This window comes from Streptomyces soli (assembly GCF_003999195.1).
In the GTDB taxonomy this organism is placed as follows: domain Bacteria; phylum Actinomycetota; class Actinomycetes; order Streptomycetales; family Streptomycetaceae; genus Actinacidiphila; species Actinacidiphila soli.
The window spans coordinates 1-89471 of sequence record NZ_RJVR01000327.1 but is presented as its reverse complement, the minus strand read 5'-3'; the positions used below and the strand labels follow the sequence as shown (position 1 = coordinate 89471).

The following is an 89471-nucleotide window of genomic DNA, read 5'->3' as shown; positions in this document are numbered from 1 at the left end:
AAACGCCCGGTTACATTCCGAACCCGGAAGCTAAGCCTTTCAGCGCCGATGGTACTGCAGGGGGGACCCTGTGGGAGAGTAGGACGCCGCCGAACAATTCTTTATAGGGCCTTGTCCCGGATCCTGGATCCGGGGCAAGGCCTTTTTGCTGCCTGGGGTAGGGTCCAGGGGGAATCGAAGCAGCGTACGTACACACAGGAGGGGCCCCGGTGGAGGTCCAGGAGACAAGGGTGCAAACGGATCGGATCCTGACGATCCCCAACATCCTGAGCATGGCGCGTCTTGTCGGCGTGCCGGTGTTCCTGTGGCTGATCCTGTGGCCCGAGTTCGGCGGACCGAAGTCCGACGGGTGGGCGTTGCTCATCCTGATGCTGAGCGGCGTGACCGACTACCTGGACGGCAAGCTCGCGCGCCGCTGGAACCAGATCAGCAATCTCGGTCGCATTCTGGACCCCGCGGCCGACCGGCTTTACATCCTGTCCACGCTCGTGGGGCTGACCTGGCGCGGCATTCTTCCCTGGTGGGTCACCGGACTCTTGCTGGCGCGCGAGGCGCTTCTCGGGGTGATGATCCTGGTCCTGCGCCGGCACGGCTACGGTCCGCCGCAGGTCAACTTCATGGGCAAGGCCGCGACCTTCAACCTGATGTACGCGTTCCCCTTGCTCCTTCTGAGCGACGGTAGCGGGTGGCTGAGTACGCTCGCTGCTATTTTCGGATGGGCATTCGCAGGATGGGGTACAACGCTCTACTGGTGGGCAGGGATCCTGTACGTGGTCCAGGTCCGCCGACTTGTCAGGGCGGACACAATGGCCGATTGAGCCTGTGCGCCGTGCGCGCTCCGGCAGGCCTGGGACCGGCCGACGGGGCGCCCGTAGCGGACCAGTGTGTCCGCACGACTGTGGACACGGACGGGTGACGTCGGCAAGACAGCCGTCTCTTCAAGGAGGACGCTTCCGACATGAAGGCCGTCGTGATGGCCGGCGGCGAGGGCACTCGCCTTCGCCCGATGACCTCAAGCATGCCCAAGCCGCTGCTGCCCGTGGTGAACCAGCCGATCATGCAGCACGTGCTCACGCTGCTCAAGCGGCATGGTCTCACCGAGACCGTGGTGACTGTGCAGTTTCTCGCCTCCCTCGTCAAGAACTATTTTGGCGACGGCGAGGAGCTAGGCATGGATCTCACCTACGCGAACGAGGAGAAGCCACTCGGGACAGCCGGGAGTGTCAAGAACGCCGAGGAAGCGCTCAAGGATGACTCGTTCCTGGTGATCTCCGGTGATGCCCTCACCGATTTCGATCTCACGGAGCTGATCAATTTCCACAAGGAAAAGGGCGGTCTCGTCACCGTCTGCCTGACCCGGGTGCCCAATCCCCTGGAGTTCGGCATCACCATCGTGGACGAGGAGGGCAAGGTCGAGCGCTTCCTGGAGAAGCCGACCTGGGGCCAGGTCTTCTCGGACACCGTGAACACCGGTATTTACGTCATGGAGCCCGAGGTCTTCGACTACGTGGACCCGGACGTGTCGGTGGACTGGTCCGGCGACGTCTTCCCGCAGCTGATGAAGGAAGGGAAGCCCATCTACGGCTTCATCGCCGAGGGCTACTGGGAGGACGTCGGCACCCACGAGAGCTATCTCAAGGCCCAGGCTGACGTCCTGGAGGGCAAGGTCAACGTCGATATCGACGGTTTCGAGATCTCGCCCGGAGTCTGGGTCGCCGAGGGCGCCGAGGTGCATCCCGACGCCGTTCTGCGTGGCCCGCTCTATATCGGGGACTACGCCAAGGTCGAGGCCGGCGCAGAAATCCGCGAGCACACGGTCATCGGCTCAAATGTTGTCGTCAAAACCGGCGCATTCCTCCACAAGGCCGTCGTGCACGACAACGTCTTCATCGGCGCGCAGACCAACCTGCGTGGCTGCGTGATCGGCAAGAACACCGATGTAATGCGGGCGGCCCGGATCGACGACGGGGCGGTCATCGGCGACGAATGCCTGATCGGCGAGGAGTCGATCATCGCCGGCAACGTCCGGGTGTACCCCTTCAAGACCATCGAGGCGGGCGCCTTCGTCAACACGTCCGTCATCTGGGAGTCCCGGGGGCAGGCGCACCTCTTCGGTGCCAGAGGCGTGTCCGGCATCATCAACGTCGAGATCACGCCTGAGCTCGCCGTGCGCCTCGCCGGCGCGTACGCGACGACGCTGAAGAAGGGCTCGACCGTCACCACCGCCCGTGACCACTCCCGTGGTGCCCGGGCGCTCAAGCGGGCGGTCATCTCGGCGCTGCAGACCAGCGCCATCGATGTGCGCGACCTGGAGAACGTGCCGATGCCTGTGGCACGGCAGCAGACCGCGCGCGGCAGCGCCGGCGGCATCATGATCCGTACGACGCCCGGGACACCGGACTCCGTCGACATCATGTTCTTCGATGAGCGGGGCGCCGACCTGTCGGCAGGCGGCCAGCGCAAGCTGGACCGGGTATACGCCCGCCAGGAGTACCGGCGTGCCTTCCCCGGCGAGATCGGTGACCTGCACTTCCCGTCGAGCGTCTTCGACTCGTACACCGGCGCGCTGCTGCGCGCGCTGGACACCACCGGCATCGCCGATTCGGGCCTGAAGGTCGTGGTGGACGCGGCGAACGGCAGTGCGGGCCTGGTTCTGCCGAGCCTGCTCGGACGGCTCGGGGTGGACGCCCTGACGATCAACCCGGGTCTGGACGAGTCGCGGCCGACGGAGACCGCCGACAGCCGCCGGGCCGGGCTGGTGCGGCTCGGCGAGATCGTGTCGTCGTCCAGGGCGGCCTTCGGGGTGCGGTTCGACCCGGTGGGTGAGCGTCTTTCGCTGGTGGACGAGCGGGGCCGGATCATCGAGGACGACCGGGCGCTGCTGGTGCTGCTCGACCTGGTGGCCGCCGAGCGCCGCAGTGGGCGGGTGGCGCTGCCGGTGACCACGACGCGTATCGCCGAGCAGGTGGCGGCGTATCACGGTACGCAGGTGGAGTGGACGACGACCTCCCCGGACGACCTGACCCGGGTGGGCAGGTCGGAGTCGACGATCTTCGGCGGTGACGGCAAGGGCGGCTTCATCATCCCCGAGTTCAGCAGCGTCTTCGACGGCTCGGCGGCCTTCGTACGGCTGATCGGTCTGGTGGCGCGTACGCAGCTCACGCTGAGCCAGATCGACGCGCGGATCCCGAAGGCGCATGTCCTCAAGCGGGACCTGGCGACGCCGTGGGCGGTCAAGGGTCTGGTCATGCGACGCGTGGTCGAGGAGGCGGGCGACCGGTCCGTCGACATCACCGACGGCGTTCGGGTCGTGGAGGCCGACGGCCGCTGGGTGATGGTGCTGCCGGACCCGGCGGAGGCGGTGACGCATCTGTGGGCCGAGGGCCCCGATGACGCCTCGGCGCAGGCCCTGCTCGACGAGTGGTCGGCGATCGTGGACAGCGCCGGCCGCTGATACCCGTACGGCCTCCTCCCGTTGAGCCTAACGGCGCGCCGGGAGGGGGCCGTTCGAGTGTCGTGCCGCCGACGTGGGACGATGTGCGGCATGCCGCAGCAGTACCCCGATCGGAGCAGCGCGACCCGCGAGGCCGCGCTGCGGCGTCCTGATGCCTCGATGTCGTTGCTGACCAATGTCATGGAGCACAGCCTCGACGACGGTTATGCGGAGGCGGCGGCTCGCCGCGGTGAGACCGGCACCTCCCGCATGCCGCGTACGGTACGGGGCAAGCTGAGCCTGGCCGTGGGGCTGGTGCTGGCCGCCGTCGTGGTCACCCTGGGCGCGGCGCAGGCGCAGGTGAGCGCGCCGACGCTGGCCAAGGACCGGCAGCAGCTGATCGACCGTATCGAGTCGGAGACCCGCACGGCGGACGCGCTGCAGAAGAGTGTGAACAAGCTCCGCGACGAGGTGAGCGCGAAACAGCGCCAGGCGCTGAAGGACCAGGGCGTTACGGATGTCGAGCGGATCTCCCTGCTGGCCGGCGCAACCGCGGTGACCGGCTCCGGCGTCAAGCTGGTCGTGGACGACGCGACAGAGGCCTCGTCGGGCGGCGGCAGCAACCCGCGCACCAGCAGCGACTTCTCCGACACCGGCCGGGTACGTGACCGCGACATGCAGCGGGTGGTGAACGGCCTGTGGGCGTCCGGGGCCGAGGCGATCTCCATCAACGGCCAGCGGCTCACCGCGCTGTCGGCGATCCGGGCTGCCGGTGACGCCATACTGGTCGACAACAAGCCGCTGGCACCGCCGTACACGGTGCTGGCGATCGGGGACGGGAAGCGGCTGAGTACCGCCTTTCAGGACAGCGCGGACGGCCAGTACTTGCACGTCCTGGAGCAGAACTACGGGATCCGCGCGAGCATCTCGACCGAGAGCGAGCTCAAGCTGCCGGCGGCACCGAGTCTGATCATCCGTTCAGCGAGTCCGGCACCGAGCGCCGGGAAGAGCGCAGCAGAAACAGGGAAGGGCACGAATTGATCGCCGTACTGGGCCTCGTCGTAGGAGTCGTGGTGGGCCTCGTGGTCCGCCCCGTGGTTCCGACGGTGGTCGAGCCGTACCTGCCGATCGCCGTGGTCGCCGCGCTCGACGCGGTGTTCGGCGGCCTGCGGGCCATGCTCGACGGGATTTTCGACGACAAGGTCTTCGTCGTGTCGTTTCTCTCGAATGTCGTGGTCGCGGCCCTGATCGTCTTCCTGGGCGACAAGCTCGGGGTCGGCTCCCAGCTCTCCACGGGCGTGGTGGTCGTTCTCGGCATCAGGATCTTCTCCAACGCGGCAGCCATCCGCCGCCATGTCTTCCGGGCGTGACAGCACGATGAGTGACGACCACAACGACGAGACGCCGAAGGCCACACCGCCCGAGGAGCCGGAAGAGACCGCGCTGACGCAGCCTGCCGCCGCCGGCCGGGAGCGGCTGAAGGCCGGCCTGTGGCCGCCGAGGGTGACGCGGGCGCAGCTGATCGTCGCGCTGCTGCTGTTCGTCCTGGGCCTCGGCCTGGCCATCCAGGTCCGTTCCACCAGCGACAACAGCGCGCTGCGCGGGGCGCGCCAGGAGGACCTGGTCCGGATCCTCGACGAGCTGGACAACCGTACGCAGCGCCTCCAGGACGAGAAGCAGCGCCTGCAAAGCCAGCGGACCGAGCTCGAGAACAGCTCGAACCAGGCTGAAGAGGCCCGTAAGCAGACCGAGCAGAAGGCGCAGCAGCTCGGTGTGCTGGCCGGCACGGTCGCCGCCCAGGGGCCCGGGATCACCCTGACGATCAGCGACCCAAAGGGGGCCGTTCAGTCGGACACGCTGCTCGACACCCTCCAGGAGCTGCGGGCGGCGGGTGCGGAGGCCATCCAGATCAACGATGCGCGGGTCGTCGCGGCCACGTACTTCACCCAGAACGGCAGCAGCGTGGAGATCGACGGCAAGAAGGTCACGCAGCCGTACCGGTTCAAAGTCATCGGCAATCCACAGGATCTGGAGCCGGCGCTCAACATCCCCGGCGGAGTGGTGCAGACTTTGGAGAAGGAGCAGGCCACAGCGGACGTGACGCAATCGAAGAAGATCGTTGTGGATGCCTTGCGGCCGTCGAAGACGCTTGACTACGCTCAGTCGTCATCGTAGTGAGAACGCGACGAGTGGGGGTTCTCGGGCGAGGGCAAGAGAAAGCGGGGGGTCGCCGCATGCGCCGGGTGGTGCGTGATGGAAACTGTGTGTTGGTCGTGACTGAGGGTTCGTCCTGCCCCACGGGCGGGTCTATGTCATTCAAGGGGAATCGCCCGTGAAGTTGTTCGGGAAGTTGTTCGGAAAGAGTGCGCGGCAGGAGCGTGACAGTGCCACCGCGCGGCACCGCGCTCCGCGACACGCGCAGGATGAGGGCACGGGCGAGGAGCGCCCGCTGTTCCGGAATGACCACGCCGGGTCCCCTGGGTCCGGTGGCGACATTTCGGGTGGTCATGGCGTGGCTTCTGTTGACCCTGCCGCGTCCGGACGCATAGGTTTCGAGGCACCATCAACCTCTAATGCGGGTGGAGGGTCCTTGCCGGTCTGTACGAGGTGCGGGCACCGCAATGCGGAGGCGAGTCGCTTCTGCTCCAACTGTGGCGCGCCGCTGCGCGGCGGGGTGCCGCACGAGCGGGCGTCCGAGACCACCTCGACCATCTCCATCTCCGGTCTTGAGGCGTACGAGGCCGAGGCCACCGGCCAGACCGTGATCCCGTCGCTGTCCCCGGAGGCCCAGGCCGCCGTGGACGCGCTGCCGCCGGGCTCGGCGCTGCTGATCGTCCGGCGCGGTCCGAACTCGGGCAGCCGCTTCCTGCTGGACGGCGAGCTGACCACGGCGGGCCGTCACCCGGAGAGCGACATTTTCCTGGACGACGTGACGGTCTCACGGCGGCATGTGGAGTTCCGGCGCGGCCCCGACGGCGGCTTCACCGTCTCCGACGTGGGCAGTCTCAACGGCACCTATGTCAACCGGGAGCGGATCGACGCGGTGCCGCTGGCCAATGGCGACGAGGTGCAGATCGGTAAGTACCGACTGGTCTTCTACGCGAGCCAGCGGGGTATCTGACCGCATCCGACCCGCGAGGGAAGGTCCATGCTTCGTACACCGTCGGGCGGTGCCGGAAACGGCACTGCCTCCACGGACGGCAGACTTCTGAGCATCGGGGCGGTGCTCAGTCAGCTGCGCGACGAGTTCCCCGAGGTCACCATCTCCAAGATCCGTTTTCTGGAGGCGGAGGGCCTGGTGGAGCCGCAGCGCACCCCGTCGGGGTACCGGAAGTTCGCGGTGCGCGATGTCGAGCGGCTCGGCCATGTCCTGCGGATGCAGCGCGACCACTATCTGCCGCTCAAAGTGATCCGGGAGCATCTCGACGCCCTCGACCGGGGCGAGCCGCCCCCGGCCATCGCAGGGCGGGGCTCGCAGCCGCTGCCCGCGCAGGCCGAGCAACGCGACCTGCTGGACCGTCCGGCGGAGCCGGAGGCGGCGGGGCTGCGGATCGGCCGCGAGGAGCTGATCGCGGCCACCGGCGCGGACGAGGACGAGTTGGCGCAGTGGGTGTCGTACGGGCTGGTCGAGCCGGGCCCGGAGGGCGATTTTGACGCCGAATCGGTGAACATCGCCAAACTGATCGCCGAGCTGGGCCGCTTCGGCCTCGAGCCGCGCCATCTGCGGGCCGTGAAGGCCGCCGCGGACCGGGAGGCCGGTCTGGTCGAACAGGTGGTCGCTCCGCTGCGCAGACACCGCAATCCGCAGACCAGGACGCATGCGGAAGGCACCGCCCGGGAGCTGGCGGCGTTGTCGGTGCGGCTGCACGCGGCGCTGCTCCAGTCGGCGCTGCGAGTGCGGCTCTTCTGATCGCCGGCGGCCCCGGAGAGGGCGGCGGCTGACTCCCCGACTACCCAAACCGGCCAGGCACGTCCTAGGGTTGCTGTGTGAACGAGCTCGATGTCGTGGGTGTCCGGGTGGAAATGCCCTCCAATCAGCCAATCGTGCTCCTCCGCGAGGTGGGGGGCGACCGCTACCTGCCGATCTGGATCGGGCCCGGGGAGGCCACAGCCATCGCCTTCGCGCAGCAGGGGATGACTCCGGCGCGGCCGTTGACCCACGATCTGTTCAAGGATGTGCTGGAGGCCGTCGGCCAGACGCTCGCCGAGGTCAGGATCACGGATCTTCGCGAGGGCGTCTTCTACGCCGAGCTGGTGTTCGCCAGCGGGGTCGAGGTCAGCGCCCGCCCCTCCGACGCCATAGCGCTGGCGCTGCGCACCGGGACCCCGATCTACGGGAGCGAGGGCGTGCTGGACGACGCGGGCATCGCCATCCCGGACGAGCAGGAGGACGAGGTGGAGAAGTTCCGCGAGTTCCTTGACCAGATCTCGCCCGAGGACTTCGGCACCAGCAGTCAGTGATCATTACGCGGCCCGGCCCGCGGCCATTCGGCTAGCGTTACCCCTCTGATGGACACGCGAAACCACTCTTGGGGTTGATATCACTCGGCGTGCCGAGCGTGGCGATCGTTGACGCACCCGGAGTGACTGCCTACCGTCGAGAAGGTAAGTCCCAACGGCACGTGCACGCGCCCGGAGGGATGAGAAGGGACGGAGGTCGGCGTGATCAGCACCGGCGACGGAATGGCCGCAGGCGGTCCGTATCCGCTGCGTGGGGCCCTGGCCCGGCACTCCGCGATGACAGCCGACGGGGGCGGCGGTGAGACGTCGGCACCCGGCCCTGCGCCTGTATCCGGACCCGGGCCCGAGACCGCCTCCGAGACCATCGGCTACCGCGGTCCCACGGCCTGCGCGGCCACCGGCATCACGTACCGCCAGTTGGACTACTGGGCCCGCACCGGACTGGTCGAGCCGAGCATCCGGCCCGCCTACGGATCGGGCACGCAGCGGCTCTACAGCTTCCGGGACGTGGTCGTCCTCAAGATCGTCAAGCGGCTGCTCGACACGGGCGTGTCCCTGCAGAACATCCGCGCCGCCGTCCAGCACCTGCGTTCATCCGGGCCCGGCGAACTGGCCCGGATGACGCTGATGAGCGACGGCGCCACGGTCTACGAGTGCTCGTCACCCGACGAGGTGGTCTCGCTGCTCCAGGGTGGGCAGGGCATCTTCGGGATCGCCGTCGGCGTGGTCTGGCGCGAGGTGGAGAGCGTGCTCGCGCAGCTGCACGGCGAGCGGGTCGACACCGGCGAGACCCTGGCGGGGCACAACCCGGCGGACGAGCTGGCGCGGCGCCGCAACCGCGCCGGGTAGGCCCGCCCGTACAGCCGTCGTACAGACGTACGGCGAGTGTCAGTGGCGTGAGGCAGCATCGGTACTGTGAGAAGCGCGCCGACGATCCTGCACCTCGACATGGACGCGTTTTTTGCTGCCGTCGAGCAGGCGTCGAAGCCGAGTCTGCGGGGGAAGCCGGTCGTCGTCGGCGGCCTAGGACCGCGCGGGGTGGTCGCGACGGCGTCGTACGAGGCCCGGGTGCACGGGGTGCACTCGGCCATGGCCATGGCGCATGCCCGGCGGCTGTGTCCGAACGCGGCGTATCTGATCCCGCGCTTCGAGCTCTACCGTCAGGTCAGCGACGTGGTGATGGGGTTGCTGGGGGAGCTGTCACCGCTGGTGGAGCCGCTGAGCCTCGACGAGGCCTTCGTCGACCTGGAGGCGGGTGGGGGTGCTCCCCCTGGCTTCGCCGGTGGGAGCACCCCCACCGCCGAAGGTGGGGGGCGGATCGGCGACCGGCCCCGGGCGGTGGGGGAGAAGCTGCGGGCGGACATCAGGGCGGCCACGGGCCTTACGGCGTCGGTGGGACTGGCGGCGTCCAAGCTGCTCGCCAAGATTGCCTCGGAGGAGGCCAAGCCGGACGGCCTGGTCGTGGTCGACCCCGGCACCGAGCGCGCCCTGCTCGACCCCATGCCGGCGCGCACGCTTCCGGGGGTCGGCCCGGCCACCGCCGAGCACCTGCGCCGGGCCGGGCTCGGCACAATCGCGGAGGTGCGGCACGCGGGGGAGGCGGAGCTCGTACGGCTGCTGGGCAAGGCGCACGGCGCGTCGCTGTACGCCATGGCGGCGGGACTGGACGACCGGCCGGTGGTCGCGGAGCGGGAGCACAAGTCGATCTCGGTCGAGGACACCTTCGACGTCGACCTGACGGACCGGATACGGGTCAGGACCGAGCTGGACCGGCTGGCCGACCGGTGCGTGAAGCGGCTGCGGGGCGCGGGGCGGTCGGGGCGGACCGTGGTGATCAAGGTGCGGCGCTTCGACTTCAGTACGCTCACCCGCTCCGAGACGCTGCGGGCGCCCACCGACGACCCAGCGGTCGTCCGGGAGACGGCCGGGCGCTTGATCGAGGCGGTGGACACGACCGGCGGGGTCCGGCTGCTCGGGGTGGGCGTCTCGGGGCTCGCGGACTTCACCCAGGAGGACCTGTTCGCGCAGGCGGCGGAGGCCGTGGCCGCCGAGGAGGCGACCGACAACCCCGCGGAGGCAACCCCGGCGGACGAGCCGGTGCCGACACGGCGCTGGTTGCCCGGTCAGGACGTACGGCATGCCGTCTACGGGGCAGGTTGGGTGCAGGGCAGCGGCGTCGGCCGGGTCACCGTACGGTTCGAGGAGCCGTGGTCGCTGGTGGCGGGGCGGGTGCGGACCTTTCCGGTGGAGGCGCCTGACCTGGAGCCGTCGGAGCCGCTGCCGTTGGTGCGGCGGTCGGAGTGAACTCGGCCCTCAGCTTTCGCCGGCCAGGGTGCCGAAGTCCCGGTCGGCCGGGCCGGCGGCTGTGGCGTCGGGGAGCGGGACCTCGAGGCCGTAGTGGTGGTAGAGCTGGAGTTCCTGCTCGGGGGAGAGGTGGCGGCCGACGCCGAAGTCGGGGGCGTCCTTGATGAGGGCCTTGTCGAAGGGGACGCGAAGGTGGTCCTCGATGAAATCGCTGGGCTCCAGGGGGACGAAGGCGTCACGGCTGAAGAGGCCGGTCCTGACGGCGGCCCATTCGGGCCGGCCGGTCGCGTCGTCGAGGTAGACCTCGTCGACGGTGCCGATCTTCACTCCGTTGATGTCGAAGGCCCTGCGGCCGATCAGACTGCGCGGATCGATACCGGTCTGCACGGTTCCTCCAACTGCTCGTAATTGATCCTATTTAGTCATGAAAGCCACCTTCTGTCACATGTCAGCGCAGGGAGTCGCGCTGGTACGCTGGCAGCGGCCGCAGACCCCGTGCGGGAGAGTCCCGGCAGTGCAGGCGAGCCGGGCGCCGAAGGAGCAACTCCTCCCCGGAATCTCTCAGGCATCCGTACCGCATGGGTCAGGTCACTCTGGAAAGCAGGGAGAGTCTCAGGACACTGACGTCCTCGGGGCGCTGCCTCACCGACGGTGAAAGCCGTTCCGCTCGCGCGGGACGGTGAAGCTCTCAGGTTCAGATGACAGAGGGGGAGGCCCCAATCGAGTCAGGCCAGTGCGTCAGACCAGGAGGCCTCCGCAGATGACCGCCAACCGCATCCCACTCTCCGAGCTGGAGCGCGGCATTCCCTTCGCCGGCCGCCACATCGGCCCCGACCGGGCCGCCCAGGCCAAGATGCTGGCGCAGATCGGCTACGGCTCGCTCGACGAGCTGACCGCCGTCGCCGTGCCGGCCGCCATCAAGAGCGCCCGGGCCCTGAACCTTCCGGCCGCCCGCACCGAGGCCGACGTCCTCGCCGAACTGCGCTCGCTGGCCGACCGCAACCAGGTGCTGCACCCGATGATCGGCCTCGGTTACTACGGCACCTTCACGCCACCGGTGATCCTGCGCAACGTCATGGAAAACCCGGCCTGGTACACGGCCTACACGCCCTACCAGCCGGAGATCTCGCAGGGCCGCCTGGAGGCGCTGCTCAACTTCCAGACCGTGGTCGCCGACCTCACCGGGCTTCCCACCTCCGGTGCGTCACTGCTCGACGAGGGCACCGCAGCCGCCGAGGCGATGGCCCTGTCGCGCCGGGTCGGCAAGGTCAAGGACGGCGTCTTCCTGGTCGACGCCGACACCTTCCCGCAGACCACCGCCGTCATCCAGACCCGCGCCGAGCCCACCGGCGTCGAGGTGGTCGTCGCCGACCTGTCCGCCGGCATCCCCGCCGAGGTCGCCGAACGCGGTGTCTTCGGCGTCCTGCTGCAGTACCCGGGTGCCTCCGGCGCCGTACGCGACCTCAAGCCGGTCATCGAGCAGGCGCACGACCTCGGCGCGATCGTCACCGTCTCCGCCGACCTGCTGGCGCTGACCCTGCTCACCTCGCCCGGCGAGCTGGGCGCCGACATCGCCGTCGGCACCACCCAGCGCTTCGGCGTCCCCATGGGCTTCGGTGGCCCGCACGCCGGGTACATGGCCGTACGCGCGCAGTTCGCCCGCAGCCTGCCCGGCCGCCTGGTCGGTGTCTCGGTCGACGCCGACGGCAACAAGGCGTACCGGCTGGCCCTGCAGACCCGCGAGCAGCACATCCGCCGTGAGAAGGCCACCAGCAACATCTGCACCGCGCAGGTGCTGCTCGCCGTCATGGCCGGGATGTACGCGGTCTACCACGGCCCCGACGGCCTGCGCGGCATCGCCCGCCGCACCCACCGCTACGCCGCGATCCTCGCCCAGGGGCTGCGGGACGGCGGCGTCGAGGTCACCACGGACGCCTTCTTCGACACGGTCACCGCCCGCGTGCCGGGCCGCGCCGCCGAGGTCGTGGCCGCCGCCCGCGACGCGGGGGTCAACCTGCGCCAGGTGGACGCGAATCTGGTCGGCATCGCCTGTGACGAGACCACGGGCCGCGAGCAGCTCGCTGCCGTCTGGGGCGCGTTCGGCGTCAGCGGCGAGGTCGACGCGCTGGACGCGGCGACCGAGGACGCGACTCCGGCCGCCCTGGTGCGCACCGACGACTTCCTCACCCACCCCGTCTTCCACCAGTACCGCTCCGAGACCTCGATGCTGCGCTACCTGCGCCGCCTCGCCGACCGGGACTACGCGCTGGACCGGGGCATGATCCCGCTCGGCTCTTGCACGATGAAGCTCAACGCGACCACCGAGATGGAGCCGGTCACCTGGCCCGAGTTCGGCGCGCTGCACCCCTTCGCCCCGGCCGAGCAGGCCGCCGGATACCTCACGCTCATCCGGGAGTTGGAGGACCAGCTGGCCGAGGTCACCGGCTACGACAAGGTCAGCCTCCAGCCCAACGCCGGTTCGCAAGGCGAACTGGCGGGTCTGCTGGCGGTCCGCGCCTACCACCGGGCCAACGGCGACACGCAGCGTACGGTCTGCCTGATCCCGTCCTCCGCGCACGGCACCAACGCCGCCAGCGCCGTGATGGCCGGTATGAAAGTCGTGGTCGTGAAGACCAGCGACGACGGCGAGGTCGACATCGCCGACCTGCACGCCAAGATCGAGCAGTACGACGCCGAACTGGCCGTCCTGATGGTCACCTACCCCTCCACGCACGGCGTGTTCGAGGAGCACATCGGCGACATCTGCGCGGCCGTGCACGACGCGGGCGGCCAGGTGTACGTGGACGGCGCGAACCTCAACGCCCTTGTGGGGCTTGCCAAGCCGGGCCACTTCGGCGGCGATGTGTCACACCTGAACCTGCACAAGACCTTCTGCATCCCGCACGGCGGCGGCGGCCCCGGCGTCGGTCCGGTCGCTGTCCGCGCCCACCTGGCGCCGTACCTCCCGAACCACCCGCTGCAGCCCGAGGCCGGTCCGGCGACCGGTGTCGGCCCGGTCTCGGCGGCGCCCTGGGGCTCGGCGGGCATCCTGCCGATCTCGTGGGCGTACGTACGTCTTATGGGCGCCGAAGGGCTCAAGGCCGCCACGCAGGTCGCGGTGCTGGGCGCCAACTACGTCGCCAAGCGGCTGGAACCGCACTACCCGGTGCTCTACACCGGCCCCGGCGGGCTGGTGGCGCACGAGTGCATCATCGACCTGCGGCAGCTGACCAAGGAGACGGGCGTGACGGTCGACGACGTCGCCAAGCGCCTGATCGACTACGGCTTCCACGCGCCGACGATGTCGTTCCCGGTGGCCGGGACGCTGATGATCGAGCCGACGGAGAGCGAGGATCTGGCGGAGCTGGACCGCTTCTGCGAGGCCATGATCGCGATTCGCGCGGAGATCGAGAAGGTCGGCTCCGGCGGCTGGCCGGCAGACGACAACCCGCTGCGCAACGCTCCGCACACCGCCGCCGCGCTCGGCGGTGACTGGGAGCACGCGTACTCCCGTGAGGAAGCCGTGTTCCCGGCCGGAGTGTCGGCGGCGGACAAGTACTGGCCGCCGGTGCGCCGTATCGACGGCGCCTACGGCGACCGGAATCTGGTCTGCTCGTGCCCGCCGCTGGATGAGTACGAGGCGTAGCCAGCCGCTGTCAGGCAGCCGTCACGATGAGCTCGACGCCGAGAGGCCGGTGCGGTGCGATGATCTGCCCGTCGGGCAGGAGTTCGCCGGTGTCCTCGAAGAGGAGGACGCCGTTGCACAGCAGGCTCCAGCCCTGCTCCGGGTGGTGGGCGACCACCTGGGCGGCCTCCCGATCGGGGCTGGCGGCGGACGGGCAATGCGGCTTGTGCTGGCACATGGACGGTGTCTTTCGGTGCGGTTGGTGTGATGTGCGGCCGGATGGGGTAGGTACCTTCCTCATGACCGTGCCCCCGTTTCGTGCGGTCGGGTCCAGTGTTGCCCTACTGACGTGATTCCGCAGGCATTTCGTGTGAGCTTTTCTTGTTAGTTGGGGACGCATTCACCCGCGCGGGCGGTTGCTCGCACAAAGCAACACCCCCGTGACCGTACGGTCACGGGGGTGTTGCTTTGCCGCCCTCTGTTCCGTCAGGCACTCGTTCCCAGCAGAGGGGCCGGAGCCAGCCGCAAGGTGAGCACCGGGACCAGGTCCGACAGCCGGTGAATGCGGTGCGCGGCGATCCCGGGTGGCGCGGGGGCCAGCGGGATCAGCAGGTCGCCCGCCGCGGGCTGCGCGGTCGCTGCTTCGGCCGTGACATCGCTGTGCAGCCACAGGGTCATCATGTACAGCCCCGGCACGGACAGCAGATGCGGCTGGTAAGTGGCCGCCAAGGGCTCCGCCTGCCGCAACGCCCGTTCCGTGGACAGCAGATAGGGTCCCTCGCAGAAGTGCGAGAAGGCCCAGCCGTCCGGAGTATGCACGGTCTCACCAGCGGCGACCTGCTCGCCGGCGCGGATGTGGAAGCGCCAGCCGGTCAGCCGGGCGCGAGGAAGTCGGTACGCAGGCGCGGTCACGGCAGCCACCGGACTCGCGGGTTCCAGAACGTGCATGGGAAGCGGGTGCTCGGGTACGAGCGGTCCCGTGGCGGAGCGCAGAGCCGGGGTGCGGGCCTCACGGACAGCGGTGGGTGAGCTCAGTGCGGCCAGGACGCTCCGAAGAGCTGGGGCGGGTGCTGGGGGTACCTGCAGCGGCATGGTGGGCGGCCTCTCATCGGGAGACACGGCGGTGCTCGGCGGGTGCGGACGGCACTGTCAGCTGCGACCCGGGCCCAGGCAGGGAAAGGTGTGGGCATGCGGATCCCCACCCGTGGCCGGATGCCTGCGGGGCACTTTCGGCGGGTCGCGGAGTCTCTGCCTTATGTGCGGAGTTTATACGACGCGTGTTCGCTCAGTGTTTCCGCTAGCAGTCATCAGGATTACGCGCAAGGCGCTATTCCGCCGCCCTGTGCCGCTATTTTCTCCGTATTTACGGTGAAATGCGCAGCACACACCAGGTCTTCCCGGGCTCCTGCGGATGGCTAAATCTCGTCGGTCATTTTCGCGAGGCCGGAGACCGACTCCGTGGATGCCGCGCCATGCCAGCGGAATGTGCCCGACAACTGTTCCGGAGCCAGCTTAGCGGTTGTGCGGCTCGCATGGGGAAGGTTTGAGGGGCGTTGTCGATCTTAAGGCTGGGCATCATCCGATCACCGACCGTTCGAGGAGGGACACCCCATGGGGGAAAAGGTCGTAGCCACCGGGTTCGACCTGTCCGACCGCCTGCGCTACCGCCGGAAGCTGCGGCAGTGCCTGGTGGGGCTGGAACGGCTGCTGGACGAGAAGCGCTTCGACCGGCCACGCAATCTCATGGGTCTGGAGATCGAGCTGAATCTCACGGATTCCGATGGGCTGCCGCGCATGATGAACGAAGAGGTGCTGGAGCGCATCGCGAGCCGGGATTTCCAGACCGAGCTCGCTCAGTTCAACATTGAAGTGAATATCGCGCCGCACCGGCTCTCGGGCCGTGTCCTGGACCGGCTTGCCGAAGAGTTGCGTATGGGATTGGGATATGCCGATCGCAAGGCCAACGAGGTCGGGGCCCATATCGTCATGGCCGGCATCCTGCCGACCCTCGGCGCCCAGGACCTGGTGTCCGCCAACCTCTCCCGCGCCGACCGGTACATGCTGCTCAACGACCGGATACTGGCCGCCCGCGGCGAGGACATCAGCCTCGACATCGTCGGCGTCGAGCGGCTCACCACCACCTCCGCCTCGATCGCCCCCGAAGCCGCCTGCACCTCGATGCAGATGCACTTGCAGGTCACCCCGGCCCGCTTCGCCGCCGTGTGGAACGCCGCCCAGGTGGCCGTCGCGCCGCAGATCGCGATGGGCGCCAACTCCCCGTTCCTCTTCGGCCGCGAACTGTGGAGCGAGACCCGGGTGCCGCTGTTCCTGCAGGCCACCGACACCAGGCCCGAGGAGCTGCGGATCCAGGGCGTACGCCCGATCACCTGGTTCGGCGAGCGCTGGATCACCGGCGCGTACGACCTCTTCGAGGAGAACGTACGGTACTTCCCGTCCCTGCTGCCCATCTGCGAGGACGAGGACCCGCTGCGGGTGCTCGACGAGGGCGGGGTGCCGCAGCTCAAGGAGCTCACCCTGCACAACGGGACCATCTACCGCTGGAACCGGCCCGTCTACGCGGTCGTGGACGGCGTACCGCACCTGCGGGTCGAGAACCGGGTGATGCCCGCAGGGCCCACCGTCGCCGATGTGATCGCCAACGCCGCCTTCTACTACGGCCTGGTACGCGCTCTCGCCGAATCCCCCCGCCCGGTCTGGAGCCGGCTGCCCTTCGCCGCCGCCGCGGCCAACTTCGACGCCGCCTGCCGCGACGGCATCGACGCGGTGCTGCGCTGGCCCCGCAACGGCCGCGCCGGGTCCCTCGCCGAGGTCTCCGCCGTCGACCTGGTTCGCGACGAACTGCTGCCGCTGGCCGCCACCGGGCTGGACGGCTGGGGCATCGACCCGGTCGACCGGGACCACTACCTCGGCATCATCGAGGGGCGCTGCGCCGGCCGCACCAACGGGGCGACCTGGCAGCGCGACGCCTTTCACCGCGAGCTGGGACGTGGCCTGGACCGGCAGCGGGCATTGGCCGCGATGACCCTGCGCTACTGCGAGTTTATGCACTCCGGGGAGCCGGTCCACGAGTGGCCGGAGTGACGCCCGGGAGGCATTAGGAGGTGGCGGTGGCAGCCGAGGAGGCGTCCACCACGGCCTTCAGGAGCACCTGGTGGATCTGGGCGGGGTCGCTGACCCGGTACGCGGCGCCGCCGGTGGCCTTGGCGATGCGGTCGCACGCCGCCTTGTCGGCGTCCGGGCCGATCGCGATGGCGATCAGCGGGATCGGGCGTTCTGGGTCGGCGAGCTTCCTGAGCCTGCCGGTGAGGGCGTCGAGGGAGATGCTCGGGTGGCGGCGCGTTCGCGCTCGGTGCCGACATCGTCGGGGTCGACGAGCGTGTACGGGTAGTCCAGATCCGCGGTGCCGTCCTTGGGGAAGAACAGGTCGAGTTTGGGGGCGTCGCCGGGGGTGGTGTTGTGCTGGTAGGCGGCCTGTTCGGACATGATCAGCGCCTGGTTGCGCTTGGGGTTGTCCAGCTCGTCCTTCGAGGCGTCGCCCGGCAGGGTCGCCACGATCTGGGCGTCGCCGAGGGCGGAGTGCTGGGCCAGCACCTTCGCCAGACCGGCGGTGCGGGTGTCGGTGTCGCCGCTGCCCTGCCGTGCGATGGAGGCGTTCAGCATGGCGAGGGCGAGCAGGCCGGTGGCGCTGCGGGACGGGTCGGCGGCGCCGAGCCGCAGATCCTTGCTGCTCGCGGCCGCCGAGGTCAGCGCGGCCCAGGTGTACGTCTTCGGGGGCCAGCCCAGCTGTTTGGCCTGCGCCGCGACGGTCCCCACCACGATCGGCGACGACGCGACGCTGCCGATCGTCGCCACCGGGGTGCTGCTCCCGCCCGCGTCGGCGAGGTCGACCCAGGCGCTGGAGTCCGGGACCCACACCTCGAAGTCGGAGCCGTCCGAGCTTCCGCTGCCGAGGGACGCCGAGACCTCCGACGCCGTCCGCTCCGTCACCGTCACGTCCAGGCACTGCCCGTCGGACTTGACGGCGGCGCTTCGGGCCTCGCGGGCCGCCTGGCTCAGGGCCGGCGCGACGTCCGGTGACGCGACGTCCGGTGACGCGGCGACCCGCAGCCGGACCGTACCGTCGCCGCAGGTGCCGCCGAAGGACAGCAGGCCGTTGCGCATGGCGGCGAACGTCCCGGCACCCACCGTGAGTACGAGAGCGGTGGCGATCCCGACCGTGCGGCGGCGGGCCCGCTGTGCCCCGGAGGGCTCGGGCGTGGTCGAATCAGCGGGGACTCGATGACGTCCCATGGTGCCTCCCCCCGGAAGGTCTGCGCGATCATCGCACTTGTTTTCGAGTTTTCGAGGACCCTAGCGGGGGCGGATCCGGGGATGCGGCAGGATGGCGAAAATGGAGGTTTATGTGCGCGGAGAGCAGCCAGACGGGACCGCCGCCCCCTCGTTGGAGCGACGCACGCTGCGCAGTGAGACCCTGCTCGTGCTCGCCCTCTCGCTGGGCGCGAGCGCGGTGTCGTCCCTGATCAGCTTTATCGGCTCGATCACCAAACCCGGCGCCCTGAAGAACCAGGCCGCCACCCTCGTCGCCTCCCAGGCCCCGGGACGCCCGTGGCTCGATCTCGCCTGGCAGCTGTTCGGAATTGCGACGGCGCTTGTCCCTGTCGCTCTGGTCGCGCATCTGCTGGCGCGCGAGCGAGTTGGGATGCCCGCGATCGGCTTCGATCTGCGTAAGCCGCGCTGGGACCTGGGCGCCGGGACGGTCGTCGCGGCGGCCATCGGCGGCACCGGGCTGGCGTTCTACCTGGTGGTACGGGCGGCCGGCGCCAACCTGACGGTGGTGCCGGAGTCGCTGCCGAACGTGTGGTGGAAGATCCCGGTGCTGATCCTGTCGGCCGTGCAGAACGCCGTGCTGGAAGAGGTCATCGTCGTCGGCTATCTGCTGCGCAGGCTCGGCCAGTTGGGCTGGAGCCCGACCGCCGCCCTGGCCACGAGCGCGGTGCTGCGCGGCTCGTACCACCTGTATCAGGGCATCGGCGGTCTGCTCGGCAACATGGCGATGGGCGTCGTCTTCGTCCTGCTCTACCGGCGCTGGGGACGGGTCGGGCCGCTGGTCGCGGCCCATGCTCTGATCGACATCGTGGCCTTTGTGGGATACGCGCTGCTCGCGGGCAAGGTTGGCTGGCTGCCGACGGCCTGACCCTGGTGAGCTGCCTAGCCGTGCAGCTCGCCGTCGATGACGGTGACCGCCGTGCCGGTGAGCAGCACGCGGTCGCCGCGCAGCGTGGTGCCCACCAGGCCGGTGCGGGCCGAGGCCTGGAGGCCGGTCAGCCGGGGGCGGCCGAGGCAGGCCGACCAGAAGGGGGCGAGGGCGGTGTGAGCGCTACCGGTGACGGGGTCCTCGGGGATACCCAGGTTGGGGAAGAAGGCGCGGGAGACGAAGTCGTAGCCGGCGGTGGGGTCGTCCGCGGCGGCGGTGACGATCAGGCCCCGGCGTGAGCCGAGCGCGGCGACGGCCGTCATGTCCGGCTCCAGCCGCCGTACGGTCTTCTCGTCGGCCAGCTCGACGAGCAGGTCGCCGACATTCCCGCCGGTCTCGTGTACGGAGAGCGGCTCGGCGCCGATCGCCGGGGCGATGTCCGCCGGGATCTCGATTGCGGTCAGCGGCGCCACCGGGAAGTCCAGGGTGATGCCGCCGCCCTCGGCGACCGCGGCGGTGAGGATGCCGCTGTGCCGCGTACGGAAGCGTACGGAGCCGCCCAGGACGTGCGCGGTGGCGAGGGTGGCGTGGCCGCAGAGCCTGACCTCGGCCTTCGGGGTGAACCAGCGCAGCGCCCAGTCGGCGTCCGGGTCGTCGGGCAGCGGCACGACGAACGCGGTCTCGGCGTGGTTGACCTCGGTGGCCACCTGCTGCAACCAGCGGTCGTCGGGGAAGTCGGCGGAGTCGAGGACGAGGACCCCGGCGGGGTTGCCCGCGAAGGGGCGATCGGTGAAGGCGTCGACGATACGAATACGCATGGCACGAGCCTAGTTCGGGAGAAACCGCAGGCCAGAGCCAATCTTCGGGAAGTGGTCCGGTTGGGCCTTGCCATCCGATAGTCAGCGATATATCGTTGAGACATCGCGATCGATCAACGATGGAAGGAATGACATCATGCGATTCCAAGGAGAAGGACACCGACACGGCGGCCCCGGACACCACGGCCGCGGCGGACATGACGAGCGCCGGGCGGCCTTCGGCCCGTTCGGACCGCCCTTCGGCGGCGGCCCCTGGGGGCCCGGACCGGGTCCCGGCTGGGGACCAGGACGCGGCGGCCGGGGTGGCGGACGGGGCAGGGCACGGCGCGGCGACGTACGCGCGTCGATCCTTGCGCTGCTCAAGGAACAGCCCAGGCACGGCTACGAGATCATTCAGGAGATCGCCGAGCGCAGCGGCGGCGCGTGGAAGCCGAGCCCCGGCTCGGTCTACCCGACGCTGCAACTGCTCGAGGACGAAGGCCTGATCAGCAGTGCGAGCGAGGGCGGCAAGAAGCTGTTCACGCTCACCGAGGCCGGCCGCACCGAGGCCGACGCGGGGCCCGAGGCCCCGTGGGAGGAAGCCGGGCGCGGCGTCGACTGGGACAGCCTGCACGAGATCCGGAAGGCGGGCGGCGGACTCGTCGATGCCTTCCGCCAGGTGTGGGCGACCGGCACCCCGCAGCAGCGCGACAAGGCGCTGGCCGTGGTGAACGAGGCCCGCAAGAAGCTCTACCTGATCCTCGCCGACGAGGACGACGCATAGAGCCCAGCAGTGAACGAGGTGGCCGGGGGGACTCTCCCCCCGGCCGCCTCGCCGGGTCGTGCGAGGATCGGCTGATGGCCGACCTGAAGATCCAGCCCCGCCGTGACGAGGACATGAGCGCCTGCGTCAACGCCCTGTCCGCCGTGCACCACGCTGGTCTGCTCGAAGCCTGGGTAGCGCTGGACGGCCGGGAAGCGCTGGGCCACGTGGCCATCACCCGTACGGCACCCGGACTCGCCCGCGGCACCGGCCTGCCCGCCGGACAACTGGCCTCCGTGGCACGGCTGTTCGTCACCCCGTCGGCCCGGCGCTACGGCGTCGCGCAGGCGCTGCTCGCCGCTGCGGAGGCGGCCGCCGCTGCGTGCGGCCTCCGGCTCGCGCTGGAGGTCGAGGACGGCGGCAAAGCCGCCATCTCCCTCTACGAGCGCAGCGGCTGGCGGCACGTCGGCACCGCCCCGGGCGACTGGACGACCGTGGACGGCCGGACGGCGCTGATGCACGCCTACCTCGCGCCCGCGCGGAACCCGTAGTCGCCGCCGGCTACTCGACGAGGCGGGCGAACTTGCGCAGCGACTCCTCCAGGGCGGCGGTCGCGGAGTCCCTGAGCTTGCCGGCCATGAGGGCGACGGCGGCACCGTTGAAGGAGCCGTCGATACGGAGCTGGGTGGCGTCGCCGTTTGGGGCTTGTCCCAGACCTTCTCGGCCGGAGCCGCGATACGGGCCTGTGCGGAGACCTCGGCCGTGCGACCACTCCTCCTTCGTGGGCGGGTGGTGCGGAACGTAACCGCCGGAGCCGCAACATTCAATACTGATGAACCATCAGGAAGGTATTTCCTCACGGCGGATGACCGAGCAGCCGCTCCGCATGCCCCCCGCTCATCCCGTGCGCCGGGTCGCCCGCGGCAGTAGCCGGTCGGGCCGGAAGCGTGGCCGCTGCACCAGCCGGCGCGGTATGACGTCGTCGAGCCAGGTGAAGGGACGGCCCGCTGCTTGGCGCAGGACAGGCGCCCACTTGCGGCCCGGGAAGGCCTCCCCGCCCGGCAGCCGTGGATCCCCGGGGCGCGGGCGGTATGCGCCGAACCCGACCACGGGCAGCGGCGGCAGACCGAGCCGGGGAGCGGTGTGCTTGTTGCGTCATCCCAGGTGGTGGCCCAGACCAGCTCGTAGACCCCGGCCGGCTCGCGCAGGCAGCCAGAGCTGCTGCTGGGGTCTGGCCATGGTTCTCCTTCGGCGGTTCCCTTCGCCGTCCGTCGACACCGAGGGACGGCCGCCGGTGCGCGGCGGTTGCGTGAGGGGCGCGTACGGGGCGGCCGCACGCCGGGTGCTGTGTGAGGATCGGAAGGTGGACGACCGAGACGCCCCCGTGACCGCCGAGTCGCTGCTGCGCCGGATGCGCGCTGCGCCCGTACTGGCCGGACCTCTTCCGCACTTCGACCCGCGCGCCGCGGGCCCCGAGCCCGGGCCGGTGTTCGCCGACTGGCTCGCGTACGCCCTCGATGACGGAGTGCCCGAGCCGCATGTCATGACCCTCGGCACCGCGGACGCGGCCGGCAGACCCTCGGCGCGGGTGCTGATGCTGCGCGGCGTCGACCTGGAGCGCTGCGCCTTCGTCTTCGCCTCGGAGGCCGGCAGCCGCAAGGGGCGGGAGCTGGCGGCCAACCCGCACGCCGCGCTGACCTGGTACTGGCCGCGCCACGGCCGCCAGATCCGGATGGCGGGACCGGTGCGGGCGCTCGACGCCGACACCGCGCGCCGCGACTTCCTGGGGCGCCGCGACCGCTCGAAGGCCGCTGGGTTCACCGGCCTGATGAGCGCGCCGCTGGCCGGCCCGGAGGCGTACGAGGAGGAGCGGCGCCGGGCGGTCGAGCGGGTGGCGGCCGAGCCGGAGGCCGTACCGGATGGACATACGGTCTACGAACTGACCGCCGTCGAGGCCGAGTTCTTCCAGGGGGACACCGGCGGCTCCCACCGGCGGCTGCGTTATGTACGCGAAGGGGACGGGTGGAGCCGCGGGCTGCTGTGGCCCTAGGGGTCGCCTGCGGCCGGTGTCATCCCCCAGGAGGAGGGGTCGGGCACATGTGCCCCTCTTTTGACGGAGAGGCAAATGGCTCCCCATGCCGATGCCGGGACACCCCGCCGTTTGATGAAGTGGAACCGTGCACAGCGACACCATGGACGACGCAGGGCTCAGCGTGGAGCTGCGCGCCGTAGCGACCAGCGCCCGCCGGCGCGCGGCGCGGGACGGGGACCGGCAGCTCGACACCGCGCACTTGCTGCACTCACTTCTGGAGAACGATCCCCGCGTAAGGGACATCCTGGACGGCGGGTCGGGGGACGGGCGGCTGGTGCGCGTCCTCGGATACCTGGTGCAGCGCAGCATCGGCTACGGCATGCGCTGGCGGGAGTCGGTGGAGGACTCGGGGGCCCTGCCGGTGGTACCGGGACTGCCCGGCTGGAGCCCGTCCGCCGCCGCTGCCGTAAAGGCCGCCACGGCGCGCGCCCGCGACCGGGGCGTGGCCCAGTCCAACGGCACCGACCTGCTGGCCGCGCTCGCCGCCGACCCGGAGTGCCGGGCGGCCGAGGTGCTGCGCCACGCCGGGGTGGAACCGCGGGAGCTGCTGACGGCGTTGCCGGACCAGCGCCGCCCTGTCAGTTGCTACGGAGGTGACGGTACTGTCGCGAGCTGACATCATGGCCCGATGCATGTCTCACAGGGGAGGAACGCCGGACTCGGGCTCGCTCTCGGGTCCGCTTTCGCGTTCGGTGGTTCGGGAGTCGCGGCAAAGCCGCTGATCGAGGCCGGGCTCGACCCGCTGCACGTGGTGTGGCTGCGGGTGGCGGGCGCCGCGCTCGTCATGCTGCCCGTCGCCTGGCGGCACCGAGCGCTGGTGCTGCGGCGGCCGGGGCTGCTGCTCGGCTTCGGACTGCTGGGCGTCGCCGGAGTGCAGGCCTTCTACTTCGCGGCGATATCCCGGATCCCGGTCGGCGTCGCGATCCTCGTGGAGTTCCTCGGCCCGGCGCTGCTGCTGGGCTGGGTGCGTTTCGTACAGCGCAAGCCGGTGACCCGGGCAGCGGCCGTCGGTGTCGTCCTCGCGGTCGGTGGCATGGCCTCGGTCGTCGAGGTCTGGTCCGGGCTCGCCTTCGACGCGCTCGGTCTGCTGCTCGCCTTCGGCGCGGCCATCTGCCAGGTCAGCTACTTCGTGCTGGCCGACCACGGCAGCGAGGGGGACGACGCGCCCGATCCGGTCGGCGTCATCGCCTATGGACTGCTGCTCGGAGCCATCGCCCTGACGGTCGTCTCGCGCCCCTGGGGCATGGCATGGTCCGTCCTCGCCGGGAAGGCCGCGCTCGGCGACCGGGACGTGCCCGCTCTGCTGCTGCTCGCCTGGGTGGTGCTGGTGGCGACGGTCGTCGCGTACCTCACCGGAGTGCTGGCGGTACGGCGGCTGTCGCCGCAGGTCGCGGGCGTGGTGGCCTGCCTGGAGGCGGTCGTCGGGACCGTCTTCGCGTGGGTGCTGCTCGGGGAGCATCTGGCGCTGCCGCAGATCGTCGGCGGTGTGCTGGTGCTGGCCGGGGCGTTTGTCGCGCAGACGGCCAAGCCGGCCCGGTCCTCGCCGGCGGTGCAGGATCCGGTTGTCGAGCCGCTGCCCGAGCCCGTATAGGGTGGTGACCATGCCTTTGCTGTACGGCGTTCTGCCGCCTCCCGCCGCCTGACGCGGGCGGCGAAACCACGGAAGACCGGGCCCGGCCGGTGATTGCACGGTGACGGGCCGGTCGCCGCTGCCCGCACACGGGACCAGGCGACCTTTTCTTTTCTTCCGCGGGAGAACTCCGTGTCCGATCACCATGTGCCTTCCCCTGTCCTGCCTGTTGGACGGGGTCTGCTCTACGTCACCTTCGCCGCCACGGCCTGGGGCACCGCAGGCGCCGCCGCCTCGCTGCTCTACTCCGGCAGCGGCCTCGGCCCGCTGGCCCTGACCTTCTGGCGCTCCGCCGGGGGCGCCGCGCTGCTGTTGGCGGTCCGGCTGCTCGGGCGGGGCCGACGCCGTACGAGGGCTGCCGCGCCGGTGCGGCAGATCCTGGTCACCGGGGTCGGGCTCACCCTCTTCCAGGCCGCGTACTTCTGCGCGGTCGCCGTCACCGGGCTGGCTGTCGCCACCGTCGTCACCCTCGGCGCCGGGCCCGTGCTCATCGCGCTGGGTGCCCGGCTCACCGTGGGCGAACGGCTCGGCCGCGGCGGCCTGCTGGCGGTCGGCGGTGCGCTCGTCGGGCTCACGGTGCTGGTACTGGGCGGCGGCGGTGCCTCGGTACGGCCGGTGGGCGCCGGCTTCGCGCTGCTCTCCGCCTTCGGGTACGCCTGCATCACGGTTCTGACCCGGCGGCTCGGCCGTGACGGCGGGGGCGGCGACCCCTTCCTGACCTCGCTCTGGTCCTTCGCCATCTGCGCCGTTTGCATCCTGCCCTTCGCGGTGGCGGAGGGCGGCGGTCTGCTGCCGCGCCCCGAGGGGCTGGCGCACAGCCTGTGGCTGCTGCTCTATCTCGCCTCGGTGCCCACGGCTCTCGCCTACGGGCTCTACTTCGCCGGCGCGGCGGTCGTCCGGGCCGCCACGGTCTCCGTTATCGCCCTCATCGAGCCGGTCTCCGCGGCCGCCATCGCCGTTGCCGTCCTGGGCGAGCGCCTCGCGCCGGCGACCGTCGTGGGCACGGTGATCCTGCTTGCGGCTGTGGCAGGGCTCGGGCTGGAGGAGGCCCGGCTGGCGGCGGCGTAGGGGTTCGCCCTCAGGGTGCGCGGGGCGGGGTTTCGCCCGCACCGCGCTCAGCCCTCCGTGGCGGCCAGGCGGCGCAGTTGGTGGGTGCGGGCGGCGGCGTCGCCGGGGGAGTCGCGGTCCGCGAGGCGGGCGGCGACGGCGTGTTGCATGGGGCGGGGCTTGTTGGCGCCGTATTTGAACTTGGCGCGGACGTCGGTGACTTCGAGGCGGAGACCGCGGATGCCGGGGAGCATGCGGCCGAAGGGGGCGAGGTCCGGGACGACGGAGGCGTAGTCGCCGGCGGGCTGGAAGTGGGCGAGCTGGCGGTGCAGGAGGTCGGCCTTGGCTTCGGGGTCGTCGACGATGTGCGCCGTGCAGAGCAGCTGGACGGCGGCGTAGAAGCTGGTGGGCGTGCCGTGCTCGGGCGGGGCGTCGTCGGGGGCGTGCCAGGGGCCGGGGATGAAGGTGTAGTCGTCGACGACGCTGAGGGTGACCTGCGGGGCGGCGGCAATCGCAGGCCAGATGGGGTTCGGCCGGGCCAGGTGGGTGACGGCCTCGCCGCGCCCGGCGTCGTACGAGAAGTGCAGCGGCTGGACGAACGGCGGTTCGCCGGGAGCGCCGTTGACGGCGAGCTGCCCGAAGTCGTGGGCGGTGAGCCAGCCCTGCCACTCGGCGTCGTTGAGGGCGGCGTCCCAGGGGTGGATGAGCATGGTCGGTCCTCAGGCGAGGTAGGCGGGGAGGGCGACGGACGGGTCGAGGTCGTCGGAGGGGACGGGGGCGCCGTGCGTACGCGAGAGGGGCAGGACGCCGGCCCAGTGGGGGAGGGCGAGGTCCTCGGGGTCGTCGTTGGGGCCGCCGGTGCGGACCTTGGCGGAGACCTCGTCGAGGCCGAGGCGGATGACGGCGGTGGCGGCGAGCTCCTTGGCGTTGGCTCGCCGGGAGTCGTCGGCCCGGCCCGGGACGATGTGGTCGACCAGGGCGTCCAGCGCCTCGGCGCGCTCGGCCGGGTCGGCGACCTGGCGGGCGGTGCCGTGGACGACGACCGAGCGGTAGTTGATGGAGTGGTGGAAGGCGGAGCGGGCCAGCACGAGACCGTCCACGTGCGTGACCGTCAGGCAGACCGCGAGGCCCGGGTCGGCGGCGGCGCCGCGCAGCGGGCGGGATCCGGTGGAGCCGTGAACGTAGAGCCGGTTGCCGACGCGGGCGTAGAGCGTCGGGAGGACGACGGGCGCGCCGTCGCGGACGAAGCCGAGGTGGCAGACGTAGGCCTCGTCGAGGATGGAGTGGACCAGCTCGCGGTCGTAGGAGGCGCGGTCGGCGCTGCGGGTGGGGACGGTGCGGTCGGTCGCCCGGTATTCGGCAGTGTCGGTCATGGCGCGATCCTTTGAACTAGTGCATAATCTTGTTTGTGCTAGGAGACTATACGATCACCGGGCGCGGCGCAGCCGAAATTGCCGCCGACGTCGAACGCGCCATCGGCGAGGGCGCGTTGCAACCCGGGGCGACCCTGCCGCCGCTGCGCGAGCTCGCCACCGAGCTGAGCGTGAACCCGAACACCGTCGCCGCGGCCTACCGCCTGCTGCGCGACCGGGGGGTGATCGAGACGGCGGGCCGGCGTGGCAGCCGGGTACGCCCTCGCCCCGCGACCAGTGCCCGGGACGAGATCAGCATCGAGGTGCCGCCGGGCGTACGGAACCTGGCCACCGGCAATCCGGACCTCGCGCTGCTGCCCCGGCTCGCCGACGCGCTGGCGGCCGCGGCGGCCCGGCACGCGCAGCGCCCGATGCTGTACGGCGGCTCAGCCGTGGACGAGGAACTGGGCCGGCTGGCCCGCGAGGCCTTCGACGCCGACCGCGTGCCGGACGGCCCGATCGGCGTCACCTCGGGCTCGCTGGACGCCATCGAGCGCGCCCTCACCGCGCATCTGCGCCCCGGCGACGCGGTCGCCGTCGAGGACCCGGGCTGGGGCAGCGTCTTCGACATCCTCACGGCGCTGGGGATGCGGCCGGTGCCCGTCGGGGTGGACGACGACGGCCCGCTGCCCGGCGACGTCGAGCGGGCGCTGGCGCAGGGCGCGCGAGCCCTGGTGGTCACCGACCGGGGCCAGAATCCGACCGGGGCCGTGATCTCCGCCGCGCGGGCGGCCGAACTGCGTACGGTGCTGGCCGGACACCCGGACGTGCTCGTCATCGACGACGACCACGTCCACGGCCTCGTCGAGCTGCCGCTGCGCCCGCTGGCCGGCAGCACCCGGCACTGGATGCTGGTGCGGTCCACCGCCAAGGCGTACGGCCCCGACCTGCGGCTCTCCGTGCTCACCGGCGACCCGGTCACCGTCGACCGGGTCCGCGGCCGGCACCGCCTCGGGCCCGGCTGGGTCAGCCATCTCCTCCAGGACGCCGTGGTGCACCTGTGGCGCACCGGCGCCGTGGACGCCGACGCGGTCGCCGCCTCCTACGCCGAGCGCCGGGACGGGCTGCTGCGGGCGCTGGCCGAGCGGGGCGTACCCGCCCACGGGCGCAGCGGCATGAATGTCTGGGTCCCGGTGCCCGACGAGACCGGCGCGGTCACCCGCCTCCTCCAGTCCGGCTGGGCCGTCGCCCCGGGCGCCCGCTTCCGGCTGGCCTCGCCACCTGGCGTACGGGTGACCGTGTCACCGCTCGACGCCGGTGAGCTGCCGGCCCTGGCGGACGCCATCGCCGACGCGGTGCGCCCCTACCGGGCCGGGCGCTTCGGCTGAGGCTGATCCTGGGGCCGGTCCTGGGGCCGGCGCTGCGTCAGGGCGGCGCCGGCCAGCACGACCAGGGCGCCGACCGGCTCGTTCCAGCTCAGGTGCTCGCCGAGGATCGTGACGCCCGCCGCGGTGGCGATGACCGGGATGAGGTAGGTGACCATGGTCGCGATGGTCGGGCCCTTCTCGGCGACCAGGCGGTACTGCACCAGAAAGGCGAAACCGGTGCCGATGGCACCCAGGGCGATGACCGCGAGCAGCGGCACGACCGGGAACGACGCCGGCACGGAAGTGAAGAGCGGGGTGACGATCGCGAGCTGGGCGGTGGCGAGCAGCAGTTGGAGCGCCGACATCGACAGGGCCGAGTTGCCGCTGTCGCTCAGGGTCCGGCGGACGTAGATCCAGCCGACGGCGTAGCTGGCGCCGGCCGCCAGAGCCATCGCCGTACCGGCCGGGTCCTGCCCGGAGAAGCCCTGCCAGGCGCCGAGGACGGTGAGGACGCCGAGGAAGCCGACGCCGACCCCGATCACCCGCTGGCGGGTCGGCCGGTCCTCGGAGAAGGCGACGACCGACAGCACCATGCTCCACAGCGGGGTCGTGGCATTGCAGATCCCGGCGAGGGTGGAGGGGATGGTCAGCTCGGAGTACGAGAAGAGCGACATCGGCAGCGTGTTGAGCAGAAAAGCCGCGACCGCCAGATGCCCCCAGGTCCACGCCCCGCGCGGGATCCGCTCCCGCTTGACCCCGACAGTGGCGACGAGGACCGCCGTGCCGAAGCCCATGCGGCCCAGGGTGACCTGGAGCGGGGCGAAGGCCTCGGTACCGACCTTGATGAGGAGGAAGCTGAAGCCCCAGATGAGCGCGAGTACGGTCCAGCGGATCCGCCAGTCGAGCGCCGGACGGCGCGAGGGGCGGTCAACCGCGACAGCGGACGGGGCGGGTTCGGATGTTGCGGCGGGCCGTGCGGGGGTGGTTGCGCTCATGCCGTACACCATGGCCCTTGCGACCTCTTAGGACAAGGGAGATTGCGTAACCGCGATCGCGTAGGATCACTTACATGTTGAACCTGGAGCGGCTCCGCATCCTCCACGCCGTGTCGACCTACGGTTCCGTGAGCGCGGCCGCCGACGTCCTGCACGTCACGACCTCCGCCATCTCCCAGCAGATGAGCAAGCTCGAACGCGAGACCGGTCAGCAGCTACTCGCCAAGAACGGCCGCGGCGTCCGGCTCACCGACGCCGGCAAGCTGCTGTCCGGGCACGCCGGGCGCATCCTGTCCCTGGTCGAGCTGGCCCACTCCGACCTGGAGGCGCACCGCGGAGCGCCGGTCGGCGAGCTGCGCATGGGGGCGTTCCCGACCTCCGTACGCGGGCTGTTCCCGCAGGCGCTGCTGGCGATGCGGCAGGAGTACCCGAAGCTGCGGGCGATGGTCCAGGAGATGGAGCCCGAGCCCGCGCTGGTCAAGCTGCTGCGCGGCGACATCGACCTGGCGGTCGTCCTCGACTGGTACAACAAGCCGATGTCGCTGCCCGGCGGGCTCGCCAAGGCGCCGCTGCTCGACGACCTCGCCGACGTGGCGCTGCCGCCCGGCCACCCCCTCGCGGACCGGGCCGAGGTCGACCTCGTCGAGCTGGCGGACGACGACTGGATCGCCTGGCCCGACGGCGGCTTCTGCCACGAATGGCTGCTGTTCACCCTGCGCGGCAAGGGCGTCGAGCCGCGCATCGCGCACCATGCCGAGGAGCACCACACCGTGCTGGCCCTGGTCGCCGCCGGGCTCGGGGTGGCCGTCGCGCCACGCCTTGGGCGCGGCCCGCTGCCGGAGGGGGTGCGGGCGGTGCCCGTACGCCACACCATGCGCCGGCACATCTACGCGGTCTGGCGCTCCGACGCGGACCGCAGGCCCGCGATCAGGGTGGCGGTGGACGCGCTGCGGAAGGTGGGGGAGCAGGTCCAGGGCGTGTCCGAGTGAGGCGTCAGCCCACGATCGTCGTCACCGGCGTCTCGGCGAACGTGGCGGTGCCCAACGCCGTCTTCGACGCCGCCGTCAACCTCGGCCACCAAGCCGTGGTGCCCGCCGACGCCATCGCCGGGGTGCCGGCCGACTACGCGCAGGCAGTCGTCCGGCACACCCTGGCCCTGGTCTCGACCGTCACCACAGCCGGTGAGGTCATCGAGAGCCGGCGGCGACGGGGCGCCGCCCCAGCCTCAGGCGAGCGTCACTGAATCGCCGCTGACCTTGATGTTGGCCGCGGGCAGCGGCCGCGTCGCCGGGCCGTTGGCCACGCTGCCGTCAGCGATCTTGAACTTGCTGCCGTGGCAGGGACAGTTGATGGTGCCGCCGGACACATCCTTGACGATGCAGCCCTGGTGCGTACAGACCGCGGAGAAGGCCTTGAACTCACCCGCGGTCGGCTGGGTCACCACGACCTTCTGGTCGGCGAAGACCGTGCCACCCCCTGACGGGATGTCGCTGGTCTTGGCCAGCACCGAACCACTCCCGCCGGCCGACGACGAGGCACCGCCCTCCGATGGCGAGGAGGACACCGTGCCGGATCCCGTGCTGGTGTTGTTGGAATTGCCGCAGGCAACCAGCGCGGCGGCGAGGCCGGCTGCGCCCACCCCTGCGACGACGTTGCGGCGGGTCGGCGATCCTGAGGTACGGGACGTCTCGGCCATGCTTCACTTCCTGTTGCCTTGTACGGACCGGGCGGCGGGGGAGCGGTCGCCCGGTGGGGCGAGTGACCACCCTCGCAAGGTCATACGGATCTCCCCGGCCCCGTGTTCACGATTTCCCGGAATTCTCCTCCGGCCGCTCCGACACACCGAGCGCATCGCGAAGAAATCCCAGCTGGTGGGTGAGCAGCGCACTCACCACCGTCTCGTCGGTGGGCATGTGCGTGGCCGATGGCAGCGGTAGCACGCTGTGCGGGTGGCCCGCCGCCAGCAGTGCGGCCGACAGCCGCAGGGTGTGGGCGACGACCACGTTGTCGTCCGCCAGGCCGTGGATCAGCAGCAGCGGGCGGGCCGGCGAGGCCGCCTCCGCGACCACCGAGGACCGGCGGTAGGTTTCCGGCTCCACGTCGGGGTGGCCGTGGAAGCGCTCGGTCCAGTGCATGTCGTACAGCCATGGGTCGGCGGCGGGAGCCCCCGCCACGGCCGCGTGGAAGACATCCGGGCGGCGCATTACCGCGAGCGCGGCCAGGCTGCCGCCGTACGACCAGCCCCGGAAGCCGACCCGGGTCAGGTCGAGGTCCGGGCAGTGAGCCGCCGCCGCGTGCAGCGCCGCGACCTGGTCCTCCAGTACGGGCCCGTATTTGTCACCGCGTACCGACTTCTCCCATGCCGGCCCGCGTCCCGGCGTCCCCCGGCCGTCCGCGATCACCACCGCGAAGCCGCACTCCGCGAACCACTGCGCCTCGCACAGCCCCGCGTGCCGCGCCCGGACCACCAGCTGGGTCGCCGGTCCGCTGTAGGGGGCCATCAGCACCGGCAGCGGCCCCGAACCGGCTTCGTACCAGGACGGCAGCAGCAGGGCCGTACGCACTTCGCGTTTGCCGGCGCTCAGCCAGGTCACCCGGGGCGCGACCAGCGGTTCCGCCTGCACGGACGCGATGACGCCGACCAGCTTGCCGTCATGCAGTACGCGCGTTCCGTGGCCCCGCTCCGTGAAGGCGTGATGCACGAGCGTGCCGCCGCCCGCCGCCCCGGAGTGCACGCCGGAGTCCTCGCTGATCCGTACGAGGCCCTGCTCGGGCCCGTACGACCACAGGTGCTCCTCGGTCGGCTCATCACTCGCGGTGAAGAGCACCGACTCGCCCTGCGAGCCCAGGACCTGGAACACCTGGAGCCCCGGCGGGGTCACCGCGCGCCCGCTGATCACCAGCCGCCGCGAGCCGTCCGCGTCGGAGGTCCGCACCAGGGCACCGGAGGCCGTGCGCAGCGGTGTGCCGGCAATGATCTCGACCCAGGACGGGTCGTGCTCCTCGTGCAGCAACTCCGTCGCGCCGGTGTCCGGATCGGCGGCCAGGACGCGCGTGGTGCGCTGGTCGCGGCTCTGGACGACCAGGAGCGGGCCGTGCGCGTCCCACGCCACCGCGACCAGGTACTCGAAAGCCGCCCGGTCCCAGAGGATCTCCCGGCGGCCGCCGTCGAGCCCGACCACATGCAGCGACACATCCGCGTTGGCGGTGCCCGCCGCCGGGTAGCGGATCTCCCGGGGCGGGACGTGCGGATTGGCCGGGTCCGAGATCCACCAGCGCTGGACAGGGGAGTTGTCGACCCGGGCCACCAGCAGGCGCTCCCCGTCCGGCGCCCACCAGTAACCGCGCCGCCGGTGCATCGACTCGGCGGCGACATGTTCCGCCAGGCCGTACGACACCTCGGCGGCCTCCGGCGCCACCAGCGCGCGGTCGGCGCCGTCCGCCACGTCCACGACGCGCAGCGCGCCTCCGCTGACGTACGCCACCCGGTGCCCCGCCGCATCCGGCCGCGGGTCGACCACAGGCCCGGGGGTGGGCACCGGCCGGGGCACACCGCCGTCCGTGCCGGCCGTCCAGAGCCCGGCGTCCAGCGCGAACGCGGCCATCCTCCCGGCGGAATCCGTGGCGTACGCGACCACACCGCTCGCGCGCTCCCGGGCCCGCTCCCTCCGTATCCGCTCCTCCTCGGGGACCGGGCCGGACCGCGCGTCCAGGGCCGCGGGATCGGCGAGTACCCGTTCCCGCCCGTCCTCCCACAGCCAAAGGCGGCTCACCGGGTCCTCGCCCCCGCCGGTACGCAGAAAGAACACCCGCTCCCCGTCCGGCGAGACGGTGTAACCACGAGGGACGCCGAGGGTGAAGCGCCGGGTACGGGCCAACCTGCCGGGGAATCTCCGTCAAGTCCATCCCTTGATCTTCGCAGGGAATCCCGGCCTTCAGGCCGGGCGGGAATGCGATGCCTGGACCGGAGGCGCGGAGCGCCGGAGCTCTCTGCGCCTCCGTTTTAACGGTCAGGCTGGCCGCTTCTGGTTCTCGATGTAGTCCTTGACGATGCTCAGCCGTGCGCCGCCGCAGGACCCCGCGAAGTACGACGGGGACCAGAACACCGGCCCTGTGCCGATCCGGTTGATCCGGTCGGTGTATTCCGCCCGCAGGTATCGGGAGCTGACGCCCTTCAAGCTGTTGACCAGCTTGGACAGGGCGACCTTCGGCGGGTAGTGCACGAGCAGATGTACGTGATCGCCTTCGCCGTTGAACTCGTGCAGCTCGGCCTCGAAGGACTCGCACACGTCCCGCATGACCGCCGCGCAGCGCGTCAGCATCTGGTCATCGAAGATCTCCCGCCGGTACTTGGTCACGAACACCAAATGGGCATGCAGGTGGTAGACGACGTGATTTCCCCGTCGGATATCGGGGTCTGGTTCCCAGCGTGGTGACATACACCAAGTGTAGTATGATCAAGAGAACTCGACCGGAGGGGGTGGGCCGGATGATCCGTACGTACAAGTTCCTCATGCGGCCCACCATGGGCCAGACCCAAGCACTCACCGAGATGCTGCGGGATCACTGCTCCCTGTACAACGGTGCCTTGCAGGAGCGCCGCGACGCCTACCGGCACCCGTCGAAGACCAGCGTCACGTACGGCATGCAGTCCGCACAGCTCAAGGACATCCGGGCATTCGACCCGGAACGTCAGGGACGTTGGTCGTTCAGCTCGCAGCAGGCGACGCTGCGCCGGTTGGACAAGGCGTTCGCCGCGTTCTTCCGCCGGGTGAAGTCCGGCGAGACGCCCGGATACCCACGTTTTCGTGGCGTGAACTGGTTCGACACGGTGGAGTTCCCGAAAGACGGGGACGGCTGCCGGTGGGACTCCACCCCGCACGACCCGGTGACCCGCGTCCGCCTCCAGGGCGTCGGCCACGTCAAGGTTAACCAGCACCGACCGGTGGTCGGCAACGTCAAGACCGTCAGCGTGAAGCGCGAGGGCCGCAAGTGGTTCGTCATGGTGACCGCCGAGCAGGAGCAGCCGACCCCGTTGCCCGCGACCGGCAGTGTGGTCGGAATCGACCTGGGTATCGCCAACTTCCTCGCCGACTCCAGTGGCGGGTTCGTCCCCAACCCGCGCCACGCCCGCACCGCCGCCGCGAGGCTCGAAGCCGCGCAGCAGGCGTTGTCGCGGTTCCCGCGCCGCAAGGCCAAGGACCGCACCAACAACCACCAGCGGGCGGTGGAGAAGGTCGCGGGGCTGCACGGCAAGGTGCGCCGCCAGCGACTCGACCACGCGCACAAGACCGCGCTCGCACTGGTGCGTGAGCACGACGTCATCGCGCACGAAGATCTCAAGATTCGCAACATGGGCAAGGCCCCGGCACCGAAGCCCGACCCCGACCGGCCGGGCGGATTCCTGCCCAACGGGGCGACGGCGAAGGCCGGACTCAACCGCAGCATTGCTGATGCCGGATGGGGGGTGTTCCTGACGATCCTGCACGCCAAGGCTGAAAGCGCCGGACGGGAAGTGATCGCCGTGGACCCCCGCAACACCTCCCGGACGTGCCCCAACTGCGGGCACGTCTCGAAGGAGAACCGGCCCACCCAGGAGAAGTTCCACTGTCAGGAGTGCGGCCACAACGCGCACGCCGACACGGTGGGAGCCACCAACGTTCTACGGGCCGGGCTGGTCCGTCGCAACGCCAACCCGGCGTAACGAGAAGCCCCCTCGTTTACGAGGGGGAGGAGTCACGCCGTGGACCCTCGCATGTATGGGTATGTACACAGCGCAGCCATCGCACGCGCGAACGCCCACAGGAAACCACCCTGATCGCATCCCGGCGCCTTGCAAACGAAGCCACATGACGCCGCAGGCTGATCCACTCCCTATCGTGCACCAGGTCGTTAATCTGGTGCGATGCTCACCGAAGTAACAGGGACCCGCTACGTGACCCCCTTGCGGGAGGGCGGATCGGTGCCGGGCGTCATCGAGGCCGACGATCTCGGTACGTACGTCGTCAAATTCCATGGGGCCGCGCAGGGCCGCAAGGCGCTGGTGGCCGAGGTGATCGCCGGGGAGTTGGGCCGGCGGCTGGGGTTGCGGGTGCCGGAGCTGGTGAGGTTCTGGTTCGATCCGGTGATCGCGCTGGGGGAGCCGGACCAGGAGGTGCAGGACCTGCTGAAGGCCAGTGGAGGCCTCAACCTCGGCATGGACTTCCTGCCCGGGTCGCTGGGCTTCGACCCGCTGGTCTTCGGGGTGGGGCCGGAAGAGGCCGGGCGCGTGATCTGGTTCGACGCCCTCATCGGGAATGTCGACCGGTCCTGGCGCAACCCCAACATGCTGGTCTGGCACAAGGACCTCTGGCTGATCGACCACGGGGCCTCGCTGATCTTCCACCACAGCTGGAAGGCGGCCGACCAGGCCGCCGACAAGCCGTACGACGCCTCCGACCACGCCCTGTCCCGCTTCACCCCGGACATCGGCGCCGCCGCCCAGGCGCTGGCCCCGAAGGTCACCGGCGAGCTGCTGCGCGAGGTCACGTCGCTCATCCCGGACGAGTGGCTGGTGGACGAGCCGGGCTTCGAGAGCCCCGACGAGGTGCGCCGGGCGTACGAGAAGGTGCTGCTGGCCCGGGCGGGATCCGTACATGAGCGGATCAAGCTCGCGCCGCAGGAGAAGGAGAAACAGCCGCCGCCGGAGTGGCTGCGCACCTGGGTCGAGGGGAAGGCCGCGAAGTGACCGGGCGGGACGTGTTCGAGTACGCGTTGGTGCGTGTTGTCCCGCGCATCGAGCGCGGCGAGCAGATCAATGCCGGGGTGCTGGTGTACTGCCGGGCCAAGTCCTTCCTCGGGGCCCGGGTGCACCTGGACGAGACCCGCCTCGCCTGCCTGGACGCCGACGTGGACATGGACGGCGTACGGGCCGCGCTGCGCGGTTACGAGGCCATCTGCGCCGGCGGCGACATGGCCGGGCAGGCGGCCGGGGAAGATCCGGGGCGGCGGTTCCGCTGGCTGACCGCGCCGCGCAGCACCATCGTGCAGCCGGGGCCGATCCACACCGGGCTGACCGCGGACCCGGAGCGGGAAGTGGACCGCTTGCTGGATCTTCTGGTGCGCTGAGGCGGTGCGCTGAGCCACATCGGCCGCGCTGGCGTTGACACAGGGTCACGACGCTCCTACGGTTTCGGCTACGGGACCTACTAAGCGGTCGCTCATGACGCGGCGGCCGAACCACAGGGCTGAATCACAGGCTGAGGAGAACAGATGTCGACCACCGAGCAGCGCGTAGCGATCGTCACCGGGGCCGCGCGCGGCATCGGCGCCGCCACGGCCGTGCGCCTGGCCGCCGATGGCCGCGCCGTCGCCGTACTCGACCTCGATGAGGGCGCCTGCAAGGACACCGTCGAGCAGATCACGGCGGCGGGCGGCAAGGCCATCGCCGTCGGTGCCGACGTGTCCGACGAGGCCCAGGTCGAAGCCGCGGTCGCCCGCGTCGCCGAGGAGCTGGGCGCGCCGACGATCCTGGTCAACAACGCGGGCGTGCTCCGCGACAACCTGCTGTTCAAGATGAGCGCCTCGGACTGGGACACGGTCATGAACGTGCACCTGCGCGGCGCCTTCCTGATGACCCGCGCCGTCCAGAAGCACATGGTGGACGCCAAGTTCGGCCGCGTGGTCAACCTGTCCTCCTCCTCCGCACTCGGCAACCGCGGCCAGGTCAACTACTCCGCCGCCAAGGCCGGTCTGCAGGGCTTCACCAAGACCCTTGCCTTCGAGCTCGGCAAGTTCGGTGTCACCGCCAACGCCGTCGCCCCCGGCTTCATCGTCACCGACATGACCGCAGCCACCGCCGCCCGCATCGGCATGGGCTTCGAGGAGTTCCAGGCCGCAGCGGCCACCCAGATCCCCGTCCAGCGGGTCGGCAAGCCCGACGACATCGCCAACGCCATCGCCTTCTTCACCGGCGACGACGCCGGTTTCGTCTCCGGCCAGGTCCTGTACGTGGCCGGCGGCCCGCTCAACTGACGCGCACAGGAGACCCCGTAATGACTTCTCAGCCCGACAGCGGTCGCGTCGCCCTCGTCACCGGCGCCAGCCGTGGCATCGGCTACGGCATCGCCGAAGCACTCGTCGCCCGTGGCGACCGAGTCACCATCACCGGCCGCAACGAGGACGCCCTGAAGGAGGCAGTCGAGCGGCTCGGCTCCGACCGCGTCATCGGCGTCGCCGGCAAGGCCCACGACGAGGCCCACCAGGCGGAGGCCGTCGCGCGCACCATGAAGGCCTTCGGCCGCGTCGACTACCTCGTCAACAACGCCGGTACGAACCCGGTCTTCGGCCCGATCGCCGAACTCGACCTCGGCGTCGCCCGCAAGGTCTTCGAGACCAATGTCGTCTCCGCCCTCGGCTTCGCCCAGCAGACCTACAAGGCCTGGCAGAAGGAGCACGGCGGCGCCATCGTCAACATCGCCTCCGTCTCCGGCATCAATGCCTCCCCGTTCATCGGCGCGTACGGCATCAGCAAGGCCGCGATGATCAACCTCACGGTCCAGCTCGCCGCCGAGATGGCCCCCGGCGTCCGCGCCAACGCCATCGCCCCGGCCGTCGTCAAGACCAAGTTCGCCGCCGCGCTCTACGAGGGCCGCGAGGAGGAGGCGGCAGCCGCGTACCCCCTCAAGCGGCTCGGCGTGCCCGAGGACATCGGCGGCGCGGCCGCCTTCCTCCTCTCGGACGCGGCCGGCTGGATCACCGGCCAGACCCTCGTCATCGACGGCGGCATCCAGCTCAACGCCTTCGTGGGCTGAGTCCGTTCGGGAGGGCTTGCCCTCGTCCGTACTCCAAGGTGCACAGTCCCTGACAGCAACCAGCAACAGGGGCTGTGCACCTTTTTCTACGCAGGGAGTACGCACCATGCGCTATCGCACACTCGCCGGCGGGACCGGCCCCGAGGTCAGCGCGCTGTGCCTGGGAGTCCTGCCCTTCGGCACGACCGTCGACGAGAAGACCGGGTTCGCGATCCTCGACCGCTTCATGGAGGCTGGCGGCACCTTCGTCGACACCTCCAACAACTACGCCTGCTGGGTGGACGGCGCCACCGGCGACGAGAGCGAACTCGCCCTCGGCCGCTGGCTGGCCGACCGCGGCGCCCGCGACCGGATGGTCGTCGCCACCAAGGTCGGCGCCCGGCCGGACCTCTCACGCGGCACCCGCTGGATCGACGACGACGGCGACCTCGGGAACGCCGAGGGCCTGGCCGCCGAGACCATTCGCGCGGGCGCCGAGGGCAGCCTGAAGCGGCTCGGCACCGACCGCATCGACCTGTACTACGCCCACATCGAGGACCGGCGCGTCCCGCTGGAGGAGACCGTCGGAGCCTTCGCGGACCTGGTCGCCGACGGCACCGTCGGCACTCTCGGCGTCAGCAACCACCCCGCCTGGCACATCGCCGAGGCCCGCCGCCTCGCCGCCGAGCGCGGGCTGCCCGGCTACCAGGTCGTGCAGCAGCGGCACACCTTCCTCAAGCCGCGGCAGGGGGCCCGCTTCGGCTGCCAGCGCCATGTGGACGACCAGCTGCTGGACTACGCGGGCACCCAGCCCGACCTGATCCTGCTCGGCTATTCCACGCTCATCGCGGGTGCCTATACGCGGGACGACAAGCCGCTCCTGGCCCAGTACGCGCACGACGGCTCGGCGGCGCGGCTGCGCGTGCTCCGCGAAGTGGCGTCGGAGCTGGGCGCGACCCCCAACCAGGTCGTGCTGGCCTGGCTCCTCGGCGGGGCGGTGCCGGTGCTGCCGATCCTGGGCGTGAGCAGTGTGGCCCAGCTCGACGAGCTGCTTCCGGCCGCAGAGCTGGACCTCGCCCCGGAGTTGCGGAATCGGCTCGACGCCTCGTGAACGACTGTCAGTGGTCCCCGGCACGTTGACCGGCGTTCTGCGCGAGGCATGCGTCCAGGACGTGCAGCCGGTGGCCGACCGGCCCGGAGGACCGTCCCCCGTCAAGCAGGCTGGCCACGGTGGACAGGTGGGCGTCGAGACCAGCGTTGCGGAAGGCCAACGCATTGCCTGGGTTAGAGCTGTGGCAGCCAGACGGGGGCGCCGCTGCCGCGGGGGACGAGAATCGTCCGGAAGCGGCCTGGCGTCGCGGACATGACGACCTGGTCCGTGACACCGGTGTAGAGGCCGCAGGGGGTCTGGTCGGAGAATTGGTCAGGGGCGAGGTAGGCGTGCTGGGAGTCGGGGCCGCCTGTGCCGGCGACTTCATGGGCGTAGCCACGGTCAAAGACACCGAGGCTGAGGATCCAGGCGGACACACGGCTGAGGCTGAGGCTGACCTTGTAGCTGCCGCCCTGGGTGTCGCGCAGGATGAGGGCACGGATGATTCCGGTGGTGGCCAGCCACGACAGAACGTAGTCGTTGACGACGCCGATGGGCGGCAGGGCCGGGCGGCCGGCGGTTCCTTTGGCCTTCGCCCCCGCGGTGTCGCCACAATGACGCGAGGGCAACGGACTTGGCGGTCATGCCCAGCGCCGGCACGGCTCCCAGACGGATGGTGGAGGGGACGATCGGGTCGGCTCCCAGGAAGGTGATCAGGCCCGCCGCTGTCCTCGGGACGCATGCCGATTTCGGCCAGGACGTCATGCAGGGCGTTGTGGATGTCGAAGTCGTCGTCGCCGGTGAGCGGGTGGGCTACGGCCTGGGAGATCTTTTCGGTGAGCGAGTTCATGGTGTGGGCTTTCCGCAAAGGAGAATGGGTGAGTTGGGGCCGGGGCGGGCCCCCTGGCGTGCGGCGGGGTGCTCGATCGCGGTGTTACGCCCGCTGCGCGTTGGGAGTCTCGGCGAGGGCACGCATGAGGACGATCTGCTTGCGGTCGCGTTCGGCGGCCAGCTGGTCGATGCCGGCGCCGAAGTTCTGCGCTTGTTCGCTCAGGGTGTCCACGGTGGCGTCGTCGAAGGCAACGTGTTCACGCGCCATCTGGTCCCAGCGCTTTTCCATGCCGGGGCCCAGGTGGGTGACGAAGTGCTCCAGACCTCCTTGCCCTCCGCCGAGGTGGAACGTCTGGAACGGTCCTGCAACCGCCCAGCGCAGCCCGATGGAGGAGGTGACGATGGCATCCAGTTCCTGTTCGGTGACGACTCCGTCGGCAACCAGGTGTACGCATTCACGGAAGAGCGCCGATTGCAGGCGGTTGGCCACGAAGCCGGGAACCTCCTTGTGGAGCACCTGGGGGCTCTTGCCCAACGCGGTGTAGAAGGCACGGGCGCGCTCGACGGTTTCCTCGCTGGTGCGCTCACCGGGCACGATCTCCACGAGCGGCACCAGGTGCGGCGGGTTGAAGGGGTGGCCCACCACCAGGCGTTCGGGTCGGCGAGGCGTGGTGGCGATGTCGGAGGCGGGGATGCCGGAGGTGGAGGTGGCGAACAGGGTCGTGGCCGGGGCGTTCTCCTCGATCGTCTGCCACACCTCGATACTTCCTGGCCCTGGCAGGCTTCCTGTTCCTGAAACACCCGCTAGCTGCAGGAGGTACGGGGCTACAGCGCACTGCACGCCGGCCTGCTGATCGCGCCGATGGCCGCCGGCACCGCGATCGCCTTCCAGCTCTCCGGCCGCCTGACCGCTGCCCGCTGCCCGCGCCCGCCGCTGATCGCCGCCGGCGCGCTGATCGCCGCCGCCCTCGTACTGACCACCTGACCCCCGACACGCCCACGCCGGTCCTGCTGTTCGGCACCGGATTCGGCCTGGTCAACACCCCGGTCACCAACACAGCCGCCTCCGGCATGCCGTGCTCCCAGGCCGGGGTGTCCGCCGCCATCGCCACCACCGGGCGTCAGATCGGCAACAGCCTCGGCGTGGCCGTCCTCGGCTCGATCGTCAGTGCGCGCGGGCACGGACCGATTCACGGCACCCTGATGGCAGCCAGCCACCTCGGCTGGTGGATCCTGACCGGCTGCGGCGTCCTCATCGCAATCCTGGGCATCCTGACCGCCATTTCCCGGGCCGCTGCCGGCGCCGCACGGATCACCGCCCGCTTCGCGACCGAACCCTCGCCCCCATCTCGCGAGCGATCCGCCGAGACGCCGCAGCGGTGAGGTCTATCGGGCACCGATGAGGAACTCCGCGGCGGCGACGCCGGAGGCAGCGGTGGCGCCGTGAGTGAAGATCTGGACTGCGCCGGGGCCGGAGGCACCGGGCAGCCCCATCTCCACCACGATCGCGTCGGGACGCGCCTTGGCGAGGTCCGCGAGGGCGTTGCCCATCCACTTGTTCCGGGAAGCGTCCCTGACGACGATGACCATCGGCCGTCCCGAGGCAGGCAGCAGCCCGTACTTCTCCAGGACGCCGGGATCAGTCGCCAACTCCTGGTGATGCACACGGACGAAGGTGGTTCCGGGCAGTCGTTCGCGCAGCGGAACGGCGACACCCCACGGCGTCTCCTTCCCGATGGCCAGGTTGGTGGAGGGCACCAACTCCACCACGTGCGGAGGGGCGGTCAGCGGGAGGATGTCGTCCACGGAGCCGCTCAGCCGAATGGCGCGCCGGGCGGCGACAAAGCCGATGTCGCCGCTGATGGGGTTGACCGGGACGGCCTGGCCCAAGCGGATCGACCAGTCGGCGAACGCCTGGACGCGGTCGGACGCCTCCGCCAGGCGCTCTTCGGTGAGTTCCCCGGAGGACACCGCGCGGACGAGAGCGCCGACGATGAGGTCGACGGTCGCCTCATCGGCGTGCTCCCCGCCGACGCAGATGGCGTCGGCGCCGGCGACGAGGGCCTTCACCGTGGCGCCTTCGATGCCGTAGCGGTTGGTCACCCCGCCCATCTCGATGGCGTCGGTGACGATCAGACCGTCGAAGCCGAGCTCCTTGCGGAGCAGGCCGTTGAGGATGCGGCTGCTGAGGGTCGCCGGAAGATCCGGGTCGTAGGCCGGTACAAGGAGGTGGGCGCTCATGACCGCGCGTACGCCGGCCTCCAGAGCGGCCCGGAAGGGGGGCAGTGCCTGCGCGGCGATCTCGTCGAGGTCGGCGTCGTAGGTGGGCAGGCCGTGGTGGGAGTCGATGGCGACATCCCCGTGGCCGGGGAAGTGCTTGGCGCAGGCGGCGACACCGGCCGACTGGAGTCCCTGGACCCACGCGGCGGCATGCCGGGACACCAGCGCGGCGTCGACGCCGAATGACCTGACCCCGATGATGGGGTTGTCAGGGTTGGAGTTGACGTCCACGCTGGGCGCGTAGTTGAGGCTCACGCCGGCGGCATGCAACTGGCGGCCCAGGTCGCGCGCGACGGACTCGGTCAACTCGATGTCGTCGACGGCGCCGAGGGCGAAGTTGCCGGGCCGGGTGGAGCCGGTCGAGGATTCGATGCGGGTGACATCCCCCGCCTCCTCGTCGATCGCGATGATCAACGACGGGTTCTCGGCCCGGAGTTGGGCGGTCAGCCTGGCGACCTGTTCGGGCGAGGCGATGTTGCGAGCGAAGAGCACGACAGATGCCAGGCCGTCACTGATGTCGCGCAGCACCCAGTCTGGCGTCTCGGTGCCCACGAAGCCCGGCTGCAGGACGGAGAGCGCGAGTCGTCGCAACTCCTTGCTGTGCTTGCTGGAGGACATCAGCTGGGCCTTCCGAGTAGTGCCGACACGCCGATCGCACCGCTGCTTTGGTACAGACCAATGGATACTGGCCTAGTCCAATCCGCAGTGTCAACAGGAAGATCGTTCACCCTGGCCGGGCTCGTCGGGCCTGCGTCCCGCCGGCAGGCCATGCCGTCTCGGCGGCCGTCGATCACACCTTACGTAGTGGCGCGGTCACCATCGTGCCCACCAAAGCGGAATGGCTCCTTCTTCTGTGCGGGCTGGCCATCAGCTCTACGTGAACCGGCGATCCCGTGTGTTTCGAGCACCGGAACTTTCCAATTCGGCAGTTGACACACGGAGTTGGTCTAGTCCATTTTGGTGTGACACGAGTTCAGGAAGTGACCTGCGCGTCGCAATACCCCTCGCGGTGCGCAAGTTGACCGGTGGAACCCATGAGGACACGCCAAGTGCCCCTCGCCCTGCGCCCGTTCGCCCTGGCAACGACGCCCATCGCTGTGCGTATCAAATTCCTTACCGACAGCTACGCGCGATTGCTGTCGTCGGCGCCGAATGCGCCGATGTATCTCCACGCAGCCGATGGGTCCCGGCGCAGGGACGGTCTGGGAGCGGTCCACTCAAGAGATTCGAGCCTTGGAGCGACGTATGCCGGCGCCCTACCACTATCTTCATCGAGCCCCCTCGGACGTCCCGTATTTCAGCCGGGACGGCGACACATATCTTGCCGAGACGCCGTTGCGGGATCTCCGAAAAACGCAGAAGCTCCGGGTGTTGTCAAAGGAGGACTTAACCTTCTGGCAAACCTACGGCTACGTCGTGGTGAAGCAGGCGATTCCTGCCGCCTCGGCGGATCGCCTGCTGGAGTTCGCCTGGGACTTCCAGGGGCTCGATCCGGCCCGGCCGGACACCTGGTACGAGGAACGCGAGTTCCGTTCGGATCTCGACCGGGAACTGCACATCTACGGGTTCGTCGAGGCGTACCAGCACCAGCTCATATGGGACAGCCGCCAGGCGCAGCGGGTCTACGACGCCTTCGTCGACGTGTGGGACTGCGAAGAGCTATGGGTGACTCTGGACCGGCTCAATCTCAATCCGCCCAACATCAAGAACCGCGACCGCGCGCTGATCGCCCCCACGGAGCGCGGGTTCGACATCAACCTCCACTGGGACATCGACACCACGCTCGGTGTGCCGCCGCAGCGGGTCCAGGGGATCATCGCGCTGAACGACACCAACCCGGAACAAGGCGGCTTCCAGTGCGCGCCCGAGCTGTTCCGTCAGTTCGACCGGTGGGCGGCGCTCCAGCCGGCGGACCGGGACCCGATCCGGCCCAACATCGACCGGACGGAGTTCCCCGTGGTCCGGCCTGAGCTCAAGGCCGGCGACCTGCTGATCTGGAACGGTCTGCTGGCACACGGAGTGGCACCCAACACCTCGGAGAACGGCGTTCGAGCCGTCCAGTACCTCTCCATGATGCCTGCGCTGGAGTCGCATCAGGAACTGAGGCGTTCCCGCGTCAACTCATGGCGCCATCTCAGTACGCCGGAGTGGAACAAGACGCTCGTCGGTGATGCCACGAGGCATGAATCCCTCAGGTACGACACCGCCAAGCTGACCGACCTGGGTGCCAAGCTGCTGGGTCTTGAATCCTGGAGCGAGCGGGACCTCGAACCGTCGAACGAGGAACGGGTATGCGCAAAATCTGTCTGACTCTCCCGACCAACAGGGCCTGCGCCGAGACGATATCGGCTGTCCTTGAGGAGGCGGCCTACGCCGCCGAGCACTTCGACGTCGAGGTCCACCTCCTGATTCTGGACTCCTCCGACGAGCCCGCCCTCACGGAGCACGCGAAGGTCGCCCACGAGTCGCCCACCGTGCCGAATGTGATCGTGCACCACCTCGGCGAAGCGGAGCAGCGGGAGTTTCTGCAGCGGGTGATCCACCATGCCGGTGTCGCCAAGCCCGAGCTGGTGCTGGAGCTCATGCTCCCGTCCGATCTCTCCTACGGCGCCTGCACCAACCGTGCGTTCCTGATCGGTGCCGCGCTGGGCTGCGAGTCCATCCACCGCCGGGATTCGGACATCCTTTATCAGGTCGTGAACGACGCGCCGGTCTTTCCCATCCACCACGAGCTCATGTCGATCGGAAAACGTGCGAGCGACGCGGTGGACGGCGTGGACGAGACCACGCTGGACCCGAATCACGCGCACAAGCCGGTGACGATGGTGGGCAGCTCCTTTGTGGGCGAGATGTCCGTGGACATCGGTGAGATGTACCGCCTCGACCGCGACGCCTACTACGACGTGGTCAGCCTGTGGGCGCCCGGCCATTGGTCGGACGAGAGGAAAAGGGAGCTCGTCGACGAGTCGTTCCGGGGAGCCGGCTCCGAGGCGTTCACCCACGATCACTCGACCTTGACCATCGTCGACCCCATGCGGGTCGACATGAGCAACATCGCCTTCCACCAGGTGCAGGAATGGGTGCCGCTGCCGCCCGCGACGGACACCATCGGCAGCGACTACTTCCTCATTCACCTTGTCCACGACGCGGCATTGCCCGGCGTTCTGCACAATCGCCACCTTGTGAACTTCTACACGCCGGAACGTCGAACCGGTCCTGGATTCATCGCGTACCAGATGCGGTTCGTGAAGTTCTTCTTGTCGATGCTCTACTTCAACTTCGTCTACGACCGGATGGCAGAGGCCGGCGAGTCACTGCTCGACGATCGGGACCAGGTACGCATACCCGCGATCACCGAGTTCGTCAGGGAGAGCACCCTGTTGGACCGAGCGGAGAACATCCAGCGGCTGGACACGATCGACCGGTCCTATCGAAAGCTGGGCGGCAAGTACGCCGAGTTCGCCGACATCGTGGCGTCACGCCGGGAGCGACTGCTCGACGAAGCCCAGCAGGACAACAATGACTTCGCACTGCTGATCGAGGCATGGGCACCAATGATTCACGCGAGCAGAACCACCCAGCTTCAACGGCAGCCTGGCTGAAACCATCGATGATGCACGAGAACGTATCCATGCTCGCCGCCCTGGCCGCCGCCGGCGAGGACCAGATCATCTTCGATCTCGCAGGAATCGAAGCACGCTACGAAGCTCTCGTACGGGATCTGCCAGGAGTCTCCGTTCGCTTCGCCATGAAGGCCTGTCCCGTGGACGAGGTGATTTCCCGCCTGGCGGAGAAGGGCGCCGGAGTCGACGCGGCAGGACCCAACGAGATTACGCAGGCGATCAGCTCCGGCGTCCCCCTCGAAAGAATTCACTACGGCAACACCATCAAGTCCGACCGGGACATCATCGACGCGTACCGTCTGGGCATCAGGGACTTCGCCACCGACAGTCTGGAAGACGTGGCGGCGATCGCAGCCTGTGCTCCCGGTGCTCGGGTGTTCTGCAGGCTGGCCACTGACGGGCAGGGAGCGCTCTGGGGGCTCACCAGCAAGTTCGGCTGTTCGGCCGCCGATGCGGTGCTCGTGTTGGAAAAAGCGCGGGAGGCAGGCCTGAAGCCGGCCGGGCTGTCTGTTCACGTCGGTTCACAGCAAATGACGTCCGAAGGCTGGCAAAGCGCTTTCGAGCGCCTTGTCGACGTGCTCGCGGTTCTGCACCGGGGTGGCATATCGCTGGATTACGTCAATCTCGGCGGCGGCCTGCCGGCTCTCGGTTATCTCGACAAGCGGGGCGAGCCGCTCGACCCGCCGATGGACAAGATATTCGCCATCATCCGCGAGGGCATGCAGCAGTGCAGGGAGGTGCCCGGACACCACCTCGACTTCATCGTGGAGCCCGGGCGCCATCTCGTCGCCGACCACGGCGCCATCCGGGCACACGTCTCCCGGCTGTCCAGGCGACAGAACCTGAACGGTGAACGTCAGTACTGGCTGTATTTGAGCTGTGGCAAGTTCAACGGCCTCTATGAGATGGACGAGTTGCAGTACCGGCTCGTCTTCCCCTCGCATCGTGACGGCGAACACGTTTTAGCCAGGGTCGCAGGGCCCACCTGCGACAGCGATGACGCCTATTCCCGTGAGCACGGCCTGGTCCAGGTGCCCGAAGCGCTCGCATCGGGAGATCCGGTCTGGGTGCTCTCCAGCGGAGCCTACGCCATGAGCTACATGACACAGGGATTCAACGGCTTCAGCCCGCTTCCCTACACGTGCATAGGCGGCATGGAGGGCACTCGCAGATGAGCAGCGACGTACGCATACGCCCTGTCTCCGACGGCGACTGGAGCGACATAGTAGCGCTGGAAAGCAGTGCGTATTCCGCCATCGGACTGTCGGAGGAGCGGACCGCGCTGGAGTCCAGAGTCCGCGTGTCGCCGACCACATGCTTTGTGCTGAATGTCGAACAGCGACTGGCGGGCTACCTATTGGCCCTGCCCTACCCGATGTTCGAGTATCCGGATCTGACCCGCACGGAGGAGATCGTTTTCCGCTCGCGCAATCTGCATCTCCATGATCTCGTCATTGCCGAGGATCTCCGCGGCAGGGGGCTTGCGAAGCGTCTCCTGCACCACCTCACCGCAACGGCCGGGTCGCAGGAGTACGAGCAGATCTCGCTGGTCGCCGTTGCCGGCAGTGAGACCTTCTGGTCGGCGAACGGATTCACCGTCCACCACGGGGTGGTCCCCGCGGGGGGTTACGGCGCGACTCCGGTGTACATGTCCCGGGCGGTGCCGGCAGACCGTACCGAGAAAACGAAACCAACCAGCGGTTTGCTGCGCGGGCATTCATCGCAAGACGAAGTGGGCTGATTCATATGTTCCGCGTTCACGATCCATTCCGCCGAGCACAGTTGGCAATCGCCGCTCTGTTCTGCTGCCTGGGTTTCCAGTACGCCACCTGGGCATCGCGGCTCCCTGCCATCAAGACACACCTTGGCCTGACCGCGGCGGAAGTCGGCCTGCTGCTGATGGCCACCGGTGTCGGCGCGGCTGCATCGTTTCCCCTGGTGGCCATGCTGATGAGACGGCTGGGTTCCCGGCGCCTCTCGCTGGTGTCGGCTCTCGGCCTCGCGCTGCTGCTCCTTGTGCTGTCCGTGGCGCCGAACTACCCGATCGCTCTGGTGATCATGTGCTGCGACGGAGTTCTCGTGGCATGCCTCAACGTCGCCATGAACGCCCAGGGAGCCGCGCTCGAAGCCACATACCAGCGAAACGTCATGTCCAAGCTGCATGCGACCTTCAGCGGTGGGTCGTTGGGCGCCGCGCTCCTGGCTTCGGGCCTGAACACGGTGACCTCGACCGTGGCCGTGCATTTCGGTGTGGCCACCGTCATTCTGCTGCTGCTCGTCGGGTACGCCAGGTCGGGACTGCTGCCCCAGGAGCAGCCCGCTGAGAAGCAGCAGGAGAAGAAGAGCCGCACCAAGTGGACCCTACCCGCGCGCATGACGCTGTGGATGGGCTCCGCCATGGCCTTCGGCACCGTGACAGAAGGCGCCATGAACGACTGGTCGGCCCTCTACATGAAGGACGTCGCCAAGGCATCGGCGGAACTGGCGCCCATGGGCATCGCTGTCGTCTCCGTCATGATGGTCATGGCTCGCCTCTTCGCTGACGGGTGGCGCAGCCGCTGGGGCGACGGCCGGATTGTCCGTGGCGGTAGCGCACTTGCCGGCGCCGGGCTGGCGCTCGCCCTCCTGAGCGGTGGCGTGGTGCCGGCCCTGATCGGCTTCGCCTGCGTCGGGCTGGGTATCGCAGCCGTCACCCCCTGCGTCTACGTAGCTGCCGCGGGACAGGGCTCGGACGCACTGACCCTGGTCGCCACCATGGGAACCATCGGCCTGCTCGCAGGACCGCCGGTCATCGGCTTCATAGCGAACTCCACGGGGCTCGTGTGGGGCCTGGGCGCCGTCGCCGCCTCGGCGGTCTTCGTATCCCTGTGCAGCACACAGATCCGCTGGACGGCCGCAGAGCCGGACCTCGCTCCGGAGGTGCGGGACCGGCTCGACGCCGCGTGAGCGATTGTCAGTGGTCCCCGGTACGTTGAGCTCCAGTAACGGATCGTGTACCGGAGGTTCCAGACGTGCCCAGCATGCTGCCCGAGTCCTGGCAGGCCGTCCTCGGTGGGGAGTTGGACAAGCCCTACTTCAAGGAGCTGACCGAGTTCGTCGAGGCCGAGCGGGCCGCGCACAAGATCTTCCCGCCGCGTGACGAGGTCTTCGCCGCTCTGGATGCGACGCCGTACGACCAGGTCAAGGTGCTGGTCCTGGGCCAGGACCCGTACCACGGCGAGGGCCAGGGGCACGGCCTGTGCTTCTCGGTGCGGCCCGGGGTGAAGACCCCGCCCTCGCTGCGGAACATCTACAAGGAGATGAAGGAGGAGTTCGGGTACCCGGTCCCGGACAACGGCTATCTCATGCCGTGGGCCCATCAGGGCGTCCTGCTGCTCAACGCGGTGCTGACCGTCCGCGAGGGCGAGGCCAACTCGCACAAGGGAAAGGGCTGGGAGAAGTTCACGGACGCGGTGATCAAGGCGGTCTCCGGGCGGCCCGACCCGGCGGTCTTCGTCCTGTGGGGCAATTACGCGAAGAAGAAGCTGCCCCTGATCGACACCTCGCGGCACGCCGTCGTGCAGGGCGCGCACCCCTCGCCGCTGTCCGCGAAGCTCTTCCTCGGCAGCCGCCCCTTCACGCAGATCGACGAGGCGGTCAAGGCGCAGGGCCACGACCCGGTCGACTGGCGGATCCCGGACCTGGGCGCCGCGTAATTGCCTTGCCCGGGGCGGCGCGGATCTTCGACCATCAAGCATGGCTCTCGAACTCCATGTCCTCGCCTACTACGAGCAGGGCGAGGAGGACGGCCGACTCCGTGCCGGCGTCAACCGGCTGGAATTCTGGCGCACCCAGGACGTCCTGAGGCGCGCACTGCCGCCCGCCCCCAGCCGCGTGCTCGACGTGGGCGGGGCGAGCGGAGTGCACGCCGAATGGCTCGCCGCCGACGGCCACGAGGTCGAGGTCATCGACCCGGTGCCGCTGCACGTGAAGCAGGCCGGGCGGCTCCCCGGCGTGACCGCGCGGCCCGGCGACGCCCGCGACCTGCCGTACGGGGACGGCTCGTACGACGTCGTGCTGATGCTCGGGCCGCTTTACCACCTCCCCGAGCGGGCGGACCGAGTACAGGCCCTGGCCGAGGCCCGCCGGGTCGCTCGCCCAGGCGGGCTGGTCGCTGCGGCCACCATCAGCCGTTACGCGGGGCTGCACGACGGCCTCAGGACCGCCCGCTACTTCGAACGCGAGGTGCGGGCCCTCAAGGACGAGGTCCTGGCCACCGGCCATCTGCGGCCCACGGGCGACGTAGACCTGTTCACGGACGCCTACTTCCACGACCCCGACGAGATCCCCGCCGAATTCGCCGAGGCCGGCCTCGCCGACGCCGTGCGCTACGGGCTCGAGGGCACCGCCTGGCTCATGGTCGACATGGACGCCCACCTCGACGACCCCGAGCGCCGGGCCCTGGTCCTCGAAGCGCTCCGGGCCGTGGAGACCGCTCCCACGCTGCTGGGTGGGAGCGAAGCGACATGGGGGTCCTCTCCCCCAGACTCCGTCCGGGGGGACCCCCACCAGCCTGGCGGCTGGGAGGTGCCCCCACCGGCCGAAGGCTGGGGGAGGGCATCTGCTGACCACGGCACGCGCCTGACGGGAGGCACGCGCCTGACGCGATTTGTCAGACTGGGCGTATAGCGTTGGCTCGTGGTGAATGACGAGGTCATGACGCGGATCGGCCAGGTGGTGATGCTGCTGCACGGCGGGGACCGCGAGGAGGCACGCAACCGCTTCCTCGCCCTGTGGGAGGAGATCGGCGAGGACGGCGACCCCCTCCACCGCTGCACGCTGGCGCACTACATGGCCGACACCCAGGACGACCCGGAGGAAGAACTCGTCTGGGACGGACGGGCGCTGCGCGCCGCCTCCGGCATGAGCGGAGAGACGGCGCGCGGCTTCTATCCCTCGCTGCACCTCAACCTCGCCGCCTCCTACTGGAAGGTGGGCGAGGAACGCATGGCGCGAAGCCACCTCAGCCGGGCCCGGGAGGCCTGCAGCGGGCTCGGCGACGACGAGTACGGCGACGGGGTCCGGGCCGCCATCGGGCGCATGGAGCTGCGCCTGACCGGCTCCGACCAGTTGCCGTAGCCCTTCAGTGCCGTAAGCCTTCAGCTGCCGGAGGCCTTCAGTTGCCGTAGGCCCGCCGGCAGATTCGCGAGGCGTCGCTCTGGCCCGTCCAGCCCCCGTACTTCTCGCCCATGTCGCAGACATTGCCGCCACCGGGGACCTTGGGCACACCGCGGGGGAGCGGCCTCTCCGCGGCCGGAGCAGGCGCCTGACGGTGGCGCCGCACCGGCTGGTTCACCGCTGCCCGAGGCGCGGCCCGGTGCTCCGGCTTCCGCTTCGGCGACTCCGCCGGCTCGGGCCGTACGGTGGCCAGCGCCTCGAGCGCCGGCCCCTGGACCATCGGCGCCGGCCGCCCCACCGGCGAGGGCGCCACAGGCCCCGAGGCGGGCTCGGGCCCGGCAGGCCCAGGGGACACAGTCACACACCCGGAGACGGCCGAAGCCGCCGCCAGGACCACCACCACTGTCAGTAGACGCACCCGGACAACTCTCACGTACCGGGCGGAGGTTGGGTATGCCCCCAAAGAGTGATCTTGGTGGGCGGGCCGGCCTACTCGCCCGTCTCGCCGTCGATCCGCTCGCGGATCAGATCGGCGTGGCCGTTGTGCCTCGAGTACTCCTCGATCATGTGGATGTAGATCCAGCGCAGCGAGAACTCCTCGCGTTCGCCCTTCCGCACCCGGCTGCCGAGGTCGTCCAGCGAACGCTCGCGGGCCACCGCCCGCGCGTGCTCCACCTCGTCCCGCCAGGTCGCGAAGGCCTCCGCGGTATCCGCCTCGTCGAGGTCGTGGAACTCCCCGTCACGGTCGGCCTCGCTGTAGTAGAGCGGCGGCGCCTCCTCCCCGGCGAGGACATCGCGGAACCACCCCCGCTCCACCTCGGCCAGATGTCGTACGAGCCCCAGCAGCGTCAGCTCGGACGGCGGCACGGTCGCCTCGCGCAACTGCGGGTCGGTGAGTCCCTCGCATTTGAGGGCCAGGGTGTCGCGGTGGAATTCCAGGAAGCCTTCGAGGAGGGTGCGCTCGTCGGCGACGTTCGGCGGGTCGATGCGTTTGGTGGTCATGGCGGCCATCATGGCCGCCGCGGCCGGGCAGCCGCGACGCAATATGCTGAGCCACATGAAGATCGGGGTAATAGGGCTGGGCGACATAGCCCAGAAGGCATACCTGCCGGTGCTCGCCGCCCAGCCGGGCCTGGACCTGCATCTGCACACCCGCAGCCGCGCCACCCTGGACCGGGTCGGTGACGCGTACCGCATCGCGCACCGCCACCCCACCCTCGACGGCCTGCTTGACCAGGGACTTGACGCCGCCTTCGTGCACGCGCCCACCGGCGACCACGTCGGGATCGCCGAGCGGCTCCTTGAGGCCGGCGTCCCGGTCTACCTCGACAAGCCCCTCGCCGCCGACCTCGGCGGTGCCGAACACCTCGTCCAGCTCGCCGCCGACCGCCGCGTCAGCCTCATGACCGGCTTCAACCGCCGCTACGCGCCCGCCTACACCCAGTGCCTGGACCACCCCCGCGACCTGATCCTGATGCAGAAGAACCGGATCGGCCTCCCCGGGAGTGCGCGGACCTTCGTCTACGACGACTTCATCCACGTCGTCGACACCCTGCGCTTCCTTCTCCCCGGCGCGGTCCAGGACACCGCCGTACGGGCCAAGACGCGCGACGGAGCCGTGCACCACGTCGTACTGCAGTTGTCCGGTGACGGCTTCACGGCCATCGGCGTCATGAACCGGATGAGCGGCTCCACCGAGGAGCGGCTCGAGGTGTCGGGCGAGGACACCAAGCGCGAGGTCCTCAACATCGCCGACGTCATCGACCACAAGGGCCAGCCCACCCTCCGCCGCCGTGGCGACTGGGTACCGGTGGCCAGGCAGCGCGGCTTCGAACAGATCACCCATACCTTCCTGGACGCCGTACGCAGCGGGAAACTGCTCGACGGGCAGGACAGCCTTCGCACCCACGAGCTGTGCGAACGGATCGTCACCGAGATCGGCGCGCAGACCGCCTGACCGCCGCCACCGCGTACGCCTCGTAGGCGGCGGCCAGCGCCAGCAGACCGATCGCCAGCTTCACCACCCAGTCCCCGTACCGGTCGTACGGGCTGCGCCCCTGCGACAGCGGCACCTCGTAGACGGCGGTGGTGCTGCTGTCCGTACCGAGCCGCGGGCCGATCTGCCGCCCCCGGGCGTCGTACACCGCGCTGACGCCGGTGAGCGTGGCGTGCACCATGGGGCGCCAGGACTCGGCGGCCCGTAGCGCGGCCAGCGAGGCGTGCTGCTCGGGGGCCCAACTGTTCTGGAAGGACGAGGTCGAGGACTCGGCCACCAGTAGCTGCGCGCCCTTGCCCGCCAGGCTGCGGCTCATGTCGGGGAAGGCCGACTCGAAGCAGACCAGCGGGCCTATCCGCAGGTGTCCGGTGTCCATCACCACCTGGTGGCTGCCGCGCCGCCGGTCCTCACCGGCGGCCTTGCCCACCGAGGTGGCCCAGCCCAGCAGTGAGCGGGCCGGGATGTACTCGCCGAACGGCACCAGGCGCATCTTGTCGTAGCTCGCGCCGACCTGCCCGTCCGGGCCGATCAGCACCGAGGTCTTGGAGATGCCGTGGCCGTCGGACCGCCGGGCGTCGACGTTGACCAGCACATCGGCGCCGACGTCGCGGGACAGGGCGGCCAGGCGGCGGGCGATGTCCGGACGCGAGGTCAGGTCGAAGCCGACGCTGCTCTCGCCCCACACCACCAGGTCGACGCCCCGCCCCGCGAGCGTCCGGGTCAGCTGCTCGCCCCGGTCGAAGCGGCCCTGCGCACTCTCGATCACCCCCGGCTGTACGACCGCGACCCGCACCCGCGCCCCGCCGGTGCCCGGCACCGGCGCCCACAGCCACACCGCGTCCGCCGCGACCGCCACCAGCGCCAGCGCGACGCAGGCGGGGATCCGGGCCCGGGGGACGGCGATCAGCACGGCCAGCGCCGTGTTCACGGCGAGCACCAGCGCGCTGATCAGCCAGACCCCGCCCACCGACGCCAGCCGCAGCGCCGGCGCCACCTGCCACTGGCTGGCCCCTATCAGCCCCCACGGGCCGCCCAGGTACTCCCAGGAGCGGGCCAGCTCCACCATCAGCCAGCCGCACGGCACCAGCACCAGCCCCGCGCCCACCCGCCCGGCACCCGGCGCCCCGCCGAGCAGTCGGCGCACCAGCCACCCCCACAGCGCCCACAGTGCTCCCAGCAGCAGCGCAAGGACCACGATGAACACATGCAGGCTGGACCACAGCCAATGATGTACGGCGATCATGAAGCCGGCGCCGCCGAGCCACCCGTCCAGCGCAGCGCGCCGCCCCGTCGGCGCCGATCTGACCAGCAGCAGCCACGGCACCAGCGCCCCGTAGGCCAGCCACCACAGCGACGGCGCCGGAAAGGCCAGTGCCGGAAGCGCCCCGGCCGAGACGGCCGCCGCTCCCCGGGCCCATGGCGACGCGGGCCACCCCGAGGACCTCAGGGCTGCCCGGCGGACCCTGCTCATCACCGGGCCGGTGCCGATCGTCACTGTCACGCGCGCTCCTCACGATCACCTTGTCTCAGTGTCAACGGTGGGCAGCGCTGTGCACAGGGTGCCACGCGCCGCTTGAGACCGGAGAGAGGAGGGATCATCCTGAGGGTAAGCCGTGGTGAGGACGAGAGACCTGTCAATGGGTACAGAGGCCGACCGAGGTGGCGAGGACGAAGGCCGCGGGCGCACAGCGCCCGTGGTCCCTGCCGTCGCGGTCGATGCCCGGGGGACCGTCGTCGCCTGTGACCCTGCCGCCGCTCGGCTGCTCGGCCGGGAGCCCGCCGACGTCATCGGGCGCCCCCTGCGCGACCTACCGGCGAGACGCTGACCCGGGAGAGCTACGCCCGCGCCCCCGGCCACGCCCGCGAGCACGCGTGGTCCATGTACTTCTTCCCGCTCAAGGACGAGTGCTGCTCTCCGATCCGGCCATCGTCGCCGAGGCCCGCAAGATGGCCGCTGAGCAGTTGGAGGAGTGGGGACTCGACGAGATGGTGTTCACCACGGAGCTGGTGGTCAGCGAACTCGTCACCAACGCCATCCGTTACGCGGGCGGTGGCCCCATACAGCTGCGCCTGATCCGCGACACCACCCTCATCACCGAGGTCTCGGACGCCAACAGCACCGCCCCTCACCTGCGCCGGGGCCCGCTCTTCGACGAAGGCGGTCGCGGTCTGCTGCTGGTCGCCTCTCACCCAGTGCTGGGGCACCCGGCAGACCCCCGCCGGAAAGACCATCTGGGCCGAGCAGGAGCTCTCCTGACGTTATGTCAGTGCCGCCACGTGCTCTGGTTCCGGCCGCCCGCAGACGCCTGGCCGTCCTGGCTCCCCTGATATCCGGACGCGGTCCCGGATCCGGTGGGGGCGCGGTGCCGGCCGGTCTGGTCCTGCTGGGAAGCCCGCTGGGCGGCGGCGGCCCGTGCGATGGCCTCCTGCCAGTCGTTGGTGTCCCATGTGCCGCTGGCCCTGGCGTGCTTGCCGCTGCCGGTCGTCGTGGCGGCCGTCACGACGGAGGTGGTGGACGTGGTCGTCGCCGCCGAAGTCCCGGAACTGTTCGCACGGTCCGACGTGGACGCCTGCTGCGCGACGTCAGCCTTCGCGCCGACGACAGACCCCGTCGCGACCGGTTCGGAGGCGACATCCGCCGTGTCCTCCGCGGCCGACTTCGGCGGTTGCGGGGTGTGGGCCTGTGCTGTGGTCGACGACCCGCCGTGCGGCATCAGCAGGGACAGCCCCGCGACCGCGCCCGTCGCCGAGAGCACCACGGTGACCGCCGAACCGGGCCCTGGGCGGCGTGCCCGCCGCGCGCGGTGCCGGGCACCGACGACCTCGCCGCTGATCACCCTGGCACCGCCGGGCTCGCTCGGCTGCAGCGGCCGGGGGTGGGGTATCACCTCGGTCGGGTCCAGCGCACGCCCCGCCACGCCCTTCGGGACGGCGGGCATCGGGAGAGGTTCAGCCATGGTCCCTGATCATTCAGGTCAGCCCGTCCGCTGTCCAGTTCTCCATCTCTCTCCTTGCGTGGGAATCCCGGCCTTCAGGCCGGGCGGGAAACGCATCCTGAGTGCCGGAGCCGCGATATGCTCCGCATCTGCCTCGGCAGCGGTCAGGGCTTGGCCGTCATGAGACTCCTTGGAGTCGAGTGAGAAGCCCCCTTGTTTACGAGGGGGAGGAGTCACGGAAACGAACTGTGGCGGACGACGGAACAGTTGCCATGCAGTCCGCCGCGCGCTGCGGCACACTGGGCGTATGCCGGAGCTCCCGGAGGTCGAAGCGCTCGCCGGATTCCTCACCGAGCGGCTCACCGGCCGTGCCATCGGCTGGGTGCTGCCGGTCGCGGTGAGTGTCCTGAACACATACGACCCCCCGCTGAGCGCCCTTGAGGGGCGTACGGTCAGCGGCGTGCGCCGGCACGGCAAGTTCCTCGACATCGCCACCGAGGGCGGGCCGCACCTGGTCTTCCACCTCGCCCGCGCCGGCTGGCTGCAGTGGAAGGAGAAGCTGCCCGACACACCGCCGCGCCCCGGCAAGGGCCCGCTGGCGCTGAGGGTGGTCCTCGCCGAGCCCGACGCCGACACCGGCTTCGACCTCACCGAGGCGGGCACCAAGAAGAGCCTCGCAGTCTACGTCGTCGCCGACCCGGCGGACGTACCCGGCATCGCGCGGCTGGGCCCCGACCCCCTCGACCCGGCCTTCACCCTGGAGGCGTTCACGGCGCTGCTCAGCGGCGAACGACGGCAGATCAAGGGAGTGCTGCGCGACCAGAGAGTCATCGCGGGCATCGGCAACGCCTACTCAGACGAGGTGCTGCACGTCGCCCGTATGTCGCCCTTCAAACTCGCCGCGAGCCTCACCGAGGAGGACATCGCCCGGCTCTACCAGGCCATCGGCAGCACCCTCGGCGAGGCCATCGAGCGCTCACGCGGCATCGACGTCGGCAAGCTCAAGGCCGAGAAGAAGAGCGGCCTGCGCGTGCACGGCCGCACCGGTGAGCCCTGCCCGGTCTGCGGCGACACCGTGCGAGAGGTCTCCTTCAGCGACTCCTCGCTCCAGTACTGCCCGACGTGCCAGACAGGCGGCAAGCCCCTCGCGGACCGCCGCCTGTCCAGACTCCTGAAGTAGCCGTCAGGCAGCGGCTGTCGCGCCCTCGACCGGCTTCTCCTCGTAGCGCAGCGCCTCCGCGTACGCCTCGTCCGGGTCGAGCCGGCGCAGCTCCTCGGCGATCAGCTCCGCGGTCGTCCGCACCTTGAGCGCCAGATGCCGGATCGGCTGGCCGGGAATCGACAGCCTGGCCAACGGCCCCTCCGGCCGGTCGATGTGGATCTCGCCGTCGGGCGTGCGCAGCCGTACGGCGGTGACCACCGGGCCTTCGGTGACCACCCGCTCCACCGGCACCCGCAGCCGCGCGCCCAGCCAGCGGGCCAGCAGTTCGGCGCTCGGGTTGTCCGCCTCGCTCTCCACGGCCGCCGAGGTGACGGTGGCCCGGGCCTGGTCGAGCGCGGCGGCGAGCATACTGCGCCACGGGGTCAGCCGGGTCCAGGACAGATCGGTGTCGCCGGGGGTGTACGAGGCGGCCCGCAGCGCCAGTTGCCTCAGCGGCTGCTCGACGGCGTACGCGTCGGTGATCCGCCGCTGGGCCAGGGCGCCGAGCGGGTCATTGGCCGGATTCTCGGCTGCGTCGACCGGCCACCAGACGACGACGGGCGCGTCCGGCAGGAGCAGGGGCAGCACCACGCTGTGCGCGTGGTCCGCCAGTTCGCCGTGCATCCGGAGCAGGACGGTCTCGCCGGTGCCGGTCTCCCCGCCCACCCGTACCTCGGCGTCCAGGCGGGTGTTCTTGCGGTCGCGCTGGGTGCGGCCCGGGCGCTTGATGACGACCAGGATCCGCGACGGGTGTTCCTTCGAGGCGTCGCTGGCGGCCTTGAGGGCGTCGTAGTGGTTGCCCTCGTCGGTGACGATGACGAGGGTCAGCACCATGCCGACGGCCGGGCTTCCGGTGGCCCTGCGGGCCTTGATCAGCGCGGAGTTGATTTTGCTTGAAGTGGTCTGTGTCAGGTCGATGTTCATGGCCGGCGCCAGCTCCTGCCGTCTCGTGCGAGCATCTCGTCCGCCGCTTTCGGGCCCCAGGTCCCGGCCGTGTACTGCTCGGGCCGGCCGTGCTTGTCCCAGTATTCCTCGATCGGGTCGAGGATCTTCCAGGACTCCTCAACTTCCTGGAGGCGGGGGAAGAGGTTGGCGTCACCGAGGAGGACGTCCAGGATCAGCCGCTCGTACGCCTCCGGGCTGGCCGTGGTGAAGGACTCGCCGTACGCGAAGTCCATCGTCACGTCCCGGATCTCCATCGAGGTGCCCGGCACCTTCGAGCCGAAGCGCACCGTGATGCCCTCGTCCGGCTGGACCCGGATGACCAGGGCGTTCTGCCCCAGCTCCTGGGTGTCGGTGGTGTCGAAGGGGGAGTGGGGAGCCCGCTGGAAGACCACCGCGATCTCGGTGACGCGGCGTCCCAGGCGTTTGCCGGTGCGGAGATAGAACGGCACGCCCGCCCAACGGCGGTTGTCGATCTCCAGTTTGATGGCGGCGTAGGTGTCGGTCTTGGACTGCGGATTGATGCCCTCCTCCTCCAGGTAGCCCACGACCAACTCGCCGCCCTGCCACCCGGCGGCGTACTGGCCGCGCACGGTGTGCTTGCCCAGGTCGTCCGGGAGCTTGGCGGCCTTGAGGACCTTGAGCTTCTCGGTGACCAGGGCCTCGGCGTCGAAACCGGAGGGCTCCTCCATCGCGGTGAGCGCGAGGAGCTGCAGCAGGTGGTTCTGGATGACGTCGCGGGCGGCGCCGATGCCGTCGTAGTAGCCGGCCCGGCCGCCGATGCCGATGTCCTCGGCCATGGTGATCTGGATGTGGTCGACGAACGACCGGTTCCAGATGGGCTCGAACATCGTGTTGGCGAAGCGCAGCGCCAGGATGTTCTGGACCGTCTCCTTGCCGAGGTAGTGGTCGATCCGGAAGACCTCCTGGGGCGGGAAGACCTCGTGGATGACCTGGTTGAGCGCCTCGGCGCTCTTGAGGTCGTGGCCGAAGGGCTTCTCGATGACCGCGCGCCGCCAGGAGCCGGCCGGGGCGTCGGCCAGGCCGTGCTTCTTGAGCTGCTGCACCACCTTGGGGAAGAACTTGGGCGGCACCGAGAGGTAGAAGGCGAAGTTGCCGCTCGTCCCCCGCTCCTTGTCGAGCTCGCCCACCGCCTCGCGCAGCCGTTCGAAGGCCTGGTCGTCGTCGAACTCGCCGGGCACGAAACGCATGCCCTCGGCGAGCTGCTGCCAGACCTCCTCGCGGAACTCGGTCCGCGAGTGTTCCTTCACCGAGTCGTGGACGACCTGCGCGAAGTCCTCGTCCCCCCAGTCCCGGCGGGCGAAGCCGAGCAGGGAGAAGCCGGGTGGCAGCAGGCCTCTGTTGGCCAGGTCGTAGACGGCCGGCATCAGCTTCTTACGGGACAGGTCACCGGTGACGCCGAAGACCACCAGGCCGGACGGGCCGGCGATACGGGGCAGACGGCGGTCGAACGGGGCGCGAAGCGGGTTGTGCCATTCTGCGCTTCCCTTCGCCGCAGACCCTGCCGCGCCGGCCTCGGCCGTTGGACTACTCACCCTGATCAGGGCTCCTTCCGAGTTGCTCTGTGCGAGCGAACCGCCGAACGGACGTGGTTGTTCCCGGGTCTGTTTCCGGGCCCGCCGTGGGCTCGTACCCGCGAACCCGTCCGAGATCACCTCCGGAGCGCCGCGTGGGTGCGCGGCATGCCCGATCGGACCAGCCTGGGCGGCGCCGGACGGGGCAGGCGCGAAGACTGGACACCTATCCGCCGCCAGGAGAGGACCCGGTCATGGCCCAGTTCAACCGGAAGGACCTCGGACTGCTCGCCCTGCGTCTCGGCCTCGGCAGCGTGCTGTTCGCCCATGGCGCCCAGAAGCTTTTCGGGTGGTTCGGCGGTCTCGGCCTGGACGGCACCGCCTCCGCCATGGAGCACATGGGCTTCGTGCCCAGCAAGCCGAGCGCCCTGGCCGCCGGACTCGGCGAGGCCGGCGGCGGCGCCCTGCTCGCCCTTGGCCTGGCCACCCCCGCCGCCGGTGCGGCCGCGGCCGGCGCCATGGCCGGAGCCGTCTCGGTGCACGCCCCAGCCGGCTTCTTCGCCATGTCCGGCGGCTTCGAGTTGCCCGCCTTCCTCGGCTACTCCGCCGCCGGCATCGGCATCGCGGGGCCCGGCCGCTACTCGCTCGACCACCTCACCGGCCACTGCCTCGACCGCCCCTGGGTGGGGGCCGTGGCCTTCTCCGCGAGCGCCCTCGCGGCCGCGGCCGTGCTGACGCACCGCGCCAAAATCCTGCGGGAACGGGAACAGCAGGCGCCCGACTCCGGGTCAGGGGCCGCGCAGCCGTAGGCTGACCGCTGGGGGCGCCCGCCCCCGGAAGAGGTGGATGGACATGCGCCTGGCCGTATTCGGAGCCACCGGCCACGTCGGCCGCCAACTTGTCGACCAGGCCCTGGCCGGCGGCCACCAGATATCGGCCCTGGTCCGCGATCCCGCCGCCCTTCCGGCCCGCGAGGGGCTGCGGGTCGAGCCCGGCTCCGTACAGGACGCCGCCGCCGTGGCGCGTACGATCGAGGGCTCCGACGCCGTCCTCAGCGCCCTGGGCACCCGCAAGCCGTGGGGCGTCACCGTCTGCACCGACGGCATGCGCGCGATCCTTCCGGCGATGAGGGACAAGGGCGTACGCCGCCTGATCGCCGTGGGCTGCTACGACACCGGCGAGGGCCGCCGCAAGGACCTGTACTTCTACGCCATGTCCGTGGCCATCCGGCAGATCATGCTGGACAAGAACCGCCAGGATGCCCTCGTCCGGGCCGAAGGCGACCAGTGGACCATCGTCTGCCCGGCCGTCCTCGGGGGCGGCCCCCGCACCGGGCGCTACCGCGCAGGTACGGATCTGCGGCTCGGGCTCACCTCGAAGATCTCGTACGCCGACGTCGCCCACTTCATGCTGGAGGAGCTCGGCAAGGGCGAGTACGTGAGGCAGGCTGTGGCCATCACGTCGTGAACCGGCCGCGCAGCAACTCACCGGCGGCGCAGGCCACCACCGAGGCGACGATGACCAGCGGCATCTGATCGGCCGCGTCCTTGCCCAAAAGCAGCGTGGCCAGCACCGACGCCGAAACCGGCAGACGCAGCACAGCCGTCCCGCCCGCCGTCAGGCCCACCGCCAGCGCGGGCGTCACCCCGAAGCCGGGCAGCGCCGAACAGGCCATGGCCAGGGCCGAGCCCAGGAACACCGCCGGGAAGACCGGACCGCCGCGCAGGGCGCCCAGCGAGACGCTCCAGGCCAGGCCCTTGAAGAACAGCAGCAGGAGCAGCGCGGAGACCGGCCAGGAGTGCGGATCGGCCGCGAGCTCGGCGAGCAGGGCCTGCCCGGAGAGCGCGACCTCCTCCGGCGAGCGGTCGGTGGCCAGTGCGTACGCGCTGCCGCAGACGCCGACCGCGACCGCCGCGGCGACAGTGCGCCGCACCACGGCGCGGGCCGTCCAGGTCGCGACCCGGCCGCCGACAGCCATCGCCGCGACCACGACGGCCGCGATCAGTACCGCCAGTGGCACTCCCCACAGGAAGTCACCGGCGTCCACCGTCTCGACCGGCGGGATCGTGGGCAGGGTCAGCGCGTCGATGTCCAGGCCGGTCCAGTCGCCGAAGCCGTGGAAGACCACCGCGCCGACGCCGCTGGCCAGCAGGCACGGCAGGATCAGCGCGAACAACTGCGGGCCGGCCACCCCTGCGGCCTCGATCATCAGGATGGCGGCCACCAGCGGGCTGCCGAAGATGGTCGAGATCGCCGCCGCCGAGCCGGCCGCGCCCAACACCGCGCCGATCTGCGGCGCCGCCGCCCGCCGGGCCGCGCGTACCGTCAACAGGGCCAGGCCGCTGCCGATCGCCATCAGCGGCGCCTCCGGACCGAGCACCGCACCCAGCGACAGGCCGGCCAGCGCCGCCAGCATCACGCCGGGCACCTCGGAGGGCAGCGTCGGGGACACCCCGAGCCCCTTGGCTGGGATATGGCCGCCGTGCCCCGGCAGATACGCGACGGCGCAGGCCACCAGCACCCCGCACAGCCCGAGCGCGGGCAGCGGCCACCACCAGGGCGGCGTGGCGTACCCCAGGGCGTGCGGCAGCGACGACCAGGTCTGGTGCTCCAGGAAGTGCTCCAGGGCCACGAAGCCGAAGGCGACCAGCGAGACCGGGATTCCGACCAGCGCGGCGAGCAGCAGCAGCCGCCGGTAGCCGGGGGTCCGCAGCAGCTCGGACGGCGTCGTGGGGGCGGCGGCGGGGGCGGTCATGACAGGGCGTCGGGTTCGTCGGGCCGGCCGGACTCCCGGCGCCGCAGGCCGGTCTCGACGGCGCCGAGGATGACCTTCGCGATCACGCCGATGGCCAGCAGGTCGATCACCATCTGCACCGTCGTGACGAGCCGGGCGGTCGCGGTCACCGGGACGATGTCACCGAAGCCGACCGTCGCGAACACGGTGACCGTGAAGTACAGAGCGTCCGTATGGTTCAGCGGCTCCGAGAAGGCACCCGGCGCATTTTGTTCGATCAGGATGTACGCGGCCGCGAAGAGCACCAGCAGCAGCGGCAGCGCCATCGACAGGGCCTCCACCGCCCGCAGCCGGGGATACGGCGCTCGCGCGATGGCCCTGAGCTGCCAGGCCATCAGCCCGGCGAAGACCGCGAGGCCCAGCACGAGGAGCACCAGCGGGACCGCGTCGCGCGGGCTGTCCAGCGGGGCCAGGTAGTAGACGGTCACCAGGGTTGCCGTGCTCAGCGAGGACCGCACGAGCGAGTGCAGCAGCAGCCTGCGGCGCCGGCGCGGGCCGAGTTCCCGGTAGTGGGGAGCCGTCATGGCGTCAGTATCGGGCGCGGCCGGGCGACCGGCACGGCAGAATCGGCCCGTGGCAGTCAAGCGCAGCGCCGGCATCCTGCTCCACCGCACCTCCCCGGGCGGGGAGACCGAAGTGCTCCTCGGGCACATGGGCGGACCGTTCTGGGAGGGCCAGGACGAGGCCGCCTGGTCGGTGCCCAAGGGGGAGTACGAGCCCGGCGAGGAGCCGTTGGCGGCCGCCCGCCGCGAGTTCCTGGAGGAGTTGGGCCTGCCCGTGCCTGACGGCGAACCGGTCCCGCTCGGCGAGGCCCGGCAGCCGAGCGGCAAGATCGTCACCATCTGGGCCGTGGAGGGCGACCTCGACCCCGCCCTGGTCGTGCCCGGCACCTTCACCATGGAGTGGCCGAGAGGCTCGGGGCGCCTCCAGGAGTTTCCCGAGATCGACAGGGCCGAATGGTTCGGCCTCGACGAGGCACGCGAAAAGCTCGTCAAGGGGCAGCGGGTCTTCATCGACCGCCTCGCCGAGACCCTGGCGGCCCGCCGCTGACACCGGCAGTCGCCGCACCGCCGGGTGACATCGCGTACGGCAGGTTTCGATCACCCCCCACTCGGTTACCGGTAAGGCGCCCTCCTGCCGTACGACGAGGAAGTGGCGCCGTGGACCCGGAAGTCCCCTCGGCCGGGGTGGCCCTGCGCATCAATGGCACGCCCCGCACCCTGCTGCTTGACAACCGGGCGACCCTGCTCGAAACCCTCCGCGAGGAACTGGGGCTGACCGGCACCAAGTCCGGCTGCGACCAGGGCCAGTGCGGGGCCTGCACGGTCCTGGTCGACGGCCGCCGGATGGCCGCCTGCCTGCTGCTGGCCGTGTCCCTGGACGGTGCCGAGGTCACCACGGTCGAAGGCCTGGCCGACGGTGCCGAACGCCACCCGCTGCAGCGGGCCTTCATCGACCGCGACGCCTTCCAGTGCGGCTTCTGCACCTCCGGCCAGATCTGCTCCGCCGCCGGGATGCTCGCCGAGGCTGCCGAAGCCGGTGAGACGGAGCTGTCCGACGCCGACGTGAAGGAGCGGATGAGCGGCAACCTCTGCCGTTGAGGCGCGTACGCCAACATCGTCCGGGCCATCCAGGACGTGGCGCGATGAGGCCGTTCGAGTTCCGCCGGGCCCTGGACGCCGCCGACGCGGTCGCCGGTCTCGCCGGCTCGCCCCGGGCCCGCTTCCTGGCGGGCGGCACCAATCTCGTCGACCTGATGAAGCTGGGCGTCGAGACCCCCGAGGTCCTGATCGACATCTCCCGGCTTCCCCTCGATGGCGTTGAGGAGACGGACGCCGGAGGCCTGCGCATCGGCGCCGCCGTACGCAACACCGACCTCGCCGTCCACCCCCTCGTACGGGACCGCTGGCCGGCCCTGTCCCAGGCAATCCTCGCCGGCGCCTCGGGCCAGCTCCGCAACGCCGCCACGGTCGGCGGCAATTTGCTGCAGCGGACCAACTGCGTGTACTTTCAGGACACCTCCAAGCCCTGCAACAAACGCGCCCCCGGCACCGGCTGCCCCGCCGTCGAGGGCGCGCACCGCGATCTGGCGATCCTCGGCGCCTCCGAGCTGTGCGTCGCCACCTACCCCGGTGACATGGCGGTCGCGCTCGCCGCATTCGACGCCGTCGTCCACCTGCTCGGCCCGGACGGCCGGACCCGTACGCGGCGACGCGGAGGCCGCCTTCGAGCGAGCCCCGGTGCGGATCGACGCCACCTACCAGACCCTCCGCCCTCCACAACCACCCCATGGAGCCGCACGCCACACTCCTTCTGCGCCCAGTTCGCCGAGGTCCAGGTTGACACCGACACCGGCGAGACCCGCGTACGGCGGCTCGTCGGGGTCTTCGCCGCCGGCCGCATCCTCAACCCCCGCACCGCGCGCTCCCAGCTCGTCGGTGCCATGGTCATGGGCCTGTCCATGGCACTGCGCGAGGGCAGCCACATCGACCCCGCCTTCGGCGACTTCGCCGAACAGGACCTCGCCGGGTACCACGTCGCCGCCAGTGCCGACATCCCCGACATCGAGGCCCACTGGATCGAGGAGGACGACCCCCACCTCGGCTCCCTCGGCGTCAAGGCATCGGCGAGATCGGCATCGTCGGTACCGCCGCTGCAATCAGCAACGCCGTCTTCCACGCCACCGGCGCCCGCTTCCGTGAACTCCCCTCCACCCCGACGCCGTGCTGGCCGCCATGGCTGCGACGCCGCTCAGCAGGGCGTGACCCCGGCCCACGAGCTGTTGGCACTTCTTTCACTCCAAGAGTGAGTGGAGGGTTGTCAAGTTTGCTGCGTGGAGTTATATAGGTGGTGTCGCCGTGTGCGTCCCGTATCCGGGAAAGGAGTGACCGATGATGCTCATGCGTACCGACCACTTCCGTGAGTTCGACCGGCTGACGCAGCAGCTGATGGGGACCACAGCGAGGCCGGCGGCCATCCCGATGGACGCCTTCCGTGACGGTGACACCTGCGTCGTCGAACTGGACCTGCCCGGGGTGGACCCCGAGTCGATCGACCTCGACGTCGAGCGCAACGTCCTGACGGTCAAGGCCGATCGCCGCCCCACCGCCGGCGAGAACGCGGAAGTATTGATCAACGAACGGCCCGTCGGCTCCTTCAGCCGCCAGCTGTTCCTGGGCGAGACCCTCGACACCGAGCGCATCGACGCCGCCTACGACGCCGGCGTCCTGCGACTCCGTATCCCGGTCGCCGAGCAGGCCAAGCCCCGCAAGATCGCCATCAGCGGCGGCAACAGCCCCCGGCAGCTCCGCAGCTGAACCGCCCGACGCGGGGCGGTCACCCGGGCAAGCCGGCCCGCTCCGCGACCGCGGCAGTGACTCGAAGCGACCCGCGTCCGAAAGGGGATCCGGCATGGTGATGCGGTGGGAAGCGTTCCTGGAGGCGGTCCAGGAACGGGGCGAATACTCCTCGCGGCAGGAAGCCGAGCGGGCGGCACGCGTCGTCCTCGCGCTTCTGGGTGCGCATGTGGTGGGATCCGAGAGAGCCGAGTTGGCCGCACGACTTCCCGAGACATACGCGCTGGTACTTCTCAACCCGCTCCAGGCGCCCGAGCCGCTCTCCCCTGAGCGGTTCGTGCGGGCAACAGCCGCATGGATCGAGGGAGCGACCGAGGAGACCGCGAAGTGGGACGTCAGCGCCGTGCTCAGCGTCGTCGCCGACGCCGCCGAGGATGAGCTGATGCGCCGGGTCATCCTCCAGCTCCCGCCGGGCTACGACCTGTTGTTCGGTCGTCCCCAGCCCGTCTAAGCGCCGATGACGGCGAGGAGCTTGAGTTTCTCGTAGCTGTCGGTGCCGGGGGTGGCGGTGAAGATGAGCAGGGCTTGGGCCTGGTCGGGGGCGAGCAGGACCTGGCAGTGCGGTTGGAGGTGGCCGAGTTCGGGGTGGACGACCGTCTTGTGGTCGTCGTAGTGGAGGCCGACTTCGTGTTGGTCCCACAGGTGGGCGATTTCCGGGCTGGCGGGTCTGGGCGAGGGTTTCGGCGAGGTCGGTGATGATCTGGGCCGGAGTGTCCTCGAGGCGGTCCAGGACGCGCATCATGGCGGGGCTGACGTGGTCGGTGCGGGAGACGCGGCGCGGGGTGGGGTGGCCGGCGAGGCGGAAGAGGTGGTCGCGTTCCTCCAGGGACAGGCGCAGGCCCCGGGCGAGGGCCGCGGTCATCTGCTCGGAGGGCTGCGGGCCGCGTTCCTGTTCGAGCCGGACGTAGTAGTCGACCGACATGCCGCTCAGCGCGGCCACGTCCTCGCGGCGCGGGTTACATGGATGGACGGCGAGCCGGCGGCCGGGTTCATGCTGGAAGAAGCCCGGTATCGCCCCGGAGGGCGAAAGAGGAGGCACGATGCTGCGCTGCAGGCTTCTCGGACATCGCTTCCGCTTCTACGGTGCCGGGGACACGATGCGCTGGCGCTGCGGGCGCGGATGTGGTGTCGAAGGCGCCAAGCGGTATCCGTCCGCCGAGGACGCCTGCCATTACGCGCAGGCGTTCGACCGGGAGGACCGGGAGGATCTGGGTCGCCGTGCCCCGCTCGTCGGGTTGTTTCCGCTGCGGGTGCTGCGGGCCCTGCGCATGCGCCGGCAGAAGCGCGAGGCGGAACGGGTCGCCTGAGAGGGTCCGGGGGCGGTGCACCGGCCTGCCGGGAGCAGAAGGACCGGCGTGATTAGTCCCGGCGTGCGCATGCGGCCCCGCCTCTCATGAGTCAGGCTGGCTCGGGAGACGAGGGCGCCGAGCGACCGCCCGGCGCCGGACTTCCCGGAGGTTGCAGCGATGACCGTGATGTCCGTGTCCAGGTTCGAGAGGTTCTTCCGCGTGGCTGCGGGACTGAACGTCGACAAGAGTGATCTCAAACGCTACAGCGACTTCGTCGACGCCAAGCTCTACGACCTTCTGATCGTCGCGCAGGCGACCGCGAAGGCCAATGGCCGGGATGTCATCCGGCCCTCGGACCTGCCGATCACCAAGGGGCTTCAGGAGAGCATTCACCGCTTCCGGAAGATCGACGACGAGATCGAGCTCAAGCCGATCCTGGACCAGCTGGCCACCCACCCGGTCCTGGACCGCGCGCCCGATGAGGAGACCGAGTCGTTGTACCCGGAGATCATCGGCGGGCTGAGCCTGGCGCTCGCCCACACGTTCAAGATCCTCCACCCGGACCTCAAGAACCCGCAGAGTCACCACTGGGACCAGGTCCGGGAAGTCTTCGATCTGCTCCTCTGAAACGCTGGACCGAAACTCCGGACCGCCGGCCTCAGCCGCTGCGGTCGCCGCTGTGATCGGTGATCTCCACGTGGCGAGGCTTGGTGGTCTCCTGTTCCGGGGGTTCGGTTCTGCCGGACTGGCGCGGTCATCACTCATCACCTCTCTGGTGTCACCTTTCTGGTGTCCGGGATCCGGACGGAGCGTAGACATCGTCGGGCAGGCTCTCCGCGCGCGACTCCCGTACGGCTTCGCGCAGTGCCCGCCAGAAGCGGCGGGGGCCCCACGACCGGCCTCTGACGATCCGTTCAAGATCCTCGCGCCGGGTCGGTCCGTGCTCGGCGAGGGCCTTGGAGACCTGCTCGATCTCGTCGTCGAGCGACTGGTCGGCCATGGCCGAGTACCTGCTCGCGGTAGAGGCGCTGCCGACCATGCCCGGGGAGTAGAACGCGCTGCCGGTTCCGGGGCCGGGACGGTATTTGCGCGAGCCGGCGCGATCGTGTGTGCTGCGGCGGGCGTTGCGTGCGGCGATCCGCCGGTCCTGTTCGTGTGCCGCCCGGCGGACTTCGGCGGGGCGCGCACTGTCGCGTACGGCATGCGGGGACGGCTCCTTGTGCGCCTCCGCGTCCGCCTCCTCGGCCGTGAGGGGCCTGGCGATGTTCTCGAGGGACTGCTGCTCGGCGCGGACGCCGAAGAAGATCTCGGCCACTCCGCCGAGCGCCATGGCGGCGGCGCCGATGATGAAGCCGATGGCCACCAGGTAGGAGTTCCCGCTGTGGATGAACTGCCCGAAGAGCAGCGGCCCGGTGATACCGCCGACGCCTGTGCCCACGGCGAAGAAGAGTGAGATGGACAGCGCCCGGGTCTCCATGGGGAAGACCTCACTGACCGTCAGGTAGGCGGAGCTCGCTCCGGCGGAGGCCACGAAGAAGGTCGCCGACACCAGCAGGAAGAACCACCAGGCCGTCAGTGAACCGTTCCACAGCAGGACCGCGAGTACGACGGCGATGGCCGCCGAGCCGAGGTAGGTGCCGGTGATCATCGGCTTCCGGCCGACCGTGTCGAACAGCCGGCCCAGGAGGAGCGGCCCGAGGAAGTTGGCAACCGCGAAGATGACCATGAAGTACGGGACGGAGCCCGAGCCGACGCCGAAGAACCCGTGCAGCAGCGTCCCCAGGTCGAAGACAATCGCGTTGTACAGGAAGGCCTGGCCGATGAAGAGGGCAAGTCCGAGCAGGGCACGGCGCGGATAGCGCTGCATGGCCACCCGGGCGATCTCGGTGAAGGGGATGACCTTGCGCTGCCGGACGGTGATGGGCTCACCCGGCTCCGGCAGCTCCCGGCCGGTTTCCGCCCGCACCTCTGCCTCGATCTGGTCGACGATGCGTTCCGCCTCCTCCTCGTGCCCGTGGATGAACAGCCATCGGGGGCTCTCGGGGACGCTGCGCCGCACCAGCATGATCGCGATGCCGAGGACGCCGCCGATGCCGAAGGCCAGCCGCCAGCCCAGGTCGGCGGCGAAGATCGAGGTGTCGAGGAGCAGCAGGGCGGCCAGACTGCCGACGGCGGCGCCCACCCAGTAGCTGCCGTTGATGGCCAGGTCCACCTGTCCGCGGTTGCGGGCCGGGATCAGTTCGTCGATGGCCGAGTTGATAGCGGCGTACTCGCCGCCGATGCCCATGCCGGTGATGAACCGCGCGAGGAAGAAGTACCAGGGCTCGCGGGAGAACGCGGTGGCGACGGTCGCGAGGACGTAGATGGCCAGCGTGACCATGAACAGCTTCTTGCGTCCGAAGCGGTCCGTGAGGTGGCCGAAGAGAAGAGCGCCGAAGCAGGCTCCCGCCACGTAGATCGCGGCGGCCGTGCCGATGTCGGCGCTGGTGAGGTGAATGCCGCTGCCCGGCTCGGTCATCCGGGAGGCCACGGCCCCGACGATGGTCACTTCGAGGCCGTCGAGGATCCAGACGGTCCCGAGGCCGATCACAATGCGCCAGTGGAATCGGGACCACGGCAGTCGGTCGAGTCTGGCGGGCACCCTAGTCGTGACGGTGCCGAGTTCGGAGCCGGCGATGGTCGTCATGGGCTTCTCCCGTGGGGGCCTCGCTGCCGGGCTGACGCTTGGGTCAAGTGTGGCAAGTGGGCCCGGGTTCGGACCTGCGCCTGCGGGGACGAAAGCCTCCGCCGCCGCTCGACCGGAGAGCACGAGCGCAGTCGCCCCGGCCCGCTCATCTCGTACCGCTGGTGGCCTTGTGGCCGAGGTGCTCATGGACGAGGTGGACGGCCATCGCCCCCTCGCCGACCGCGGAGGCCACCCGCTTCACTGAGCCGCTGCGGACATCGCCCGCTGCGAAGACGCCCGGCAGGGTGGTCTCGAGGATCATGCAGTTCCGGTCCCGGCTCTCCCAGGTGCCGGGGGCCGTGTCAGCCTGCGCCTCGGCACCGGTCAGGACGAAGCCATGTTCGTCGAGGGCGAGCGAGCCGGTGAGCCAGTCCGTGCTGGGGTCGGCGCCGGTGAAGACGAACAGGGCGCGGGCGTCAAGTTCGCGGCGCTCTCCGGTGCGGTTGTCCACTATCACGAGGGACTCCAGGACGGGATCGCCGATGACCTCGCTCACCTCGGTGTGCAGCAGCACCTCTATGCGCGGATGGCGTTCGATCTGGTCGATCAGGTAGCGCGACATATGGCTGCCAAGATCTCCGCCGCGTACCAGCAGGTACGCCCGGGGCACCTGGTCGGCGAGGAAGAGCACGGCCTGGCCTGCCGAGTTGCCGCCCCCGACCACGGCGACCGGATCCGTCCGGCACTGCTGGGCCTCGTACAGGGTCGCCGCGTAGTAGACGCTCGTCCCTTCCAGCCGTTCTATCCCGGGGACCACGAGCCTGCGGTACCGGGCGCCGGTGGCCAGAATGACCGTACGGCCGGTGGCTGTGCCGCCGTCGGCGAATGTGACGGCGTAGTGGTCGTCACGCGGCTTCAGCGCGGTCGCTTCCGCCGGGACGCTGATCAGGGCGCCGAACTTCTGCACCTGGAACACGGCGCGCTCGGCCAGCTCGGCACCGGATATCCCCGAAGGGAAGCCGAGCAGGTTGTCGATGCGTGATGACGTGCTGGCCTGGCCGCCCGTGGCGATCGCCTCCACGACGGTGGTGCTCAGTCCCTCGGAGGCGGCATAGACCGCTGCGGCCAGTCCGGCGGGGCCGGAGCCGATGATGAGCACGTCGCTGGGGCTCTCGTCAAAGGAAGGCGCGGGCAGGCCGATGAGCCGGGCCAGTTCGGCGTTGCTGGGGTTGCGCAGCAGCTGGTGGCCCTGCCAGATGACGATCGGCGTGTCCTCGGGGCCGATGGAGAAACGGCGCAGCAGGGCCTCGGCTTCCTCGTCCGTCTCCAGGTCGATCCAGCGGTGCGGCAGCCGGTTGCGCGCGGCGAACTCGCGCAGCCGCCGCGTGTCGGCCGAGTAGCGCGAGCCGAGGATACGGAATCCCGCGCCGAGCCCTGCCAGCAGGGCGCGGCGGCCCAGGCAGGCGCGAAGGACGAGGTCGCCGAGGACGGCGTCCCGGGCCACCAGGGCACGCAGCCGGTCGACGGGCACGGCGAGGACTTCTCCCGGGTCGTGGCCGACCGCGGTGTAGAAGCCCACCTGGCCCTGGAGCAGCCCAATCTCCCCGAGGAAGCGCCCCGGGCCGTGCACCTGGAGGATCCGCTCGTCCGGCGTTCCGTAGTGCTCGACGATCGCGACGGAGCCGTTCAGGACGACGAAGAACTGCTCGCACGGCTCCCCTTCCCGGATCAGCACCTGGCCGGGCTCGAAAGGGAACCGGTCTCCGTGAGCGGCCAGACGGTCGATCTGCTCGTCCGTCAGCCGGGGGTAGGCCCCGTAGAGGTCGGGGGTCTCGAAGGGGACGTTCTCGGCGGGCCCTCCTTCCGCGGCCATCAGACCATGGCCTCGTGGACGAAGCACCAGCGCCAGTTCTCGCCCGGCTCCATGGACGCCACTATGGGGTGACCCACGGCACCGGCATGACGGCGCGCGTGCCTGCCCGGCGAGGAGTCGCAGCAGCCGACGTGCCCGCAGGTCAGGCAGAGTCTCAGGTGCACCCAGGGGGTACCCAGGATCAGGCACTCCTCGCACCCTTCCGGGGTACGCGGGGTCACCGGGCCTATCAGTGCGAGGTGCGGATCGGTCTGGGTGACCATCGGCATCACCATTTCACCATTTCCCGACGGATTTCGCCCCGCCGTCGTCCCACGCGGCGGAAGCGTCGCCTGTCGTCCCCTGCAGTCCTGCCAGCAGCCGGGCCGCCTCGTCGGCGACGTCCTCCTCGGCCACGACCTCGTACCGGCTGGGCTGTATCGCGCTCACCGAGGCGAAGTCCCTGCGGCCGCCCTGGAGGGCGTACGTGAGAAGCCCGAGCAGGGCACCCACGATGGCCCCGAAGATCAGTCCGTAGAGGGCCAGTAGCAACCCCGAAACGACGGGGTTGAGCCAGTTCAGAAGGCGGAAGATCCAGCCGATGAGGGCGCCGGGGACGGCACCGGCCGCCGCGCCGTGCAGTGCCGCGGTGCCGTAGTCCATCCGGCCGATCACCTGCTCCACCAGACGCACGTCGTGGCCGACGATCGCTACCTTCTCGACGGGAAACCCCCTGGTCGGAGAGGTAGTCGACAGCGCGTTCCGCGTCGGCGTACGTCGAGAGGCGATGGCCCGTTCAGCCTTGTCGATCACGACCATGTCGTTCCCTGTCCTTCCTTGCCGGGGCCTTTCCTGCCGGACTGCACCGGCATCCAGGGTGACGAGGCCGGGCAGTGCGCGCCTGCCCCTGTGGGATCAAAAACCCGCTACCGGCTCCGCCTGCCGGGTCAGGCGGGCGGATGGATACTGGAGGCACGATCTTTCTCCGAGGATGCGGTGCAGCGACGAGGTGATCGCAGCGGACACCAACCGGGACGTGCAACAAGCCCAGCCCGCTCTCGACCTGGATCGACAGGTGGTGCGGTCCTGGGACAGCCTGCTCACACTCTCCGGCGCCATGTCCGGCTGCGAGGAGGAGAGCGAGATCCTCCACCTGGCGATGGCCCGGGTGGCTTCCGTGAGCCCGTGCAGCGCCGAGGCCGGCTATCTCCTGGTCGATCAGCACCTGACCCGCAGCCCTGCCGACTCGCCCGGTGCCACTGCCGCCGTAGACCGGCAGGTACGGGAGCTGGTCGAACAGGACGGGCCTGTGGCGCTTTCCGGCTCGGCCTGGGGCTGGGCGTTCGCCCTGCGCGGCCTGGGCGGGCTCTGCGGCTATCTCGTCGTGGGCGCGCGGTCCCGGCCGAGCAAGGAGGAGACCTTCCTGCTCACGGTGCTCGTACAGCAGGCCGCCGCGGCCCTGGCCGGTGTGGCCGCGCGCCGCCGGGAGCGTGCGGACGCCGTGGAGCTGCGCCGTCTGGGGGACGAGCTGGCGGTCAAGCGGGAGCAGCTGAGTACGTCGGTGTCCGATCTGGAACGCCAGCGGGGCGTCCATGACGCTCTCGCCCAGGTCGCCGCCCTCGAGGGCGGCGAGAGCGGCATCGCCCGGGCCCTGCACGTGATCACCGGCCTCCCCGCGGTGATCGAGGACCGTTTCGGCAATCTCAAGGCCTGGGCGGGCCCCGGCCGCCCCGATCCGTATCCCAAGGCGGACCCGGCGCGCCGCGAGGAGATGCTGCAGCAGGTCGCCCGTCGGCTCGAGCCCGTGCGGGTCAGGGAGCGGCTGATCGCTCTGGCCCAGCCGCGCGGCGAGGTGCTCGGGGTGCTCGCCCTCGTGGACCCCGACGGCACAGCCGACGAGCACACCGTCTTCGCGCTGCAGCACGCCGCGACCTCGCTCGCCCTTGAGCTGACGCATCTACGGAATCTGGCCGAGGTCGAGCTACGACTGAGGCGCGACCTGGTCGACGATCTGCTGGCCGGCACGGACGACGCGAGCGCCTACGCCCGCTCCGAGGCGGTCGGCCACGACCTCCACGGGCCCCACCACGTGGTCGCCGTCCAGTGGCTGGACCGGACGGCGGACGACTCCTTCGTCCGTGCCGTCGACCGGTCGGCATCGGGCCTCGGCATACGGTCGCTGCTGACCCGCCGCTCGAACATGGTGGTGCTGGTGACCCAGGGGAGCCCCCAGGACGGCGCCCTGTACTCGGCCCTGACCCGGGAGGCCGGGACCGCGGCCGGCGCGATCGGCGTCGGGGGCCGCTGCGATGCCCCGGGCGACATGCCTCGCTCCTACCAGCAGGCCCTGCGGGCGCTGGAGGTCCGCCGGCGGTCCCGCGAAACGTACGGCACCACGTCCTTCGACGACCTCGGCCTCTACCGCCTCCTCGGCCCCCGCAACGACTACCAGGAGGTCCAGGAGTTCGCCCGGCATTGGCTCGGCCGCCTCCTGGACTACGACGCGCTCCACTGCACCGCCCTCGTGGAGACCCTGTCCCAGTACTTCGAGTGTGGCGGGAACTACGACGAGACAGCCGAGGCGCTGGCCATCCACCGCAGCACGCTCCGCTACCGGCTCCAGCGGATCCGCGAGATCAGCGGCACCGATCTCGCCGACGTGGACAGCAGGCTGAACCTGCATGTGGCGACCCGGATCTGGAACGTCATGCAACGGCCAGGAGCCGTCACGAGCTGAGGCCGTCGCACAGCGCGCGCTCAGCCTGCCGGTTCGGGGCCGGGCTCAGGACCAGCGGCAGATACACGTCGTCGACGATGTCCCTGATGACCTCGTCCTCGACGGGTGCTCCATAGAGCAGGAACTGATTGCGCAGCAGATCGATCGCGACCGTGGCCCGCCGGGATTCGAGGATCCACGGCTCGACCTCGCCGCGCTCGACGGCCCGCTCCAGGATGATGTGGATCGTCGCGGGGCCGACGGTGTGGACCCGTTCCCGGATCATTCTGGCGAAGTCGGGATCGCGGGTCATCTCGGCGATCAGACCGCGCAGGATGCCGCCGAGCGCGCTGGCCATTTTCGCGGACACCTGCTGCAGCAGGGAGATCACGTCCGTACGGAGTGCGCCGGTGTCAGGGACGTCGACGTCGGAGACGGCGCGCAGCTTGCACGCGTCGACGACCAGCTCGGCGCGGCCGGGCCAGCGGCGATAGAGGACGGCCTTGCTGGTGCGGGCGCGGGCGGCCACCCGTTCCATGGTCAGCCCGGCGTAGCCCACCTCGGTGAGCTCCTCGAGGGCGGCCGTCAGAATGGCGCGTTCCAGTTCCTCGCCGCGGCGGCGGGGCCCTTTACGGTGGTCTACGGCGGATTCGACGGCCGATTCGACGGTTGGGTTGACGTTCAGTGACAGCGTGACTCCTGAGTGTTTACCGAGGTGCCGTTGCGTTCCCTGTGGCAGCACTTTAGCCTCTCTATTAGAGAACTGACAGTTCTTTAACCGTCGGAGATTCGAGGGGATCGATGACCGAGACTGCTGCGACGCACCAGACCGAAACCGCCCCTACCGAACTGCCCCCCACCGAAGACGCCCTCGCCTTCCCGAACGACCGCACCTGCCCGTACCGGCTGCCCGAGGGGTACACCAGGCTGCGGGACGAAAAAGAACCCCTGCGCCGGGTGACCCTCTACGACGGCCGCCAGGCGTGGGTGGTGACCAAGCACGAGACGGCGCGAAAGCTGCTGTCCGACCCCCGGCTGTCCTCGGACCGCACCCACGACGACTTTCCCGCCACCTCGCCGCGCTTCCAGGGCCTGCGGGACCGCCGCCCCGCCTTCATCAGCCTCGACCCGCCGGAGCACGGCACCCGGCGGCGGATGCTGATCAGCGACTTCACCGTGAAGCGCATCAAGGGCATGCGTACGGACATCGAGCGGATCGTGCACGGCTTCATCGACGAGATGCTCGCCGCAGGGCCGCTCGCCGACCTGGTCAGCCAGTTCGCATTGCCGGTGCCCTCCATGGTGATCTGCCAAATGCTCGGCGTGCCCTACGCCGACCACGCCTTCTTCCAGGACGCGAGCAGGCGTCTGGTGCAGTCCACGGACGCGGCCGATACGGTCGCCGCGCGCGACGACCTCGATCGCTACCTCGGCGGGTTGATCACCAAGTTGGAGGCCGAGCCCGGCGGCGGCGCGGGCCAGGGCATGCTCGGCAGCCTCGTCGCCGAGCAACTGGCCAACGGCGAGATCGATCGCGAGGAGCTGGTCGCGACCGCACTGCTGCTGCTCGTCGCCGGCCACGAGACCACGGCCTCGATGACCTCCCTCAGCGTGATCACCTTGTTGGAGCACCCCGACCAGCTCGCCGCCCTGCGCGCCGACCCCGGCCTCATTCCCGGCGCCGTCGAGGAACTGCTGCGCTATCTGGCCATCGCCGACGTCGCCGGCGGTCGCCTCGCCAAGGCCGACATCGAGATCGACGGCCAGCTCATCCGGGCCGGTGAGGGCGTGATCGTCACCAACTCCATCGCCAACCGCGACGGGGCGGTGTTCGAGGACCCCGACACCTTCGACGTCCACCGCTCGCCCCGCCACCACATCGCCTTCGGCTACGGAGTGCACCAGTGCCTCGGCCAGAACCTGGCCCGCCTGGAACTCGAAGTGATCCTCACCGCCCTGCTCGACCGCATTCCCACGCTGCGTCTGGCCGTCCCCGTCGAGCAACTGACGCTGCGCCCCGGCACGACGATCCAGGGCGTCAACGAACTCCCGGTCACCTGGTGACCGCAGCGAAAGGAGTGGAAGTGTCCATGCACGTCACCGCCGACCGGGACGTATGCGTCGGCGCCGGCCTGTGCGCCCTGACCGCCCCCGGCACCTTCGACCAGGACGACGACGGCCTCGTCACCGTCCTCGAGCCCGACCCCGAAGCTGCCGACCAGCCCGCCGCCCGCGAAGCCGGCAACCTCTGTCCGTCAGGCGCCGTCCGGATCGCCGAACAGCCGCCGGTCGCGTAGCGCCCGCCGCTGTGCCCCGACCTGGCCACCGGCCAACCGCTTCTCCAGCCGAGACCGACAGTCCGGCCACTCCGTAGCGGTGATCGAGAAAATCGCGGAGTCGCGGAGCCGGCCGTCCTCGCCCGGCGCCCATGACCGGGACCAGTTTCGTAGCACACCTTCGAACCGAGCACCCACCCCCTCGATCGCGGCCCGGGAGCGGCTGTTGCGTGCGTCCGTCTTCAGATCGACTCGGGCCACGCCCCAGCTTTCAAACGCATGGCGGAAGAGGAGGAGCTTGGACTCGACGTTCACTCCCGTGCCCTGAGCCGAGTGTGCAAGCCAGGTGAAACCGATCTCGATCGCGCTCAAATCGTCTTCCGCCAGCCACGACCGTGGCTCCCAGTAGGCCGTAGCCCCGACTGCTCGCCCCGACGACTTCGCCACCTGCGCGTACGGGGCGAGCTTCCCGGTCGCGGCCCGGGCGAGCTGCGCATCGATGTACTGCTCGACCTCCGCCGCCCTGGGCACCCAGGTGAATCGGTACGAGCTGCGGTCCTCTTCCGCCGCCACGGCCAGATCCGCCGCATGACGGTGATCCAGTGGCTCCAGACGCACGAGCGCGCCTTCGAGGACCGGCCCCTCAAGCTTGAAACTCATCGATCCCATACTCCGTCCGCCCGCGCCCAGGTCGTTCGCGTCCCGGCCCGGAAGCGTTCCAGATCCGTTGCGCCATGTCGTGTGAATTAGGCCCGGAGCCGGAGGTGGCGCTCAAGAACTGGACTCAGGCGCGAAGCGAAACGCGCAGGCCAGGGTCGACGCATAGCAGTCAACGGGTCCGCAGTGCGAAGGCGGGCCGCCGGCAGAAGACCCTCGACGCGGTGTTGCGGCTGTTCAGCGCGCCGCCGTTCAGAGGGCGTCGACGGCGCTCACCTTCCAGCCGTCCGGCGTGCCTGACCAATCCTGCCGCACCCACCAGCCCCGTCGGGGGAGCTGGTGGGCGCGCGGGTTTCCGGCGACCGGCTCGCGCGGGGAGGAGATCCGCTTCATGGAAGCTTCACACGACGAGTGGTAGGCGCCTTATCCAGCACCCGTTGTGTGGCAGGCATGCACCCTTTTCTCTCACCGCCGACCGCTGCTGGTCACCCTGATACGGAGCAGCTCACGTCGGCGGCCCGGACCGCCCTCGCCGGTTCGGTCGCTCTGGCCGCGATGCTTCACCTGGGGTGGGCCGAGCAGGTGGATCCGGTCGCGCAGACGCTCAGCGACTACGCACTGCACGACGGTGCCGCGAAGCTGTTCACGGCCTGTGTCGGATCCGCCGCAGCAGGGTCTGCGGTGGTGCTCGCCGGTCTGCTGCACAGCCGGCTGCCCGTCGGGACGATCGCGCCGACCGCGTTGGGGGTGGGGTGCGCCGGGCTGTCGCTCTGTGCGCTCTTTCCCACCGACCCGGCGGGCGGCGTCCCGTCCGTGAGCGGACTGGTGCACCGCCATGCGGCGGGGGCTTCGGTGGCCGCGCTGCCCGTCGCCGGTCTCCTGCTGGCCGGCCGGCTGCGCCGCCACCTTCCGGTGAGCGCGCGGGCGCGACGGATACGCCGCCTGTCCTGGGCGAGTTCGGCGGCCGCGCTACTCTTCCTCGGTACGCACGTCAGCGTGACGCGGCCGGTGTCTCCTGCGGCCGTACGGGCCGCCGGGCTGCTCGGGCTGGCGGAGCGGGTGACGCTCGGGCTTGAGGTCGCGTTGCTGTTCGCGATGGCCGACGCGCTGCGCGGTGGCCGGAGCCGGTGATGACCGTACTCGCCATCGCCCTGGCCCTGTTCGACGCTTTCTGTTACACGGTGGGCGCACGGCTCCAGCACCAGGCCACGCACACGGCGTCCGCCGGCCCGGTGCCGGGGAAGCCCGCCACACTGGCGGCGCTCGCCCGGCGACCGCGCTGGGTGGCGGGGCTGGTGCTGCAGGTCTCGGGTGGGGCGTTGCACTTCGTCGCCCTGCAGCTGGCGCCCGTGACAGTCGTGCAGCCGCTGGGCGTGAGCGCCGTCGTGATGAGTGTGCTGTGGGGGCTGTGGGCCCGCCGCGCCCCCCTCGGCCCGGGCACCGGGATCGCTCTGCTGGCGGTGGTCGTCGGCGCCGGAGGGTTCGCGGCGCTCGCCGCACACGTCACCGTGGCCACCTCCGTCACGGCGTCGGCCCAGCTGTGGGCCGGGCTGCTGGTCCTGTCGGCCCTGGTCTGCTGCGTCGTGGTCGCCAGGTTGCTGCCTGGCCCGGGACGGTGCCTGGCCCTGGCCATCGGCGCGGGAAGCGCGTACGGCTGCATGTCGGTACTGGTGCGGGCGGCGGGGGAGGAGTTCACGTCGTCCGGCGTCAGCCTTGTGCTGTGCGGCACGCTCGCCGCTCTGGCGCTCACGGTGCTCGCCGGTTTCCTGCTCGTCCAGAGCGCCCAGGCAGCGGGACCGCCGGAGGTCACGGTCGCCTGTCTGACCCTGGCCGACCCGTTCACCGCCGTCGTGATCGGGATCGGTCTGCTCGGCGAGGCCCCGGGGCTCTCGCCGGTCACCGCCGCCGCTGGACTGGCCTGCTGGGGACTCGCCTTCTCGGGCGTGCTCCACATCACCCGTACCACCCCCTTCCCCCACCTCACCCCGGGCCTTCCGCCCGACAGCCGGCCCTCACCACCGCAGGAGTACGCCATGCAAGGTCCCCCGGACCAACCGCAACGCGTCGTCATCGGCGCCGACACCTACCCGCCGGACGTCAACGGGGCGGCGAACTTCGCCCAGCGGCTCGCCGAGGGACTCCGCGGCCGGGGACACGAGGTCCACATCATCTGCCCCGCGACGGAGGCCGGTCCGGGTACCACCGTGGAGAGGGGGATCACCGTGCACCGGCTGCCTTCCCACCGCACCCCGTTCCACCCCACCTTCCGCGTCAGCCTGCCCTGGCAGACCGCCCGGCCCGCGGCCCGGCTGCTGGAGCGGATCACCCCCGACGTGGTGCACATCCAGTCCCACTTCTCCGTCTGCCGGACGCTGGCCGCCGCCGCGCACCGGCGCCGGATACCCGTGGTGGCCACCAACCACTTCATGCCGGAGAACCTCCTCGGCTTCACCCGGCTTCCCGCCCGGGTCGCCGACGCGGCCTGCCGGTTCGCCTGGCGCGACCTCGTACGCGTCTTCCGCCGCGCCCACGCCGTCACCGCGCCCACCCCCAGGGCAGTGCGGCTGCTGCACGAAAACGGCCTGGACGTCCCGGCCCGTCCGGTGTCGTGCGGCCTGGACCTGGACCGCTTCTCCCAGCCCACCGCGGACGGCGGCGACACGGAACCACGCGTGCTGTTCGTGGGCCGCCTCGACAAGGAGAAGAACGTCCACGAACTCCTGCGCGCCCTGGCACTGCTGGCCGAGCAACGACCCGTCCGGGCCGAGATCGTCGGTGACGGCTCCTGCCGCCCCGCCCTGGAGGCACTGGCACGCGACCTCGGCATCCAGGACCGCGTCACCTTCCACGGCCTGGCCGCCGACCAGGAGGTGCTGGCCGCCTACGCCCGCTGCGACGTCTTCTGCATGCCCGGCACCGCCGAACTGCAGAGCCTGGCCACTATGGAGGCCATGGCGGCCGGCAAGCCCGTCGTCGCGGCCGACGCGATGGCACTGCCGCACCTGGTCCACCCGGGCCGCAACGGCTACCTCTTCCCGCCGGGCGACGTCCGCGCCCTCGCCACCTTCCTCACCACCCTCCTCGACGCCCCCTCCGCCCGCCGGCGGATGGGACAGGCCAGCCGGAAGATCGTCGCCGAGCACGACATCCGCCGTACGCTGTCCACATTCGAGGACCTGTACCTCCAGGCCGCCGGACGCCCTGCGGCCGCCGCCGCCAGCCCACGCGCCACGACTCTGACCGAAGGCGAGCACGATGAGTACGCAGCGCGTTCTGGTCGTTGACGACGAGCCCAAGATCCGGATGACCGTACGCGGCTACCTCGAGGCGGACGGCTTCCAGGTCCTCGAGGCCCCGGACGGACCGTCCGGCCTGCAGGCAGTCACCCGCGACCGGCCGGACCTGGTGGTGCTGGACGTGATGCTGCCGGGGCTCGACGGTTTTCAGGTACTGCGCCGGATCCGGCAGTCCAGCCAGGTCCCCGTGATCATGCTCACCGCCAGGGACGAGGAGGTGGACCGGCTCATCGGCTTCACCACCGGCAGTGACGACTACGTCACCAAACCGTTCAGCCCGCGCGAGCTGGCGCTGCGCGTACGGGCCATCCTGCGGCGCACCGACAGCGCACCGGGAGCGAGCGAGGACGACGGCACGCTGGGCTTCGCCGGCCTGACCATCGATCCGGGCGCGCGGACGGTCCTGGTCGACGGCAATCCGGCGGACCTGTCCGCCCTCGACTTCGACCTGCTGATCGCCATGGCTAGCGCCCCTGGACGGGTCTTCACCCGGCGCGGACTGCTGACCCAGGTGTGGGGCGAGGACTTCTTCGGTGACGAACGAGTCGTGGACGTGCACATCCGTACGCTGCGCCGCGCGCTGCGCGACGACGCCAGCGCGCCCCGGTTCGTGGGCACCGTCCGCACCGTCGGCTACCGTTTCGTCGGCCGTCCCGTCCAGAGCGTCCCCGACCCGGATCCGCAGTACAGGCCGTAGCGGTAGGAAGGACACACCCTATGCGGCCCTTCGGCCCTGCTGCCCCCGGCAGCCGACGCCCCCGGCTGCGTCGGTTCCGCGCCCGCATGTCGCTGCGCAACCGTCTGGTGCTCTCCCATGTCATGGTCCTGCTCGTCGCCTGGGGGTCGATGTCGGCGACCAAAGAGCTGATCAACGGCCCAGGACACCGCCGCGTCGACCCCGACGTGATCGGCTTCTGGATCGGGGCTGCCGCGGCCGTCCTCGCCGCCGTCGCCCTGTCCCGGTTCCTGCTGCGCCCGCTGGACACCGTACGTACGGCAACCCACCGGCTCGCCGAAGGGCGTTACGACGACGTCCTCGACCTGCCCAGCGAGCCGGGCCTTGCCGCGCTGGTCGAGGACGTGAACACCCTGGCGGCGGCACTCGCCGACACCGAGCGCCGCCGCGCCCGGCTGGTCTCCGAGATCGCCCATGAGATGAAGACCCCCATCACCATCCTGCGCGGCCAGATCGAGGGCATGGCCGACGGCATCTTCACGCCGGACGATGCCATGTTCGCCTCCCTCGCCGACGATCTGGACCGGCTGCGGCGACTGGCCGCCGACCTCTCCAGCCTGTCCCGGATCGAGGAGGGAGCCTTCGCCCTCCACCGGAAACCCGCCGACATCGCCGAGCTGGCCCGGGCCACCGCAGAGCGGCTGCGCCCCCAGTACGACGACCTGCGGGTGGCCCTCACCATCGCGGCGGACACCCCGATCATCACCTTCTGCGACCCCGACCGGGTCACCCAGGTCCTGGTGAACCTGCTCGGCAACGCGCTGATCGCGTGTGATCAGGACGGGCACGTAACCATCTCCGTCCACAGCGAGCCCGAGCCGTCACCCCGCATCATCGTCCGCGTCACGGACGACGGCGTCGGCCTCGCCGATAACGACCTGAACCGCATCTTCAGCCGGTTCGAGCGCCTTGAGCATCCGGGGCGGCCCGCCCCGGCCGGCGGCAGCGGCATCGGCCTCACCATCGCCCGGGGCATCGCCCGCGCCCACGGCGGAGACGTCACCGCGTCATCACCGGGACCGGGCAAGGGAGCGACGTTCACCCTCTGGATCCCGATGGCATCGTCCTGAGCGAGCGGTAGGCCGCCACCGGCGGGGGCGGCTGGAATCCCCGCTCGACGTTTACGAGCGCTCACCCGCATCACGTATCTGTCCAACCGGGTCCGGCAGCACGACCGCTTCATGGCGCTGGCCGGCCTCTCACTGGACCGTGCCGCCGTGGCGCTCCTGCGGCAGCTCGCCGACACCGAAGCCCTGCGCCTCGGCGAGCTGGCGGCGTCCGGCCGATGCACGCCGTTTTTGTGAATACGGACCTCAGTGCCTGGACGGGCGCACCGAAGATCAGCGCGGCCAGCGTGGCCGAGCAGACCATGCAAGCCCTGGCCAACGGCTGGGTCGAAGTCCCCGCCGACGAGGACACCAGGCAGGTCAAGGCCGCCCTGTCCCAGCCCCTCACCACCGAACCGACGTCTGATTCCGGGGTCGCCTGGCTGGCCGACGCGCGCGACAGGGCCGGAAATGTTCTGATGGTTCCGGAGACCGTTCCTATCAGCGCCCGGGAGAGGTCGAGATGAGTACGTATCGAGCCGCGCAAGTAGCCGCCGCCGGCGGGCCGTTCGAGATCGTCGAGCGTGAAGAACGCAAGCCTGGCCCCGGCCATGTACGGATTGCCGTAGAGGCCTGCGGGATCTGCCACAGCGACGTCGGATTCGTCGATGCCGTGTTCCCGGGCGTCCGGTTTCCGCTGGTCCCTGGGCATGAGATCGCTGGGCGCATCGACGAGCTCGGCGAGGGAACGCAAAGCCACGGTTGGCGGGTGGGCGACCGGGTGGGAGTGGGCTGGTTCGGCGGAAGTTGTGGCCACTGCACGCCCTGCCGACAGGGCGACTTCATCGTGTGTGTGAACCTGAAGGTCCCCGGATGGACGTACGACGGCGGTTTCGCGGAGACGGTGATCGCCCCGGTGGACGCCCTGGCGCGGATCCCCGACGGGCTGGCGGCGACGGATGCGGGGCCCTTGGGCTGTGCGGGGGTGACCACGTACAACGGGCTGCGGCGCAGCTCCGCACGGCCGGGCGACCTGGTCGCCGTACTCGGCATCGGCGGCCTCGGCCACCTGGCAGTGAAGTACGCGGCCGCGATGGGCTTCGAGACCGTGGCCATCGCCCGCGGAGCCGCCAAGGCCGACTTCGCCAAGCAGCTCGGCGCTCACCACTACATTGACAGCACGGCGGACACCTCCGTCGCAGACGCGCTGCAGTCCCTCGGCGGCGCCAAGGTGGTTCTGGCCACCGCCGCCAACTCCGACGCCATCACGGCGACCGTCGACGGGCTGTCCCACCGTGGCGAGCTGGTGGTCGTCGGTGCGACCCCCGAGCCGATGGAAATCAGCCCGCTCCAGATTCTCCTGCAAGGCAGGATGGTGCGCGGCCACCCGTCCGGCACCGCGCAGGACGTGCAGGACACCATGGCGTTCAGCGCGCTGCACGGGATCCGCCCGATGACCGAGATCATGCCGCTGGACCGGGCCGATGAGGCGTACCGGAAGATGCTCTCCGGCGCCGCCCGCTTCCGCATGGTGCTCACCGCCCGCTGACCCTCTTCGGTCTTGGGCCCGCGTGGCGAACCGGCCCTGGCGGTGCCTCCGGTCCTTCGGGCAGGCACCCTTCCACGGCACCAACGATCAGATGACTGACTCTCGGGCAGCCGGGTGCGGGGCGCGCGGTGCGCCCACCACCAGGACTCGAATGAGCGGCGCGGTCGGTCGCGGAGTACCCGCCCTCTGGTCACCGGGCAGGCTACGCGTCGCGCCCACTCCCAGAGGCCTGCACGTCGACGACTGGTTAGTCTGAAGAGTGGGGTCGGCGCAGGGAGGTCCGGTGTGACCATTGAGACCAAAGTGACCGCTGGGGCGTTCAGCGCTTTCGGCGCATTCGGCGGCGCCGACACGCCCCGCTATCTGCCGGTCGCCGAGCACGGCCTGATCGGCGATCTGCGCAGCGCGGCGCTGGTGGGCACCAACGGCACCATCGACTGGTACTGCTGCCCGCGCTTCGACGCACCCAGCGTCTTCGCCTCAATCCTGGACGCCGAACGGGGTGGGTGCTTCGAGCTTGCCGCGGATGTCCCGACCCGCACAAAGCAGTTCTACTTCCCCGACACCAATGTGCTGATCACCCGCTTCTTCGCGGACGACGGCGTCGGCGAGATTCAGGACTTCATGCCGATTGTCGGCGACTCGCGCGAGGCCGACCGACATCGGCTGATCCGGCGCGTGGTGTGCGTTCGCGGATCGCTGCCGTTCCGCGCCCGGGTGGCCCCCCGCTTCGAGTACGGGGCGCAGCCGCATACGGTGCACGGGCAGCACCTGCAGCACGGCCAGGCGGTCTTCGAGTCGCCCTCGCTCTCCCTCGCGCTGACGTCGAGTGTGCCGATTGAGGTTGCCGGCCCGGACGTGTGGTCGCTATTCAAGCTGCACGAGAGCGAGTCCGCCGTCTTCGCCCTGGACCAGGTCGGCGGCGACGTGGCACCGCGTTTCTGCCCGCTGTCCGAGGCGGAGCAGCAGTTCAACGCCACCGTGCGCTTCTGGCGGCGATGGCTGTCCCGGTCGCGCTACCGCGGTCGCTGGCGGGAGATGGTGCACCGCTCCGCCCTCACCCTGAAGCTGCTCACCTACGCCCCGACCGGCGCCATCATCGCCGCGCCGACCACCAGCCTGCCCGAACAGATCGGCGGCGAGCGCAACTGGGACTACCGCTACGTCTGGATCCGTGACGCCGCGTTCTGTGTCTATGCGCTGCTCAGACTCGGGTTCACCGATGAGGCCGAAGCCTTCATGGGCTTCCTTTCCGAGCGTGTACAACTTGACGCAACCAAGGCGCCCGGCCCCACCGGCCCGCTGCAGATCATGTACGGCATCGACGGACGCCGTGAGTTGCCCGAACGTGAGCTGCCCCATCTCGAGGGCTACCGGGGCTCGGCCCCCGTACGCGTCGGCAATGACGCCGTCAGCCAACTGCAGCTGGATATCTACGGGGCGCTCGTCGACTCCCTCTACCTCTACGACAAGTGGGGGCAGCCCATCTCCAGTGCGCACTGGGACAGCATCAGCGAGCTGGTGGACTGGGTGTGTGACCACTGGGACCAGCCCGACGAGGGGGTCTGGGAGACCCGCGGCGGGCGCAAGAACTTCCTCTACTCGCGACTGATGTGCTGGGTGGCGATCGAACGGGCCATGCGGTTGGCCCAGCATCGCGGGCTGCCCGCCGACGTCGTGCGCTGGGGGCGGTCCCGGGACGCGATCTACCGCCGGATCATGCGCAATGGCTGGTCCGCCGAGCGGCACGCCTTCGTCCAGCACGAGGACAGCAACGTCCTCGACGCGTCCTTGCTGATGATGCCGCTGGCGAAGTTCATCTCGCCCACCGACCCGAAGTGGCTCGCCACGCTGGACGCGCTGGGCGAGGACCTGGTGTCCGACTCGCTGGTCTACCGCTATGACCCGCAGGCCAGCCCGGACGGATTGCGGGGCGAGGAGGGCACGTTCTCGATCTGCTCGTTCTGGTACGTCGAGGCGCTGACCCGCGCCGGCCGCCTGGACGAGGCCCGACTCGCGTTCGAGAAGATGCTCACGTATGCCAACCACCTCGGCCTGTACGCCGAGGAGATCGGCCACACCGGGGAGCAGTGCGGGAACTTCCCACAGGCCTTCACTCACCTGGCCCTGATCAGTGCGGCCTTCGATCTCGACCGCGCGCTCGGCTAGAGTCGCGTCGGGTCAGGCGTGCTGTACGAGGTCCCGCCAACCCTTTGCGATCCACTCCTCGCTCTGGGGGCATGGGGCAGGCATCTACACAGCCAGGGCCGGGTGACCCCGCACGGAGTACGGGCTCTGGTCGGCGACGTCTGCGGCAAGGGGCTGGACGGGGTACAGACGGCGGGGGTGACGCTGGGCTCCTTCCGGGAGGCGGCGTACGACGAGCGCAGCCTGGCCCGGGTCGCGGAGCGGGTGGATGCGAGCACCGTGACCTGGCTCGATCCGCCCGACCCGTGGGTGCCGCTCGGGATGTCCGAGTACGCCGACGGCGCCCCGGTACCGTGCGCACCTCGCCAGAAGGGCGAGTTCGCTGACATGCCGATGAGTACCGGGAGCCAGCACCGCAGCCGGTTCATGGCGGCGAGCCCAGCAGTGCGGTCGGGCACGCCGACGTGCACGTGCATTCCGTTGATCAGATGTTCCTCGACCCAGCGCGGGGCTGCCGCGTGCAGGGCCCGGTATCGCGGCGTGTCAGTCACCGGCACGGGAGCGACGCACGTCAGCGGAGCTGTTCCACAAGCGGCGATACGGCAGCCCGACTTCTCGGCGGCGAGTCCCGCCGCATGGCGCAATCGCAGCAGATGACCTGCCACCTCTTCCAGGCCGTGGCAGATGGGCGTCGCCACCTCCACCTCCACCTCCACCTGCAGCGGTCATGGGGGTTGTTGTACTTCACTGCTGTACCGGGGGTGTGAGTTCCTGTTCGGCCCATACGGTTTTGCCGTCCGGTGTGTAGCGGGTGCCTCGTCGGTGGGACAGCTGGGCGACGAGGAAGAGGCCGCGGCCGCCCTCGTCGGTGGTCCGGGCGTGGCGCAGGCGGGGGAGGCTGTTGCTGGTGTCGGAGACTTCGCAGGTCAGGACCTGGTGCCGGATCAGGCGCAGACGGACGGGGCCGGTGCCGTGGCGGACGGCGTTGGTGACCAGTTCGCTGACGATCAGCTCGGTGGTGGTGGCCAGGTCCTCAAGTCCCCACTTGGTGAGTTGGCGGATGGCCAGGGACCGGGCGGTGCTGACGACGGCCGGGTCGCTGGGCAGGTCCCAGGAGACCACCTGGTCCGGGCTGAGGGTGCGGGTGCGGGCGAGGAGCAGGGTGACGTCATCGGACGGCGCCCGGGTCGGCAGCGTGTCGACCACAGTCGAGCCGAGGTCTTCCAGCGGGAGGCGCGGGTGGGCCAGGACGGTGGCCAGGCAGTGCATCCCGGCGTCGATGTCCTGGTCGCGGGTCTCGACCAGGCCGTCGGTGTAGAAGGCGAGCACGCTTCCCTCGGGTAGTTCCAGCTCGACAGCCTGGAAGGCGAAGGGGGCCAGCCCGAGGCCGAGCGGGGTTCCGGCGGGCAGGTCGGGGAAGGTGACCTGGCCGTGCGGGTCGATGATCGCGGGCGGGGGATGGCCGGCCCGTGCCATCGTGCAGCGCCGGGTGACCGGGTCGTAGACGGCGTACAGGCAGGTGGCACCCACCACCGCGGTGGCAAGGCCCTTCGCGTCGGTGTCCTCCTCGATGAGGCGGATGATCAGGTCGTCCAGGTGGGCCAGCAGTTCGTCGGGGGGCAGGTCCATGTCCGCGAGGGTGCGCACGGCGGTGCGGAGCCTGCCCATGGTCGCCGCGGCGTTGATGCCGTGCCCGACCACGTCGCCGACGACCAGGGCCACCCGTGCCCCGGACAGCGGAATCACGTCGAACCAGTCACCCCCGACGCCGCGGTGGATGTCGGCCGGCAGGTAGCGCGAGGCCACCTCGACCGCGGACCCACCCGACAGGCGCTGTGGGAGCAGGTTGCGCTGCAGGGCAAGGGCCGCGGTGCGCTCGCGCGTGTACCGGTTGGCGTTGTCCAGAGACAGCGCGGCCCGGGAGACGAGTTCCTCCGCGAGGACCAGATCGTCCTGCTCGAAAGGCACCGGGTCCTCGGTGCGGACGAAGACCGCCACGCCCAGCACCGTGCCGCGCGCGTGGATCGGCACGATCATCCATGAGTGGATCCCGGTCGCGTGGAACTTCTGCGCCCGTGCCGGGTCCTGATCGAGCCATGTGCCGGGGGAGGTGTCCAGGACCGGTTCCAGGTAGGACTTCCCGGAGAACAGGACACGGGCGTAGGGCGAGGCCGGCGGGACGAAGACCGCCTCCCCCCGTGCGCACACGGCCTCCGGGGCCCCGGGGTGGATCGATGCCAGGCCCGCGCGGCGGAAGACCGGGATGCGCTCGCCCATCGGCCCCAGCCGGGCCAGGGGCTCCTCGCCGAGCGGGACCGACTCCGCCAGGTCGACGGCGACGAAGTCGGCCAGGAGCGGCACCGCGAGGTCGGCCAGCTCCTGCCCGGTCCGCATGACGTCCAGGGTGCTGCCGATCCGCGTGCTGGCCTCACTCAGGATCGCCAGGCGCTCACGCGCCCGCTCTCTGCCGGTGATGTCCACCCACATGCTGCACACGCCCAGCGGGTGGCCGTCCGCGTCCTCGAGGCGGAAGGAGGAGACCGAGAACGCACTTTCCCTGCGCCGGCCCGCCGGCAGCCATGCCCGGAACTCGAGGTCGATCGCCGGGGTGCCGCTGTTCAGAACCTGCCGCATCACCCTCTCGGCCGCTTCGGCCTCGGCGACGCCCGGCAGTGTCTCCGTCAGCCGGCGCCCCAGCCGCTGTTCACGGGGGATGCCGTCCTGCCGCTCCAGGGTGTCGTTCACCCAGGTGCAGCGCAGGTCCAGGTCGCGGACAATGATCCCGATCGGTGCCTGGGTGAGCAGCGACTCCAGCACCAGTCCGTTCGCCGCCCACGAGGGGACCGCGGCCATGTCGGTCGCCGAGATCAGCCAATGAGCCCTGCCGTCCTGGCCCGACAAGCGGGAGACCCGCAGGCTGACATCGAGCCTGCGGCCGTCGCGGTGGCGCAGCGCCGCAAGACCTGACCAGCCACCCCGGGCACGGCACCGCTCCGCGAACGCCGACGCCCCCGCCACGTCCCCGGCAAAGAGCAGCATGACCGCGGCCGGTCGGCCCACCACCTCCGCAGCCGAGTAGCCGACCAGCCGCTCGGCGGCCTGCGACCACCCGACCACCGCCCCTTCCGCGTCGAGCACGGCTATCGCCGCGCCGGCCGGCCCCACCGACCCCTGCACCGCGTCGGGCACCGACTCAGGGCTGCTCACCACGGCCCTCCCTCCTTCGAGGTGGGTTGCGGACAGCCGGTGGCGCGTCGTTCGCGTCGGTCATGCGGTCGAGCCGATCGGTCGACAGCACGAGGTCAGAGAACATCGTCCGAAGATAACATGATTTATAGACATATAAATTTATGCAGTGATTACTGACAGCACCTCGCTGATACGGAACCGGCAGATCGCAGTCTTGACGGTGCTTCACCGATCCAGCAGTGCGGCGAGCGCGGCGTCGACGTCGAGGTGGTGGACCTCCTGGCCGGCGGGGACGGCTTCGTAGGCGCGGGAGAGGAAGGTGTGGAGGTCGGCCGTGACGAGGTCGATGAGGGCGATGCCTTCTCGCCCGCGCAGTTCGATCATGGTGTGGCCGGGGTCGTAGGGCCAGATGTGGACGTCGCCGTCGCCGGAGGGGGCACGGAGGCCGGCGGTGAGGAG

General features: G+C 70.3%; 91 protein-coding genes, 1 rRNA gene, 6 pseudogenes and 2 riboswitches. Of the genes and pseudogenes, 64 read left to right on the top strand and 34 right to left on the bottom strand.

Going from position 1 to position 89471, the window contains the following annotated elements:
- From rrf to EFK10_RS38800, 11 genes are all read left to right on the top strand, one after another.
- Nucleotides 1–95, top strand: a 5S ribosomal RNA gene (rrf, locus tag EFK10_RS38850); the annotation flags it as partial.
- Nucleotides 96–209: 114 nt separating this feature from the next.
- The gene (locus EFK10_RS38845) at nt 210–818 is read left to right on the top strand and encodes a CDP-alcohol phosphatidyltransferase family protein (protein WP_127360352.1); all 609 of its coding nucleotides are present in this window, start codon (nt 210–212) and stop codon (nt 816–818) included.
- Between the two features lie 140 nt (nt 819–958).
- Nucleotides 959–3454, top strand: coding sequence for a mannose-1-phosphate guanyltransferase (locus EFK10_RS38840; RefSeq protein ID WP_127360351.1), 2496 nt, complete (start codon nt 959–961; stop codon nt 3452–3454).
- An 81-nt stretch (nt 3455–3535) separates the two neighbouring features.
- Entirely contained in the window at nt 3536–4474 is a 939-nt protein-coding gene (locus EFK10_RS38835) for a DUF881 domain-containing protein (RefSeq protein WP_206305758.1), read from the top strand.
- Nucleotides 4471–4803 (top strand): small basic family protein, encoded by a 333-nt coding sequence (locus EFK10_RS38830; RefSeq protein ID WP_127360349.1) that lies wholly within the window; start codon nt 4471–4473, stop codon nt 4801–4803. Before EFK10_RS38835 ends, EFK10_RS38830 begins: the two co-directional genes overlap by 4 nt.
- Nucleotides 4804–4810: 7 nt before the next feature.
- Nucleotides 4811–5608 carry a DUF881 domain-containing protein gene (locus EFK10_RS38825; protein WP_127360348.1) on the top strand — a complete coding sequence of 266 codons (798 nt, stop codon included), beginning with the start codon at nt 4811–4813 and terminating at the stop codon, nt 5606–5608.
- 415 nt (nt 5609–6023) lie between these two features.
- Nucleotides 6024–6554: an FHA domain-containing protein gene (locus tag EFK10_RS52925; RefSeq protein WP_322973457.1), complete on the top strand. Its 531-nt coding sequence runs from the start codon at nt 6024–6026 to the stop codon at nt 6552–6554.
- Between the two features lie 27 nt (nt 6555–6581).
- Nucleotides 6582–7343, top strand: a complete 762-nt coding sequence (gene ftsR / locus EFK10_RS38815; RefSeq protein WP_127360346.1) for a transcriptional regulator FtsR — start codon at nt 6582–6584, stop codon at nt 7341–7343.
- Nucleotides 7344–7420: 77 nt separating this feature from the next.
- Complete coding sequence (locus tag EFK10_RS38810) at nt 7421–7894, top strand: bifunctional nuclease family protein (protein ID WP_127360345.1); 474 nt, start codon at nt 7421–7423, stop codon at nt 7892–7894.
- A gap of 276 nt (nt 7895–8170) precedes the next feature.
- Complete coding sequence (locus tag EFK10_RS38805; protein ID WP_240677742.1) at nt 8171–8743, top strand: MerR family transcriptional regulator; 573 nt, start codon at nt 8171–8173, stop codon at nt 8741–8743.
- Nucleotides 8744–8809: 66 nt separating this feature from the next.
- On the top strand, nt 8810–10198 hold the full coding sequence (locus EFK10_RS38800; protein ID WP_127360343.1) for a DNA polymerase IV: 1389 nt from the start codon (nt 8810–8812) through the stop codon (nt 10196–10198).
- Between the two features lie 9 nt (nt 10199–10207).
- Here EFK10_RS38800 and EFK10_RS38795 read toward each other — a convergent pair whose 3' ends face one another.
- On the bottom strand, nt 10208–10585 hold the full coding sequence (locus EFK10_RS38795) for a PRC-barrel domain-containing protein (RefSeq protein WP_127360342.1): 378 nt from the start codon (nt 10583–10585) through the stop codon (nt 10208–10210).
- Between the two features lie 101 nt (nt 10586–10686).
- Nucleotides 10687–10785, top strand: a riboswitch (glycine riboswitch).
- Between the two features lies 1 nt (nt 10786).
- Nucleotides 10787–10910: riboswitch (glycine riboswitch) on the top strand.
- Between the two features lie 48 nt (nt 10911–10958).
- On the opposite strand from EFK10_RS38795, the gene gcvP reads away from it, so the two are divergent.
- Nucleotides 10959–13844: an aminomethyl-transferring glycine dehydrogenase gene (gene gcvP / locus EFK10_RS38790; RefSeq protein WP_127360341.1), complete on the top strand. Its 2886-nt coding sequence runs from the start codon at nt 10959–10961 to the stop codon at nt 13842–13844.
- A 10-nt stretch (nt 13845–13854) separates the two neighbouring features.
- Here gcvP and EFK10_RS38785 read toward each other — a convergent pair whose 3' ends face one another.
- Both EFK10_RS38785 and EFK10_RS38780 read right to left on the bottom strand, forming a co-directional pair.
- Entirely contained in the window at nt 13855–14061 is a 207-nt protein-coding gene (locus tag EFK10_RS38785) for a DUF5999 family protein (RefSeq protein WP_127360340.1), read from the bottom strand.
- Nucleotides 14062–14309: 248 nt separating this feature from the next.
- Nucleotides 14310–14915, bottom strand: a complete 606-nt coding sequence (locus EFK10_RS38780; RefSeq protein ID WP_127360339.1) for a hypothetical protein — start codon at nt 14913–14915, stop codon at nt 14310–14312.
- A 519-nt stretch (nt 14916–15434) separates the two neighbouring features.
- Between EFK10_RS38780 and EFK10_RS38775 the strand changes: the two genes are divergently transcribed.
- Nucleotides 15435–16925 (top strand): glutamate--cysteine ligase, encoded by a 1491-nt coding sequence (locus EFK10_RS38775; RefSeq protein WP_127360338.1) that lies wholly within the window; start codon nt 15435–15437, stop codon nt 16923–16925.
- A gap of 174 nt (nt 16926–17099) precedes the next feature.
- Here the strand turns inward: EFK10_RS38775 and EFK10_RS38770 are convergent, their stop codons facing one another.
- Nucleotides 17100–18134, bottom strand: a complete 1035-nt coding sequence (locus EFK10_RS38770; protein WP_240677739.1) for a substrate-binding domain-containing protein — start codon at nt 18132–18134, stop codon at nt 17100–17102.
- 100 nt (nt 18135–18234) lie between these two features.
- Between EFK10_RS38770 and EFK10_RS38765 the strand changes: the two genes are divergently transcribed.
- The gene (locus EFK10_RS38765; RefSeq protein ID WP_127360337.1) at nt 18235–19038 is read left to right on the top strand and encodes a CPBP family intramembrane glutamic endopeptidase; all 804 of its coding nucleotides are present in this window, start codon (nt 18235–18237) and stop codon (nt 19036–19038) included.
- 14 nt (nt 19039–19052) lie between these two features.
- Here EFK10_RS38765 and EFK10_RS38760 read toward each other — a convergent pair whose 3' ends face one another.
- Nucleotides 19053–19856, bottom strand: coding sequence for a PhzF family phenazine biosynthesis protein (locus EFK10_RS38760; protein ID WP_127360336.1), 804 nt, complete (start codon nt 19854–19856; stop codon nt 19053–19055).
- 136 nt (nt 19857–19992) lie between these two features.
- On the opposite strand from EFK10_RS38760, the gene EFK10_RS38755 reads away from it, so the two are divergent.
- Both EFK10_RS38755 and EFK10_RS38750 read left to right on the top strand, forming a co-directional pair.
- Nucleotides 19993–20619 carry a PadR family transcriptional regulator gene (locus EFK10_RS38755; RefSeq protein ID WP_127360335.1) on the top strand — a complete coding sequence of 209 codons (627 nt, stop codon included), beginning with the start codon at nt 19993–19995 and terminating at the stop codon, nt 20617–20619.
- Nucleotides 20620–20693: 74 nt separating this feature from the next.
- Nucleotides 20694–21149, top strand: a complete 456-nt coding sequence (locus EFK10_RS38750; protein ID WP_240677738.1) for a GNAT family N-acetyltransferase — start codon at nt 20694–20696, stop codon at nt 21147–21149.
- Nucleotides 21150–21159: 10 nt separating this feature from the next.
- On the opposite strand, the pseudogene EFK10_RS51355 reads toward EFK10_RS38750, so the two are convergent.
- Nucleotides 21160–21300, bottom strand: a pseudogene (locus EFK10_RS51355) (type II toxin-antitoxin system Rv0910 family toxin); the annotation flags it as partial.
- 661 nt (nt 21301–21961) lie between these two features.
- Here EFK10_RS51355 and EFK10_RS38740 point away from each other — a divergent pair.
- The 4 genes from EFK10_RS38740 to EFK10_RS38725 all read left to right on the top strand — a co-directional run bounded on the left by EFK10_RS38740 (nt 21962) and on the right by EFK10_RS38725 (nt 25388).
- On the top strand, nt 21962–22648 hold the full coding sequence (locus EFK10_RS38740) for a pyridoxine/pyridoxamine 5'-phosphate oxidase (RefSeq protein WP_240677737.1): 687 nt from the start codon (nt 21962–21964) through the stop codon (nt 22646–22648).
- A gap of 142 nt (nt 22649–22790) precedes the next feature.
- The gene (locus EFK10_RS38735; RefSeq protein ID WP_127360368.1) at nt 22791–23306 is read left to right on the top strand and encodes a Clp protease N-terminal domain-containing protein; all 516 of its coding nucleotides are present in this window, start codon (nt 22791–22793) and stop codon (nt 23304–23306) included.
- Nucleotides 23307–23318: 12 nt separating this feature from the next.
- On the top strand, nt 23319–24281 hold the full coding sequence (locus EFK10_RS38730) for an EamA family transporter (protein WP_127360334.1): 963 nt from the start codon (nt 23319–23321) through the stop codon (nt 24279–24281).
- A 171-nt stretch (nt 24282–24452) separates the two neighbouring features.
- Entirely contained in the window at nt 24453–25388 is a 936-nt protein-coding gene (locus EFK10_RS38725; RefSeq protein WP_240677736.1) for a DMT family transporter, read from the top strand.
- A 47-nt stretch (nt 25389–25435) separates the two neighbouring features.
- Here the strand turns inward: EFK10_RS38725 and EFK10_RS38720 are convergent, their stop codons facing one another.
- Together EFK10_RS38720 and EFK10_RS38715 are read right to left on the bottom strand one after the other, a co-directional pair.
- Entirely contained in the window at nt 25436–26077 is a 642-nt protein-coding gene (locus EFK10_RS38720; protein ID WP_127360333.1) for an FMN-binding negative transcriptional regulator, read from the bottom strand.
- A 9-nt stretch (nt 26078–26086) separates the two neighbouring features.
- Nucleotides 26087–26740: a pyridoxamine 5'-phosphate oxidase family protein gene (locus EFK10_RS38715; RefSeq protein ID WP_127360332.1), complete on the bottom strand. Its 654-nt coding sequence runs from the start codon at nt 26738–26740 to the stop codon at nt 26087–26089.
- 35 nt (nt 26741–26775) lie between these two features.
- On the opposite strand from EFK10_RS38715, the gene EFK10_RS38710 reads away from it, so the two are divergent.
- Nucleotides 26776–28107 (top strand): aminotransferase class I/II-fold pyridoxal phosphate-dependent enzyme, encoded by a 1332-nt coding sequence (locus EFK10_RS38710; RefSeq protein WP_127360331.1) that lies wholly within the window; start codon nt 26776–26778, stop codon nt 28105–28107.
- Here EFK10_RS38710 and EFK10_RS38705 read toward each other — a convergent pair.
- On the bottom strand, nt 28083–29081 hold the full coding sequence (locus EFK10_RS38705) for a DMT family transporter (RefSeq protein WP_240677735.1): 999 nt from the start codon (nt 29079–29081) through the stop codon (nt 28083–28085). The genes EFK10_RS38710 and EFK10_RS38705 overlap by 25 nt on opposite strands.
- Nucleotides 29082–29155: 74 nt before the next feature.
- On the opposite strand from EFK10_RS38705, the gene EFK10_RS38700 reads away from it, so the two are divergent.
- Both EFK10_RS38700 and EFK10_RS38695 read left to right on the top strand, forming a co-directional pair.
- Nucleotides 29156–30070 carry a LysR family transcriptional regulator gene (locus tag EFK10_RS38700; RefSeq protein WP_127360329.1) on the top strand — a complete coding sequence of 305 codons (915 nt, stop codon included), beginning with the start codon at nt 29156–29158 and terminating at the stop codon, nt 30068–30070.
- 11 nt (nt 30071–30081) lie between these two features.
- A pseudogene (locus EFK10_RS38695) lies at nt 30082–30324 on the top strand (isochorismatase family protein); the annotation flags it as partial.
- Here EFK10_RS38695 and EFK10_RS38690 read toward each other — a convergent pair.
- From EFK10_RS38690 to tnpA, 3 genes are all read right to left on the bottom strand, one after another.
- On the bottom strand, nt 30307–30777 hold the full coding sequence (locus EFK10_RS38690; protein WP_127360328.1) for a Rieske (2Fe-2S) protein: 471 nt from the start codon (nt 30775–30777) through the stop codon (nt 30307–30309). The pseudogene EFK10_RS38695 and the gene EFK10_RS38690 overlap by 18 nt on opposite strands.
- A gap of 106 nt (nt 30778–30883) precedes the next feature.
- The gene (locus tag EFK10_RS38685) at nt 30884–32959 is read right to left on the bottom strand and encodes a prolyl oligopeptidase family serine peptidase (protein ID WP_127360327.1); all 2076 of its coding nucleotides are present in this window, start codon (nt 32957–32959) and stop codon (nt 30884–30886) included.
- 132 nt (nt 32960–33091) lie between these two features.
- A complete protein-coding gene (gene tnpA / locus EFK10_RS38680) occupies nt 33092–33520 on the bottom strand; it encodes an IS200/IS605 family transposase (protein WP_127360326.1) in 429 nt (142 codons plus the stop codon).
- Between the two features lie 50 nt (nt 33521–33570).
- On the opposite strand from tnpA, the gene EFK10_RS38675 reads away from it, so the two are divergent.
- The 6 genes from EFK10_RS38675 to EFK10_RS38650 all read left to right on the top strand — a co-directional run bounded on the left by EFK10_RS38675 (nt 33571) and on the right by EFK10_RS38650 (nt 38963).
- Nucleotides 33571–34785 carry an RNA-guided endonuclease InsQ/TnpB family protein gene (locus tag EFK10_RS38675; RefSeq protein WP_127360365.1) on the top strand — a complete coding sequence of 405 codons (1215 nt, stop codon included), beginning with the start codon at nt 33571–33573 and terminating at the stop codon, nt 34783–34785.
- A 201-nt stretch (nt 34786–34986) separates the two neighbouring features.
- A complete protein-coding gene (locus EFK10_RS38670) occupies nt 34987–35808 on the top strand; it encodes a HipA family kinase (RefSeq protein WP_127360325.1) in 822 nt (273 codons plus the stop codon).
- Nucleotides 35805–36188 (top strand): DUF3037 domain-containing protein, encoded by a 384-nt coding sequence (locus EFK10_RS38665; protein WP_127360324.1) that lies wholly within the window; start codon nt 35805–35807, stop codon nt 36186–36188. Before EFK10_RS38670 ends, EFK10_RS38665 begins: the two co-directional genes overlap by 4 nt.
- Before the next feature lie 144 nt (nt 36189–36332).
- Nucleotides 36333–37094 (top strand): 3-oxoacyl-ACP reductase FabG, encoded by a 762-nt coding sequence (gene fabG, locus EFK10_RS38660; protein ID WP_127360323.1) that lies wholly within the window; start codon nt 36333–36335, stop codon nt 37092–37094.
- Between the two features lie 20 nt (nt 37095–37114).
- Nucleotides 37115–37873 carry an SDR family oxidoreductase gene (locus EFK10_RS38655; protein ID WP_127360322.1) on the top strand — a complete coding sequence of 253 codons (759 nt, stop codon included), beginning with the start codon at nt 37115–37117 and terminating at the stop codon, nt 37871–37873.
- Between the two features lie 106 nt (nt 37874–37979).
- The gene (locus tag EFK10_RS38650; protein WP_127360321.1) at nt 37980–38963 is read left to right on the top strand and encodes an aldo/keto reductase; all 984 of its coding nucleotides are present in this window, start codon (nt 37980–37982) and stop codon (nt 38961–38963) included.
- A 173-nt stretch (nt 38964–39136) separates the two neighbouring features.
- On the opposite strand, the gene EFK10_RS38645 is transcribed toward EFK10_RS38650, so the two are convergent.
- Together EFK10_RS38645 and EFK10_RS38640 are read right to left on the bottom strand one after the other, a co-directional pair.
- Nucleotides 39137–39571, bottom strand: a complete 435-nt coding sequence (locus EFK10_RS38645) for a hypothetical protein (RefSeq protein ID WP_127360320.1) — start codon at nt 39569–39571, stop codon at nt 39137–39139.
- Nucleotides 39572–39876: 305 nt separating this feature from the next.
- Nucleotides 39877–40530: a 3-hydroxyacyl-CoA dehydrogenase NAD-binding domain-containing protein gene (locus EFK10_RS38640; protein ID WP_240677734.1), complete on the bottom strand. Its 654-nt coding sequence runs from the start codon at nt 40528–40530 to the stop codon at nt 39877–39879.
- A gap of 105 nt (nt 40531–40635) precedes the next feature.
- Here EFK10_RS38640 and EFK10_RS52380 point away from each other — a divergent pair, with 105 nt between their 5' ends.
- Both EFK10_RS52380 and EFK10_RS38635 read left to right on the top strand, forming a co-directional pair.
- Nucleotides 40636–40758 carry a hypothetical protein gene (locus EFK10_RS52380; RefSeq protein ID WP_265737593.1) on the top strand — a complete coding sequence of 41 codons (123 nt, stop codon included), beginning with the start codon at nt 40636–40638 and terminating at the stop codon, nt 40756–40758.
- Between the two features lie 86 nt (nt 40759–40844).
- Nucleotides 40845–41156: a hypothetical protein gene (locus EFK10_RS38635; RefSeq protein WP_127360318.1), complete on the top strand. Its 312-nt coding sequence runs from the start codon at nt 40845–40847 to the stop codon at nt 41154–41156.
- 3 nt (nt 41157–41159) lie between these two features.
- On the opposite strand, the gene EFK10_RS38630 is transcribed toward EFK10_RS38635, so the two are convergent.
- Nucleotides 41160–42671 (bottom strand): glycoside hydrolase family 3 protein, encoded by a 1512-nt coding sequence (locus EFK10_RS38630; protein WP_127360317.1) that lies wholly within the window; start codon nt 42669–42671, stop codon nt 41160–41162.
- Between the two features lie 627 nt (nt 42672–43298).
- Between EFK10_RS38630 and EFK10_RS38625 the strand changes: the two genes are divergently transcribed.
- The 8 genes from EFK10_RS38625 to EFK10_RS38590 all read left to right on the top strand — a co-directional run bounded on the left by EFK10_RS38625 (nt 43299) and on the right by EFK10_RS38590 (nt 50794).
- On the top strand, nt 43299–44363 hold the full coding sequence (locus tag EFK10_RS38625; RefSeq protein WP_127360364.1) for a phytanoyl-CoA dioxygenase family protein: 1065 nt from the start codon (nt 43299–43301) through the stop codon (nt 44361–44363).
- Nucleotides 44345–45655 carry a DUF6271 family protein gene (locus EFK10_RS38620; protein WP_127360316.1) on the top strand — a complete coding sequence of 437 codons (1311 nt, stop codon included), beginning with the start codon at nt 44345–44347 and terminating at the stop codon, nt 45653–45655. Before EFK10_RS38625 ends, EFK10_RS38620 begins: the two co-directional genes overlap by 19 nt.
- Nucleotides 45656–45663: 8 nt before the next feature.
- Nucleotides 45664–46851, top strand: a complete 1188-nt coding sequence (locus EFK10_RS38615; RefSeq protein ID WP_407647234.1) for a type III PLP-dependent enzyme domain-containing protein — start codon at nt 45664–45666, stop codon at nt 46849–46851.
- Nucleotides 46848–47417, top strand: coding sequence for a GNAT family N-acetyltransferase (locus EFK10_RS38610; protein WP_127360315.1), 570 nt, complete (start codon nt 46848–46850; stop codon nt 47415–47417). The genes EFK10_RS38615 and EFK10_RS38610 overlap by 4 nt, the downstream gene beginning before the upstream one ends.
- A 5-nt stretch (nt 47418–47422) precedes the next feature.
- Nucleotides 47423–48622: an MFS transporter gene (locus tag EFK10_RS38605; RefSeq protein ID WP_127360314.1), complete on the top strand. Its 1200-nt coding sequence runs from the start codon at nt 47423–47425 to the stop codon at nt 48620–48622.
- Between the two features lie 74 nt (nt 48623–48696).
- On the top strand, nt 48697–49371 hold the full coding sequence (ung, locus tag EFK10_RS38600; protein WP_127360362.1) for a uracil-DNA glycosylase: 675 nt from the start codon (nt 48697–48699) through the stop codon (nt 49369–49371).
- 40 nt (nt 49372–49411) lie between these two features.
- Nucleotides 49412–50344: a class I SAM-dependent methyltransferase gene (locus EFK10_RS38595; protein ID WP_206305757.1), complete on the top strand. Its 933-nt coding sequence runs from the start codon at nt 49412–49414 to the stop codon at nt 50342–50344.
- A gap of 27 nt (nt 50345–50371) precedes the next feature.
- Nucleotides 50372–50794 (top strand): hypothetical protein, encoded by a 423-nt coding sequence (locus tag EFK10_RS38590; RefSeq protein ID WP_127360361.1) that lies wholly within the window; start codon nt 50372–50374, stop codon nt 50792–50794.
- A gap of 37 nt (nt 50795–50831) precedes the next feature.
- On the opposite strand, the gene EFK10_RS38585 is transcribed toward EFK10_RS38590, so the two are convergent.
- Together EFK10_RS38585 and EFK10_RS38580 are read right to left on the bottom strand one after the other, a co-directional pair.
- Nucleotides 50832–51251 carry a hypothetical protein gene (locus tag EFK10_RS38585; RefSeq protein ID WP_240677733.1) on the bottom strand — a complete coding sequence of 140 codons (420 nt, stop codon included), beginning with the start codon at nt 51249–51251 and terminating at the stop codon, nt 50832–50834.
- Between the two features lie 71 nt (nt 51252–51322).
- On the bottom strand, nt 51323–51835 hold the full coding sequence (locus EFK10_RS38580) for a DinB family protein (RefSeq protein WP_127360313.1): 513 nt from the start codon (nt 51833–51835) through the stop codon (nt 51323–51325).
- 55 nt (nt 51836–51890) lie between these two features.
- Here EFK10_RS38580 and EFK10_RS38575 point away from each other — a divergent pair, with 55 nt between their 5' ends.
- The gene (locus tag EFK10_RS38575) at nt 51891–52790 is read left to right on the top strand and encodes a Gfo/Idh/MocA family protein (RefSeq protein WP_164836319.1); all 900 of its coding nucleotides are present in this window, start codon (nt 51891–51893) and stop codon (nt 52788–52790) included.
- Here EFK10_RS38575 and lnt read toward each other — a convergent pair.
- Nucleotides 52762–54300 (bottom strand): apolipoprotein N-acyltransferase, encoded by a 1539-nt coding sequence (gene lnt / locus EFK10_RS38570; RefSeq protein WP_164836320.1) that lies wholly within the window; start codon nt 54298–54300, stop codon nt 52762–52764. The genes EFK10_RS38575 and lnt overlap by 29 nt on opposite strands.
- Nucleotides 54301–54466: 166 nt before the next feature.
- Between lnt and EFK10_RS53600 the strand changes: the two genes are divergently transcribed.
- Both EFK10_RS53600 and EFK10_RS51350 read left to right on the top strand, forming a co-directional pair.
- The gene (locus tag EFK10_RS53600) at nt 54467–54655 is read left to right on the top strand and encodes a PAS domain-containing protein (protein ID WP_127360311.1); all 189 of its coding nucleotides are present in this window, start codon (nt 54467–54469) and stop codon (nt 54653–54655) included.
- Between the two features lie 91 nt (nt 54656–54746).
- A pseudogene (locus EFK10_RS51350) lies at nt 54747–55086 on the top strand (ATP-binding protein); the annotation flags it as partial.
- A gap of 7 nt (nt 55087–55093) precedes the next feature.
- Here the strand turns inward: EFK10_RS51350 and EFK10_RS38555 are convergent.
- On the bottom strand, nt 55094–55786 hold the full coding sequence (locus EFK10_RS38555) for a hypothetical protein (RefSeq protein WP_127360310.1): 693 nt from the start codon (nt 55784–55786) through the stop codon (nt 55094–55096).
- A 286-nt stretch (nt 55787–56072) separates the two neighbouring features.
- On the opposite strand from EFK10_RS38555, the gene EFK10_RS38550 reads away from it, so the two are divergent.
- Nucleotides 56073–56945 (top strand): Fpg/Nei family DNA glycosylase, encoded by an 873-nt coding sequence (locus EFK10_RS38550; RefSeq protein WP_127360309.1) that lies wholly within the window; start codon nt 56073–56075, stop codon nt 56943–56945.
- Nucleotides 56946–56948: 3 nt separating this feature from the next.
- Here the strand turns inward: EFK10_RS38550 and opcA are convergent, their stop codons facing one another.
- The gene (gene opcA, locus EFK10_RS38545; RefSeq protein WP_127360308.1) at nt 56949–57890 is read right to left on the bottom strand and encodes a glucose-6-phosphate dehydrogenase assembly protein OpcA; all 942 of its coding nucleotides are present in this window, start codon (nt 57888–57890) and stop codon (nt 56949–56951) included.
- Complete coding sequence (gene zwf / locus EFK10_RS38540) at nt 57887–59464, bottom strand: glucose-6-phosphate dehydrogenase (RefSeq protein ID WP_240677732.1); 1578 nt, start codon at nt 59462–59464, stop codon at nt 57887–57889. The genes opcA and zwf overlap by 4 nt, the downstream gene beginning before the upstream one ends.
- A gap of 233 nt (nt 59465–59697) precedes the next feature.
- Here zwf and EFK10_RS38535 point away from each other — a divergent pair, with 233 nt between their 5' ends.
- Nucleotides 59698–60252, top strand: coding sequence for a DoxX family protein (locus EFK10_RS38535; RefSeq protein WP_127360307.1), 555 nt, complete (start codon nt 59698–59700; stop codon nt 60250–60252).
- A 43-nt stretch (nt 60253–60295) separates the two neighbouring features.
- The gene (locus tag EFK10_RS38530; RefSeq protein WP_127360306.1) at nt 60296–60910 is read left to right on the top strand and encodes an NAD(P)-dependent oxidoreductase; all 615 of its coding nucleotides are present in this window, start codon (nt 60296–60298) and stop codon (nt 60908–60910) included.
- Here the strand turns inward: EFK10_RS38530 and EFK10_RS38525 are convergent.
- Together EFK10_RS38525 and EFK10_RS38520 are read right to left on the bottom strand one after the other, a co-directional pair.
- Complete coding sequence (locus EFK10_RS38525; RefSeq protein WP_127360305.1) at nt 60900–62198, bottom strand: chloride channel protein; 1299 nt, start codon at nt 62196–62198, stop codon at nt 60900–60902. The two genes, EFK10_RS38530 and EFK10_RS38525, sit on opposite strands and share 11 nt — an antisense overlap.
- Entirely contained in the window at nt 62195–62761 is a 567-nt protein-coding gene (locus EFK10_RS38520) for a potassium channel family protein (protein WP_127360304.1), read from the bottom strand. Before EFK10_RS38520 ends, EFK10_RS38525 begins: the two co-directional genes overlap by 4 nt.
- Nucleotides 62762–62810: 49 nt before the next feature.
- Between EFK10_RS38520 and EFK10_RS38515 the strand changes: the two genes are divergently transcribed.
- The 5 genes from EFK10_RS38515 to EFK10_RS38495 all read left to right on the top strand — a co-directional run bounded on the left by EFK10_RS38515 (nt 62811) and on the right by EFK10_RS38495 (nt 66044).
- Nucleotides 62811–63287, top strand: coding sequence for an NUDIX domain-containing protein (locus EFK10_RS38515; protein WP_407647233.1), 477 nt, complete (start codon nt 62811–62813; stop codon nt 63285–63287).
- A gap of 110 nt (nt 63288–63397) precedes the next feature.
- Entirely contained in the window at nt 63398–63838 is a 441-nt protein-coding gene (locus tag EFK10_RS38510) for a (2Fe-2S)-binding protein (RefSeq protein ID WP_240677731.1), read from the top strand.
- 44 nt (nt 63839–63882) lie between these two features.
- On the top strand, nt 63883–65046 hold the full coding sequence (locus EFK10_RS38505) for an FAD binding domain-containing protein (RefSeq protein WP_164836318.1): 1164 nt from the start codon (nt 63883–63885) through the stop codon (nt 65044–65046).
- Nucleotides 65047–65131: 85 nt separating this feature from the next.
- Nucleotides 65132–65554, top strand: a complete 423-nt coding sequence (locus tag EFK10_RS38500) for an Hsp20/alpha crystallin family protein (protein ID WP_206305760.1) — start codon at nt 65132–65134, stop codon at nt 65552–65554.
- A 94-nt stretch (nt 65555–65648) separates the two neighbouring features.
- Complete coding sequence (locus tag EFK10_RS38495) at nt 65649–66044, top strand: DUF2267 domain-containing protein (protein ID WP_127360300.1); 396 nt, start codon at nt 65649–65651, stop codon at nt 66042–66044.
- Here the strand turns inward: EFK10_RS38495 and EFK10_RS38490 are convergent.
- Nucleotides 66041–66605, bottom strand: a pseudogene (locus EFK10_RS38490) (MmyB family transcriptional regulator). The gene EFK10_RS38495 and the pseudogene EFK10_RS38490 sit on opposite strands and share 4 nt — an antisense overlap.
- Nucleotides 66606–66633: 28 nt before the next feature.
- Here EFK10_RS38490 and EFK10_RS38485 point away from each other — a divergent pair.
- Together EFK10_RS38485 and EFK10_RS38480 are read left to right on the top strand one after the other, a co-directional pair.
- Nucleotides 66634–66900, top strand: coding sequence for a hypothetical protein (locus EFK10_RS38485; protein ID WP_127360299.1), 267 nt, complete (start codon nt 66634–66636; stop codon nt 66898–66900).
- Between the two features lie 159 nt (nt 66901–67059).
- Nucleotides 67060–67509 (top strand): DUF1931 family protein, encoded by a 450-nt coding sequence (locus EFK10_RS38480; protein ID WP_127360298.1) that lies wholly within the window; start codon nt 67060–67062, stop codon nt 67507–67509.
- A gap of 151 nt (nt 67510–67660) precedes the next feature.
- Here EFK10_RS38480 and EFK10_RS38475 read toward each other — a convergent pair whose 3' ends face one another.
- From EFK10_RS38475 to EFK10_RS38460, 4 genes are all read right to left on the bottom strand, one after another.
- Nucleotides 67661–69568 (bottom strand): MFS transporter, encoded by a 1908-nt coding sequence (locus tag EFK10_RS38475; protein WP_127360297.1) that lies wholly within the window; start codon nt 69566–69568, stop codon nt 67661–67663.
- Nucleotides 69569–69713: 145 nt separating this feature from the next.
- Nucleotides 69714–71420 (bottom strand): FAD-dependent oxidoreductase, encoded by a 1707-nt coding sequence (locus tag EFK10_RS38470; RefSeq protein WP_127360296.1) that lies wholly within the window; start codon nt 71418–71420, stop codon nt 69714–69716.
- Entirely contained in the window at nt 71420–71683 is a 264-nt protein-coding gene (locus EFK10_RS38465) for a UBP-type zinc finger domain-containing protein (RefSeq protein ID WP_127360295.1), read from the bottom strand. Before EFK10_RS38465 ends, EFK10_RS38470 begins: the two co-directional genes overlap by 1 nt.
- 13 nt (nt 71684–71696) lie before the next feature.
- Nucleotides 71697–72218: a general stress protein gene (locus tag EFK10_RS38460; protein WP_240677730.1), complete on the bottom strand. Its 522-nt coding sequence runs from the start codon at nt 72216–72218 to the stop codon at nt 71697–71699.
- Between the two features lie 172 nt (nt 72219–72390).
- Here EFK10_RS38460 and EFK10_RS38455 point away from each other — a divergent pair, with 172 nt between their 5' ends.
- A complete protein-coding gene (locus tag EFK10_RS38455; protein WP_206305755.1) occupies nt 72391–74136 on the top strand; it encodes a PucR family transcriptional regulator in 1746 nt (581 codons plus the stop codon).
- Here the strand turns inward: EFK10_RS38455 and EFK10_RS38450 are convergent.
- Nucleotides 74126–74857, bottom strand: coding sequence for a TetR/AcrR family transcriptional regulator (locus EFK10_RS38450; RefSeq protein ID WP_322973456.1), 732 nt, complete (start codon nt 74855–74857; stop codon nt 74126–74128). The genes EFK10_RS38455 and EFK10_RS38450 overlap by 11 nt on opposite strands.
- Before the next feature lie 59 nt (nt 74858–74916).
- On the opposite strand from EFK10_RS38450, the gene EFK10_RS38445 reads away from it, so the two are divergent.
- Nucleotides 74917–76179 (top strand): cytochrome P450, encoded by a 1263-nt coding sequence (locus EFK10_RS38445; protein ID WP_127360294.1) that lies wholly within the window; start codon nt 74917–74919, stop codon nt 76177–76179.
- Between the two features lie 26 nt (nt 76180–76205).
- Nucleotides 76206–76412 carry a ferredoxin gene (locus EFK10_RS38440; protein ID WP_127360355.1) on the top strand — a complete coding sequence of 69 codons (207 nt, stop codon included), beginning with the start codon at nt 76206–76208 and terminating at the stop codon, nt 76410–76412.
- Here EFK10_RS38440 and EFK10_RS38435 read toward each other — a convergent pair.
- Both EFK10_RS38435 and EFK10_RS48105 read right to left on the bottom strand, forming a co-directional pair.
- Nucleotides 76371–77051: a GNAT family N-acetyltransferase gene (locus EFK10_RS38435; RefSeq protein ID WP_127360293.1), complete on the bottom strand. Its 681-nt coding sequence runs from the start codon at nt 77049–77051 to the stop codon at nt 76371–76373. The genes EFK10_RS38440 and EFK10_RS38435 overlap by 42 nt on opposite strands.
- A 249-nt stretch (nt 77052–77300) precedes the next feature.
- Nucleotides 77301–77441, bottom strand: coding sequence for a hypothetical protein (locus EFK10_RS48105; RefSeq protein WP_164836317.1), 141 nt, complete (start codon nt 77439–77441; stop codon nt 77301–77303).
- 57 nt (nt 77442–77498) lie between these two features.
- On the opposite strand from EFK10_RS48105, the gene EFK10_RS38430 reads away from it, so the two are divergent.
- The 9 genes and pseudogenes from EFK10_RS38430 to EFK10_RS53595 all read left to right on the top strand — a co-directional run.
- Nucleotides 77499–78179, top strand: a complete 681-nt coding sequence (locus EFK10_RS38430) for a DUF998 domain-containing protein (protein ID WP_127360292.1) — start codon at nt 77499–77501, stop codon at nt 78177–78179.
- A complete protein-coding gene (locus tag EFK10_RS38425; protein WP_127360291.1) occupies nt 78179–80332 on the top strand; it encodes a glycosyltransferase in 2154 nt (717 codons plus the stop codon). Before EFK10_RS38430 ends, EFK10_RS38425 begins: the two co-directional genes overlap by 1 nt.
- Nucleotides 80304–81041, top strand: coding sequence for a response regulator transcription factor (locus EFK10_RS38420; RefSeq protein ID WP_127360290.1), 738 nt, complete (start codon nt 80304–80306; stop codon nt 81039–81041). The genes EFK10_RS38425 and EFK10_RS38420 overlap by 29 nt, the downstream gene beginning before the upstream one ends.
- A 20-nt stretch (nt 81042–81061) precedes the next feature.
- Nucleotides 81062–82150 (top strand): sensor histidine kinase, encoded by a 1089-nt coding sequence (locus EFK10_RS38415; protein ID WP_240677729.1) that lies wholly within the window; start codon nt 81062–81064, stop codon nt 82148–82150.
- Nucleotides 82151–82261: 111 nt separating this feature from the next.
- Nucleotides 82262–82384 carry a hypothetical protein gene (locus tag EFK10_RS52375; RefSeq protein ID WP_265737592.1) on the top strand — a complete coding sequence of 41 codons (123 nt, stop codon included), beginning with the start codon at nt 82262–82264 and terminating at the stop codon, nt 82382–82384.
- On the top strand, nt 82381–82653 hold the full coding sequence (locus tag EFK10_RS51345) for a Rossmann-fold NAD(P)-binding domain-containing protein (RefSeq protein WP_240677728.1): 273 nt from the start codon (nt 82381–82383) through the stop codon (nt 82651–82653). The genes EFK10_RS52375 and EFK10_RS51345 overlap by 4 nt, the downstream gene beginning before the upstream one ends.
- Nucleotides 82650–83675 (top strand): alcohol dehydrogenase, encoded by a 1026-nt coding sequence (locus EFK10_RS38405; protein ID WP_127360289.1) that lies wholly within the window; start codon nt 82650–82652, stop codon nt 83673–83675. Before EFK10_RS51345 ends, EFK10_RS38405 begins: the two co-directional genes overlap by 4 nt.
- Nucleotides 83676–83978: 303 nt before the next feature.
- Nucleotides 83979–85844, top strand: coding sequence for a glycoside hydrolase family 15 protein (locus EFK10_RS38400; protein ID WP_240677740.1), 1866 nt, complete (start codon nt 83979–83981; stop codon nt 85842–85844).
- 18 nt (nt 85845–85862) lie between these two features.
- Nucleotides 85863–86039 (top strand): annotated as a pseudogene (locus tag EFK10_RS53595) (PP2C family protein-serine/threonine phosphatase); the annotation flags it as partial.
- A 200-nt stretch (nt 86040–86239) separates the two neighbouring features.
- Here the strand turns inward: EFK10_RS53595 and EFK10_RS51335 are convergent.
- The 3 genes and pseudogenes from EFK10_RS51335 to EFK10_RS38385 form a co-directional block, all read right to left on the bottom strand.
- Nucleotides 86240–86488, bottom strand: a pseudogene (locus EFK10_RS51335) (glutamate-cysteine ligase family protein); the annotation flags it as partial.
- Nucleotides 86489–86567: 79 nt separating this feature from the next.
- Entirely contained in the window at nt 86568–89030 is a 2463-nt protein-coding gene (locus EFK10_RS38390; protein WP_127360287.1) for a SpoIIE family protein phosphatase, read from the bottom strand.
- Between the two features lie 207 nt (nt 89031–89237).
- A partial coding sequence (locus EFK10_RS38385; RefSeq protein ID WP_127360286.1) for an SsgA family sporulation/cell division regulator occupies nt 89238–89471 on the bottom strand: 234 nt, incomplete at its 5' end.

Coding starts and splice junctions, on each gene's coding strand:
- EFK10_RS38840 (WP_127360351.1), top strand. CDS start 959: ATGAAGGCCGTCGTGATGGCCGGCGGCGAGGGCACTCGCCTTCGCCCG.
- EFK10_RS38835 (WP_206305758.1), top strand. CDS start 3,536: ATGTGCGGCATGCCGCAGCAGTACCCCGATCGGAGCAGCGCGACCCGC.
- EFK10_RS38825 (WP_127360348.1), top strand. CDS start 4,811: ATGAGTGACGACCACAACGACGAGACGCCGAAGGCCACACCGCCCGAG.
- ftsR (WP_127360346.1), top strand. CDS start 6,582: ATGCTTCGTACACCGTCGGGCGGTGCCGGAAACGGCACTGCCTCCACG.
- EFK10_RS38805 (WP_240677742.1), top strand. CDS start 8,171: ATGACAGCCGACGGGGGCGGCGGTGAGACGTCGGCACCCGGCCCTGCG.
- gcvP (WP_127360341.1), top strand. CDS start 10,959: ATGACCGCCAACCGCATCCCACTCTCCGAGCTGGAGCGCGGCATTCCC.
- EFK10_RS38785 (WP_127360340.1), bottom strand. CDS start 14,061: ATGTGCCAGCACAAGCCGCATTGCCCGTCCGCCGCCAGCCCCGATCGG.
- EFK10_RS38780 (WP_127360339.1), bottom strand. CDS start 14,915: ATGCCGCTGCAGGTACCCCCAGCACCCGCCCCAGCTCTTCGGAGCGTC.
- EFK10_RS38775 (WP_127360338.1), top strand. CDS start 15,435: ATGGGGGAAAAGGTCGTAGCCACCGGGTTCGACCTGTCCGACCGCCTG.
- EFK10_RS38770 (WP_240677739.1), bottom strand. CDS start 18,134: ATGGGACGTCATCGAGTCCCCGCTGATTCGACCACGCCCGAGCCCTCC.
- EFK10_RS38765 (WP_127360337.1), top strand. CDS start 18,235: ATGGAGGTTTATGTGCGCGGAGAGCAGCCAGACGGGACCGCCGCCCCC.
- EFK10_RS38760 (WP_127360336.1), bottom strand. CDS start 19,856: ATGCGTATTCGTATCGTCGACGCCTTCACCGATCGCCCCTTCGCGGGC.
- EFK10_RS38755 (WP_127360335.1), top strand. CDS start 19,993: ATGCGATTCCAAGGAGAAGGACACCGACACGGCGGCCCCGGACACCAC.
- EFK10_RS38750 (WP_240677738.1), top strand. CDS start 20,694: ATGGCCGACCTGAAGATCCAGCCCCGCCGTGACGAGGACATGAGCGCC.
- EFK10_RS38735 (WP_127360368.1), top strand. CDS start 22,791: ATGGACGACGCAGGGCTCAGCGTGGAGCTGCGCGCCGTAGCGACCAGC.
- EFK10_RS38730 (WP_127360334.1), top strand. CDS start 23,319: ATGCATGTCTCACAGGGGAGGAACGCCGGACTCGGGCTCGCTCTCGGG.
- EFK10_RS38720 (WP_127360333.1), bottom strand. CDS start 26,077: ATGCTCATCCACCCCTGGGACGCCGCCCTCAACGACGCCGAGTGGCAG.
- EFK10_RS38715 (WP_127360332.1), bottom strand. CDS start 26,740: ATGACCGACACTGCCGAATACCGGGCGACCGACCGCACCGTCCCCACC.
- EFK10_RS38705 (WP_240677735.1), bottom strand. CDS start 29,081: ATGAGCGCAACCACCCCCGCACGGCCCGCCGCAACATCCGAACCCGCC.
- EFK10_RS38700 (WP_127360329.1), top strand. CDS start 29,156: ATGTTGAACCTGGAGCGGCTCCGCATCCTCCACGCCGTGTCGACCTAC.
- EFK10_RS38690 (WP_127360328.1), bottom strand. CDS start 30,777: ATGGCCGAGACGTCCCGTACCTCAGGATCGCCGACCCGCCGCAACGTC.
- tnpA (WP_127360326.1), bottom strand. CDS start 33,520: ATGTCACCACGCTGGGAACCAGACCCCGATATCCGACGGGGAAATCAC.
- EFK10_RS38675 (WP_127360365.1), top strand. CDS start 33,571: ATGATCCGTACGTACAAGTTCCTCATGCGGCCCACCATGGGCCAGACC.
- EFK10_RS38670 (WP_127360325.1), top strand. CDS start 34,987: ATGCTCACCGAAGTAACAGGGACCCGCTACGTGACCCCCTTGCGGGAG.
- fabG (WP_127360323.1), top strand. CDS start 36,333: ATGTCGACCACCGAGCAGCGCGTAGCGATCGTCACCGGGGCCGCGCGC.
- EFK10_RS38655 (WP_127360322.1), top strand. CDS start 37,115: ATGACTTCTCAGCCCGACAGCGGTCGCGTCGCCCTCGTCACCGGCGCC.
- EFK10_RS38650 (WP_127360321.1), top strand. CDS start 37,980: ATGCGCTATCGCACACTCGCCGGCGGGACCGGCCCCGAGGTCAGCGCG.
- EFK10_RS52380 (WP_265737593.1), top strand. CDS start 40,636: ATGGCCGCCGGCACCGCGATCGCCTTCCAGCTCTCCGGCCGCCTGACC.
- EFK10_RS38635 (WP_127360318.1), top strand. CDS start 40,845: ATGCCGTGCTCCCAGGCCGGGGTGTCCGCCGCCATCGCCACCACCGGG.
- EFK10_RS38630 (WP_127360317.1), bottom strand. CDS start 42,671: ATGTCCTCCAGCAAGCACAGCAAGGAGTTGCGACGACTCGCGCTCTCC.
- EFK10_RS38625 (WP_127360364.1), top strand. CDS start 43,299: ATGCCGGCGCCCTACCACTATCTTCATCGAGCCCCCTCGGACGTCCCG.
- EFK10_RS38620 (WP_127360316.1), top strand. CDS start 44,345: ATGCGCAAAATCTGTCTGACTCTCCCGACCAACAGGGCCTGCGCCGAG.
- EFK10_RS38615 (WP_407647234.1), top strand. CDS start 45,664: ATGATGCACGAGAACGTATCCATGCTCGCCGCCCTGGCCGCCGCCGGC.
- EFK10_RS38610 (WP_127360315.1), top strand. CDS start 46,848: ATGAGCAGCGACGTACGCATACGCCCTGTCTCCGACGGCGACTGGAGC.
- EFK10_RS38605 (WP_127360314.1), top strand. CDS start 47,423: ATGTTCCGCGTTCACGATCCATTCCGCCGAGCACAGTTGGCAATCGCC.
- ung (WP_127360362.1), top strand. CDS start 48,697: ATGCTGCCCGAGTCCTGGCAGGCCGTCCTCGGTGGGGAGTTGGACAAG.
- EFK10_RS38595 (WP_206305757.1), top strand. CDS start 49,412: ATGGCTCTCGAACTCCATGTCCTCGCCTACTACGAGCAGGGCGAGGAG.
- EFK10_RS38590 (WP_127360361.1), top strand. CDS start 50,372: ATGACGCGGATCGGCCAGGTGGTGATGCTGCTGCACGGCGGGGACCGC.
- EFK10_RS38580 (WP_127360313.1), bottom strand. CDS start 51,835: ATGACCACCAAACGCATCGACCCGCCGAACGTCGCCGACGAGCGCACC.
- EFK10_RS38575 (WP_164836319.1), top strand. CDS start 51,891: ATGAAGATCGGGGTAATAGGGCTGGGCGACATAGCCCAGAAGGCATAC.
- lnt (WP_164836320.1), bottom strand. CDS start 54,300: ATGAGCAGGGTCCGCCGGGCAGCCCTGAGGTCCTCGGGGTGGCCCGCG.
- EFK10_RS53600 (WP_127360311.1), top strand. CDS start 54,467: ATGGGTACAGAGGCCGACCGAGGTGGCGAGGACGAAGGCCGCGGGCGC.
- EFK10_RS38555 (WP_127360310.1), bottom strand. CDS start 55,786: ATGGCTGAACCTCTCCCGATGCCCGCCGTCCCGAAGGGCGTGGCGGGG.
- EFK10_RS38550 (WP_127360309.1), top strand. CDS start 56,073: ATGCCGGAGCTCCCGGAGGTCGAAGCGCTCGCCGGATTCCTCACCGAG.
- opcA (WP_127360308.1), bottom strand. CDS start 57,890: ATGAACATCGACCTGACACAGACCACTTCAAGCAAAATCAACTCCGCG.
- EFK10_RS38535 (WP_127360307.1), top strand. CDS start 59,698: ATGGCCCAGTTCAACCGGAAGGACCTCGGACTGCTCGCCCTGCGTCTC.
- EFK10_RS38530 (WP_127360306.1), top strand. CDS start 60,296: ATGCGCCTGGCCGTATTCGGAGCCACCGGCCACGTCGGCCGCCAACTT.
- EFK10_RS38525 (WP_127360305.1), bottom strand. CDS start 62,198: ATGACCGCCCCCGCCGCCGCCCCCACGACGCCGTCCGAGCTGCTGCGG.
- EFK10_RS38520 (WP_127360304.1), bottom strand. CDS start 62,761: ATGACGGCTCCCCACTACCGGGAACTCGGCCCGCGCCGGCGCCGCAGG.
- EFK10_RS38505 (WP_164836318.1), top strand. CDS start 63,883: ATGAGGCCGTTCGAGTTCCGCCGGGCCCTGGACGCCGCCGACGCGGTC.
- EFK10_RS38500 (WP_206305760.1), top strand. CDS start 65,132: ATGCTCATGCGTACCGACCACTTCCGTGAGTTCGACCGGCTGACGCAG.
- EFK10_RS38495 (WP_127360300.1), top strand. CDS start 65,649: ATGGTGATGCGGTGGGAAGCGTTCCTGGAGGCGGTCCAGGAACGGGGC.
- EFK10_RS38485 (WP_127360299.1), top strand. CDS start 66,634: ATGCTGCGCTGCAGGCTTCTCGGACATCGCTTCCGCTTCTACGGTGCC.
- EFK10_RS38480 (WP_127360298.1), top strand. CDS start 67,060: ATGACCGTGATGTCCGTGTCCAGGTTCGAGAGGTTCTTCCGCGTGGCT.
- EFK10_RS38475 (WP_127360297.1), bottom strand. CDS start 69,568: ATGACGACCATCGCCGGCTCCGAACTCGGCACCGTCACGACTAGGGTG.
- EFK10_RS38470 (WP_127360296.1), bottom strand. CDS start 71,420: ATGGCCGCGGAAGGAGGGCCCGCCGAGAACGTCCCCTTCGAGACCCCC.
- EFK10_RS38465 (WP_127360295.1), bottom strand. CDS start 71,683: ATGGTCACCCAGACCGATCCGCACCTCGCACTGATAGGCCCGGTGACC.
- EFK10_RS38460 (WP_240677730.1), bottom strand. CDS start 72,218: ATGGTCGTGATCGACAAGGCTGAACGGGCCATCGCCTCTCGACGTACG.
- EFK10_RS38455 (WP_206305755.1), top strand. CDS start 72,391: ATGCGGTGCAGCGACGAGGTGATCGCAGCGGACACCAACCGGGACGTG.
- EFK10_RS38445 (WP_127360294.1), top strand. CDS start 74,917: ATGACCGAGACTGCTGCGACGCACCAGACCGAAACCGCCCCTACCGAA.
- EFK10_RS38440 (WP_127360355.1), top strand. CDS start 76,206: ATGCACGTCACCGCCGACCGGGACGTATGCGTCGGCGCCGGCCTGTGC.
- EFK10_RS38435 (WP_127360293.1), bottom strand. CDS start 77,051: ATGAGTTTCAAGCTTGAGGGGCCGGTCCTCGAAGGCGCGCTCGTGCGT.
- EFK10_RS48105 (WP_164836317.1), bottom strand. CDS start 77,441: ATGAAGCGGATCTCCTCCCCGCGCGAGCCGGTCGCCGGAAACCCGCGC.
- EFK10_RS38430 (WP_127360292.1), top strand. CDS start 77,499: ATGCACCCTTTTCTCTCACCGCCGACCGCTGCTGGTCACCCTGATACG.
- EFK10_RS38425 (WP_127360291.1), top strand. CDS start 78,179: ATGACCGTACTCGCCATCGCCCTGGCCCTGTTCGACGCTTTCTGTTAC.
- EFK10_RS38420 (WP_127360290.1), top strand. CDS start 80,304: ATGAGTACGCAGCGCGTTCTGGTCGTTGACGACGAGCCCAAGATCCGG.
- EFK10_RS38415 (WP_240677729.1), top strand. CDS start 81,062: ATGCGGCCCTTCGGCCCTGCTGCCCCCGGCAGCCGACGCCCCCGGCTG.
- EFK10_RS52375 (WP_265737592.1), top strand. CDS start 82,262: ATGGCGCTGGCCGGCCTCTCACTGGACCGTGCCGCCGTGGCGCTCCTG.
- EFK10_RS38405 (WP_127360289.1), top strand. CDS start 82,650: ATGAGTACGTATCGAGCCGCGCAAGTAGCCGCCGCCGGCGGGCCGTTC.